This is a genomic window from Pseudomonas sp. (assembly GCF_002796985.1).
Taxonomy (GTDB): domain Bacteria; phylum Pseudomonadota; class Gammaproteobacteria; order Pseudomonadales; family Pseudomonadaceae; genus Pseudomonas.
In genome coordinates, this window is record NZ_PEKX01000016.1 from 55,120 (window position 1) to 170,462 (window position 115,343).

91 protein-coding genes, 4 tRNA genes and 2 pseudogenes (2 of these 97 only partly in view) are annotated in these 115,343 nt (G+C 63.7%); 52 read left to right on the forward strand and 45 right to left on the reverse strand.

Annotation, left to right across the window (positions count from 1 at the left end):
* The 3 genes from CTR55_RS19610 to CTR55_RS19620 form a co-directional block, all read right to left on the reverse strand.
* A protein-coding gene (locus CTR55_RS19610) for a DUF4136 domain-containing protein (RefSeq protein ID WP_296288582.1) crosses the window boundary here: on the reverse strand, nt 1-240 show its 5' portion. The gene continues 252 nt to the left of window position 1, outside the view; 240 of the gene's 492 nt are visible here — the first part of the coding sequence; it begins with the start codon at nt 238-240; its stop codon lies off the left edge, out of view.
* A 97-nt stretch (nt 241-337) separates the two neighbouring features.
* A complete protein-coding gene (gene trmA, locus CTR55_RS19615) occupies nt 338-1,423 on the reverse strand; it encodes a tRNA (uridine(54)-C5)-methyltransferase TrmA (RefSeq protein ID WP_296288583.1) in 1,086 nt (361 codons plus the stop codon).
* Nucleotides 1,424-1,545: 122 nt separating this feature from the next.
* Nucleotides 1,546-2,841, reverse strand: a complete 1,296-nt coding sequence (locus tag CTR55_RS19620; protein ID WP_296288585.1) for an NCS2 family permease — start codon at nt 2,839-2,841, stop codon at nt 1,546-1,548.
* A gap of 401 nt (nt 2,842-3,242) precedes the next feature.
* On the opposite strand from CTR55_RS19620, the gene CTR55_RS19625 reads away from it, so the two are divergent.
* Nucleotides 3,243-3,638 carry a hypothetical protein gene (locus CTR55_RS19625; protein WP_296288587.1) on the forward strand — a complete coding sequence of 132 codons (396 nt, stop codon included), beginning with the start codon at nt 3,243-3,245 and terminating at the stop codon, nt 3,636-3,638.
* Nucleotides 3,639-3,947: 309 nt separating this feature from the next.
* Here the strand turns inward: CTR55_RS19625 and glyA are convergent, their stop codons facing one another.
* Together glyA and CTR55_RS19635 are read right to left on the reverse strand one after the other, a co-directional pair.
* A complete protein-coding gene (gene glyA, locus CTR55_RS19630) occupies nt 3,948-5,201 on the reverse strand; it encodes a serine hydroxymethyltransferase (RefSeq protein WP_296288588.1) in 1,254 nt (417 codons plus the stop codon).
* A gap of 280 nt (nt 5,202-5,481) precedes the next feature.
* Nucleotides 5,482-9,645, reverse strand: a complete 4,164-nt coding sequence (locus CTR55_RS19635) for an EAL domain-containing protein (RefSeq protein WP_296288722.1) — start codon at nt 9,643-9,645, stop codon at nt 5,482-5,484.
* Between the two features lie 437 nt (nt 9,646-10,082).
* Between CTR55_RS19635 and ettA the strand changes: the two genes are divergently transcribed.
* On the forward strand, nt 10,083-11,747 hold the full coding sequence (gene ettA, locus CTR55_RS19640; protein ID WP_296288589.1) for an energy-dependent translational throttle protein EttA: 1,665 nt from the start codon (nt 10,083-10,085) through the stop codon (nt 11,745-11,747).
* Nucleotides 11,748-11,813: 66 nt separating this feature from the next.
* On the opposite strand, the gene CTR55_RS19645 is transcribed toward ettA, so the two are convergent.
* Complete coding sequence (locus CTR55_RS19645; protein ID WP_296288591.1) at nt 11,814-12,110, reverse strand: hypothetical protein; 297 nt, start codon at nt 12,108-12,110, stop codon at nt 11,814-11,816.
* A 215-nt stretch (nt 12,111-12,325) separates the two neighbouring features.
* Between CTR55_RS19645 and gdhA the strand changes: the two genes are divergently transcribed.
* Nucleotides 12,326-13,660 carry an NADP-specific glutamate dehydrogenase gene (gene gdhA / locus CTR55_RS19650; protein ID WP_296288592.1) on the forward strand — a complete coding sequence of 445 codons (1,335 nt, stop codon included), beginning with the start codon at nt 12,326-12,328 and terminating at the stop codon, nt 13,658-13,660.
* Nucleotides 13,661-13,819: 159 nt separating this feature from the next.
* On the opposite strand, the gene CTR55_RS19655 is transcribed toward gdhA, so the two are convergent.
* The 3 genes from CTR55_RS19655 to CTR55_RS19665 all read right to left on the reverse strand — a co-directional run bounded on the left by CTR55_RS19655 (nt 13,820) and on the right by CTR55_RS19665 (nt 16,868).
* Nucleotides 13,820-14,851: a cytochrome-c peroxidase gene (locus CTR55_RS19655; protein WP_296288593.1), complete on the reverse strand. Its 1,032-nt coding sequence runs from the start codon at nt 14,849-14,851 to the stop codon at nt 13,820-13,822.
* Nucleotides 14,852-14,973: 122 nt separating this feature from the next.
* The gene (locus tag CTR55_RS19660) at nt 14,974-15,333 is read right to left on the reverse strand and encodes a hypothetical protein (RefSeq protein WP_296288595.1); all 360 of its coding nucleotides are present in this window, start codon (nt 15,331-15,333) and stop codon (nt 14,974-14,976) included.
* 314 nt (nt 15,334-15,647) lie between these two features.
* Nucleotides 15,648-16,868 (reverse strand): RtcB family protein, encoded by a 1,221-nt coding sequence (locus tag CTR55_RS19665; protein WP_296288597.1) that lies wholly within the window; start codon nt 16,866-16,868, stop codon nt 15,648-15,650.
* 304 nt (nt 16,869-17,172) lie between these two features.
* On the opposite strand from CTR55_RS19665, the pseudogene CTR55_RS19670 reads away from it, so the two are divergent.
* Nucleotides 17,173-17,352 (forward strand): annotated as a pseudogene (locus CTR55_RS19670) (sigma 54-dependent transcriptional regulator); the annotation flags it as partial.
* A 13-nt stretch (nt 17,353-17,365) separates the two neighbouring features.
* On the opposite strand, the gene CTR55_RS19675 reads toward CTR55_RS19670, so the two are convergent.
* Together CTR55_RS19675 and CTR55_RS19680 are read right to left on the reverse strand one after the other, a co-directional pair.
* Nucleotides 17,366-19,231, reverse strand: coding sequence for a DUF4105 domain-containing protein (locus CTR55_RS19675; RefSeq protein ID WP_296288601.1), 1,866 nt, complete (start codon nt 19,229-19,231; stop codon nt 17,366-17,368).
* A 61-nt stretch (nt 19,232-19,292) separates the two neighbouring features.
* Complete coding sequence (locus CTR55_RS19680) at nt 19,293-19,781, reverse strand: DUF3015 domain-containing protein (protein WP_296288602.1); 489 nt, start codon at nt 19,779-19,781, stop codon at nt 19,293-19,295.
* Between the two features lie 229 nt (nt 19,782-20,010).
* On the opposite strand from CTR55_RS19680, the gene CTR55_RS19685 reads away from it, so the two are divergent.
* The 6 genes from CTR55_RS19685 to CTR55_RS19710 all read left to right on the forward strand — a co-directional run bounded on the left by CTR55_RS19685 (nt 20,011) and on the right by CTR55_RS19710 (nt 25,276).
* Nucleotides 20,011-20,334, forward strand: coding sequence for a TraR/DksA family transcriptional regulator (locus tag CTR55_RS19685; RefSeq protein WP_296288605.1), 324 nt, complete (start codon nt 20,011-20,013; stop codon nt 20,332-20,334).
* A gap of 96 nt (nt 20,335-20,430) precedes the next feature.
* Nucleotides 20,431-22,938: an ATP-binding protein gene (locus tag CTR55_RS19690; RefSeq protein WP_296288607.1), complete on the forward strand. Its 2,508-nt coding sequence runs from the start codon at nt 20,431-20,433 to the stop codon at nt 22,936-22,938.
* 147 nt (nt 22,939-23,085) lie between these two features.
* Nucleotides 23,086-23,427 carry a hypothetical protein gene (locus CTR55_RS19695; RefSeq protein WP_024763074.1) on the forward strand — a complete coding sequence of 114 codons (342 nt, stop codon included), beginning with the start codon at nt 23,086-23,088 and terminating at the stop codon, nt 23,425-23,427.
* A gap of 200 nt (nt 23,428-23,627) precedes the next feature.
* Entirely contained in the window at nt 23,628-24,122 is a 495-nt protein-coding gene (locus CTR55_RS19700) for a TIGR00645 family protein (protein ID WP_296288609.1), read from the forward strand.
* Nucleotides 24,123-24,248: 126 nt separating this feature from the next.
* A complete protein-coding gene (locus CTR55_RS19705; protein ID WP_296288611.1) occupies nt 24,249-24,545 on the forward strand; it encodes a DUF6482 family protein in 297 nt (98 codons plus the stop codon).
* 113 nt (nt 24,546-24,658) lie between these two features.
* Nucleotides 24,659-25,276, forward strand: a complete 618-nt coding sequence (locus tag CTR55_RS19710) for an FKBP-type peptidyl-prolyl cis-trans isomerase (protein WP_296288613.1) — start codon at nt 24,659-24,661, stop codon at nt 25,274-25,276.
* Between the two features lie 225 nt (nt 25,277-25,501).
* Here the strand turns inward: CTR55_RS19710 and CTR55_RS19715 are convergent, their stop codons facing one another.
* A complete protein-coding gene (locus CTR55_RS19715) occupies nt 25,502-25,726 on the reverse strand; it encodes a hypothetical protein (protein ID WP_296288615.1) in 225 nt (74 codons plus the stop codon).
* 169 nt (nt 25,727-25,895) lie between these two features.
* Nucleotides 25,896-26,864 carry a polyprenyl synthetase family protein gene (locus CTR55_RS19720; protein ID WP_296288617.1) on the reverse strand — a complete coding sequence of 323 codons (969 nt, stop codon included), beginning with the start codon at nt 26,862-26,864 and terminating at the stop codon, nt 25,896-25,898.
* Between the two features lie 241 nt (nt 26,865-27,105).
* On the opposite strand from CTR55_RS19720, the gene rplU reads away from it, so the two are divergent.
* From rplU to CTR55_RS19745, 5 genes are all read left to right on the forward strand, one after another.
* A complete protein-coding gene (gene rplU, locus CTR55_RS19725) occupies nt 27,106-27,417 on the forward strand; it encodes a 50S ribosomal protein L21 (RefSeq protein ID WP_138212169.1) in 312 nt (103 codons plus the stop codon).
* A 40-nt stretch (nt 27,418-27,457) separates the two neighbouring features.
* Nucleotides 27,458-27,715, forward strand: coding sequence for a 50S ribosomal protein L27 (gene rpmA / locus CTR55_RS19730; RefSeq protein ID WP_017521622.1), 258 nt, complete (start codon nt 27,458-27,460; stop codon nt 27,713-27,715).
* 159 nt (nt 27,716-27,874) lie between these two features.
* Nucleotides 27,875-29,095, forward strand: a complete 1,221-nt coding sequence (gene cgtA / locus CTR55_RS19735; protein ID WP_296288620.1) for an Obg family GTPase CgtA — start codon at nt 27,875-27,877, stop codon at nt 29,093-29,095.
* A gap of 61 nt (nt 29,096-29,156) precedes the next feature.
* Nucleotides 29,157-30,275: a glutamate 5-kinase gene (proB, locus tag CTR55_RS19740; protein ID WP_296288622.1), complete on the forward strand. Its 1,119-nt coding sequence runs from the start codon at nt 29,157-29,159 to the stop codon at nt 30,273-30,275.
* 11 nt (nt 30,276-30,286) lie between these two features.
* Nucleotides 30,287-30,742 (forward strand): CreA family protein, encoded by a 456-nt coding sequence (locus tag CTR55_RS19745; RefSeq protein WP_296288624.1) that lies wholly within the window; start codon nt 30,287-30,289, stop codon nt 30,740-30,742.
* Between the two features lie 145 nt (nt 30,743-30,887).
* Here the strand turns inward: CTR55_RS19745 and rpsT are convergent, their stop codons facing one another.
* Complete coding sequence (gene rpsT / locus CTR55_RS19750; RefSeq protein WP_009617555.1) at nt 30,888-31,157, reverse strand: 30S ribosomal protein S20; 270 nt, start codon at nt 31,155-31,157, stop codon at nt 30,888-30,890.
* A 252-nt stretch (nt 31,158-31,409) separates the two neighbouring features.
* Between rpsT and murJ the strand changes: the two genes are divergently transcribed.
* The 6 genes from murJ to ispH all read left to right on the forward strand — a co-directional run bounded on the left by murJ (nt 31,410) and on the right by ispH (nt 38,838).
* A complete protein-coding gene (murJ, locus tag CTR55_RS19755) occupies nt 31,410-32,948 on the forward strand; it encodes a murein biosynthesis integral membrane protein MurJ (RefSeq protein ID WP_296288626.1) in 1,539 nt (512 codons plus the stop codon).
* A gap of 106 nt (nt 32,949-33,054) precedes the next feature.
* Complete coding sequence (ribF, locus tag CTR55_RS19760) at nt 33,055-33,993, forward strand: bifunctional riboflavin kinase/FAD synthetase (RefSeq protein WP_296288627.1); 939 nt, start codon at nt 33,055-33,057, stop codon at nt 33,991-33,993.
* A 21-nt stretch (nt 33,994-34,014) separates the two neighbouring features.
* Nucleotides 34,015-36,849, forward strand: coding sequence for an isoleucine--tRNA ligase (ileS, locus tag CTR55_RS19765; RefSeq protein WP_296288629.1), 2,835 nt, complete (start codon nt 34,015-34,017; stop codon nt 36,847-36,849).
* Nucleotides 36,842-37,351, forward strand: a complete 510-nt coding sequence (gene lspA / locus CTR55_RS19770; RefSeq protein ID WP_296288631.1) for a signal peptidase II — start codon at nt 36,842-36,844, stop codon at nt 37,349-37,351. Before ileS ends, lspA begins: the two co-directional genes overlap by 8 nt.
* The gene (gene fkpB, locus CTR55_RS19775) at nt 37,344-37,796 is read left to right on the forward strand and encodes an FKBP-type peptidyl-prolyl cis-trans isomerase (RefSeq protein WP_296288633.1); all 453 of its coding nucleotides are present in this window, start codon (nt 37,344-37,346) and stop codon (nt 37,794-37,796) included. The genes lspA and fkpB overlap by 8 nt, the downstream gene beginning before the upstream one ends.
* A gap of 97 nt (nt 37,797-37,893) precedes the next feature.
* Nucleotides 37,894-38,838: a 4-hydroxy-3-methylbut-2-enyl diphosphate reductase gene (gene ispH / locus CTR55_RS19780; protein ID WP_296288635.1), complete on the forward strand. Its 945-nt coding sequence runs from the start codon at nt 37,894-37,896 to the stop codon at nt 38,836-38,838.
* A 46-nt stretch (nt 38,839-38,884) separates the two neighbouring features.
* Here the strand turns inward: ispH and CTR55_RS19785 are convergent, their stop codons facing one another.
* From CTR55_RS19785 to CTR55_RS19815, 7 genes are all read right to left on the reverse strand, one after another.
* Nucleotides 38,885-39,298 (reverse strand): type IV pilin protein, encoded by a 414-nt coding sequence (locus tag CTR55_RS19785; protein ID WP_296288637.1) that lies wholly within the window; start codon nt 39,296-39,298, stop codon nt 38,885-38,887.
* Between the two features lie 42 nt (nt 39,299-39,340).
* A complete protein-coding gene (locus CTR55_RS19790) occupies nt 39,341-44,062 on the reverse strand; it encodes a PilC/PilY family type IV pilus protein (protein ID WP_296288639.1) in 4,722 nt (1,573 codons plus the stop codon).
* A 19-nt stretch (nt 44,063-44,081) separates the two neighbouring features.
* On the reverse strand, nt 44,082-44,549 hold the full coding sequence (locus CTR55_RS19795) for a pilus assembly PilX N-terminal domain-containing protein (RefSeq protein ID WP_296288641.1): 468 nt from the start codon (nt 44,547-44,549) through the stop codon (nt 44,082-44,084).
* Nucleotides 44,549-45,196 carry a prepilin-type N-terminal cleavage/methylation domain-containing protein gene (locus CTR55_RS19800; RefSeq protein WP_296288643.1) on the reverse strand — a complete coding sequence of 216 codons (648 nt, stop codon included), beginning with the start codon at nt 45,194-45,196 and terminating at the stop codon, nt 44,549-44,551. Before CTR55_RS19800 ends, CTR55_RS19795 begins: the two co-directional genes overlap by 1 nt.
* On the reverse strand, nt 45,193-45,672 hold the full coding sequence (gene pilV / locus CTR55_RS19805; protein ID WP_296288645.1) for a type IV pilus modification protein PilV: 480 nt from the start codon (nt 45,670-45,672) through the stop codon (nt 45,193-45,195). The genes CTR55_RS19800 and pilV overlap by 4 nt, the downstream gene beginning before the upstream one ends.
* A complete protein-coding gene (locus tag CTR55_RS19810; protein ID WP_296288646.1) occupies nt 45,669-46,142 on the reverse strand; it encodes a GspH/FimT family pseudopilin in 474 nt (157 codons plus the stop codon). Before CTR55_RS19810 ends, pilV begins: the two co-directional genes overlap by 4 nt.
* A 151-nt stretch (nt 46,143-46,293) precedes the next feature.
* Nucleotides 46,294-46,806, reverse strand: coding sequence for a GspH/FimT family pseudopilin (locus CTR55_RS19815; RefSeq protein WP_296288648.1), 513 nt, complete (start codon nt 46,804-46,806; stop codon nt 46,294-46,296).
* Between the two features lie 195 nt (nt 46,807-47,001).
* Here CTR55_RS19815 and thiO point away from each other — a divergent pair, with 195 nt between their 5' ends.
* Nucleotides 47,002-48,111: a glycine oxidase ThiO gene (gene thiO / locus CTR55_RS19820; RefSeq protein ID WP_296288650.1), complete on the forward strand. Its 1,110-nt coding sequence runs from the start codon at nt 47,002-47,004 to the stop codon at nt 48,109-48,111.
* 13 nt (nt 48,112-48,124) lie between these two features.
* Here the strand turns inward: thiO and CTR55_RS19825 are convergent, their stop codons facing one another.
* From CTR55_RS19825 to CTR55_RS19840, 4 genes are all read right to left on the reverse strand, one after another.
* On the reverse strand, nt 48,125-49,462 hold the full coding sequence (locus CTR55_RS19825) for a sigma-54 dependent transcriptional regulator (protein ID WP_296288652.1): 1,338 nt from the start codon (nt 49,460-49,462) through the stop codon (nt 48,125-48,127).
* Nucleotides 49,463-49,477: 15 nt separating this feature from the next.
* Nucleotides 49,478-51,067: an ATP-binding protein gene (locus tag CTR55_RS19830; protein WP_296288654.1), complete on the reverse strand. Its 1,590-nt coding sequence runs from the start codon at nt 51,065-51,067 to the stop codon at nt 49,478-49,480.
* A complete protein-coding gene (locus CTR55_RS19835; RefSeq protein WP_296288655.1) occupies nt 51,057-51,293 on the reverse strand; it encodes a PP0621 family protein in 237 nt (78 codons plus the stop codon). The genes CTR55_RS19830 and CTR55_RS19835 overlap by 11 nt, the downstream gene beginning before the upstream one ends.
* A gap of 164 nt (nt 51,294-51,457) precedes the next feature.
* Entirely contained in the window at nt 51,458-52,483 is a 1,026-nt protein-coding gene (locus CTR55_RS19840) for an outer membrane protein assembly factor BamD (RefSeq protein WP_296288657.1), read from the reverse strand.
* Between the two features lie 147 nt (nt 52,484-52,630).
* Between CTR55_RS19840 and rluD the strand changes: the two genes are divergently transcribed.
* The 3 genes from rluD (at nt 52,631) to clpB (ending at nt 57,184) form a co-directional block, all read left to right on the forward strand.
* On the forward strand, nt 52,631-53,590 hold the full coding sequence (gene rluD, locus CTR55_RS19845; protein ID WP_296288659.1) for a 23S rRNA pseudouridine(1911/1915/1917) synthase RluD: 960 nt from the start codon (nt 52,631-52,633) through the stop codon (nt 53,588-53,590).
* The gene (pgeF, locus tag CTR55_RS19850) at nt 53,587-54,312 is read left to right on the forward strand and encodes a peptidoglycan editing factor PgeF (protein ID WP_296288661.1); all 726 of its coding nucleotides are present in this window, start codon (nt 53,587-53,589) and stop codon (nt 54,310-54,312) included. Before rluD ends, pgeF begins: the two co-directional genes overlap by 4 nt.
* A 307-nt stretch (nt 54,313-54,619) precedes the next feature.
* The gene (gene clpB, locus CTR55_RS19855; RefSeq protein WP_296288663.1) at nt 54,620-57,184 is read left to right on the forward strand and encodes an ATP-dependent chaperone ClpB; all 2,565 of its coding nucleotides are present in this window, start codon (nt 54,620-54,622) and stop codon (nt 57,182-57,184) included.
* A 129-nt stretch (nt 57,185-57,313) separates the two neighbouring features.
* Here clpB and CTR55_RS19860 read toward each other — a convergent pair whose 3' ends face one another.
* Together CTR55_RS19860 and CTR55_RS19865 are read right to left on the reverse strand one after the other, a co-directional pair.
* A complete protein-coding gene (locus CTR55_RS19860) occupies nt 57,314-57,667 on the reverse strand; it encodes a PilZ domain-containing protein (protein WP_296288664.1) in 354 nt (117 codons plus the stop codon).
* 11 nt (nt 57,668-57,678) lie between these two features.
* Nucleotides 57,679-59,973 carry a DUF1631 domain-containing protein gene (locus CTR55_RS19865; RefSeq protein ID WP_296288666.1) on the reverse strand — a complete coding sequence of 765 codons (2,295 nt, stop codon included), beginning with the start codon at nt 59,971-59,973 and terminating at the stop codon, nt 57,679-57,681.
* A 216-nt stretch (nt 59,974-60,189) separates the two neighbouring features.
* Between CTR55_RS19865 and CTR55_RS19870 the strand changes: the two genes are divergently transcribed.
* The 13 genes from CTR55_RS19870 to cyoE all read left to right on the forward strand — a co-directional run bounded on the left by CTR55_RS19870 (nt 60,190) and on the right by cyoE (nt 82,682).
* Nucleotides 60,190-60,265 (forward strand) — tRNA-Asn (locus CTR55_RS19870).
* 9 nt (nt 60,266-60,274) lie between these two features.
* A tRNA-Pro gene (locus CTR55_RS19875) sits at nt 60,275-60,351 on the forward strand.
* 5 nt (nt 60,352-60,356) lie between these two features.
* A tRNA-Lys gene (locus CTR55_RS19880) sits at nt 60,357-60,432 on the forward strand.
* 460 nt (nt 60,433-60,892) lie between these two features.
* Nucleotides 60,893-70,471, forward strand: a complete 9,579-nt coding sequence (locus CTR55_RS19885; protein ID WP_296288668.1) for an Ig-like domain-containing protein — start codon at nt 60,893-60,895, stop codon at nt 70,469-70,471.
* A gap of 101 nt (nt 70,472-70,572) precedes the next feature.
* Nucleotides 70,573-71,499: an OmpA family protein gene (locus CTR55_RS19890; protein WP_296288669.1), complete on the forward strand. Its 927-nt coding sequence runs from the start codon at nt 70,573-70,575 to the stop codon at nt 71,497-71,499.
* A 225-nt stretch (nt 71,500-71,724) separates the two neighbouring features.
* Nucleotides 71,725-73,914: a type I secretion system permease/ATPase gene (locus CTR55_RS19895; RefSeq protein ID WP_296288671.1), complete on the forward strand. Its 2,190-nt coding sequence runs from the start codon at nt 71,725-71,727 to the stop codon at nt 73,912-73,914.
* Between the two features lie 7 nt (nt 73,915-73,921).
* The gene (locus CTR55_RS19900) at nt 73,922-75,226 is read left to right on the forward strand and encodes an HlyD family type I secretion periplasmic adaptor subunit (protein WP_363711365.1); all 1,305 of its coding nucleotides are present in this window, start codon (nt 73,922-73,924) and stop codon (nt 75,224-75,226) included.
* A 5-nt stretch (nt 75,227-75,231) separates the two neighbouring features.
* Nucleotides 75,232-76,872, forward strand: coding sequence for a TolC family protein (locus tag CTR55_RS19905; RefSeq protein ID WP_296288673.1), 1,641 nt, complete (start codon nt 75,232-75,234; stop codon nt 76,870-76,872).
* A gap of 925 nt (nt 76,873-77,797) precedes the next feature.
* On the forward strand, nt 77,798-78,790 hold the full coding sequence (cyoA, locus tag CTR55_RS19910) for a ubiquinol oxidase subunit II (RefSeq protein ID WP_296288674.1): 993 nt from the start codon (nt 77,798-77,800) through the stop codon (nt 78,788-78,790).
* A gap of 6 nt (nt 78,791-78,796) precedes the next feature.
* Complete coding sequence (cyoB, locus tag CTR55_RS19915; RefSeq protein ID WP_296288676.1) at nt 78,797-80,776, forward strand: cytochrome o ubiquinol oxidase subunit I; 1,980 nt, start codon at nt 78,797-78,799, stop codon at nt 80,774-80,776.
* A gap of 3 nt (nt 80,777-80,779) precedes the next feature.
* Complete coding sequence (cyoC, locus tag CTR55_RS19920; RefSeq protein ID WP_296288677.1) at nt 80,780-81,421, forward strand: cytochrome o ubiquinol oxidase subunit III; 642 nt, start codon at nt 80,780-80,782, stop codon at nt 81,419-81,421.
* Entirely contained in the window at nt 81,421-81,783 is a 363-nt protein-coding gene (cyoD, locus tag CTR55_RS19925) for a cytochrome o ubiquinol oxidase subunit IV (protein WP_296288678.1), read from the forward strand. Before cyoC ends, cyoD begins: the two co-directional genes overlap by 1 nt.
* An 11-nt stretch (nt 81,784-81,794) precedes the next feature.
* Nucleotides 81,795-82,682 (forward strand): heme o synthase, encoded by an 888-nt coding sequence (cyoE, locus tag CTR55_RS19930; protein WP_296288679.1) that lies wholly within the window; start codon nt 81,795-81,797, stop codon nt 82,680-82,682.
* Between the two features lie 219 nt (nt 82,683-82,901).
* Here cyoE and CTR55_RS19935 read toward each other — a convergent pair whose 3' ends face one another.
* The 3 genes from CTR55_RS19935 to CTR55_RS19945 form a co-directional block, all read right to left on the reverse strand.
* Entirely contained in the window at nt 82,902-84,200 is a 1,299-nt protein-coding gene (locus tag CTR55_RS19935) for an NAD(P)/FAD-dependent oxidoreductase (protein ID WP_296288680.1), read from the reverse strand.
* 53 nt (nt 84,201-84,253) lie between these two features.
* Nucleotides 84,254-84,424 carry a DUF3094 family protein gene (locus tag CTR55_RS19940; protein WP_296288681.1) on the reverse strand — a complete coding sequence of 57 codons (171 nt, stop codon included), beginning with the start codon at nt 84,422-84,424 and terminating at the stop codon, nt 84,254-84,256.
* Nucleotides 84,425-84,518: 94 nt separating this feature from the next.
* Entirely contained in the window at nt 84,519-85,148 is a 630-nt protein-coding gene (locus CTR55_RS19945) for a DUF1780 domain-containing protein (protein ID WP_296288682.1), read from the reverse strand.
* A 121-nt stretch (nt 85,149-85,269) separates the two neighbouring features.
* Between CTR55_RS19945 and CTR55_RS19950 the strand changes: the two genes are divergently transcribed.
* The 3 genes from CTR55_RS19950 to CTR55_RS19960 all read left to right on the forward strand — a co-directional run bounded on the left by CTR55_RS19950 (nt 85,270) and on the right by CTR55_RS19960 (nt 86,713).
* The gene (locus CTR55_RS19950) at nt 85,270-85,704 is read left to right on the forward strand and encodes an FAD/FMN-containing dehydrogenase (RefSeq protein ID WP_296288724.1); all 435 of its coding nucleotides are present in this window, start codon (nt 85,270-85,272) and stop codon (nt 85,702-85,704) included.
* A complete protein-coding gene (locus tag CTR55_RS19955) occupies nt 85,701-86,390 on the forward strand; it encodes an energy-coupling factor ABC transporter permease (protein ID WP_296288683.1) in 690 nt (229 codons plus the stop codon). Before CTR55_RS19950 ends, CTR55_RS19955 begins: the two co-directional genes overlap by 4 nt.
* 107 nt (nt 86,391-86,497) lie before the next feature.
* Complete coding sequence (locus tag CTR55_RS19960) at nt 86,498-86,713, forward strand: hypothetical protein (RefSeq protein WP_296288684.1); 216 nt, start codon at nt 86,498-86,500, stop codon at nt 86,711-86,713.
* Between the two features lie 165 nt (nt 86,714-86,878).
* On the opposite strand, the gene yacG is transcribed toward CTR55_RS19960, so the two are convergent.
* From yacG to pilB, 5 genes are all read right to left on the reverse strand, one after another.
* The gene (gene yacG, locus CTR55_RS19965; protein WP_296288685.1) at nt 86,879-87,082 is read right to left on the reverse strand and encodes a DNA gyrase inhibitor YacG; all 204 of its coding nucleotides are present in this window, start codon (nt 87,080-87,082) and stop codon (nt 86,879-86,881) included.
* The gene (coaE, locus tag CTR55_RS19970) at nt 87,079-87,687 is read right to left on the reverse strand and encodes a dephospho-CoA kinase (RefSeq protein ID WP_296288686.1); all 609 of its coding nucleotides are present in this window, start codon (nt 87,685-87,687) and stop codon (nt 87,079-87,081) included. Before coaE ends, yacG begins: the two co-directional genes overlap by 4 nt.
* A gap of 63 nt (nt 87,688-87,750) precedes the next feature.
* Complete coding sequence (locus CTR55_RS19975; protein WP_296288687.1) at nt 87,751-88,623, reverse strand: A24 family peptidase; 873 nt, start codon at nt 88,621-88,623, stop codon at nt 87,751-87,753.
* A gap of 2 nt (nt 88,624-88,625) precedes the next feature.
* Nucleotides 88,626-89,843 carry a type II secretion system F family protein gene (locus tag CTR55_RS19980; protein WP_296288688.1) on the reverse strand — a complete coding sequence of 406 codons (1,218 nt, stop codon included), beginning with the start codon at nt 89,841-89,843 and terminating at the stop codon, nt 88,626-88,628.
* 3 nt (nt 89,844-89,846) lie between these two features.
* Nucleotides 89,847-91,550 (reverse strand): type IV-A pilus assembly ATPase PilB, encoded by a 1,704-nt coding sequence (gene pilB / locus CTR55_RS19985; RefSeq protein ID WP_296288689.1) that lies wholly within the window; start codon nt 91,548-91,550, stop codon nt 89,847-89,849.
* A 228-nt stretch (nt 91,551-91,778) separates the two neighbouring features.
* Here pilB and CTR55_RS19990 point away from each other — a divergent pair, with 228 nt between their 5' ends.
* The 6 genes and pseudogenes from CTR55_RS19990 (at nt 91,779) to CTR55_RS20015 (ending at nt 96,408) form a co-directional block, all read left to right on the forward strand.
* Nucleotides 91,779-92,213 (forward strand): prepilin-type N-terminal cleavage/methylation domain-containing protein, encoded by a 435-nt coding sequence (locus CTR55_RS19990; protein WP_296288690.1) that lies wholly within the window; start codon nt 91,779-91,781, stop codon nt 92,211-92,213.
* 88 nt (nt 92,214-92,301) lie between these two features.
* Nucleotides 92,302-92,377 (forward strand) — tRNA-Thr (locus CTR55_RS19995).
* A gap of 198 nt (nt 92,378-92,575) precedes the next feature.
* A complete protein-coding gene (locus CTR55_RS20000; RefSeq protein ID WP_296288691.1) occupies nt 92,576-94,468 on the forward strand; it encodes a hypothetical protein in 1,893 nt (630 codons plus the stop codon).
* A 323-nt stretch (nt 94,469-94,791) separates the two neighbouring features.
* Nucleotides 94,792-95,313, forward strand: a complete 522-nt coding sequence (locus tag CTR55_RS20005; protein ID WP_296288692.1) for a hypothetical protein — start codon at nt 94,792-94,794, stop codon at nt 95,311-95,313.
* A pseudogene (locus CTR55_RS20010) lies at nt 95,292-95,684 on the forward strand (transposase); the annotation flags it as partial. The gene CTR55_RS20005 and the pseudogene CTR55_RS20010, both read left to right, overlap by 22 nt.
* A gap of 328 nt (nt 95,685-96,012) precedes the next feature.
* Nucleotides 96,013-96,408, forward strand: a complete 396-nt coding sequence (locus CTR55_RS20015; protein WP_296288693.1) for a DUF4280 domain-containing protein — start codon at nt 96,013-96,015, stop codon at nt 96,406-96,408.
* Between the two features lie 6 nt (nt 96,409-96,414).
* Here CTR55_RS20015 and CTR55_RS20020 read toward each other — a convergent pair whose 3' ends face one another.
* From CTR55_RS20020 to tssB, 10 genes are all read right to left on the reverse strand, one after another.
* Nucleotides 96,415-96,960 carry a toxin-antitoxin system YwqK family antitoxin gene (locus CTR55_RS20020; protein ID WP_296288694.1) on the reverse strand — a complete coding sequence of 182 codons (546 nt, stop codon included), beginning with the start codon at nt 96,958-96,960 and terminating at the stop codon, nt 96,415-96,417.
* Nucleotides 96,961-96,970: 10 nt separating this feature from the next.
* A complete protein-coding gene (gene tssI / locus CTR55_RS20025) occupies nt 96,971-98,977 on the reverse strand; it encodes a type VI secretion system tip protein VgrG (RefSeq protein ID WP_296288695.1) in 2,007 nt (668 codons plus the stop codon).
* An 86-nt stretch (nt 98,978-99,063) separates the two neighbouring features.
* A complete protein-coding gene (locus CTR55_RS20030; RefSeq protein WP_296288696.1) occupies nt 99,064-100,014 on the reverse strand; it encodes a hypothetical protein in 951 nt (316 codons plus the stop codon).
* Nucleotides 100,015-100,055: 41 nt separating this feature from the next.
* Nucleotides 100,056-102,605, reverse strand: a complete 2,550-nt coding sequence (gene tssH / locus CTR55_RS20035) for a type VI secretion system ATPase TssH (RefSeq protein ID WP_296288697.1) — start codon at nt 102,603-102,605, stop codon at nt 100,056-100,058.
* Complete coding sequence (gene tssG, locus CTR55_RS20040; protein WP_296288698.1) at nt 102,605-103,618, reverse strand: type VI secretion system baseplate subunit TssG; 1,014 nt, start codon at nt 103,616-103,618, stop codon at nt 102,605-102,607. Before tssG ends, tssH begins: the two co-directional genes overlap by 1 nt.
* Nucleotides 103,582-105,408, reverse strand: a complete 1,827-nt coding sequence (gene tssF, locus CTR55_RS20045; protein WP_296288699.1) for a type VI secretion system baseplate subunit TssF — start codon at nt 105,406-105,408, stop codon at nt 103,582-103,584. The genes tssG and tssF overlap by 37 nt, the downstream gene beginning before the upstream one ends.
* Nucleotides 105,392-105,820 carry a type VI secretion system baseplate subunit TssE gene (tssE, locus tag CTR55_RS20050; protein ID WP_296288700.1) on the reverse strand — a complete coding sequence of 143 codons (429 nt, stop codon included), beginning with the start codon at nt 105,818-105,820 and terminating at the stop codon, nt 105,392-105,394. The genes tssF and tssE overlap by 17 nt, the downstream gene beginning before the upstream one ends.
* A gap of 12 nt (nt 105,821-105,832) precedes the next feature.
* A complete protein-coding gene (locus CTR55_RS20055) occupies nt 105,833-106,330 on the reverse strand; it encodes an Hcp family type VI secretion system effector (RefSeq protein WP_296288701.1) in 498 nt (165 codons plus the stop codon).
* An 86-nt stretch (nt 106,331-106,416) separates the two neighbouring features.
* Nucleotides 106,417-107,904: a type VI secretion system contractile sheath large subunit gene (tssC, locus tag CTR55_RS20060; protein WP_296288702.1), complete on the reverse strand. Its 1,488-nt coding sequence runs from the start codon at nt 107,902-107,904 to the stop codon at nt 106,417-106,419.
* Nucleotides 107,905-107,927: 23 nt separating this feature from the next.
* Nucleotides 107,928-108,497, reverse strand: a complete 570-nt coding sequence (tssB, locus tag CTR55_RS20065; protein ID WP_296288706.1) for a type VI secretion system contractile sheath small subunit — start codon at nt 108,495-108,497, stop codon at nt 107,928-107,930.
* Between the two features lie 225 nt (nt 108,498-108,722).
* Here tssB and CTR55_RS20070 point away from each other — a divergent pair, with 225 nt between their 5' ends.
* The 5 genes in view from CTR55_RS20070 to tssA are tightly spaced (at most 56 nt apart) and all read left to right on the forward strand, a layout consistent with a single transcriptional unit that may run on beyond the window.
* The gene (locus CTR55_RS20070) at nt 108,723-109,178 is read left to right on the forward strand and encodes a type VI secretion protein (RefSeq protein WP_296288707.1); all 456 of its coding nucleotides are present in this window, start codon (nt 108,723-108,725) and stop codon (nt 109,176-109,178) included.
* Nucleotides 109,179-109,234: 56 nt separating this feature from the next.
* Complete coding sequence (tssK, locus tag CTR55_RS20075; RefSeq protein ID WP_296288709.1) at nt 109,235-110,551, forward strand: type VI secretion system baseplate subunit TssK; 1,317 nt, start codon at nt 109,235-109,237, stop codon at nt 110,549-110,551.
* A gap of 15 nt (nt 110,552-110,566) precedes the next feature.
* A complete protein-coding gene (locus tag CTR55_RS20080) occupies nt 110,567-111,337 on the forward strand; it encodes a DotU/TssL family secretion system protein (RefSeq protein ID WP_296288710.1) in 771 nt (256 codons plus the stop codon).
* Complete coding sequence (locus tag CTR55_RS20085; RefSeq protein WP_296288711.1) at nt 111,334-115,158, forward strand: type VI secretion protein IcmF/TssM N-terminal domain-containing protein; 3,825 nt, start codon at nt 111,334-111,336, stop codon at nt 115,156-115,158. The genes CTR55_RS20080 and CTR55_RS20085 overlap by 4 nt, the downstream gene beginning before the upstream one ends.
* A protein-coding gene (tssA, locus tag CTR55_RS20090) for a type VI secretion system protein TssA (protein WP_296288712.1) crosses the window boundary here: on the forward strand, nt 115,155-115,343 show its beginning. It continues 870 nt past the right edge of the window; the window shows 189 of its 1,059 coding nt (coding positions 1-189); it begins with the start codon at nt 115,155-115,157; the stop codon falls past the right edge of the window. The genes CTR55_RS20085 and tssA overlap by 4 nt, the downstream gene beginning before the upstream one ends.

The following is a 115,343-nucleotide window of genomic DNA, read 5'->3' on the forward strand; positions in this document are numbered from 1 at the left end:
GATCACCCGAAGCTCTCCTGAACCTTCCTGAAATCGATAGCCCTTGGCTTCCAGCGCGCGGCGCACGGCGAGATCGAAGCGATCCTCCAGGTCCTCGCGGTGGCCCTGTGCGCGCACGGCCTGGACGAAGAAGGTGCTTTGCCGGCCGGTGGCGGCGGGGGAGACGTTGACATTGGCGGGATCGCTGCCGGCGCAAGCGCTCAGCAGCAGGCAGAGCAGGGGAAGGATCAGGCGGGACATGGACGTGCCTCTGGTCATTGTCCCGCAAGGTTAGCCGCCCTGCAGCGGCGCGCCGCCCAACCCTTGGTTGGGCGCCAGCCAATTGGGCGACCAGGCCTCAGCGACGGGTCAGCAGTACACCGGCTTCCATGTGGTGCGTGTAGGGGAACTGGTCGAACAGGGCGCAGCGGCTGACCTTGTGGGTGTCGTGCAGCTGGGCGATATTCTGTGCCAGGGTCTCCGGGTTGCAGGAGATGTACAGGATGTTGTCGAAGCGCCGGGTCAGCTCACAGGTGTCCGGGTCCATGCCGGCGCGCGGCGGGTCGACGAACACGCTGCCGAACTCGTAGGACTTCAGGTCGACGTCGGCCAGGCGGCGGAACGGGCGCACGTCATTCAGCGCCTGGGTCAGTTCCTCGGCGGAGAGGCGCACCAGGGTCACGTTGTCCACGGCGTTGTCGGCCAGGTTGGCCAGGGCGGCGTTCACCGAGGTCTTGCTGATCTCGGTGGCCAGTACCTTGCGCACGCGGGTGGCCAGCGGCAGGGTGAAGTTGCCGTTGCCGCAGTACAGCTCCAGCAGGTCGTCTTCGCGCTGGCCCAGGGCTTCGTACGCCCAGTTGAGCATCTTCTGGCAGACCTCGCCGTTGGGCTGGGTGAAGGCGCCCTCCGGCTGGCGGTAGCGGAAGGTGCGGCCGGCGACGGTCAACTCTTCGTTCACGTAGTCACGGCCGACTACCAGACGCTTGCCACGGGAGCGACCGACGATGCTCACGCCCAGTTCGGCGGCCAGCTTTTCGGCGGCAGCCTGCCAGGTCGCGTCCACCGGGCGGTGGTAGCAGAGGGTGATCATTGCGTCGCCCGCCAGGGTGGTGAGGAACTCCACCTGGAACAGCTTGTGGCCCAGCGTCGGCTCGGCCCAGGCGGCCTTCAGGCGCGGCATGAGTTCGTTGATGCGCTGGCTGGCGATGGGGAATGCCTCGATCAGGATCGGCGTGTGCTTGTCCCCCTGCTCGAACATCGCGTAGTGGCGAGCCTCGCCCTCGCGCCACAGGCGGAACTCGGCGCGCAGGCGGTAATGCTCGCGGGGCGAATCGAACACCGCAGGTTCCGGCGCGGCGAAAGGCGCCAGCAGTTCGCGCAGGCGCGTGGTCTTGTCGGCCAGTTGGGTGTCGTATTGAGAGGGATCGAAGCGCGGACTGCTCATGGGGCGGGTAACTCGTGTGGGTCGGCGGCAGTTGATGGGTATCGCTGCGCTCCGCGCCCTCCTACTTCGGTGTCGCTTGTAGGAGGGGGGGCGCAGCGATACCCATGCCGCGAAAGAGAAAATCAGGCGTTGAACCAGCCCAGCTTGATCACGAACAGGATCGACAGGATCACCAGCGCCGGGTTCAGCTCGCGGAAGCGGCCGGCCAGCAGCTTGCAGGCGGTCCAGGTGATGAAGCCGAAGGCGATGCCGTTGGCGATGGAGAAGGTCAGCGGCATGGCCAGAGCGGTCACCACCACGGGGGCCGCGACGGTCAGGTCGTCCCAGTCGATCTCGGCCAGGCCCGAGGCCATCAGCACGGCGACGAAGAACAGCGCCGGCGCGGTGGCGAAGGCCGGCACGTTGCCCGCCAGCGGGGCGAAGAACAGTGCCAGCAGGAACAACAAGGCGACCACGATGGCGGTCAGGCCGGTACGGCCGCCGGCGGAAACGCCCGCCGCCGACTCGATGTAGCTGGTGGTGGTGGAGGTGCCCAGCAGCGAGCCGACCATGGCGGCGGAGCTGTCGGCGATCAGGGCGCGGCCCATCTTCGGCATGTGCCCGTCCTTGCCCATCAGGCCGGCGCGCTTGGCTACGCCGATCAGGGTGCCGGAGTTGTCGAACAGGTCGACGAAGAGGAAGGCGAAGATCACGCTGAACAGGCCGATGTCCAGGGCGCCCTTGATATCCAGCTGGAGGAAGGTCGGTGCCAGCGACGGCGGCATCGACACAACGCCACCGAACTGGGAGACGCCGATGGCGATGGAGATGAAGGTCACCACCAGGATGCCGATCATCACCGCGCCGGTCACGCGGCGGGCTTCCAGGGCGACGATCAGGATGAACCCGAGGATCGCCAGCAGCGGTGCCGGCTTGGCCAGGTCACCCATGCCCACCAGGGTGGCCTGGTTGGCGACGACGATGCCCGATTCCTTCAGCGCGATCAGCGCGAGGAACAGGCCGATGCCGGCGGCGATTGCCGAACGTAGCGCCAGGGGGATGCTGTTGATGATCCACTCGCGGATGCGGAAGATCGAAATGATGAAGAACATGCACGCGGAGAGGAACACTGCGCCAAGCGCCACCTGCCAGGTGTGGCCCATGTGCAGGACCACGGTGTAGGTGAAGAAGGCGTTCAGGCCCATGCCGGGAGCCAGGGCGATCGGGTAGTTGGCGATCAGGCCCATCACCGCCGAGCCGATGGCCGCGGCCAGGCAGGTGGCAACGAAGATCGCGCCTTTATCCATGCCCGTTTCGCCGAGGATGCTCGGGTTGACGAAAAGGATGTAGGCCATGGTCAGGAAGGTAGTGATACCCGCCAGGATCTCAGTGCGCACATTGGTGTTGTGCGCCTTGAGTTGGAACAGCTTTTCCAGCATGTTTGGCTCCCCGTGACGCTCTTGCGCCGTTATCGTTCTGGCCGGGAAAAGCAAGGTGCATGCCCAGGTGGGCCGTGCGCCTTTTCTTGTGACCGGCAAAAGGCGCGCATGATACCAGCTTGCCCTGAACCGGAGAATTTCTGACCGGACCGCCAGCATCCGTTCGTCTGCAAGCTTAGTCGCAGGCGCCGACCAAGGGAGTGCAACTTGTGTGCTGGCGGTGGTCTGACACTTCATGACCTTGGCTATAACCTGGGCCCGACCGGGCCATTCAGTCTGATTCGCAGTCGATGAAACGCTCTATTCCGATCCTCTTCGCCTCATTGTTGGGCGCCTCTTTGCTGGGGGCGTGTGCCGGTGCGCCGCCGTCGGCCCCGCAGCATACGTTCGATGTCCACGCCGTGGCCGAAAAGCCCACGGCCAGCACGCGCACCCTGGCTGACCCGCAAGGCAAGGCGGTGCTGGTGACCACTCATCCCGCCCTGACCCAGCGCGACGTGCAGCGGGCCGAGCTGGCCAGCGTGGCCGACGGCACGCCGGCGGTGCGCGTGCTGTTCACGCCCGAAGCCAGCCAGCGCCTGGCGAAGCTGACCCAGGAGGAGCAGGGCAAGGCCCTGGCGGTGGTCATCGACGGGCAACTGCGCCTGCTGCCCAAGGTGACGCGGGTGGTGACCGACGGGCAGGTGATGCTCAAGGGCTTTGCCGGCCAGGAGGAGGCTCAGACGCTGGTGCGTCGGATCAACGAGCTGCGTGATATGCCGGTGCAGCCGGAGCAGGGGGCGGGTGGGCAGCCGTAGCTTCTTTAATAGGCGCGTGAGGACGTAGGGCGGATCACCTGGAAACGGTTATCCGCCGATGGCCCGGCGGCGGATAACGCTGGCGCGTTATGCGCCCTACGAAATCGTGCTTCATGGAAGAGACGTTTTTTGTAGGAGCGAGCTTGCTCGCGAACCGCGCAACTCCGGAGCCCAACTGGAATCCGTTCGCGAGCAATAACGATGGTGTCCCCCTCGCTCCTACAGGTTCTGCCTGTCCTCTCAGTGAGGCGCCCATGAAAAAGCCCGGCATCTGCCGGGCTTTTTCATGGTGCGGTTCGCGGCTTGGGCTTAGGCGCCGTAGACCGGGAACTTGGCGCAGATGGCCTTGACCTTCTCGCGCACGCCGTCCACCACGGACTCGTCGCCCATGTTGGTCAGGATGTCGCAGATCCAGCCAGCCAGCTCGCGGCACTCGGCTTCCTGGAAGCCGCGGGTGGTCACGGCGGGGGTGCCGATACGCAGGCCGGAGGTGACGAACGGGGAACGCGGGTCGTTCGGCACGCTGTTCTTGTTCACGGTGATGAAGGCGCGACCCAGGGCAGCGTCGGCGTCCTTACCGGTGATGTCCTGCTTGATCAGGGACAGCAGGAACAGGTGGTTCTGGGTACCGCCGGACACCACGTCGAAGCCGCGCTCGATGAACACGCTGGCCATGGTCTGGGCGTTTTTCAGAACCTGCTGCTGGTAGGTCTTGAACTCGGGCTGCAGGGCTTCCTTGAAGCACACGGCCTTGGCGGCGATCACGTGCTCCAGCGGGCCACCCTGGGCACCCGGGAAGACAGCGGAGTTCAGCTTCTTCTCGATCTCTTCGTTCTTGCGAGCGAGGATCAGGCCGCCGCGCGGGCCGCGCAGGGTCTTGTGGGTGGTGGTGGTGACCACATCGGCGAACGGCACCGGGTTCGGGTAGACGCCAGCGGCGACCAGACCGGCCACGTGGGCCATGTCGACGAACAGGTAGGCACCCACTTTGTCGGCGATGGCGCGGAAGCGCGGGAAGTCCAGCACCTGGGAGTAGGCGGAGAAGCCGGCAACGATCATCTTCGGCTTGTGCTCGATGGCCAGGCGCTCGACTTCGTCGTAGTCGATCAGGCCAGCGTCGGTGATGCCGTACTGAACAGCGTTGTACAGCTTGCCGGAGGACGAAACGCTGGCGCCGTGGGTCAGGTGACCGCCGTGGGCCAGGCTCATGCCCAGGATGGTGTCGCCGGCCGACAGCAGGGCCAGGTAGACGGCCGCGTTGGCCTGGGAGCCGGCGTGCGGCTGGACGTTGGCGTAGTCGGCGCCGAACAGTTGCTTGGCGCGGTCAATCGCAAGCTGCTCGACGACGTCGACGTACTCGCAGCCACCGTAGTAGCGCTTGCCCGGGTAGCCTTCGGCGTATTTGTTGGTCAGCACCGAACCCTGGGCTTCCATCACCGCCGGGCTGGTGTAGTTCTCGGAGGCGATGAGCTCGATGTGCTCTTCCTGGCGTTGGGCTTCTTGCTCCATCGCGGCGAAGAGATCGGCATCGTAGCGGGCGAGGGTCAAATCACGGCTGAACATGGCGGTCCTCTTAAGGATCGGGTGCTGGGGGAAAGGCGCGCATTCTAACCCAAGGCGCTGGTGCTGGCACATGAAAGGCGGTCATGTGGCTGACAAGCGGGGTTCAAGGCCGGATATCAGTAGAATTGGGAGCGATTTGGCGGCCATGGTGGGATGGGCGTAGGAGCGGACTTCGTCCGCGATCGGTTCCCGGCTGCTCCGAGCCGGCCGGTGGCACATCGCGGACGGAGTCCGCTCCTACGTGTAGCCGAACACCACGCGGATGTTGCCGGCCATGCCATCAGCCGAGGAGCAGCAGCGCATTGCTGGCGAACAACGCGGGGAACTGGTCGGCTGGCACCGGGCGGCCGAAGAGGAAGCCCTGCACCTCGTCGCAGCCGTGCTCGCGCAGGAACTCCAGCTGCTCGTGGCTCTCCACGCCCTCGGCGATCACCATCAGGTTCAGGCTGTGGGCCATGGCGATGATGGCGCGGGCGATCTGCGCATCCTGCTCGCCGTGGGGCAGGCCGTCGACGAAGCTGCGGTCGATCTTCAGCACGTCGATGGGGAACTGCTTGAGGTAGTTGAGCGAGGAATAGCCGGTGCCGAAGTCGTCCACCGCGATCGCCAGACCCAGGCGTTTCAGCCCCTGAAGTATCTGCATCGCCTGGGACACGTCGCTCATCAGGATGCTTTCGGTCAGCTCCAGCTCCAGGCACGCCGGGGCGATACCGGTGTCCTTGAGGATGCCGGCGATACGCTCGCCCAGTTGCCCGTCGGCGAACTGCCGGGCCGAGAGGTTCACGGAAATCTTCGGCACCCGCACTTTGTCGCGGTGCCAGGCACGCAGCTGCAGGCAGGCCTGTTCCAGCAGCCAGTCGCCGACCTGGGCGACCAGGCCGAGCTCTTCCAGCACCGGGATGAACTCCGCCGGCGGGATCAGCCCGCGTTTGGGATGCTGCCAGCGCAATAGTGCCTCGGCGCCAGTCAGGCGGCGGCCGTCGCCGGTGAACTGCGGCTGGTAGTGCAGGACGAATTCGTGCAGCTCGATGGCGCGGCGCAGGTCGCTTTCCAGCTCCAGGCGCTCCAGGGCGCGGGCGTTCATTTCGGCCTGGTAGAACTGGAAGTTGTTCTTGCCCATTTCCTTGGCGTGGTACATCGCCGTGTCGGCGTTCTTCATCAATTGGCTGAGCTCGGCGCCGTCCTGCGGTGAAAGCGCCACACCGATACTGGCGGTGACGAAGAACTCCCGACCCTCGAGGGTGAAAGGGCGGGCGAGGCTTGCGAGAATCTGTTCGGCGACCTGGATCGCCTGCCTTAGCGCCCTCTCGCGGTCCTTCTGGCCGGGCAGCAGCAGGGTAAATTCGTCGCCGCCCATGCGTGCCACCGTGTCGTCGTCGCTGACGCAAAGGCTCAGGCGCTCGGCCACTTCCTTGAGCATGCGGTCGCCTGCGGCATGGCCGAGGGAGTCGTTGATCGGCTTGAAGCGGTCGAGGTCGAGGAACATCAGCACGACCCACTGCTGGTGCCGTTCGGCTTGCAGCAGCGCGGTGTGCAGGCGGTCCTGGAACAGCGTGCGGTTGGGCAGGTGGGTCAGGGCGTCGTAGTAGGCCAGGCGGTGGATGCGTCGCTCGCTGGCCTTGCGCTCGCTGATGTCGCTGAAGAAGCAGACGAAGCTGACCAGGTCGCCTTCCTCGTCGTGTACCGCGGTGATGCCGACCCAGCTCGGGTACAGCTCGCCGTTCTTGCGCTTCTGCAGGATCTCGCCTTCCCAGCTGCCGCTCCTGAGCAGGCTTTCCATCACGTGCTTGAGCTGGTTGGCTTCCTGGCGGTCGGCGGTGAGCAGGCGCGGCAACTGGTCCAGCACTTCCTCGGCGGAGTAGCCGGTGAGGCGGCTGAAGGAGTCGTTGATCTGCACGATGTAGCCGGCCGGATCGGTGACCATGATCGCCGCCGTGGAGTGCTCGAACACCGTCGCCGCCATGCGCATCTCGCGCTCGGCGCGGCGCTGCTGGCTGACGTCGCGGGCGACCCCGAGCAAGCCTTCGAAGCAGCCGTGGTCGTCCCACATCAGGGCGATTCGCAGCTCCACCGGAATCTTGTGGCCGTCGGCATGCAGGCAGTCGAGGCTGAATAGCTGCGGTTCGGCGCTTTCGCGCAGTTCGGCCAGGCGCTTGGGCTCGCCGATGGCGCCCTGCACGCGGTTGAGCAGTTCGTCCAGACGCTCCAGCTGTGCCGGGTTGGCGGCTATCGGCTGGAAGCCGTTGGCCAGCACCCACTCGGGGCTGTAGCCGAGCACCTGCTGGATCGACGGGCTGACGTAGTTGAGCTGGACCTGGGCGTCGGTGGAGATGATCACGTCGCTGATGCTCTCGGCGAGCATACGGTAGCGGCGGCCGCTCTCGCGCAGCGAGTTGTGCGCCTCGACGGTGTCGGTGATGTCCTTGGCCACGCCGATCAGCCGCGCCACGCGGCCGGTCGCATCGCGGGTGAAGGCCTGCTCGCGGATGTCGAACCAGTGCCAGTTGCCGTCGCGGTGACGCCAGCGCAGCTGGCTGTCCAGCAGCAGGCCGTCGCCCACCACCTGCTGCAGGTTACGCACGCGCCAGTAGTACTCGGCGTCGTCCGGGTGCAGCACCTTCTCCCAGAACCGCTCACCCATCTCGCGCAGCTCATCGCTGCTGTAGCCCAGTTGGTGGCCGAGGTTGTGGTTGCTGAAGATCACCCGGCGCGCGGCGATATCGTGGATGTACAGGGTGTCGGGCACCGCGCGCACCGCGTCGGACCAGAACTTCTCGCGCTCGATCAGCGACAGCTCGACCTGCTTGCGGCTGGTGATGTCCGACAGGCTCAGGGTGACGGCGTGGAAGTCCTGGATCATCTCCGGCACGCGCAATTGCAGCCACAGGTGGCGCTGCTCGCCCTGGCGGGTGTGGATGCAGGCTTCCATCTCGACCATGCCGTGGCCGTGCAGCACGGCTTCGAGGACCTTGCTGCGCACTCCGTCCGGGCGCATGCCGGCGCTGCCGATGAGCACCTGCCAGGCCTGTTCGGTAGTGCCAATGCCCATCAGGCGCTTGGCGACGTTGTTGATCTCGCTGATGCGCACCTGGCGCAGCAACCAGGGGAGGCGCTCGGGCTGCGAGGCGATCCATTCGCTCAGGTCGCTCTGCCGGCGCAGGTTCAGGTCCACCAGGCTCTGGCGCAGGGCGGAGAGGTCGAGCACGCAGAGGGCGACGCCGACGCCGTCGAAGATGTCCTGGTAGCGCCGACGGGTCTCTTCGAGGATGTGCAGCGCCTGCTGCTGCTCGGTGACATCGCGCAGCACCCAGACCTGCCCACCCTGGGGCAGGTTGCCGCGCAGCACCCAGGTCTGCTCCGACGCTAGCGGGCTGTCGTCCAGCGAATGGTGGCTGACGGCGAACAGGCGTGGCTGACCCGTGTGATTGACGCGTACCAGCTCCGAGCCGTTGTCTGCCGAGGCGTCGGCGCCGTTGAGCAGCGCGCCCAGGCCTGGCAGCAGCTCCAGCAAGTGGTGTTCGCCGGCCTTGTCGGCGGTGATGCCGAACAGGTGCTCCGCCTGCGGATTGAGGTAGGCGAGGCGGCCGTCGGCGCGGGTCACCAGCACGCGCTCGTCGATGGCGCCCAGGGCCTGCGCGGCCTGGCGCAGGCTCTGCTGCGACTCGACGGTCAGCGCCCGCAGGTTCTGCTGCTCGCGTTGCAGGCGCAGCAGGGCGGCCCCGGCGATGCCCGCCAGTACCAGCAGCAGGGCCAGTTCACCGCCCAGGCGTGGCAGCAGGGTGGCGCGCATCTGCCGGTCGTCGAACTGCGGGATCAGTTGCCAGTCGGTGTTCTGGATGGTCAGGCCGTCGAGGCTTTGTGCCTGTTCCAGCGGCGAGGCGGCGGAAAGCGGGCCGGGGCGCAAGCCGCTGGAGCGGCCGAGGACCTTTCGCTGGACGTCGTCGACCAGGATCCAATCCGGCGACTCGGGGCGGATCTGCGCGGCCCAGCCACGCCGGGCAATCTTCTCGTCGAGACGGATGACGCTATCGCCTTCGCCTGGCTCGGTCGCCTTTAGCCAGACATAGAAGAGGCCGCCGTTGTCTTCGCTGAACGCGTAGTGATAGCTCTGTTGCGCGCTGCGCTGGCGCAGGGCCTTGATGAACGCCGCATCCTTGATCCCGCTGGCGGAGTCGCGCATGACCAGGCCGCTGGCATCCAGACGCACCAGGCTGTGGAAGGACGGGTAGAGGTGTTTCAGGCTGGCGATCAGCGGGGCGTGGAGGTCGCGGTGGTCGCGATCGAGTTCCTGCTGCAGCAGGGCCTGAGCCGCCACCGCCTTGAGTTCCAGGGTCAGGGCGATCCGCTGTGCCATTTGCTCGCCGTGCAGTACCACCCGCTCGCGCTCGAAGCGCTCCTGGCTGCGGAACTCCTGGTGCAGCTGCCAGCCCAGCAAGCCGAGCATGAACAGCACCAGCAACACCAGCGCGGTTCGGGTCGCCACGCGGCCAGGCCTGGCCAGGGCGTCCGGAGGAGTACGGGGGGAGTTAGACAAGGACTTAAGGACCTGGGGCGATACGGCTGAATTCGGCGCAGGCTAGGATGCCCGGAAAGGCGGCGAAGTGCCAGTATCGCCGACGAGCGTCGTTTGCCCTTCCTGCCCCATTCCGGTAGTTTTGCCGCACGCGCGCGTTCTGATGTGCCGCGAAACGTGCGGTGCGTAAAGTACATCCGCAGAGAGTCCCGCGCGAAGGGCCGTTCATCGGCCGCTCGCGCCCGCAGGCAGCCGGCACTCAAGCGTGCTGTCGCTGCCGCTCCGGCCAAGAGCGCCGGCGTCCCGGAACCTGCCGTCGTGCGTTCCGGCCACCCAGATCACTCATTCATTCCAGAAGTCAGGTACACATGGCTCAATACGTCTATACCATGCACCGGGTCGGCAAGGTCGTACCGCCCAAGCGTGAAATCCTCAAGAACATCTCCCTGTCGTTCTTCCCCGGCGCCAAGATCGGCGTGCTCGGCCTGAACGGCGCGGGTAAATCCACCCTGCTGCGCATCATGGCCGGCATCGACACCGAGATCGAAGGCGAAGCCCGCCCGATGCCCGGCATCAACGTCGGTTACCTGCCGCAGGAGCCCAAGCTCGACCCGCAGGCCAGCGTGCGCGAGATCGTCGAAGAGGCCGTCGGCCAGATCAAGCAGGCCCAGGCTCGCCTGGACGAGGTCTACGCCGCCTACGCCGAGCCGGACGCCGACTTCGACGCGCTGGCCGCCGAGCAGGCCAAGCTGGAGGCCATCCTCCAGGCCTCCGACGGCCACAACCTCGAGCGCCAGCTGGAAGTCGCCGCTGACGCCCTGCGCCTGCCGCCGTGGGACGCGAAGATCGAGCACCTCTCCGGTGGTGAGAAGCGCCGTGTGGCCTTGTGCCGCCTGCTGCTGTCGGCCCCGGACATGCTGCTGCTGGACGAACCGACCAACCACCTGGATGCCGACTCGGTCGCCTGGCTGGAACACTTCCTCCACGACTTCCCGGGCACCGTGGTAGCGATCACCCACGACCGTTACTTCCTCGACAACGTCGCCGGCTGGATTCTCGAGCTGGACCGTGGCCAGGGCATCCCGTTCGAGGGCAACTACTCCGGCTGGCTGGAATCCAAGGCCAACCGCCTGGCCCAGGAAGCCAAGCAGGAAGCCTCCCACGCCAAGGCCATGAAGGCGGAACTGGAGTGGGTGCGCCAGGGCGCCAAGGCTCGCCAGTCCAAGTCCAAGGCCCGCCTGCAGCGTTTCGAGGAACTGCAATCGCAGGAATTCCAGAAGCGCAGCGAGACCAACGAGATCTACATCCCGGCCGGTCCGCGCCTGGGTGACAAGGTCATCGAACTGCACAACGTCACCAAGGGTTATGGCGATCGCGTGCTGATCGACAATCTGTCGATGAGCATCCCCAAGGGTGCCATCGTCGGCGTGATCGGCGGCAACGGCGCGGGTAAATCCACCCTGTTCCGCATGCTCACCGGCAAGGAACAACCGGACTCGGGCAGCATCGAGATCGGCGAAACCGTGCAGATCGCCAGCGTCGACCAGAGCCGCGAAGTCCTCGAAGGTAACAAGACCGTTTGGGAACAGGTGTCCGACGGCTTCGAGCAGATCAAGATCGGCAACTACGAAGTCCCGTCGCGCAGCTACGTCGGCCGCTTCAACTTCAAGGGCGGCGACCAGCAGAAGTTCGTCAAGGACCTCTCCGGTGGTGAGCGTGGCCGTCTGCACCTGGCCCTGACCCTGAAGCAGGGCGGCAACGTGCTGCTGCTCGACGAACCGTCCAACGACCTCGACGTGGAAACCCTGCGTGCGCTGGAAGAAGCGCTGCTGGACTTCCCTGGCGCCGCCATCGTGATTTCCCACGATCGCTGGTTCCTGGACCGCATCGCGACCCACATCCTCTCCTACGAGGACGATGGCAAGGTGGTCTTCTTCGAAGGCAACTACACCGAGTTCGAAGCCGATCGTAAAAAACGCCTGGGCGACGCTGCCTCGCAGCCGCACCGCGTGCGCTACAAGAAGCTGGCGTAAGCCACTTCTGCATGAAAACGGGGCCTTCGGGCCCCGTTTTCGTTTCCGCGCGGTTTAGCGACGAGCTCAGCGGCTGCGCTTGAGATCGTCCACGGTACGGCGCTGTTCCTCCAGCTGGCGCTGCAATGTGTCGATTTGCCGCGCCTGGTCCTGCAGCGTGCGTTGCTGCTCTTCCAGTTGGCGTGACATGCGCTGCAGGTCGTCGGTGCTGAACGTCGACTTGTGGATCACTTCGCTGTCGAATGTATCCGCCACCACCAGCGCGCCGGACTCGGTGAAGTTGCCGAGTTTCATGGCTCCGTGAGCGGGGAGGGCGAGGGTGCAGGTGAGGGCGGCGAGAAGCGCGAATGGGCGTACGAGCATCGGGATCGTCCTGATGGGATAAGTGGTTGAGTGCAACTACCTATTGATTTTGTATACAAAAATCTGTTTTTCTGCCCGTCCGGCAGAAGTGGGATTTATATTTTTGCACCATAAAGATTCATAAAAGCGTCACGCTGCACTATCTGGGAGCGGCGTGGATTGTTAGAGTCTGCCGGCAAAAAGCATCACATAATCAGAAAAGTACCGGTGTAGACATGACGCAATCCGTTGACTCGTTCCTCGAGCGCCTCAAGCGGCGCGACCCCGACCAGCCCGAATTCCACCAGGCGGTGGAAGAAGTGCTGCGCTCCCTCTGGCCCTTCCTCGAAGCCAACCCGCATTACCTGCAGGCTGGCATCGTCGAACGCATCGTCGAGCCTGAACGCGCGATCCTGTTCCGCGTTCCGTGGGTGGATGATGCCGGACGAGTTCGGGTCAACCGCGGCTTCCGCATCCAGATGAGCAGCGCCATCGGCCCGTACAAGGGCGGCCTGCGCTTTCACCCCTCGGTGAACCTGGGCGTGCTGAAGTTCCTGGCCTTCGAGCAGGTCTTCAAGAACTCCCTGACCTCGCTGCCCATGGGCGGCGGCAAGGGCGGTTCGGACTTCGATCCCAAGGGCAAGAGCGACGCCGAAGTCATGCGCTTCTGCCAGTCGTTCATGAGCGAGCTGTTCCGCCACGTCGGCGCGGACCTCGACGTGCCGGCCGGCGACATCGGCGTGGGCGCCCGCGAGATCGGCTACCTGTTCGGCCAGTACAAGCGCCTGTCCAACGAGTTCACCTCGGTGCTGACCGGCAAGGGCATGTCCTACGGCGGCAGCCTGATCCGCCCGGAAGCCACCGGCTACGGCTGCGTGTACTTCGCCCAGGAAATGCTCAAGGCGCGCGAGAGCGGCTTCGACGGCCAGCGCGTGGCCATCTCCGGTTCCGGCAACGTGGCCCAGTATGCCGCGCAGAAGGTCATGGAACTGGGCGGCAAGGTGATCTCGCTGTCTGATTCCGAAGGCACCCTGTTCATCGAGGCTGGCCTGACCCTGGAGCAGTGGGAAGCTGTCATGGAGCTGAAGAACGTCCGTCGTGGCCGTCTCAGCGAAATGACCGGCCCCGGCCTGCGCTTCATTGCCGGCGAGCGTCCGTGGTCGCTCGCCTGCGATATCGCGCTGCCCTGCGCCACCCAGAACGAGCTGGACGCCAACGACGCGCGCACCCTGCTGGCCAACGGCTGCATCTGCGTGGCTGAAGGCGCGAACATGCCGTCGACCCTGGAGGCTGTGGATATCTTCCTCGAAGCCGGCATCCTCTACGCACCGGGCAAGGCCTCCAACGCCGGCGGCGTCGCCACCAGCGGCCTGGAGATGAGCCAGAACGCCATGCGCCTGCTGTGGACCGCCGGTGAAGTCGACCAGCGCCTGCACGGCATCATGCAGAACATCCACCATGCCTGCGTCGCCTACGGCGAGGAGAATGGCCGGATCAACTACGTGAAGGGCGCCAACATCGCCGGCTTCGTGAAAGTCGCCGATGCGATGCTGGCCCAGGGCGTGGTCTGACCACACTCCCTGCATGAAGAACGGGCCCGATGGGCCCGTTTTTTTTGGCCCGCGCGAGTTTTTCGTAGGAGCGAGCTTGCTCGCGAACTGGCGAGACTCCGCTGCTCTGTTCTTCGCGAGCAAGAGCCAGGCGCCTCCCGCGTTCCTACAGGTCCGTCGTCAATCCACCGGTTTTGGCGTGCTCGCGGTGCTCGGCGGCAGCAGCGGGTACTCCACTTTCGGCTGCTTGCCGGTGACGGTCTTGAGGAAGGCGACGATGTCGCCGACTTCCTCGGCGTTGAGCTGCTTGCCCAGTTGCGCGGTGCCCATGATCGCCACTGCTTCCTCCAGGTCCCAGACCTTCCCGCTGTGGAAGTACGGCGCGGTGAGGGCGATGTTGCGCAGCGGGGCGGCGCGGAACACGTATTCGTCGTTCTGCGTCTTGGTTACCTCGAAGCGCCCCTTGTCACCGACGGGCAGGATCTTGCTGTCAGGCTTCTTCACCAGGCCGAACGGGAAGTAGGCCTGGCCGCCCAGGTTCACGCCGTTGTGGCAGCTGATGCAGCCTGAGCTCATGAAAGTCTGCAGGCCCTTTTTCTCCTTCGCGTCGAGGGCGTTGTCGTCCCCCTTGAGGTAGAGATCGAAGCGCGAGTCCGGGGTGATCAGAGTCGACTCGAAGGCCTGCAGCGCGCGGGCCATGTTGTCGAAGCTGGTCGGCTGCTTGTCACCGGGGAAGGCCTTTTCGAAGGCTGCGACATATTCCGGCATGCTCCTGAGCGTGGCCTCGACGTTCTTCGGCGTGTTGTGCATTTCCACTGGGTTCTGCACGGGGCCCTTGGCCTGTTCTTCCAGGTCCTTGGCGCGGCCATCCCAGAACTGCGCGACGTTGAACACCGCGTTGAACACGGTGGGCGAGTTGCGCGCGCCCTTCTGCCAGGCGTGGCCGCTGGAAGCCGGCACGTTGTCGGCGCCACCGGTGCCGATGTTGTGGCAGGTGTTGCAGCTGATCACGTGGCTGGCGGACAGGCGCGGCTCGAAGAACAGTTGCCGGCCCAGCTCGATCTGGTTGGGGTCGAGCTTGTCGCTGGCCTGCTCAGGAATGGGCTTGAAGATACTGTTGGCGTTGTCGCGCAACGTGCCGGTATCGGCGTGGGCCGCTGCCGTGGTCATGGCGAGCAACAGGCTGCTCAGGGCCAGTTTGATGGACTGCATATGGGGTCTCCTTGTCTCAGGCTTTGGTTTCTTCTGAGGTCAAGGAGAGGCCAGCGGGAGAGGCGCCGGCTTGACCGAAATCAAGCGGGCGTCCGCCCCGTCTGCGGAATGTTGCCGCAGTCTCAGTTTCCCCGCAGGGCGTGGCTGAGCGCGCGGTCCTTTTCCTGTTCCCAGTCGCGGTCCCGGTCGCTGTTGCGCTGTTCCTCGTACCGCTGGCGCTCCTGGCTCACGCGCATGGCCTGGCACTGCTGGAAACCGTCGTTCCAGCCCAGCGCGTACTTCGCCTCGTCCAGGTAGCGCGAGACGTTCTTGCGGAACTCGCCGGTGATGGCTCCGGCGGCCTGGCGCCCGCTGCCGCAGCCGTCGTCATAGCCATCGGCATAGGCGGGCGGGTAGCCCTGGGCGATGAGGGTTTCGTGGGTGGTTTCGCAGCCGGCGAGCAGCGCGGCGCAGAGCAGGACGAGGGCGGCGCGCTGCGCCATGGAGACTCCCGTGTGCCGGTGAGGCGGGCACACGCGCCGGAAGAGATGGCGCCACTCGAGGTGACAGGGCGCGACTCTATTGGGCGGCTCGTGAGGAAAGCGTCAAGCCGGCGTGACGCGGATGTGCTGGCCAGCTGCCGGCCCTGCCGTGCAGCCGATCTGCACCGGCAGGAAGGCTTCGATCACCGCGCGGTTGCATTACAGGTGATCGCTGAGTAGCGGCGTGGTGAAGCTGCTGCCGCCGCGCGCGCGGGCGTCAGGTGCTTGTTCATCTCTCGCTTCCTTGTCCTGCCGTCGAGGCGGCCCGCCTCAAACTATCCCTTCACGCACACCACCTGACGCAGGGTATGCAGTACTTCCACCAGTTCGCGCTGGGCGTCCATCACGGCGTCGATGTCCTTGTAGGCCATCGGGATCTCGTCGATCACGTCGGCGTCCTTGCGGCATTCGACGTGGGCGGTGGCACGAATCTGGTCCTCGACGCTGAACAGCTTCTTGGCCTTGGTGCGGCTCATGGTCCGGCCGGCGCCGTGGCTGCATGAGCAGAACGCCTCTTCGTTACCCAGGCCGCGAACGATGAAACTCTTCGCGCCCATCGATCCCGGAATGATGCCGAGCTGGCCCTTCTGCGCGGACACCGCGCCCTTGCGCGTCACCAGTATTTCTTCGCCGAAGTGGCGTTCCTTCTGCACGTAGTTGTGGTGACAGTTCACTGCTTCCAGGCTCGCCTCGAACGGCTTGCGGATGACCTGCCGCGCGGCGGCGATCACCGAGTGCATCATCAGCTCGCGGTTCTGTCGGGCGAAGTCCTGGGCCCAGCCCACCGCTTCCACGTAGTCGTCGAAGTGCTGGCTGCCTTCCTCGAAGTAGGCCAGGTCACGGTCCGGCAAGTTGGCGATGTGCTGGCGCATATCGGCCTGGGCCAGTTCGATGAACAGGTTGCCGATGGCGTTACCCACACCGCGCGAGCCGCTGTGCAGCATGAACCAGACGCGGTTGGCTTCGTCGAGGCAGACCTCGATGAAGTGGTTGCCGGTGCCGAGGGTTCCCAGGTGCTGGCGGTTGTTGGTCTTCGTAAGTTTCGGGTACTTGTCGGTGATCACCTTGAAGCGGCCGGCCAGCGCGCGCCACGCGTGGTCGGCGTGCTCCGGTACGTCCTCCCAGGCGCCCTGGTCGCGGCGGCCGAAGGTCTTGCCGTGGGGCACGGCCTTCTCGATGGCGGTGCGCAGGCCGTGCAGATTATCCGGCAGGTCCGAGGCCACCAGCGAGGTGCGCGCGGCGATCATGCCGCAGCCGATATCCACACCCACGGCGGCCGGAATAATGGCGCCCTGGGTGGGTATCACGCTGCCGATGGTCGACCCTTTGCCCAGGTGCACGTCCGGCATCACGGCCAGGTGCTTGAAGATGAAGGGCATCTTCGCGGTGTTCAGCAGTTGCTGCCGCGCCTCGTCCTCTACTGGCACACCCTGCGTCCAGAGCTTGATCGGTTTGCCGTTGGCGACTTCCAGCAGTTGGAAGGTCTTGGTGCTCATGCTTTGACTCTCTTCTGTGACGTGGCGATCCGGCCGGAAGCGGGTGGTGCCCGGTCATCGTGAATTCGCTTGTTCAATCGACAGGTGCGACAGCGTATCGCCGTTGTGCAGACCTGTCCTTTGCAGCCCTCGTATCACCACTGACGAGATCGGCGAACTGGGCCTGGACAAGCATCAATTCCACCGAGGAGAAGCGCTTCCTCCCGCAGGGAGCGGAGCGCGAAGTGGCAGTGACTTCCGGTTGATCGCAGGAACCCACTGCGACTCGCGCGAACGGGGGCAAGGGCTGTTCTGCGCGGATCGGTTCGACCGCCTGCAACGGCAAGCAGTGATCGACGTCTGCCGGCAGGCGCGCAGCCTGTCCGACGCCGGTCGCCAGTTGTTCGCCGTCTCGCGTCAGGAGAAGCAGAACCCCAACGACGCCGACCGCCTACGCAAGTACCTGGCGCGCTTCGGTCTGGATTGGACGTCGTTGAGGGACTGAGGCACCGCGCGCCTCAGTAGTGGTACCAGCGCAGCTCCAGCATCACTTCGTTGCGCGGGCTGGCCTCATGGCTGAACTCGCGCTGGGCCGACAGGCGCAGGCCGAGGTTGCGGCCCAGTTCCACCTGCTGGCCGAAGCTCAGCGTGCGGCGCACTTCGCCGTTGTGGAAGTAGTCGCCCTTGCCCTCGAGGCTGAGGTTGCCCAGCGGGTTGCTCCACAGCACGCCGGTATCGAAGCCCATGGCCGGGGCGATGGTGGCGGCGAAGTCCTGGTTGTTCTCGATGCGCGCGGTGCCCAGGGCGTAGGCCTGCAAGTCGTCGGTCAGCTTCCAGCTGCCGCCGGCGCCGCCATTGAGGTGGCCGACCAGGGTGTCGTGGTCGTTGTCGCTGTGCTTGCCGATCACCCGCTCCCAGCCACCGGCGACTTGCCAGGACAGCGGCTGCAGCAGCTCGTTGCGTGGCGTCATCGAGCGGATGGTGACCAGGTCCAGTTGCTGCAATTGCCAGCGGTTGCCTTCGTACTGACGCAGCTTGAGCTGGCCGATCTCGATCTGTGCGCCGAGGGGGAAGCCGTAGGCGTTGTCGTCGAGGTCGTGATAGGCCATGCGCAGGCCGTACTGGGCGAAGGCCTCGCCGTCGCGGCTGCCGGCGCCCAGTTGCCAGGTGCGCGACTCGTGGCCGTTCTCCGGCTGGCCGGGGCGTTCCACGTCCAGTGGCGGCGGCGGGTTGCGGTTGATTGCCTTGAGCAGGTTGTAGCTGCGCGCGGCGGTGGACTGGTCGCGTTCCTGGCCGGTGGCGCGGTAGCGCACCAGGCGGAAGGCGGTGTCCTGCACCAGTGCCTGGCGGTCGGCGGGCAGGGCGGCGAACTCGGGGCTCTGCAGCTGGCTGTCGTCATCGGCGATGTGGCGCGCCAGCACCTGCTCGTCGTGGCTCAGTGGCTCGCCACGGGCCAGCAGTTCGCGCTCGCGGGAGGGGCGGTAGTCCACCCGGTCGATCAGCCCGGCGTCCTTCACCGCGCGTACCGTGTCGGTGGGGATGGCGGTGAGCGGGAAGAGGTCGGTGAGCTCGATGCCGGGGCGGGCGATCTCCAGCAGCTCCAGCAGGCGGAACGAGCAGTTCTCGTCGAAGAAGAAGTACTTGAAGCGGATCTGCTTCAGCTCCCAGACGTGTTCGACCATGCGCGCGGTCTCTTCCGGCGTCAGGTTCAGGCGGTATTCCCAGAGGTCGCGGTTCTCCAGGCGGCTGTATTCGGAAAGCTTCTCGCGGTAGGGCACCAGGGCGAACAGGCCGGGGTAGCCGCCCATCAGGCCCTTCCAGGCGTAGAGGATGCTGTTGTCCATGCCCTCGATGAAGGCGCCGAAGTTGAGCGCGTAGCTGAGCAGGGCGGTGTTGTCGGAGTCGACATCGGCCTGGTCGATGCGCAGCAGGGTGTGGCCGAACATCGAGGACGGGCTGTTCAGGTAGGCGGCGGGGAACACCAGCACGGCGCTGTGCGGGTTGATGTCCTGGTACCAGGTGGTGAATTCCTTGCACTCCACCGTCGGCAGGTCATCGAGCTGCAACTGCTGGCGCAGCCAGCGGGTACGCGCCGGGTAGACGCACTGGGCGTGCTTGTCGCCGAGGCTGGCCGGGGCGTAGAGGGCCTTCACGGTGGCGGCCAGTTCGGATTCTGGATGGCGGTCTCCGTCTTTGGCGAGGAAGAACTTCGGGTCGTCGACGAAGCTGCGCCAGCCGCCGAGCTTGGCGTGTTCGTAGTGACCCAGCGCCAGCCAGTAGGGTTCGTTGGCCAGTGATTGCAGGCGTTGTGGGTCGGTCGCGGGCGAGGCCAGCAGTGGAGTGCAGGCGCACAGCGCCATCCAGGGCAACAGGCGTTTGAGCATCGAGTGGGCTACTGGAAGGGAAGGGGGAGCCCGCCGGGAGGTGGCGGGCTCGCGTGGGCCATCAGGCCTGTTCGGCGTACTTGGCCAGGGTGCTGTCCTGCTTCAGGACGGCCTGGGTGTTGGCATAGACGTCTTCGGCGGTGACGTCGGACTTGTTGAAGATCTGCGCGAAGTGCTCGTGGGTGACCTGGGCGAAGTGCGCGCGGTCTTCGGGCTTCACACCCAGTACCACGGCGTAGGTGGTCAGCGCTTCGCCGTCACCCTTGGCCATGTCTTCGGACAGCTCGTCCATCATGCTGCTGAGCACGATCATCGGCTTGCCGCTATAGGTCAGCGCGCCGTTGGTGTGGCAGCCGTTGGTGCCGGTGGTCATGCCGAAGGTGTTGTTGCCGCTGGTGCCGTTGGTGGTGGCGGCCAGGACGTGGGTCGCGGTGCCGCGCTGGCCCTTGAACAGCATGTTGCCCCAGCCGCAGCCGTCGCTGCCGGGGGCATCGGCGAGGGCGCTGAGGGAGGCGGTGGCGAGGAGGGTACCGAGCAGAATCCTTTTCATCGTTTTTCTCTCTTTTTGAGGTCGGGGACCGTTGAACAGCCGCTGACAGCCTAACAGCGCCTGCCAGAGCTTTTCTCCAATGCCTTGCGGGTGTCAAGGCAACCGCTGCCGCAGGCAGTATGGCCGAGCCGGCGGGAACGGCCTGGATAACCGGCAGTTGATCGGCATCAGCTGCGGAAGTCTTGGAACCGACCACACTTGAATCAGTTCCCCTTGTGAGGAAGTAGCCATGGTCGATTTCGATCCACGTCCGGCGCTGGACCAGTTGGCGGCCGAGTATTCCAAGCGTGCCCAAGCCATCCGCCGCGACCTCGGTCGCAGCCATTCTCCGGACTTTGCCGAACAGGCCCAGCAGCGGCAGAACGATGACGTGCTGCGCGCGCTGCTGGCCGAAGCGGACGCAGGCATGCGCCTGGTGGGCATGGCGCGCCTGCGCCTGGCCGATGGCACCTATGGCGAATGCGCGCGCTGCGGCGAGACCATCGAGGAGCGTCGCCTGCGCGCCTTGCCGGCGGCCGAGCATTGCCTGCGCTGCGCCGGTGAAGTGGACTGAAACTGTCACCAATACTGCCTTGCCAGTGGCGCGCGGGCGGCGCGAGAATGCGGACGAATCTCCGCGGCCTCGAGCCGCCCGAAGCAAGGACCTCCAATGCCCGATTCCGTTGCTGCCGGCCTGCGCCTGGCGCCCGATGAACTGACCCGCCCCTTCACCCCCGAACAGTTTCCCTTCAAGACCACCGAAGAACTGGAGCCTTTCCTGGGCGTGCTTGGACAGGAGCGCGCAGTCGAGGCGTTGCAGTTCGGCGTGGCGATGCCGCGTCCGGGTTACAACGTGTTCGTCATGGGTGAGCCCGGTACCGGACGCTTCTCTTTCGTGCAGCGCTACCTGAAGGCCGAGGGCAAACGCCTGCCGACACCGGCTGACTGGGTCTACGTCAATAATTTCGATGATTCGCGCGAGCCGCGGGTGATCGAACTGCCGCCGGGCAGCGGCGCCGAGTTCGGCACCGACATCGACCACCTGATCGACAACCTGCTCTCGACCTTCCCCTCGGTGTTCGAGAACCCGGCGTACCAGCAGAAGAAGAGCGCCATCGATCGCGCCTTCAACCAGCGCTACGACAAGGCCTTGGATACCGTCGAGCGCCTGGCGCTGGAGAAGGAAGTCGCCCTGTACCGCGACAGCGCCAACATCGCCTTCACCCCGATGAAGGACGGCAAGGCACTGGATGAAGCCGAGTTCGCCCAGTTGCCGGAAGAGGAGCGCGAGCGCTTCCACGCCGATATCGCCGACCTGGAGGAGCACCTCAACGAGGAGCTTTCCAGCCTGCCGCAGTGGAAGCGCGAGTCCAGCAATCAGCTACGCCAGCTCAACGAAGAAACCATCACCCTGGCGCTGCAGCCGCTGCTGGCGCCGCTGGTGGAGAAGTACAACAACAATTCCGGGGTCAGCACGTACCTGCAGGCCATGCAGCTCAACCTGTTGAAGACCGTGGTCGATCAACTGGTGGACGCCGAGCGCACCGACCCGCAGCGCAAGCAGAGCCTGGAAGAGCAGTACGCGCCCAACCAGGCGATCGGTCACCACGCCACCAGCGGTGCGCCGGTAGTGTTCGAATCGCACCCGACCTATGACAATCTGTTCGGCCGGATCGAATACGCCTCCGACCAGGGCGCGCTCTACACCAGCTACCGCCAGCTGCGCCCTGGTGCGTTGCACCGCGCCAACGGCGGCTTCCTTGTACTGGAGGCGGAGAAGCTGCTCGGCGAGCCCTTCGTCTGGGACGCCCTGAAGCGCGCGCTGCAGTCGCGTCAGCTGAAGATGGAATCGCCACTGGCCGAACTCGGCCGCCTGACCGCCATGAGCCTGACGCCCCAGGTGATCCCGCTGAACCTCAAGGTGATCATCATCGGGTCGCGGCAGATCTACTACACGCTGCAGGACCTGGACCCGGACTTCCAGGAGATGTTCCGCGTGCTGGTGGACTTCGACGAGGACATCCCGCTCGCCGAGGACAGCCTCGAACAGTTCGCCCAGTTGCTCAAGACCCGCACTTCGGAAGAGGGCCTGGCGCCGCTCAGCCGCGAGGCCGTGGCGCGCCTGGCGACCTATAGCGCTCGCCTGGCCGAACACCAGGGCCGCCTCTCCGCGCGCATCGGCGATCTGTTCCAGCTGGTCAGCGAAGCGGACTTCATCCGCCAGCTGGCCGGCCAGGAAGTGACCGACCTCGGCCACATCGAGCGTGCCCTGAAAGCCAAGGAAACCCGCACTGGCCGCGTGTCGGCGCGGATCCTCGACGACATCCTTGCCGGCATCATCCTGATCGACAGCGACGGCGCCGCGGTGGGCAAGTGCAACGGCCTGACCGTGCTGGAAGTCGGCGACTCCGCGTTCGGCATGCCGGCGCGCATCTCCGCCACGGTCTACCCAGGCGGCAGCGGCATCGTCGACATCGAGCGCGAGGTCAACCTCGGCCAGCCGATTCACTCCAAGGGCGTGATGATCCTCACCGGCTACCTCGGCAGCCGCTACGCCCAGGAATTCCCCCTGGAGATTTCCGCGAGCATCGCCCTGGAGCAGTCCTACGGCTATGTCGACGGCGACAGCGCCTCGCTGGGCGAGGTCTGCACATTGATCTCGGCCCTGTCGCGTACGCCGCTGCGGCAGTGCTTCGCCATCACCGGCTCGATCAACCAGTTCGGTGAAGTGCAGGCGGTCGGTGGGGTCAACGAGAAGATCGAAGGCTTCTTCCGTTTGTGCGAAGCGCGTGGCCTGACCGGCGAGCAGGGTGTAATCATCCCGCGCGCCAACGTCGCTACCCTGATGCTCGACGAGCGCGTGCTACAGGCGGTGCGTAACGGTCAGTTCCACATCTATGCGGTGCGCCAGGCCGACGAGGCGCTGAGCCTGCTGGTCGGCGAGCCAGCCGGTGCGCCGAATGCCAACGGCCACTTCCCCAAGGGCAGCGTCAACGCCCGTGTCGTCGAGCGCCTCAAGGAAATTTCCGAGCTGGGCATGGACGAAGAGGAAAAGGAAAAGTCGGCCAAGGAGCCCGTCGCCGCCAAGCCCGCCAGCAAGCCGAAGGCGGATAAGGTGCCGGCGGAAAAGGCTCCCGTAGAGAAAGAGCGCGCCCGCAAGAAGAAGGACGCCGACTGATTGCCGGCAGGGCAGGGGCGCCTCGGCTGCGCTCCTGTCCGCGCGTTTTACACTCCGTTGTCTGCAAGATGAGTGGATAAATCCGCGCTTTCGCGTGTCGGAACCTGGGTGTAGTCTCAATCCCAGGACAACCGCGAGGGTGCCGCCATGCCGCGTAACCTCTGCCTTATCCGCCCCTGTCTGGGGCTGACCACGCGCATCGAGTGCGAGATCAGGCCGCTGGCCGGAGAGAATGGACTCTGGACCTTGTTGTGCGCCGCCGGCATGTCCGGCGCGCAGCCTACCGCCATCAAGGCGCAGGGCCCTTTCTGCGGGCCTTTCGTGGCTGAAGGCGTGCTCGAAGCGATCTCCGACTGCCTGGCCCAGCAGGGCTACATCGTGGCAGACGATCCTCCCATCTGGCAGTTGCACCTGCAGGGCGAGTTGCGCCGTCTGAACGGCGAACGATCGCGCCATGTCGGCAACTTCCAGTTCCGCCCCGAGGGTTGAAGCGTTCAAGGCTGAGGGATTGCGCAGCCCCTGCACAATTCGCTGAAGGCTGCGGGGTGCCTGGTCGCTACGGTTTCATAGCGTGGCTGGCCACCTATTTATCCACAGACATATTTATCCATAGAAAGCCGGGATAACTCGCAAAAACCATCCGCTATACTGCGGCGGCCCCTTTTCCTGAGACCTTTCCTGCGAGCACCATGGAACGATTCGTCGAAAACTCCCTGTACGCCGCCCGCTGGCTGCTGGCGCCGATCTACATCGGCCTGTCGCTGGCCCTGTTGGCGCTGACCATCAAATTCTTCCAGGAAATCTTTCACATCCTGCCCAGCATCTTCTCCATCGCCGAGGCGGACCTGATCCTGGTGCTGCTGTCGCTGATCGACATGGCGCTGGTCGGTGGCCTGCTGGTGATGGTGATGTTCTCCGGCTACGAGAACTTCGTGTCGCAGCTGGACATCGACGAAGGCAAGGAAAAACTCAGCTGGCTGGGCAAGATGGACGCCACCTCGCTGAAGAACAAGGTGGCCGCGTCCATCGTGGCGATCTCCTCGATCCACTTGCTGCGCATCTTCATGGACGCCAAGAACATCGAAGACAACAAGCTGATGTGGTACGTGATCATGCACCTCACCTTCGTCCTCTCGGCCTTTGCCATGGGCTACCTGGACAAGGCCACGCGCCACGACCACTAAGGCTCCGCTGCGTTATCCACACCGCCCGGCCGTTGCAAAACGGACGGGCGGTTGCGTTTTCGGCTTGCGGTGAGCGCCTGCTGTACAAGACTTTTTGCGTGGATCAATCCGCAGGAGGTGCAGCATATGAATCTGCAGGAACTGACCAGCCGCTCGGTCGCCGGTGACATCGACGAGATCAACCTGGTCTCGCTGGAAGGCGACATCTATGTACTGGAAGCACGCATGGGCGCGCGCTTCTACCCGCTCCAGGACGAGGCCGGGCACGTCATCAGCGTGCGCTCCCTCGCCCATGCGCGGGAAGTGCTCCGGGCGTTGCCCAATGTCCCGTTTCATCTGGTGCATGCCGTGGTGCATGACGAGATGTGCGGTATGGACGATGAGCGCGACATCGGCGCGGGCGTGACCATCCCGTTGCACTGAGTCTGTAGCGCGGCGCTTGGCCCATCCCGCTGCGCGCGGCTCGTGCGGTGGGGGCGGCGGTGCATCTGTGCTAGGCTGGCGGCCCTTTTTTGAACCTCCAGCGGAGCGCCGCCATGAGCGAACTCAACCTTTCCACCGACGAAGCCCGCGTCAGCTACGGTATCGGCCGCCAGCTGGGCGACCAGCTGCGCGAGAACCCGGTTCCGGGCATGACCCTCGACGCCATTCTGGCCGGCCTCTCCGACGCCTACGCCGGCGCCGAAAGCCGTGTGCCGGACGAAGTCCTGTCCGCCAGCTTCCAGGTCATCCGCGAGCGCATGCAGGCCGAAGCCCAGGCCAAAGCCGAAGCCGCTGCCGGTGTTGGTCGCGAGTACCTGGTGGGAAATGCCAAGCGTGAGGGCGTGACTGTTCTGCCGTCCGGTCTGCAGTATGAAGTACTGGTCAGCGGCGAAGGCGCCAAGCCGTCCCGCGAAGACACCGTGCGTACCCACTACCACGGTACCCTGGTCGATGGCACCGTCTTCGACAGCTCTTACGAGCGCGGCCAGCCGGCTGAATTCCCGGTGGGCGGCGTGATCGCCGGCTGGGTCGAGGCCCTGCAACTGATGAACGCTGGCAGCAAATGGCGTCTGCATGTGCCGAGCGAGCTGGCCTACGGCGGCCAGGCTGTCGGCAGCATCCCGCCGCACAGCGTGCTGGTGTTCGACGTCGAGCTGCTGGAAATCCTCTGATTTCCAACGGTTCGCTGCGCAGTGCCATCCTTGGCGACTGCGCAGGAAAAGGGGCGCTCAGGCGCCCCTTTGTGCATCCGCCTCCCGGGCAGCGGAGCACCGACGGCGCATCCGGCGCCGGCGTAAACCTTCAGGTGCACCCGCTTTTGTAGGAGCGAGCTTGCTCGCGAACAGCCTTGCGCCAAGTCTGGAGGTTCGCGAGCAAGCTCGCTCCTACGAATACCTCTAGCGCAGCGCGCGGGCGTAACAGAACAGGAACAGGTTGCGCACCAGTTCCTTGAGCACCAGCGGTTCGCTGGTATTGAGCTCGGACAGATCCAGGCCGCCCTGTTCTCGCAGTTCATCCAGGGCCTCTTGCTCCAGCACTGCGCAGACTTCCCCGGTGTCCCGATGCAGGATGCGCAGGTAGGGGTGCGGGCGATCCAGCCAGGCGTCGATCATGTAGGTCATGGCGCGTTCCTCCGTGCAAAGCGTTTAATGAGAATAATTCTTATTATCTCAATAGCAAGCCTGAATTGGAATTTTTTTGCATGGGCGATGATCTGTTGTTCCCGATCAAAAGACAGGCAACAAAAAACCCGCCGCGGCGAACCGGGGCGGGCTTTGCTGGAGCGCTGGATCAGTGCGTGCGGGCGACGGCGAACTCGGCCAGCTCGATCAGTGCGGCGCGGTACTCGTTGTCCGGCAGCGCCTTGAGGTAATCGATGGCGCGGGCGGCGTATTCGCGGGCCAGGTTGGCGGTGTAATCCAGCGCACCAGCGGCTTCGACGGCGGCACGGATACCTTCCAGATCCTGGCTGCCGCCCTGCTGGATGGCCTTGCGCACCAGCGCGGCCTGTTCCGGGGTGCCGTCGCGCATGGTGGCGATCAGCGGCAGGGTCGGCTTGCCTTCGGCGAGGTCGTCGCCGACGTTCTTGCCCAGGCTGGCGGCGTCGCCGCGGTAGTCGAGCAGGTCGTCCACCAGCTGGAAGGCGATGCCCAGGGCATCGCCGAACAGGCGCAGCGCCTCGGATTGCTCCGGCTGGGCGTTGGCCAGTGCGGCAGCGCTGTGGGTAGAAGCTTCGAAGAGCATCGCGGTCTTGCCGCGGATGACTTCCATGTAGGTTTCTTCGGTGGTGCTGGCGTCGCGGACCTTGGACAGCTGCAGTACTTCGCCTTCGGCGATCACGCGGGTGGCCTGGGAAATGATGCGCATGACCGGCATGGAGCCCAGCTCGACCATCATTTCGAAGGAGCGCGCATAAAGGAAGTCGCCCACCAGCACGCTCGGCGCGTTGCCCCACTGGGCGTTGGCGGTGGCGCGGCCGCGGCGCAGGCCGGAGGCGTCGACCACGTCGTCGTGCAGCAGGGTGGAGGTGTGCAGGAACTCGATGGTGGCTGCCAGCAGCTTCAGGTCATCGCCCGAATAGCCCAGGGCCTTGCCCGAGAGGAGCACCAGCAGCGGACGAAGACGCTTGCCGCCGGCGGAGATGATGTAGTCGCCGATCTTTTCCACCAGGGGAACGCGGGAAGTGAGTTGGCGACGGATAATGCCGTCGACGGCGGTGAAGTCGTCCGCCACCACGCGATAGAAAGCCTGGGGTTGCATTAAAGACAGCGCTCCTCGTAGATTGCGCGGCATGCTAGGTGGCGGGGTTGGGGCTGTCAAGGCAAGGCCCCGTGGGGCTTGATCCGCACTGGGGCTTTGCGTACAATCGCGGCCCCGAACTTCCCTGGCATATCCTGCCTTACGCAATTGCACGGGCGTCCTTTCCGGCCCCATGCAGCCATGCCGACCGATTCCTCTTTCTATAAAGCGTCGGGTGAGCAGGTCTAACGGAGACATCCAGATGTACGCAGTAATTGTTACTGGTGGCAAGCAATACAAAGTCACCGAAGGCGAATTCCTCAAGGTCGAAAAACTCGACGTTGCCACCGGCGAAGCGATCAACCTGGATCGTATCCTGCTGGTTGCCAACGGCGACGACGTCAAGATCGGCCTGCCGGTGGTAGAAGGCGCGAAAGTGACTGCAGAAGTGGTTTCCCACGGCCGTCACGATAAAATCCGCATCATCAAGTTCCGCCGCCGCAAGCACCACATGAAGCGTCAGGGCCACCGCCAGTGGTTCACTGAAATCAAAATCACCGGCATCCAGGCCTAATTCCTTTTTAGGCCTGTTTCCTGTTTAGGAGAATTGACTCATGGCACACAAAAAAGCTGGCGGTAGTACCCGCAACGGCCGCGACTCAGAAAGCAAACGCCTTGGCGTGAAGCTGTTCGGTAGCCAGGCTGTGAAAGCAGGCAACATCATCGTGCGTCAGCGCGGTACCCAGTTCCACGCTGGCTACGGCGTTGGCATGGGCAAGGATCACACCCTGTTCGCTAAAGTCGACGGCGTGATCAAGTTCGAAGTGAAAGGCGCCTTTGGCCGTCGCTATGTAAGCGTCGTCGCTGCCTAAGCGAGCCTTCACTGAAAAAGCCCTGTCTCGCGACGGGGCTTTTTTGTTTCTGGCGTTTCCAGGCGAGGTGCTGTCGGTTCGGGCGTTTGCGCGGACTTGGCTGTATCCTATGCTCCTTTTCTTATTTTCAACCCGCAGGTGCTGCGGGAGGCGTTCGCAATGAAATTCGTCGACGAAGTATCCATCCACGTGAAAGCCGGTGACGGCGGCAACGGCCTCATGAGCTTCCGCCGCGAGAAGTTCATCGAGAAAGGCGGTCCCAACGGCGGTGACGGTGGCGACGGTGGCTCGGTGTTCCTCCAGGCCGACGAGAACCTGAATACCCTGGTGGACTATCGCTACACCCGTCGTTTCGACGCCCAGCGCGGCGAGAACGGCGGCAGCAAGGATTGCACTGGTGCCAAGGGTGACGATCTCGTTCTGCCCGTGCCGGTCGGTACCACCATCATCGATGCCAATACCCAGGAAATCATCGGTGACCTGACCACTGCCGGTCAGCGCATCATGGTGGCTCAGGGTGGCTGGCACGGTCTGGGCAATACCCGCTTCAAGTCCAGCACCAACCGTGCGCCGCGCCAGACCACTCCGGGCAAGCCCGGCGATGCGCGTGATCTCAAGCTGGAGCTGAAAGTGCTGGCGGACGTCGGTCTGCTGGGCCTGCCGAACGCCGGCAAGAGCACCTTCATTCGCTCGGTCTCCGCGGCCAAGCCGAAGGTTGCCGATTATCCCTTCACCACCCTGGTGCCGAACCTGGGCGTGGTCAGTGTCGGTCGCTTCAAGAGCTTCGTGGTTGCCGACATCCCTGGTCTGATCGAGGGTGCTGCCGAAGGTGCCGGCCTGGGTATCCGCTTCCTCAAGCACCTGGCGCGTACCCGTCTGTTGCTGCATATCGTCGATATGGCGCCGCTGGACGAAAGCGACCCGGCCGATGCTGCCGAAACCATCGTGCATGAGCTGGAGAAATTCAGCCCGGCGCTGACCGAGCGTGATCGCTGGCTGGTGCTGAACAAGATGGACCAGATCCTCGAGCCCGAGGAGCAGGAGCGTCGCAAGCAGGCGGTGGTGGATCGTCTGGGCTGGGAAGGTCCGGTCTACGTGATCTCCGCCCTGGAGCGTAATGGTACCGAGGCGCTGAGCCAGGACATCATGAAGTACCTCGACGAGCGCACCCTGCGCATTGAGGAAGAGCCAGCCTTCGGCGAAGCCCTGGCGGCCCTGGATCAGCGCATCGAAGACGAGGCTCGCGCCCGTCTGCAGGCGCTGGATGATGCTCGTGCCCTGCGTCGCGCGGGTCTGAAGAATGCCGACGATGTGGATGACGATGATTTCGAGGATGACGAAGACGACGGCGATGGGCCGGAAATCTTCTACGTGCCTTGATCGGAACGGCGCCCGCCGGCCCGGATGAAACGTGTGAAGCCTGACTTCTAAGGTTGAGGGTATGCGTGAGAAGGTCACTGGCGCCAAGCGCTGGGTAGTCAAGATTGGCAGTGCGTTGCTGACCGCCGATGGTCGCGGTCTGGATCGCGACGCCATGGCGGTATGGGTCGAGCAGATGGTTGCGCTGCATTGCGCGGGCGTCGAGCTGGTGCTGGTGTCTTCGGGCGCCGTCGCGGCGGGCATGAGTCGCCTGGGTTGGGTTTCCCGACCTAGTGACATGCACGAGCTGCAGGCGGCCGCCGCGGTTGGGCAGATGGGGCTGGTGCAGGCCTGGGAGTCCAGTTTCGGCGTGCACGGCCTGCAGACTGCCCAGGTGCTGCTGACCCATGACGACCTGTCCGATCGCAAGCGCTATCTGAACGGGCGCAATACCCTGCGCACGCTGGTCGACCTTGGCGTGATCCCGGTGATCAACGAGAACGACACCGTGGTCACCGACGAGATTCGTTTCGGCGACAACGACACGCTGGCGGCGCTGGTGGCCAACCTGGTCGAGGCCGACCTGTTGGTGATCCTTACCGATCGCGACGGTATGTTCGACGCCGACCCGCGCAACAATCCCGATGCCCAGTTGATTTTCGAGGCTCGTGCCGATGATGCGGCGCTGGATGCGGTGGCTGGCGGTACTGGCGGCGCGCTCGGTCGTGGCGGCATGCAGACCAAGCTGCGTGCGGCGCGCCTGGCGGCTCGTTCCGGCGCGCACACGGTGATCGTCGGTGGGCTCATCGAGCGTGTGCTGGATCGCCTGCGTGTTGGTGAGCGTCTCGGTACGCTGCTGACTCCTGAGCAGAGTCGCAAGGCAGCGCGCAAGCAGTGGCTGGCTGGTCATCTGCAGATGCGCGGCACCCTGGTGCTGGATGATGGCGCGGTCAAGGCGGTCGCCCAGGACCACAAGAGCCTGTTGCCGGTCGGTGTGAAGGCTGTGCAGGGCAGCTTCCGTCGCGGCGAGATGGTGGTTTGCGTGGATCAGCGGGGGCGCGAAATCGCTCGTGGCCTGGCCAACTACAGCACGCTCGAAGCACAGAAGATCATTGGTCAGCCGACCGACTCCATCGAGGGCCTGCTCGGCTACATTGACGGCCCGGAATTGGTGCACCGCGACAACCTGGTGCTCGTCTGAGGGGGTTCTCCATGCGCAAGGGATTGATGGCGGCGCTGATGCTGCTGCCGGTGCTGGCCCGGGCCGACGTGGTCGGCGAGGTGTCGACCGTGTTCAAGTGGGTCGGGCCGAACGACAAGATCGTCGTCGAGGCTTTCGATGATCCGAAGGTGCAGGGTGTCAGTTGCTACCTGTCGCGCGCCAAGACTGGCGGCGTGAAGGGTGGCTTGGGCTTGGCGGAAGATCGCGCCGAGGCGTCGATCTCCTGTCGCCAGGTGGGGCCGATCCGCTTCGCGGGTGAACTCAAGGATGGCGAGGTGGTGTTCCAGCAGCGCACCTCGCTGGTGTTCAAGACCATGCAGGTGGTGCGCTTCTTCGACAAGAAGCGCAATGCGCTGGTCTATCTGGTCTACAGCGATCGGGTGATCGAGGGTAGTCCGCAGAATGCGGTGACGGCGATTCCGATCATGCCGTGGCCTGAGAAGTAAGAAAGAGAAGGGCGGGTGACCGCCCTTTCTTTTTGCCTGCAGGCTTCTCATCGGCGGAGAGGATGGCCTGTGGATAACGGTGCGCTAGGCAAATCGCAGGCAATAAAAAACCGGCCCTGAGGCCGGTTTTTCAAGAACGGAACGCTTACGCGGTGGCCAGGGCCTTCACGTGGGCGTTCAGGCGGCTCTTGTGGCGGGCGGCCTTGTTCTTGTGGATGATGCCTTTGTCAGCCATGCGGTCGATGACCGGTACGGCAGCAACCAGAGCGGCCTGGGCCTTCGGCAGGTCCTTGGCGTCGACTGCTTTGACTACGTTCTTGATGTAGGTACGAACCATGGAACGCAGGCTGGCGTTGTGGCTGCGACGCTTCTCAGCCTGTTTGGCGCGTTTTTTGGCGGAAGGTGTGTTGGCCACCGTCGAGCTCCTCGAAAAAAACTAGGGATGTTGCGAATAAATTAAGGCCGCGAATAATGCCGTCGCATCAAGGCCTTGTCAAGGGTATGGGCGGCCTCCGACGAGTGGTGCGACAGTCGCACGCTCTCCGGTGGATGGGGTGATTTATTCGCCCCACGGCCCTACACTGCTGCGCTTCGCCTGGCGGCCGAGCAATCGCTCTGGCCAGTGCCGTGCCCAGCAGGGGCGGCCATTCTACCAGTTCTGGACGCTATGAACCTACTCAAGTCGCTGGCCGCGGTCAGCTCGATGACCATGATCTCGCGGGTGCTCGGCTTTGTGCGCGACACGATAGTCGCGCGCATGTTCGGCGCTGGCATGGCCACCGACGCCTTCTTCGTCGCCTTCAAACTGCCCAACCTGCTGCGCCGGATCTTCGCCGAAGGCGCGTTCTCCCAGGCTTTCGTGCCGATCCTGGCCGAGTACAAGACCCAGCAGGGTGAGGAGGCGACCCGCACCTTCATCGCCTATGTGTCCGGCCTGCTGACCCTGATCCTGGCGCTGGTCACGGCGCTGGGCATGCTCGCTGCGCCCTGGGTGATCTGGGTGACGGCGCCCGGCTTCGTCGATTCACCGGAGAAGTTCGAACTCACCAGCTCCCTGCTGCGGGTGACCTTCCCTTATATCCTGCTGATCTCGCTGGCATCTCTCGCGGGGGCGATCCTCAATACCTGGAACCGCTTCTCGGTGCCGGCCTTCGTGCCGACCCTGCTGAACGTCAGCATGATCCTCTTCGCATTGTTCCTCACGCCGTACTTCGACCCGCCGATCATGGCGCTCGGCTGGGCGGTGCTGGCCGGCGGCCTGGCGCAGATGCTCTACCAGCTGCCGCACCTGAAGAAGATCGGCATGCTCGTGCTGCCGCGCATCAACCTGCGGGATTCCGGCGTCTGGCGCGTGCTCAAGCAGATGGGGCCGGCGATCCTCGGCGTCTCGGTCAGCCAGATTTCCCTGATCATCAACACCATCTTCGCCTCCTTCCTGGTCGCCGGCTCCGTGTCCTGGATGTACTACGCGGACCGCCTGATGGAGCTGCCGTCCGGCGTGCTGGGTGTGGCGCTGGGCACCATCCTGTTGCCATCGCTGGCCAAGACCTACGCCAGTGACGACCGCCACGAGTATTCGCGGTTGATGGACTGGGGGCTGCGCCTGTGTTTCCTGCTGGTGCTGCCGTGCTCCCTGGCCTTGGCGGTGATCGCCGAGCCGCTGACCGTCGCGCTGTTCCAGTACGGCAAGTTCAGCGCCCATGACGCCCTGATGACTCAGCGTGCGCTGATCGCCTATGCGGTCGGTCTGCTCGGCATCATCCTGGTGAAGGTGCTGGCGCCGGGTTTCTATGCCCGGCAGAACATCAAGACGCCGGTGAAGATCGCGTTGTTCACCCTGGTGTCCACCCAGTTGATGAACCTGGTGTTCATTGGCCCGCTCAAGCACGCAGGTCTTGCCCTGGCGATCAGCGTTGCCGCCTGCCTGAACGCCAGTCTTCTCTACTGGCAGTTGCGCAAGCACCAGCTATTCGAGCCACAGCCAGGCTGGGGCAAGTTCATCGGCAAATTAGTCGTCTCTGTACTGGTGATGTGCGCCGTGCTGATCGGCATGATGCACTTCATGCCAGCCTGGAATGAGGGCGGCATGCCGATTCGCCTGGTGCGCCTGGGCGCGCTGGTAGGCGGCGGCGTGGTTGCCTATTTCGGTATGCTGGCGATCCTCGGCTTCCGCCTGCGGGACTTCTCCCGCCGCGCGGTGCTGTAACCTTCGCCGGGCAAAGCATTGCATCCGTTTGCGGCGACGGCATTTTGCCTGTCGCACGGCAACGGGTGCAGGTATAATCGACCACTTTCTGAGCAATACGCGCGCTATGCAGCTGCTTCGAGGCCTTCACAACCTGCGGCCCCTGTCCGGGGGCTGTGTCGCCACCATCGGTAACTTCGACGGCGTCCATCTCGGCCACCAGGCGATCCTGGGGCGTCTGCGCGAGCGTTCGCTGGAGCTGGGTGTGCCCAGCTGCGTGGTGATCTTCGAGCCGCAGCCGCGCGAGTACTTCGCTCCCGATGCTGCACCGGTGCGCCTGAGTCGCCTGCGCGAGAAACTCGAACTGCTGCGCCAGTATGGCGTCGACTTCGTTCTCTGCCTGGCCTTCAATCGCCGCCTGCGCGAGCTGTCGGCCGCCGAGTTCGTCCGCCAGGTGCTGGTGGAAGGCCTTTGCGTCCGCCATCTGGAAGTGGGCGACGATTTCCGCTTTGGCTGCGACCGTTCCGGCGACTTCGCCTTCCTGGTCAACGCCAGCGCGGAGCAGGGTTTCACCGTCGAAGCCGCGACCACTGTGGAAGTCGACGGCATGCGCGTGAGTAGCTCGCGTATCCGCAAGGACCTGGCCGACGGCGACCTGCTGATGGTCGAGCGCCTGCTGGGTCGTCCGTATAGCCTGAGTGGCCGTGTGCTGCACGGGCAGAAGCTGGGGCGCACGCTGGGCTCGCCCACCGCGAACATCCAGCTCAAGCGCCGCAAGGCGCCGCTCAACGGTGTCTACCTGGTCAGTACCCTGGTCGCTGGCCAGCGCCAAAACGGGGTTGCCAACATCGGCACCCGGCCTTCTGTGAATGGCGACGGCCGGCCCCACCTGGAAGTGCATCTGCTGGATTTCGCTGGCGATCTTTACGGCCAGCATCTGGACATCACTTTCCACCAGAAGCTGCGTGATGAGCAGCGTTTCGCCTCGCTCGAGGCACTCAAGGCGGCCATCCTCGCCGACATCGCCGCCGCCCGAGCCTACTGGCTGGGCCAACCGCTTGATTGAAGATCCTGAACAGGCCCTGAGATGACCGATTACAAAGCCACTCTGAACCTTCCCGAAACCGACTTCCCGATGAAAGCCGGCCTGCCTCAGCGCGAGCCGCAGACCCTGAAGCTGTGGAACGACATTGGCCTGTACCAGCAGCTGCGGAAGATTGGCGAAGGTCGCCCGAAATTCATCCTGCACGATGGCCCGCCCTACGCCAACGGCAGCATCCACATCGGTCACGCGGTCAACAAGATCCTCAAGGACATCATCGTCCGCTCCAAGACCCTGGCCGGTTACGACGCCCCCTATGTGCCGGGCTGGGACTGCCATGGCCTGCCGATCGAGCACAAGGTCGAGACTACCCACGGCAAGAACCTGCCGGCGGACAAGACCCGCGAACTGTGCCGCGAATACGCCGCCGAGCAGATCGAAGGGCAGAAGGCCGATTTCATCCGTCTGGGCGTGCTGGGCGAGTGGGACAACCCCTACAAGACCATGAACTTCTCCAACGAGGCCGGCGAAATCCGCGCGCTCGCCGAGATGGTCAAGCAGGGCTTCGTGTTCAAGGGTCTGAAGCCGGTGAACTGGTGCTTCGACTGCGGTTCGGCCCTGGCCGAGGCGGAAGTCGAGTACGCCGACAAGAAGTCCGACGCCATCGACGTCGCCTTCCCGGTGGAGGATGCCGACAAGCTGGCCGCCGCCTTCGGCCTGGCCAGCCTGCCCAAGCCCACTGCCATCGTCATCTGGACCACTACCCCCTGGACCATCCCGGCCAACCAGGCGCTGAACGTCCACCCCGAATTCACCTATGCGCTGGTCGACACCGGCGAGCGCCTGCTGGTGCTGGCCGAGGAGCTGGTCGAGTCGAGCCTTGCGCGCTACGGCCTGGAAGGCAAGGTCATCGCCACCGCCCAGGGCGAGTCGCTGGACCTGATCCGCTTCCGCCACCCGTTCTACGAGCGCTTCTCGCCGGTCTACCTGGCCGAGTACGTCGAGCTGGGCGCCGGCACCGGCGTGGTTCACTCCGCCCCAGCCTACGGCGAGGACGACTTCCGTACCTGCAAGCAGTACGGCATGAGCAACGACGACATCCTCAGCCCCGTGCAGAGTAATGGCGTCTACGTCTCGGACCTGCCGTTCTTTGGCGGCCAGTTCATCTGGAAGGCCAACCCGAATATCGTCGCCAAGCTCGATGAAGTCGGCGCGCTGCTCAAGCACGCCAGCATCAGCCACAGCTACATGCACTGCTGGCGCCACAAGACCCCGCTGATCTACCGCGCCACCGCGCAGTGGTTCGTCGGCATGGACAAGCAGCCGCAGACCGGTGCCACCCTGCGCGAGCGCGCGCTGGAAGCCATCACCCAGACCGAATTCGTGCCCACCTGGGGCCAGGCGCGCCTGCACGGCATGATCGCCGGCCGTCCGGACTGGTGCATCTCGCGTCAACGCAACTGGGGCGTACCGATCCCGTTCTTCCTGCACAAGGCCACCGGCGAGCTGCACCCGCGCACCGTCGAGCTGATGGAAGCCGTCGCCCAGCGCGTCGAGAAGGAAGGCATCGAGGCCTGGTTCAAGCTCGACGCCGCCGAACTGCTGGGCGATGAAGCCGCGCAGTACGACAAGATCAACGACACCCTGGATGTCTGGTTCGACTCCGGCACCACCCACTGGCACGTGCTGCGTGGCTCCCACGCCGAGCTGGGCCATCCCAGCGGTCCGGCCGCCGACCTCTACCTGGAAGGCTCCGACCAGCACCGCGGCTGGTTCCATTCCTCGCTGCTGACCGGCTGCGCCATCGACGGCCACGCGCCGTACCGCCAGTTGCTGACCCACGGCTTCACCGTGGACGAGTCCGGCCGCAAGATGTCCAAGTCCCTGGGCAACACCGTGGTGCCGCAGACCGTGATCGACAGCATGGGCGCCGACATCCTGCGCCTGTGGGTAGCGTCCACCGATTACTCCGGCGAGATCGCCGTTTCCCAGCAGATCCTCCAGCGCAGCGCCGACGCCTACCGGCGTATCCGCAATACCACGCGCTTCCTGCTGTCCAACCTGTCCGGCTTCGACCCGGCCAAGGACCTGCTGCCCAACGACCAGTTGCTGGCCCTGGACCGCTGGGCCATCGACCGCGCGCTGCAGCTGCAGCGTGAGCTGGAAGAGGCCTACCGCGACTACCGCTTCTGGAACGTCTACTCCAAGGTGCACAACTTCTGCGTGCAGGAGCTGGGCGGCTTCTATCTGGACATCATCAAGGACCGCCAGTACACCACCCAGGCAAACAGCGTCGCCCGCCGTTCCTGCCAGACCGCGCTGTTCCACATCGCCGAGGCCCTGGTGCGCTGGATCGCGCCGATCATGGCCTTCACCGCCGAAGAGATCTGGAGCTTCATGCCGGGCGAGCGCGCAGAGTCGGTGATGCTCAGCACCTGGTACGACGGCCTCTCCGAGCTGCCGGCCGATGCCGAGCTGGATCGCGCCTACTGGGACGAAGTCATGGCCGCCAAGGCTGCCGTGAACAAGGAGCTGGAAAACCTGCGCAGCGCCAAGACCATCGGCGGCAACCTGCAGGCCGAGATCACCCTCTATGCCGAAGACTCCCTGGCCAAGCGCCTGGAGAAGCTGGGCAACGAGCTGCGCTTCGTGCTGATCACCTCCGCCGCCGCCGTCGCGCCGCTGGCCGATGCACCGGCCGACGCGGTCGACAGCGAACTGCCGGGCCTGAAGCTGAAGGTGGTCAAGTCCGCCCATGCCAAGTGCGGCCGTTGCTGGCACTTCCGCGCCGATGTGGGTAGCCACGCCGCGCATCCGGAGCTGTGTGATCGCTGCGTTGAAAACATCGAAGGTGCAGGCGAGGTGCGTCACTATGCCTAACGCTGATCGCTTCGGCCGCCTGCCCTGGCTGTGGATCACCGTGGTAGTGTTCGTCCTGGATCAGGTCACCAAGGCCTTCTTCCAGGCTGAACTGACCCTGTACCAGCAGATCGTGGTCATTCCCGACCTGTTCAGCTGGACTCTGGCGTACAACACTGGCGCTGCGTTCAGTTTCCTGGCCGACAGCTCGGGCTGGCAGCGCTGGCTGTTCGCCCTGATCGCCATCGTGGTCAGCATCGTGCTGGTGGTCTGGCTCAAGCGCCTGAAGAGCGGCGAGACCTGGCTGGCCATCGCCCTGGCCCTGGTGTTGGGTGGCGCGCTGGGCAACCTGTACGACCGCATGGTCCTGGGGCACGTGGTGGACTTCATCCTCGTGCACTGGCAGGACCGCTGGCGCTTCCCGGCCTTCAACCTGGCCGACAGCGCCATCACCGTCGGCGCCATCATGCTGGCGCTGGACATGTTCAAATCGAAGAATACCGGAGAGACCGCCAATGACTGAGACTTCTGAAACCCTTCAGCGCATCGGTGCGGATTCCCAGGTCACCCTGCATTTCGCCCTGAAACTGGAAGACGGCAACGTCGTCGACAGCACCTTCGACAAGCAACCGGCCACCTTCAAGGTCGGTGACGGTAACCTGTTGCCGGGCTTCGAGCAGGCGCTGTTCGGCCTCAAGGCCGGCGACAAGCGCACCCTGAGCATCGAGCCGGAGCTGGGCTTCGGCCAGCCGAACCCGGCCAACGTGCAGGTAATGCCGCGTGACCAGTTCCAGGACATGGAGCTGGCCGAGGGTCTGCTGGTGATCTTCAACGATGCCGCCAAGACCGAGCTGCCGGGCGTCGTGAAAGCGTTCGACGAGCAACACGTCACCATCGATTTCAACCATCCGCTGGCCGGCAAAACGCTGACCTTCGAAGTCGATATCATCGACGTACAATCAGCCTGACCGACTGCGCGGCCCGTCGCTGGCGGACCGTTGCGCTTCAGGCGAAGTATTCCTACCGGCCCCTCGTGGGCCGGCTTGCGTAGCACCCGAGGCCACCATGCAAATCAAACTCGCCAATCCCCGCGGCTTTTGTGCCGGCGTCGACCGGGCGATCGAGATCGTCAACCGCGCCCTCGACGTCTTCGGCCCGCCGATCTACGTGCGCCATGAAGTGGTGCACAACAAGTTCGTGGTGGAGAACCTGCGCAACCGCGGCGCCGTATTCGTCGAGGAACTCGACCAGGTGCCGGACGACACCATCGTCATCTTCAGTGCCCACGGCGTTTCCCAGGCTGTGCGCAAGGAAGCCGAGAACCGCGGCCTGAAGGTCTTCGACGCCACCTGCCCACTGGTCACCAAGGTGCACATGGAAGTCGTGCGCTACAGTCGCGACGGCCACGAATGCATCCTGATCGGTCACGAAGGCCACCCGGAAGTGGAAGGCACCATGGGCCAGTACGATGACTCCAATGGCGGCGCCATCTACCTGGTGGAAGACGAGGCCGACGTCGCCGCGCTGGAAGTACGTAATCCCGAGGCGCTGCACTTCGTCACCCAGACCACTCTGTCGATGGACGACACCTCCAAGGTGATCGACGCCCTGCGCGCGAAGTTCCCGCACATCCAGGGCCCGCGCAAGAACGACATCTGCTACGCCACCCAGAATCGCCAGGATGCGGTGAAGGAACTGGCCGATCAGTGCGACCTGGTGCTGGTAGTCGGTAGCCCGAACAGTTCCAACTCCAACCGCCTGCGTGAGTTGGCCGAGCGCATGGGTACCCCCGGTTACCTCATCGACGGCGCCGAGGACCTGAAGAAGGAATGGTTCGATGGCGTGCAGCGCATCGGCATCACCGCCGGCGCCTCCGCCCCTGAAGTGCTGGTGCGTGGTGTGATCGAGCAGCTGCGTGACTGGGGCGCTGAGCCTGAAGTGGAGCTGGATGGGCGGGAAGAGAATATTACCTTCTCGATGCCCAAGGAGCTGCGGGTGAAGGCGTTGTAGATTTGGCGATTACGAAAAAGGTCGGCGCATGCCGACCTTTTTCGTTTCAGATACCCCTACAAGTGCCCCAAGTGCCGGCCAGTGCTCCAGTGCCCCCACGAGCACCAGTGGAGGAGAGGGTTAAGGTGCCCTTGCTCTTCAAGTGCCCCCCGGTGGTCGGTGTGGCAGTCAGTGTAAAGCTTGTCGCATCAGCAGTAGTGACAGCAATGTTGGTCTCCTTGCTGGAACCATCGACCGGGCTGGCTGCGTAGCTGCCCAGATTTGCACCGGAGTAGGTATTGTTCTGCGCTCGGAAGCGTTCCATTACATTGCCAGCGCCTACTAGAACACCTTTGGCATCCTCACAGGCCGCGCGGCGAACGTAGCTCTGGTAGCTAGGCAGGGCGATGGCCGAGAGAATACCGACAACGATGACTGCGATCATGAGTTCGAGCAGGGTGAAGCCGGTTTCTTGTTTCATTACGTACTTCCTTCAATGGCGGGCGCTCTCGTCCGCCATGCATCAAGGATTGTTGGTGTCCATCCAGTAGGTCTTGCCCAATGGCGGCGTCGGGACCTTGATGGGCGCAATGGATGGGTCCGGGAGGACGTAACAATCGTTGCCGGTGCAATAGAGCTGCGGATCGCCCGAAATGCCTTCGCTGTTACTGTTGGTATATCGATCAGCATAAGTGCCGCTGCCGCCAACCGGTACCGACACTGGCGTGGCATCCAGTAATCGCACGGCATAAGCGCGGTTGCGACCGACCGATGCCTTGCAGAGAACATTCGACGAGCTGGGTTCATAGGTGTTGAAGTACAGCTGTCCGCCCGCGGTGAGGGCGCGTGACAAGACTTTCTCGCCACTGGCTTTCAGCGCGATGTACCAGCCCCCAGAGGTGGAAGCGAAGGCGTCGGCTGCTGCCTGCTTGGCAGTAGCGTCCGTGCCTTGCACCAGGTTCTCGGTGGCGTTGTACAGGCCGCCTTCGGCCAGGGTGCCTTCGCTGGTGCCCGTGGCAGGCTTGACCAGTACAGGGCTGCGGAACGCATAGAAGCGATCCTGAATCACCTGGTTCAGGGGGTGTCCACGGTAGCCACTGCCGATATTGACGCTCAGGGCCGGGGTGCCATTTACGTTGAGCAGGGCAACGTCCGGCTCCTGATAGAAGCGTCGTGCCGCAGCAGCGGAGGTGCCACCAATGCTGGCAAACACACCATCGTTGGAGGTGCCTGCGGGGGTGATCAGGCTGGCGCCACTTTCGCCATTATTGATGTAGAAGCGCCATACCTGACCGCCCATATCTCCCACGAAGAACTGGTCGGCCAGGTGCTCCGAATCACTGACCAACGCTCCGCTGGAGTCTTTCTGGATGTCGATAACGCGCACCGAACTGGGCATGCTGTAGCGCATCTTCGTAAGGTTGACTGTATGTCCGGTGGAGTTGCTGGCCGACCAAAGCAGCGCGCCTGTACGGGCGTTGACGATATAGATCGCATTACCCTGGGTGTCGGCGGTATAGACGCTGTCTCCATTGTTCAGCGTGTCTTGGTTCGGGTCATAGCCACCGGCAAAGATCAGCACGTCGGTCAGTGTCCCTCCGACGTTGATGCGGGTTTTTACCGGTGCAGACCAGGTCTGGCCCAGCTTGGTGAAGCTGCCCGAACCGCCGTTGATCTGCCACAGGAGCTTGGGGTTCGCCTTGTCGGTGATGTTCAGCGCATAGATGTTCCGACCACCGCGGCCCATGGATGCATAGGCATAAACGAACTCGTCGTCGTTCAGACCGGTAGTAGCGCGTGTGGTCGGATCGCCATAGATAACGCCGTTATTGTTTGCATCATTGACCCACACCGTCACGCTGTTATCCATGCCATAGCGACGTGGTTTTTGCGAGGTGGAGCGATCATCCGCGCGTAACAGATCGACGTTAGGCAGCAGTGCTTCGGGCATGAAGCCGAACTGTTCCACGCCGCTCGATGTATCGAAGAGCTGCACGAAGCCTTCGTTGGAACCAACAATCGCGAACTGATCGGCATTGTCGTCACCCGACGTGGTCAGGCACTGGCCGGCACTGTTGTACCCCTTGCAGCCGTATGTGAAGAGGCGCGGCGTAGAGTGGATCATGTCGCCCAGGGCGTAACGAGGTGTCGTGCCGTTGCTGTCCAGGCCGCGAATATAGTTGATGGCCTGATCTTTCAGGGTCGTGTTGCCAACCTCGAACATGGTGGCGGTGAGATTGGTGTTGCTGGTCAGCAGTTTGTACGCATCGGCGTTCAGGTTCACACCACCGCTGGGCACAGCGCCGTAATAGGTGAACAGCTTGCGGTTTGCTGGGAGGAGCAGTTGGTGTGCCGCGCCACCTTTGGCGATGTCATTGCCGTCTCGCCCGGCTTGGGCGTCAGGCCAGTAGCTTTGGGAGTTATCCCTGAAGAAGCCAGTATTCGGATCGATGGCGGCAGCGCCGTCGGCGTCGACGATGGTTGCAACGCCGTTCGCGGTACTCAGGCGATAACGCTTCAGATTGCCGGGCCAGCGGTCGGTCGCTGATGGACGGAACAGGGCAAAGTACAGTTGATCCTTGTTGTCCTGGCGGTTGAAGCTGTTCACCGGAGCGCTGGAGTTGACGAACGTGGTGTTGGTTGCCAGTGCCTCCTGGAGAATCGCGTTGAAGGCTTTTGCCAGGTCGCTGGCGTTGTTGGCTGTGTAGCTCTTGCCCCCACCGTTACGTGCAAGGTCGTCGAGGAAGGTCTGCGCTTGCTGGTTGGCCTGCAAGGCGAAGCCGATAGTGTGGGTGGTGACGTAGTTGGTGCCATCGAAGTCGGTCTGGTCGGTGTTGGCCAGCCAGTGCGTGAGTTCGCGTCCACACAGCTCATCGTCGTTCGAGTTGCCGCACGAGGTGCCGGTCATGCCCGCGATTCCGCGAGTGGCGGTGGTGGTATTGCCGTTGGCCTGACCGTCCGTCAACAGCACCATGAAAGTTGACTGGCAGGCGCTGGAAATGGGGCTGGTAAAGTTGTTGTTGTGCTTGTTGGGCAGTTGGGTGAGATACCCTGCCGCCTCGTAAAGCGCAGGTACCAGCGGAGTGCCACCATCGGCGGTCATGTTCTGCACCAGATCGTTGGTGTAGTTGCGGATGGTATAGCTGTTGCTGCCCAGGCCGCCGGTCTGCAGTTTGAGGTTCAGTTTGATGGCATCGGCCGGACTGTTCTCATAGGTGCGCAGGGTAAGATTGCTTGTGCTGGGCTGGGTCAGGAAGACGCTTAAGGCGTTGCCATCGGCCCAGTTGTTGGCGGTGGCAAAAATGCTCTGCAGATTGGTTGCCAGTCCGGCAACCTTGCAGGTGACTGGGATGCCGGAGCCCGCACTGGTGAAGGTACAACTGGTACCAGTGGTTTTTCTGCGGGCCCCCAGGTTGTTGTCAGCGGCGCTGAAAGCTGCGGAGTTGGCACTGAGTTCGAAGCTCACGTTGACCGTGCCGGTAGTGCCCGAGGCTGAGTTGGGGGTCACGGTAATTCCCGCTTCCATGACCGTGGCGCCTGCCCTGACCGGGACTTTCTGGAAGCGCGCACCAATGATGCTGTAGCTCACGCGGTTGGCCGTGGTCTCCAGCGGTACTGACGTTTCCGTAATGCTGACTTTGTTGGGATTGTCCGAGCCGAACCAACTGGTCGTTGGTAGGTAGTACTGACGGCCGTCATCCTTGGCGTCGAGCATGGACACGTCGAGAATAGGGTTCAGGCAGCCGGTGTCGCCGCCGGTGTAGGTGATCTTGAGTACTGGTTGCAGACTGCTGCCGTCATCGTAGGAATAGGCCACGCGACTGCCATTGCCGGAGGTCGGAGTCAGGAAGAAGGCCATGGCGTTGTTGCCGCACCAGGCAGAGTTACTGACGACTGCCTGGACTTGCGCTCTTACGTCGGGACCCTGCACATAGAGTGGTGGGTTTTGCGTGCGCCATTCCGGCGCTGCCCAGGATGCGGCAGTGGTTTTTGTGCGTGCGGTGAAGTCTTCCGTGGCGGTAAAGGTCGCGGCGTTGCTTGCGTTCTGGGCGGTAACGTCGAAGGTCACCGAGCGGTCGTCGGAGCCTGCCGGTACGAAGTCGATGCGCGCCGAGGTGATGTTTGCACCCTGGGGAATGGCGACGGTCTGGAAACGCAGGCCGGTGGTACGGCTGTTGTCTTCGCTGCCGGAGTAGGTCACGACCAGTTTGGGCGAGCTGTTGGTGTCGCCGACGTTGTAAGTGAAGTTGTTGTTGTTGGTCGAGCGCAGCCGTAGCGCCACGTCGGAGACCGGATTATTCGCCGGAGCTCCGTCCTTTAGCGACCTCAGCAAGTCGGTGACATCAAGGGAGTGATCGAGTGTTGTGCCGACTTTGACGCTGTTTTTGGAGATCGCAGCGGTAAACAGACTGGAATCGATCAGGGTGCTGTCGTTGAACGCTCCGGGAGTCTTGGCATTGACTGCCGAAATATTGAAGGTCCTGCTCGCTGTATCGGTGGTGGTGGTGACATAGAGTTTGGCATCGGTAATGGTGACGCCAGCGGGGATGTTCAGGTTGCGGAATAGAAACAGCCCGTCATAGCGCAGTTTCCCCGAACCACTTTGTGCGTTCAGCGTAGTAGTGGGACCTGAGCAAACGCTGCTTGAAGCAGCTGCCTTTACCGAACAAGTGTAATTACCCTGGAGGTAGTAGGACGAGTTGTTGTTCGAATAGGTCGAATCGACGCTGAGCGAGCGGGTGATGCTGGACGTGTTGGGGGCGGAGTTGCGGACGTAGCCCATGACGAGAGAGTCATCGCTCAACTGGTTAGCCGTCGTGCCGGTGGTTTGCCGTGTCACGTCGTCGGTGCCGCTGGCCAGCGACGGGGTCGGCATCTTGGTGTTGATTGATTGCTCGATGTATTGCACTGGCGAGAGGATTCGCGAGTTGTTCGAGGTCTGGTTCAGGTCCATGACCCCCACATTGACCCCGGTGGTGCCGTTGAGCAGTGTTGCGAAGGTGTCCTTCATCGTCGGCATACGGGTCGGGCCGCCGTTACAACGGGAGCTGTCACGATCCAGGCAGTAGGCCATGGAGCCAGAGTCGTCGAGGATGAACAGGACATTCGGGCGAATGCCCTGGTCGATGGCAGAGCCACCGAAGAAAATCTCGGTGTCGTCGGCGTAGCTGGCGCCGCCCTGGAACAGCGTGCCGAACAGCAACGAGGAAACCAGGAGTGGGCGGAGATGGTTTTTCTTGTACATGGTGAGTCCTGGTTGTTGTTCAGTAACGTACCAAGTAGCCCTGCAGGTGCTTGGCGCGCGCAGGGTTGTTGGCGTCGGTACAGGCGGTGTCGGCACAGGACTTACCCGTGCTCTCGATGTTGAAGCAGGCGTACTGGAACGAAGCGCTGCCGTCGGCGCCATTGAGTGAGTAAGCCGGGACCACGGAGACGCAGGTCCCCGGCACGGCGGCCGTTGCGCTGTACTTGACATTTCCGGCCCAGTCAGTGCTAGAGCCCGGGGTCACGGTGATCGATTGGATTCGAGGGCTGCTCAGATAATTGTCGATCCAGCCCTGAATTCCGCTTTCTGATGCCTGGAAGGCGACGTTTTGCTGTTGGCTGTTGGCTGCCATCCGCTCCTGCAGCGTCGAGCGCGAGGCCGCAGCAATTGCAATGATGGTGAGCAGAAGCAGGAGCACCAGGCTGACGAGCAGAGCTACGCCACTTTGCGAGGTCCGAGAGTTCATCAGAGGCGATTCCTGAATTCAAAGGTGCCGGTGAACGTGCGCGAAACTTCATTGCGACCATCACTGATGGTCAGCGTCAGTCGTACCGCCTTGGCGGAATTGAGTTGCGCCTGAGTTGCCGCGCTGCTGTCCTTCCAGCTCAACAGGCCGGCATCCTCTACGCCTACCTGCACGGCGGTGATGGCTGCGTTAGCGAGGATTGGCGTGGCATTGCCGCCGTTGAGCGATTTGCAGATACGCGAAACGCCATTGGCTGCGCAGGTGGAGTAGGTCACGTTGTACAGATAGAGCGTGGCATCGCTGCACGTTTTGTTGCCGCCGAAAGTAGTGCCGGTATCACTCGCAGTGGCATAGCGGAAAGTGATGCCATTGGTCGCTTTGGCCAGAGCCGCAGAAGGAAAGGTCAGGCTGCCGACGGTCAGGGTGTTGGAGGGCGAGCTGCATCCCTGATACCCAGTGCGGCGGGCATCGGCGCCAATCACTTCAAGCGCGATGCGTCCGCTTTCCTGCACTTGTGCCAGTGCGCTGTTGGTCTTGTCGGTTTGACTGGTGTCGCTGAACAGCTGCAACACGCCGAGTAACAGGATCGAGCTGATCGTTATCGCTACCATCAGCTCAATGAGAGAAAGACCGGATTGTCGCTTCACAGGTCGATCCTCAGGCTGAATGACGGAGTGATGGTCTGGCTGGACGAGTTTGTGACGTTAGAGCCTGATTCGGACCAGTTGACAGTAATCGTGTACTTGTTGGGAGCTACTCGTCCCACGGTAGCGGTGGCGTCGGGCAGTGCTGTCTTCAGGGCGCCGCGCCACTGGAAGAGGTCCATCTGAGCCTGTTGCTGGGGGGTGCAACCTGCAGTGTTGCAGGAAGGCGCCGTGCTGTCGGCGGCGCCACTGGCCAGCGTGTAATCGTTACTGCTGATGGCTTGGCTGTGGTTGACGCGCATGCGCTCCACCAAATCGTAAACCATGAGGCTGGCTTGGCTCCGACGATAGGCCCCCTGACTGGATTGCACGCTGGTGGTCATTAGTGTGGCCATGCCCAACAGCCCGACTGCCAGTACAACCAAGGCAATCAGCACTTCAATAAGAGTGAAGCCTTGCTCCTTGTGGTTGTTCTTCATGGGCATGCGCCCCCGCTGCAGGCTTGGCCGATGGCGTTGATAGAAATCTGGCGCGAAGCAGGGCGCGAGTCGGCGATGGCGATAGTGGCAGCAGTCGTGGTGCCATCCGCGGAGTAGGTAATCTGGGGGGCGGAGCCGGTTATGGTCACCGCAGTGCTGACCGGCGGGATGACTTTGACAATGGTAGCGCCGCGCTTGACCAAGGCGCCCTGGCTCCAGTTTGTGTCTGCCGAGCACGCACTCGCATCGGAATTGGAGCCACAGACACTGATGTCGGTGCGCTGCATCACCGCTTCGCTGCGCGCAAGCTGGAGCGCGCCCAGCAGCGCATTGGTCGTACTAGTGAGCCTATTGTCGAGTATCAGCGTGCGAAAACTTGGTACACCAATGCTTGCAAGAATGGCAATGATCGTTATGACCACCAGCAGTTCGATCAAGCTGAATCCAGATTTACTCTTGTGGCGCGACATGTGCGCATGTCCTCACGTTCTATTGTGAGCAATGCTGTCAATTAGTGTAGGAAATGTCCCTTTTTGAATGATGACCGATACGGATCGCGCGATGTTCGGTCATGTGCCGTCGACAGCTGTGAACCTCTTCGCAGTAGGAGTGTGACTGGGTCTAGTTCGGGCAGTAGGACTCAGTAGTCCCAGACTCACTGCGAATGCGTCCCGCCTTGTTGACCACCACGCGATAGCTGGTGCCGGCTTCGCCACAGACAGTCAGCGTCCCCGAATGAAAAGCGCCGTTAGGTTGGATGGTGTTGCCGCGTGAGGTGAAGTGGATGTAGCGGCGTGAAGTGCTGTCGGTACGGATGCTAATGGAGCTCAGCGGGTCGTGCACGGCGAGGGGAGACTGTTGCGGGTCACGCGTACCGCGATTGACGGTATCGACGAAAATCTCCCAGCCCTTGGCCCAGTCGGAATCGGTCGCCGTCATGCTGATCGGTTGTCCGCTGTGCACGGCGCTTTCCCGCGCGAAGTCGAGGGCTTGGCGTAATTCGTGTGTGGCCGTGCGTGCGCGCTGGTTGCTGAGCAGTTCGGTGAATGAAGGAGCTGCGATCGACAGCGCAATGGCGAGGATCCCGAGGGCGAAGAGTAGTTCGACGAGGGTGAATCCTGGATCTCTGGGCACGGCCTGCTCCTGAACAGTTCATGGCGGGGAAAGTATTGGCCGCCTGTCACGATTCGCCCGCCGTCGAGTTGGATGGAGGTTGTAGGAGCGGTCCGATGCCGCAGCGACTTCTGTCTTGCTCCGTCGTCGGCTCGTGCCCGGTATAGTGTGCAGCCGGCAATGGGCCGTTGATTTTCCTGTGATGTGGGGCGTGGTATGCCGGACTTGATCGTGGTGGGCGGTGGGGTAGTCGGGATGCTGACTGCCTGGACTTTGGGGCAGGCGGGCGCCGAGGTGGTGCTGCTGGAGCGCGGCGAGACCGGGCGCGAGGCGTCCTGGGCCGGAGGCGGTATCGTCTCCCCGCTCTATCCGTGGCGTTATAGCGCGGCGGTTGCCAACCTGGCCCACTGGTCGCAGGACTTCTATCCGCAACTGGGTGATCGCTTGCTGGCCGACACCGGCCTCGATCCGGAAGTGTACGTCACCGGGCTTTACTGGCTGGACCTGGATGACCAGGCCGAGGCCCTGGCCTGGGCTGGGGCCCACGGTCGCCCGCTCTCGGAAGTGGCCATGGGCGCCGTGCATGAGGCCGTGCCGGTCCTGGGGCCGGGCTTCGAGCGCGCCGTGTACATGTCGGGTGTGGCCAATGTGCGCAACCCGCGCCTGGCCAAGTCGCTACGCGAGGCATTGGTGCGGCTGCCGAATGTGAGGGTGCACGAGCAGGTCGAGGTGACCGGCTTCCTGCAGGACGACGAATGCGTGAAGGGTGTGCGTACCACCCAGGGCGATTTCACTGCCGATTCGGTGGTGCTGGCGGCTGGCGCCTGGAGCGGTCGGTTGCTGGCGACGCTGGGGTTGGAGTTGCCGGTTGAGCCGGTGAAAGGACAGATGATCCTTTACCGCTGCGCTCCGGACTTTCTTTCCAGCATGGTGCTGGCGAAAGGGCGCTACGCGATCCCGCGCCGCGATGGGCACATCCTGATAGGCAGCACGCTGGAGCACGCCGGTTTCGACAAGACGCCGTCGAACGAGGCGCTTAGCAGCCTGCGGGCCTCGGCGGAGGAATTGATTCCCGCGCTGGCGGGCATGGAGCCAGTGAACCATTGGGCAGGGCTGCGACCCGGCTCGCCGCAAGGTATTCCCTTCATTGGCGAGGTGCCCGGCCATCGGGGGCTGTGGCTGAACACCGGGCACTACCGCAACGGGCTGGTGTTGGCGCCGGCGTCCTGCCAGTTGCTGGCGGACTTGATGCTCAAGCGTCAGCCGATCATCGAGGCGGCCCCGTATGCGCCGCAAGGGCGTCTGGTCGCGACGCCCATCGTCTGAGTCGCAACGGGGATCAGTCGATCCCCAGCTTCTTCAGCCGGTAGCGCATGGAGCGGAAGGTCAGGCCCAGGCGCTGTGCTGCCGCGGTGCGGTTCCAGCGGGTTTCTTCCAGAGCCTGCATGATCAGCTTGCGCTCCAGGTCCTCGAGATAGTCCTCGAGGTTGTCGATCTGCGCGAGGTTGGCTTCGCCACTGCTGTCCGGGCCGCTGGCCTCGGCAAGCCGCAGGTCGTGGGGCTGGATGACGTCGTTCTCGCAGAGCGTGTAGGCGCGCTCGAGCATGTTCTCCAGTTCCCGCACGTTGCCGGGGAAACGGTAGCTCTTGAGTCTCTCCAGCGCCTCGCTGCTCAGGGCGGCTGCCGCCAGGCCATTGTCCCCTGCCAGGCGCTTGAGCACGCGGTCGGTCAGCAGTGGAATATCTTCGCGGCGTTCCCGCAGCGGCGGAACCCGCAGTTCGATGACGTTCAGGCGGTAGTAGAGATCCTGGCGGAAGCGGCCGGCGGCGACTTCGGCGGCGAGATCCTTGTGGGTCGCGCAGAGCACGCGCACGTCCACGGCGACTTCCTGCTGACCGCCTACGGCGCGTACGGCCTTTTCCTGGATGACACGCAGCAGCTTGACCTGCATGGGCAGTGGCAGGTCGGCGACTTCGTCGAGGAACAGCGTGCCGCCGTTGGCCGCCTGGAACAGACCGAGCTTGTCTTCCACGGCGCCGGTGAAGCTGCCTTTCTTGTGGCCGAAGAACTCGCTTTCCATCAACTCGGAAGGAATGGCGCCGCAGTTGACCGGGACGAAGGTCTGCGTCTCGCGCGGGCCCTGTTCGTGGATCAGTCGGGCGACCAGTTCCTTGCCGCTACCGGATTCACCACTGATGTATACCGGCGCCTGGCTGCGGGCGAGCTTGGCCACCTGGTTGCGCAGGGTGCGCATGGGGGGCGAGTCGCCGAGCAGGCGGTTGTCCACCGGCGCCTCTTCGGCTTCCGGGGAGCGCAGGCGCAGGGCGGAGTTCACCAGCTCGCGCAGGCGGGCGAGGTCCACCGGTTTGGTCAGGAAGTCGAAGGCTCCAGCCTTGAGCGCCTGAACCGCGGTGTCCAAGCTGCCGAAGGCGGTAATCATGGCCACCGGCATCTGTGGATGGCGCTGTTGGATGTACTGCACCAGGTCGAGGCCGGTGCCATCGGGCAGGCGCATGTCCGTGAGGCAGAAGTCGAAGGGCTCGCGGGCCAGGAATTCGCGGGCTTCCTTGACGTTGCGGGCGCTGCGGGTATCCAGCTTCATGCGGCCGAGGGTGATTTCCAGCAGTTCACGGATATCGGGTTCGTCATCGACGATCAGGGCTTTTTGACGGCTCATGCTCTTTGCGTCTTCTTAGCTTTGTTTGCGCGGGTGGGCGAAGGTGATGCGGAAGCAGCTGCCGCCTTCGTCGCGCGTCTTGTAATCCAGACGAGCCTGGTTGCTTTCGCACAGCTCGCGGGAGATGTACAAGCCCAGGCCCGTGCCCTTGCTTTCAGTGGTGAAGAACGGTTCGAACAGTTTGCCCCGCTGTTCGGCAGTGATGCCGGGCCCGTCATCGAGCACTTCCAGCACCGGCAGGTCGGTCTCGCTGTCGCGGAACAGTCGTAGCCAGACCTGGCCCGTGCCGTTCTTCTGGGTGCTGTACCGTAACCCATTCTGCACGAGGTTGGTCAGTACCTGCGTCAACTGATGCGGGTCCATGCGGGTCTGCACGGTTCCCTGGCCGGTTTCTACGTGGATCTGCTGGCCCTCGCGCAGACTCTCGCGCATTTCGCCTGCATAGCGGTGCAGCCAGTACTTCAGGTCGAGTAATTGGGGCTCGGCCTGGCGCCGACGGGATAATTGGAGGACGTTCTCGATGACCAGGTTCATGCGCCGCGACTGGTCCTGGATGATCTGCGTCAGGCGCCGGTCGGGCTTGTCCAGTTCCTCCGACTCCAGCAACAGTTGCGCCGCATGGCTGATCGCCCCCAGCGGGTTGCGGATTTCGTGGGCGATACCAGCGGTCAGGCGGCCAAGGGCGGCGAGCTTGAGCTGCTGCGCCTGCTGGGCGATCTGCGAGATGTCCTCGAGGAACATCAGGATGTGCTGTTCGTTGCCCCGGCGCAGTGGGATGAAGCTTGGCTGAACCGTAAGGCCTGACTCCACGGGCTGCAGGCTGGGTGGGCGCAGGGCGGGATTCTGCTGCCACTGCTGCAGGCTGGAGACCAATTGCGGGCTGTACTCGGCCAGCGAATGGCCGGGCAGGTCATGACCGCCCAGTAGGGTGGTGGCGCTCTGGTTGGCCAGCAGTACCCGGTGGCGGTCGCCCAGCACCAAGATGCCGGTGCGCATGCGCTGCAGGATCAGTGCGTTGAGCTCTTCGAGGTTGGCTACCGTGGTGGCGCGCTGCTCGGCGATGCTTTCGACGATCTGCTGGCGCCGGGCCAGGGCCTGGATCAGCAGGGCCGAGGCGAAGCTCAGCGCGCCGAGGCCGCCGGCCTGCACGTAGTGGTTCATAGCCGTGGGTTGGCTGAGGCTCAGGTAGAAGGTCAGGTAGATCAGGCCGATGGCCGCGATGGCGGCAATCAGCAGGCCGATGCGGCCGCGCAACAGGATATTGGCGATCGCCACCGCGACCACCATCAGGTTGCCGATCCCGCTGGGAATGCCGCCAGCGGTATAGAAGAGGGCGCTGAGCAGGATGACGTCCAGCGCCGCCAGGATGAACAGCGGCAGCAGATGGCGCGGGGTGGGCATCAGCACCGCGATCAGGATGTTGATGACCAGGTAGACCCAGCAGCCGATGTGGAACAGTTCGGGGTGGGCCAGCTTGAGGAGATCATCGTCGAGGCTGCTGGAGATCAGCAGCACCAGCACCAGTCCGATGGTCAGGCGATACAGGTGGTACAGGCGCAGGACCCGCAGGCCCTGGCCCGTGAGGGAGATGCCTTCAGCGATCACGGTCGGCGCGATCCTGTTCGAGGTGCGCGCGGCTGCAGTACCAGTGGCGCTCGTCCTGCAGGGCATGGCTCTGCGGCAAGTGCACTCCGCATTGGCTGCAACGGACCATCGGTACGGCCTGATCGTCGCCCCTGGGCTTTTTCGACGTGCGTGCCGGGCGGGTAGCCTTGCGCCACAACCACCAGGCCAGAATGAAGAGGGCGATCCAGAACAGCAGACGGGTCATGGCAATCCCTTGTACTCAAAGAGCGGCAGTTTATCCAAGCTGCGCGGTGCCGCACAGTGAACCTGTGCGTGCGCGACAAATTGCGCCTATGGCCTTCCCGTATGAAAAAGGGAGGCCGAAGCCTCCCTTTTTTTGTCGAACCGGTTTCGTCGAACCCGTCGGTATCAGTCGAAGACGCCGAAGGTCATGTAGCTGAACCAGGAGCGGTCGCTGCTGCCGGCGTTGCCTTCGGCCTCGTGCTGTTCTTCCTGCACGTCGCTCTGGTTCTCGGGCTTGAGTTCCGCCGGGATCTGCTGCTCGGCATCTTCGTACTGCCTGATCACGTCCTTGGATGCCTGGGTTTCCATGTGCGGCGGGGCATCGTTGGTTTCGATCAGGCCCAGGGTGGCCTTGGCCAGCCAGGAGCGGTTGTCGGCTTCGTCTTCACGCGGAACGAACTGGCCATCCTTGAGGCTGGGGTTGTCCGGGTAGTTCGCCTTCAGGGTTTCCAGGCTGGAATCGGCCAGGTCGTTCAGGCCCAGACGCTGATAGGCCTCGACCATGATCGCCAGGCCATCGCCGACGGCCGGGGTTTCCTGGAAGTTCTCGACCACATAGCGGCCGCGGTTGGCGGCGGCGACGTAGGCCTGGCGCTTCAGGTAGTAGTGGCCGACGTGTACTTCATAAGCCGCCAGCAGGTTGCGCAGGTAGATCATGCGCGCCTTGGCGTCCGGGGCGTAGCGGCTGTTCGGGTAGCGGCTGACCAGTTGGGCGAACTCGTTGAAGGAGTCGCGGGCGGCGCCCGGGTCACGCTTGGTCATGTCCAGCGGCAGGAAGCGAGCCAGCAGGCCGCGGTCCTGGTCGAAGGAGGCCAGGCCCTTCAGGTAGTAGGCGTAGTCGACGTTCGGGTGCTGCGGGTGCAGGCGGATGAAGCGCTCGGCAGAGGCACGGGCGGCTTCGGGCTCCATGTTCTTGTAGTTGGCGTAGATCAGTTCCAACTGGGCCTGCTCGGCGTAACGGCCGAACGGATAGCGCGACTCCAGCGCCTTCAGCTTGGCGACGGCATTGGTATAGCTCTTGTTGCCGAGGTCTTCCTGTGCCTGCTGGTACAGCTGGCTTTCGCTCAGGTTCTCATCCACCTTGTCACCCTTGGAAGAGCAAGCGGTGACGAAGGCGAGGGTGGCGATCAGCAGCAGGTGTTTCACTTGCATGGCGGCTTGCGTCCCTGGACGGTCGGCTGTCGCGGCCGCAACCGTCTGTTATGATTGGCGCCCCAGGGATACCCCTGGGACAAAGGCCCCGTATTTAACCACAGCGCGCCGCCGAACCAAAAGGCCGCGCGCCCTTCGTGTCGAGTCATGTCCGATATCATCCAACTTGCGGCGCAAGTGCCGTTCGACCTTGGCGGTCAGCGTCTTGACCAGGTCGCCGCCCAGCTCTTCTCCGACCACTCCCGCTCCCGCCTGGCTGGCTGGATCAAGGACGGCCGTCTCAAGGTCGACGGCGCCGTGCTGCGCCCGCGCGACATCGTCCACGCCGGCTCGCGCCTGGAGCTGGACGTCGAGCTGGAGGCCCAGGGTGAATGGGTGGCCCAGGACATCGAGCTGGACATCGTCTATGAAGACGAGCACATCCTGGTCATCGACAAACCGACCGGTCTGGTGGTTCACCCTGCCGCAGGCCACCAGGACGGCACCTTGCTCAACGCGCTGCTGCACCGTGTGCCGCACCTGGCGAACGTGCCGCGAGCCGGCATCGTGCATCGCCTGGACAAGGACACCACCGGCCTGATGGTGGTCGCCAAGACGCTGGAGGCCCATACCAATCTGGTCGCGCAGTTGCAGGCGCGCTCGGTCAGCCGGATTTACGAGGCGATCGTCACCGGGGTGATCCTCGCTGGCGGCACCGTCGACGCGCCTATCGGCCGCCATGGCGTGCAGCGCCAGAAGATGGCGGTGATCGAGACCGGCAAGGTCGCCATCAGCCATTACCGCGTGCTGGAGCGCTTCCGCGCACACACCCACACCCGCGTGAAGCTGGAAACCGGCCGCACCCACCAGATCCGCGTCCATATGACGCACATCGGCCATCCGCTGGTGGGCGACCCGACCTACGGCGGGCGATTCCGCATTCCGCCAGGGGCGAGCCCGACCCTGATCGAGTCCCTGCGTGATTTCCCGCGCCAGGCCCTGCATGCGCGCTTCCTGGAGCTGGATCACCCAGCCACCAACGTGCGCATGAAATGGGAATCGCCGCTGCCCGATGACTTTACCTGGCTGCTGAGCCTGTTGCGGCAGGACAACGAGTCCTTCGTATGAACCTTTGGCTGACGCCCGACTGGCCGGCTCCGGCGAATGTCCGCTGCTGCGTGACCACTCGTGCCGGCGGCGTCAGCGCCGAGCCTTTTGCCAGTTTCAACCTCGGCGACCACGTCGGTGACGAGCCGGCTGCCGTGGCCGAGAACCGCCGCCGGCTGACCGCCGAGCTGGGCTGCCAGCCGGCCTGGTTGAGCCAGGTGCATGGCATCGACGTGCTCGAGGCCGATCCGTCCGTGGTTGCCACGGCGGACGCGAGCTGGAGCGCCACGCCCGGCATTGCCTGCACCATCATGACTGCCGATTGCCTGCCGGCACTGTTCTGCGACCGTACGGGTACCCGCGTCGGCGCTGCTCATGCCGGTTGGCGCGGGCTGGCGGGTGGTGTGCTGGAGGCGACCGTGGATGCCATGGGCGTCGCACCGGCGGAGTTGCTGGTCTGGCTCGGCCCGTCCATTGGCCCGCAGGCCTTCGAAGTCGGCTCGGAAGTGCGCGAAGCCTTCCTGGCGGACCATGCCGAAGCAGCGCGCGCCTTTGTGCCAAGCGCCAACGCCGGCAAGTTCATGGCCGACATCTATGAGCTGGCGCGCATCCGTCTCGCAGCGAAAGGCGTGACTGCCGTCTACGGCGGTGACTTCTGCACCTTCACCGACACCGAGCGCTTCTACTCCTACCGCCGCAGCTCCCGTACGGGCCGCCTGGCCAGCCTGATCTGGCTGGCCTGAACGCGCTCTGCTTCATGCAGGAGCGAGCTTGCTCGCGAACCGCTTGATGCCACGGTGCCGGGAGAGGTTCGCGAGCAAGCTCGCTCCTACAGGTGAATCCATCTACAGATTGTGTCTGTGGCCCGCCCCGATCAGCGCGGACGGAGTCCGCTCCTACGATCATTTCGATAGCATCATCTGACGGGTGTCATGGCCAAATGGCTTGAACCGACCAAAATCGTCCTTATCTATCTGGCATCCCGGCGGGTTAGTCGTGATCAGGGGCACTCATCGCTCCGGCCCGCCATAGAAAGGAAGGACGACCCTCATGCGAATCGACCGTTTGACCAGCAAGCTCCAGCTTGCACTCTCCGATGCCCAGTCCCTGGCCGTTGGACATGACCACCCAGCCATCGAGCCGGTGCACCTGCTGTCTGCGCTCATCGATCAGCAGGGCGGCTCGATCAAGCCCCTGCTGATGCAGGTCGGCTTTGATATCCCCGCGCTGCGCGCCGCTCTTAATAAAGAGATGGACACGCTGCCGAAGATCCAGAACCCCACCGGCGATGTGAACCTGTCGCAGGATCTGGCGCGCCTGCTCAATCAGGCCGACCGCCTGGCCCAGCAGAAAGGCGACCAGTTCATCTCCAGCGAGCTGGTATTGCTCGCCGCCATGGACGACAGCACCAAGCTCGGCAAGCTGCTGACCAGCCAGGGCGTCACCAGGAAGGCCCTGGAAAACGCCGTGACCAACCTGCGCGGCGGTGAAGCGGTGAATGATCCCAACGCCGAAGAATCCCGTCAGGCGCTGGACAAGTACACCGTCGACATGACCAAGCGCGCCGAGGACGGCAAGCTCGACCCGGTGATCGGCCGTGATGACGAAATCCGCCGCACCATCCAGGTCCTGCAGCGCCGCACCAAGAACAACCCCGTGCTGATCGGCGAGCCCGGCGTCGGCAAGACCGCTATCGTCGAAGGCCTGGCGCAGCGCATCGTCAACGGCGAAGTGCCTGACGGTCTGAAGGACAAACGCCTGCTGGCACTGGACATGGGCTCGCTGATCGCCGGCGCCAAGTTCCGTGGTGAGTTCGAGGAGCGCCTGAAGGCCGTGCTCAACGAGCTGTCCAAGCAGGAAGGTCGGGTCATCCTGTTCATCGACGAACTGCACACCATGGTTGGCGCCGGCAAGGCCGAGGGCGCCATGGACGCTGGCAACATGCTCAAGCCGGCCCTGGCCCGTGGTGAGCTGCACTGTGTGGGTGCCACCACGCTGGACGAGTACCGCCAGTACATCGAGAAGGACGCCGCTCTGGAACGCCGCTTCCAGAAGGTCCTGGTCGATGAGCCGAGCGAGGAGGACACCATCGCCATCCTGCGTGGCCTGAAAGAGCGCTACGAGGTGCACCACGGTGTGACTATCACCGACGGCGCGATCATTGCCGCGGCCAAGCTCAGCCACCGTTACATCACTGATCGCCAGCTGCCGGACAAGGCTATCGATCTGATCGACGAAGCGGCCAGCCGCATCCGCATGGAGATCGACTCCAAGCCGGAAGCGCTGGATCGCCTGGAGCGTCGCCTGATTCAGCTGAAGATCGAGCGTGAGGCGCTGAAGAAGGAAGACGACGAGGCGACCAAGAAGCGCCTCGCCAAGCTGGAAGAAGACATCGCCAAGCTCCAGCGCGAGTACGCCGATCTCGAGGAAATCTGGAAATCGGAGAAAGCCGAAGTCCAGGGTTCCGCGCAGATCCAGCAGAAGATCGAGCAGGCCAAGCAGGAGATGGAAACCGCGCGGCGCAAGGGCGACCTGGAAACCATGGCGCGCATCCAGTACCAGACCATCCCGGACCTGGAGCGCAGCCTGCAGATGGTCGACCAGCACGGCCAGACCGAGAAGCAGCTGCTGCGCAACAAGGTGACCGACGAGGAAATCGCCGAGGTTGTCGCCAAATGGACCGGCATCCCCGTGTCCAAGATGCTCGAAGGCGAGCGTGAAAAACTCCTGCGCATGGAAGATGACCTGCACAAGCGTGTCATCGGCCAGAACGAAGCCGTGGTAGCGGTTTCCAATGCCGTGCGCCGTTCCCGCGCCGGTCTGTCCGATCCGAACCGGCCCAGCGGCTCGTTCCTGTTCCTCGGCCCAACCGGGGTGGGCAAGACCGAGCTGTGCAAGGCGCTGGCCGAGTTCCTCTTCGACACCGAGGAAGCGCTGGTGCGCATCGACATGTCCGAGTTCATGGAAAAACACTCCGTGGCTCGCCTGATCGGCGCGCCTCCGGGCTACGTCGGTTATGAAGAAGGCGGTTATCTGACCGAGGCTGTACGTCGCAAGCCGTACTCCGTGGTGCTGCTGGATGAAGTTGAGAAAGCCCACCCGGACGTCTTCAACGTGCTGTTGCAAGTGCTGGAAGACGGTCGTCTGACCGACAGCCATGGCCGCACCGTGGACTTCCGCAACACCGTGGTGGTGATGACCTCGAACCTCGGTTCGGCGCAGATCCAGGAGCTGGTCGGCGACCGCGAAGCCCAGCATGCGGCGGTCATGGATGCGGTGAACGCGCACTTCCGTCCGGAATTCATCAACCGGATCGACGAAGTGGTGGTCTTCGAACCACTGGCCCGCGAGCAGATCGCCGGCATCGCCCTGATCCAGATGGGCCGCCTGCGCAAGCGCCTGGCCGAGCGCGAGCTGGGCCTGGAACTGAGCGAGGAGGCCATGGACAAGCTGATCGCCGTTGGTTTCGACCCGGTGTATGGTGCGCGGCCGCTCAAGCGCGCTATCCAGCGCTGGATCGAGAACCCGCTGGCGCAACTGATCCTCGCTGGCAAGTTCAACCCCGGCGCGAAGATTCACGCCAAGGTGGAGAACGACGAAATCGTCTTCTCCTGATCCGTGCTCCACGAAAAAGCCCGCCAATCGGCGGGCTTTTTCATGTTCTTTGTAGGAGCGAGCTTGCTCGCGAACCAGCCCCACAGCGGAGATTGTTCGCGGGCAAGCTCGCTCCTACGCAAAGAAGTGTCAGCCAGGCTGTTGGTTGCCGCCCAGCATGACCAGCAGTTGCTCGATCAGTTCGGCCTGATCCTCGGCGATATCGATGATATGGAAGCCCGCCCAGCCCAACTGGCCATCATTGCCCGCGCGGCTCCACAGGCAGTCCGCGCCGAGGTGAACTTCACCAATCTCGTCCAGTGGCGGAGCGGGCACAAGCCGGCAATCCCATACCGAGTCGGCTTCCGGCACGTCCACGCCGCAGAGCATGAAACCCTCGGCGGACAGGTCGGCAAGCCGGCCCAGGCTGCGCCCGGAGTGGCGGTCGAAGACTTCCACGGTCAGCCCGGTCTGCTGCCGGCTGTGCTGGCGACGTTCTCCCATCGACTGCTCCTTCAGGTCTGTGCCGGGCCGCGCCCGGAAGTAAAGCGTTGCAGGACCCGGTAGATCGCATTCAGCGCACGATCCATCAGCGGGGCGGTCTGTTCCGTCGGTACCAGGCGGACCTTGCCCGCTTCCATCTCCTGGGCCAACTGCACTATCGGTTTGACCGCCACCCGCTGCCCGGTGTGGTCGACGAACATGTAGTTACGCGTGGTCGGGCTGAACCACGAGAGCTTGAGCCGGCGTGCCGGCGTGGTGTCGCTGAATTCAAACCAGGTGCCGAACTCCAGGTGGTTCAGCTCCTTCATCAATACCCGCACGCGCTCGGACAACGCCTCGCCGCTGGGTTTGACCAACGTGTGGCCTTCGGCGCCGAGCATGGCACCCAGCGGGCTTTCCGGAAGCTTCTGGTTGAGCTGTGCAGCGATCTGCGGCTGTTGTGCCTGGATCGCGTGCTGACAGGCGACCAGGTCCTGTAGCAGCCGGCGGATGCCATCCTCGTGGTAGCCGCCCAGTACTTCCAGCCCTTTGCGCAGTTCTTCCAGCAGAGCAAGGCGGATCGATTGCAGGTGTTCGGCACCGGCGGCGTCCAGCGGGGTCACGCTCCAGGCCAATTGCTCGCCGACTTCGCAGGCACGCTTCCATTCGTCGCTGTGCTCGCCGCTGCGCAGGACGATGAAGGTGAGAGCGTCGCACCAGCTCATTTCCAGGAAGTTACGCACCAGTTCCGGCAGTTCACGGTCCTGGGTCACCTTGGTTATGGCCTCCAGCGCCTGCTCCCGCGCGGCCAGCAGGCGGTCGCGGCCGCGGGTGGCTTCCATGGCGCGGCGTTCGCGCAACTCCACCTTTTGCCGCAGGTTGGCGACGTACTCGTTGAAATCGCCCAGCAACGTGTCGAACAGCGACAGGTCGCCGACGAAATCCTGGATCACCCGTTCGACTATCCAGTGCAGCTTCGCCAGCAGCGCGCGCTCTTCTCCCTCGCCGCCATACAGCACACCGGCCTGGGCCATGGCATTCAGCAGCTTGCGTGCCGGGTGGTGGTGCTGAGTGAACAGTTGCTTGTCCAGCAGCGCCACCTTGAGGAACGGCGTGTGCAGGTGGGAGAGAGTGGTCTTGCAACTGTCTGGCAGGTTTTCATCGTCGAGGATGAAGTCGAAAACCATGCCGACCAGGTCGATCACGTCGGCTTCCTGGTCATTCAGCCGGGTATTGTGCGGCTGCGCGCTGCCGGCCTCTAGCTGGCGCTGCAGGCCGGCTTTCAACGCATCGACCGGTTGCGGCTGGCGCAGCCGATGGGCCAGTTCGTGGGCCGACTCGCGCTGCAGCCGGTTCAATGCCTCTAGCAGTTCGTTGGCGCTGTACGTCGTGGAGGCGGTTGCCGGGCCAAAGCTGACGATGCTCTGGGTATTGCCGAACAGCGTGGCGTTGTCACCGCGACGTCGATGTTCGGCGAGCAGCACGGCAAGGCCGCCGAACAGGGCATTGCGGTCGCCTGGCGGCATATCCGGCAAGTCGCCTGCGGTGTGGGGCGGGGGGGCGTAGTCTCCTCCGTCCGTCGCTACGGAGGCTTTCTCCGCGGCAGCCGGCTGGGGCGCTGGCGCCGGGCGCTGGCCCTGCGGGCGGTATTTCAGGTTCGGCAGGATGCCGCCGTCGGCCAGCCGCTTGTTCAGCTGTTTATATAGAGGCTGCAGGTGCTGCATGACCTGCTGATCGAAAAGCACATAAAGGATGGTCTTGATCCGCAGCGGGAAAACGCTGCGGGCCAGGGTGTCGCGGAAGGCCTGGGCGATGGCGTGCGGGCCGAAAGGATTACGATCCTCGCCCAGCTTGCTGCCGTTGTTGAGCAGCGCCAGGCGCTGATCCAGGGCAAACAGCAATTGTGCGCAGTGGGCCCGGACCTGGTTGACCATGTTGGTGACCAGCAGCGTCTCTTCATATTCATCGTTGCCGACCAGGGTCAGCTGATCCACGTCCAGCTCGTCCAGAGACTCGGGCCGCGGTAGCTTGCCTTCGAGGAAGTCGCTCAGGCCCTGGGCGATCCGCTGGTGGTAGAAGCGCTCCAGGTTCGGCCTTTCACGGCGGACCTCACGCATGGCGTCGAAGAACAGAGCCTGGACCTGGTTGTTCTCGGCTTTCTCGGCGCATTCGAAGAGCGTGTCATCCACCTGGGCGAAGACGTGCCCCAGGAGCTCGGCGAGGTGATTCATCGCCAACTGGCGGCAGCCCTGCACCAGTTCGCCGAAACGGGGCTGGATCACCCGGCTGGCGACTGGGGAGGGTGGTGGGGTGTCCTTGTTGCTCATGGCCATCCTGTGCGTGATCGTTCCGTTTACACCCGTGGTGGATCACTCGTGTTTTTCCATGCAGATATAGCAACCCGCCCGGCACCCTGCAAAGCAGAGAAAAACTTTTTGGATCAGAGTGTTGACAGACGTTTCGATATACGTAAAATGGCGCGCCTCTGATACGGGAATCCGGTGAAGCCGGAAGAAAGTAGAGGAGATTGAAAGGCTTGTCGTTCCGCGATAGCTCAGTCGGTAGAGCAAATGACTGTTAATCATTGGGTCCCTGGTTCGAGTCCAGGTCGCGGAGCCAACTTTCAAACGGGGTATAGCGCAGTCCGGTAGCGCGCTTGCTTTGGGAGCAAGATGTCGGGAGTTCGAATCCCCCTACCCCGACCACTTTTGGGTCGTTAGCTCAGTCGGTAGAGCAGTTGGCTTTTAACCAATTGGTCGTAGGTTCGAATCCTACACGACCCACCATATCGAAGACACTGCATCAGCAAGTGTCAGAAGTGAACGCAAAGTTCTCTTCACTGAAAAGCCCACCTTAACGGTGGGCTTTTTTGTTTCCGTTGATTCCCCCTGCCGAATACCGCGGTGTCCCCAATGGCAACGCTTGCTCGGCCATTGGGGACACCGACTTGCCTGACAGACGAAGCTTTCATCTTGCACGGCGTTGAGTCGAACGCGATTTTCTCATGCGCTGTGGTGCTCCAGTGAGGGCTCTGACAGTGTAAGCGCTGCTCTAGCTGGCGCTCGCGCAGGACTTTTCGCCCTCATGCTGAGCTGGCTTGCATCCCGCTTTTTCCGCTCCGTTCGGTACTTTGTAGTCTCGATCAGAAAACCCGGCCGTCTTGTCAGAGTGTTCTGATCTTCTTGGTTGCTGCGGAAAATTAATCTCCTCACCTCGAAAACGTGTCCCTCCCGAGGTGGGTTTGAAATGGCAATTGAAAATATCGGTCTGGTAGCCGTCACCGAGAACGCAGCCAAGAAGGTTGCGGTCAAGGCTGGTGGAAAGATCAAGGCACAAGCGGGTACCAAGTACCTTCTTCAAGTTGAAAACAACGACGTTGCACCTGAAAACGTTACCGTCAAACGCGTTGGCAAGGACCTGCTGGTTCAGTTCGAGGGCAGTGAAAAGCCCGACCTGACCATCCAGGACTTCTTTGCCGACGGCATGGACAGCCAGCTCTACGGCGTTGCTGAAGACGGCCAGCTGTACGCCTACGTCCGCACCGACGGCGAAGGCTTCGGTGGCCAACTGCTGCTGGCCGATGGCGAGTCCGCTCCCATTGCGCTGGGTGGCGACGCCCTGGCAGACGGCGCCCCTTATCTGGCGTCCACTTTCGATGACGCAGCAGGCTTCGTCCTGTGGCCGTGGCTGCTCGGCCTAGCCGGCATTGGTGCCGCTGCCGCGGCTATCATTCACCACAATCAGAATGATGATCACCACCACGGGAAATCGACCAGCCCGGCCCCGACCAACATCAAGGCGATGGACGACGTCGGTCCGATCCAGGGCCAACTGCACAACGGCGATATCACCGACGATTCGCACCCGGCGATTTCCGGTAACGGCGTTCCCGGCGCGATCATCCATGTCTTCGACAATGGCCAGGAAATCGGCTCCACCACTGTGCAGCCGGACGGCACCTGGTCGTTCACCCCTGAGCTCGCCGACGGCGCGCACAGCATCGACATCACCCAGGAAGTCCCCGGCCAGAAGCCCAGCGCTCCGGTCGATGTCGTCGACATCACCGTCGATACCACTCCGCCGGTCGCACCGACCGCCGAGATCGAAGGCGCCAAGACTGACGGTGGTGAAACCTACAGCAACGACAGCACGCCGACCATCCACGGTAACGGCGAGCCGGGCGACAAGATCATCATCGTCTTCCCCACCGGCGAAACCGTTGAAACCATCGTCGCCGATGACGGCACCTGGGTGGCCCCGCAGCCGACCCAACCGCTGCCCGAAGGCAACAACGACATCAAGGTGATCGAGCAGGACCCTGCCGGTAACCAGACCGAGATCATCGTTCCGGTGATCATCGACACCATCGCCCCGACCGCTCCCGAGGTTCATCTGGACCCGGCTTCCGACACCGGCATCAAGGGCGATGACATCACCAGCGACACCAAGCCGACCATCGACGGCAAGACCGAGCCGGGTGCCGACGTCACCGTCACCTTCCCCAACGGCGAAGAGATCCACACCAAGGCCGACGAGAACGGCGACTGGTCCGTCACCCCGACCCAGCCGCTGCCCGAAGGCAACAACGACATTACCGTCATCGCCACCGACCCGGCAGGCAACCAGAGCGAGCCCACGGTCATTTCCGTGGTGATCGATACCACCCCGCCGACCGCGCCGGAAGCGCACCTGGACCCGGACTCCGACTCGGGCATCAAGGGTGATGACATCACCAACGACACCAAGCCGACCATCGACGGCAAGACCGAGCCGGGCGCCGAGGTCACCGTGACCTTCCCGACTGGCGAAGTTGCCACCACCACCGCTGATGCCAATGGCGACTGGCACGTCACGCCGACCCAGCCGCTGCCCGAAGGCAACAACGACATCACCATCATCGCCACCGACCCGGCAGGCAACCAGAGCGAGCCTACGGTCATCTCCGTGGTCATCGACACCCAGGCCCCGGATGCCCCGGATGCCTGGCTCGACCCTGCGTCCGATTCGGGCACCAAGGGCGACAACATCACCAACGACACCAAGCCGACCATCGACGGCCAGACCGAGCCGGGCGCTGACGTAACTGTCACCTTCCCGACTGGCGAAGTGATCAATACCAAGGCGGACGACGAAGGCAACTGGCACGTTACCCCGACCCAGCCGCTGCCCGAAGGCAGCAACGACATCACCGTCATCGCCACCGACCCGGCGGGCAACCAGAGCGAGCCGACCACCGTCAACGTGGTCATCGACACCACTCCTCCGGACGCCGACAAGCTGGCCATCACCGGTGTGCTGGACGACGTGGGCCTGATCACCGGCAACATCGAGAACGGCGGCACCACCGACGACTCGCACCCGACCATCAGCGGCACCGGCACGGCCGGCGACCTCGTCACCGTCTACACCAAGGACACCACCGGCAATCACCCGATCGGCAGCACTGTCGTGGGCGAGGACGGCAAGTGGTCGCTGACTCCGGAACTGCCGATCAACGTCGGGCTGAACGAGCTGACCGCCGTTGAAACCGACGTGGCCGGCAACGCCACCACCAGCCAGCCGTACGACATCACCCTGGACATGTCCGCGCCGAACGCGCCGACCATCGAAAGCGTCTACGACGACGTCGGTCCGTACCAGGGCTACCTGCAGAAGGGCGACGTCACCGACGACAACAAGCCGACCTTCAACGGCAGCGCCGAGGCTGGCAGCACCGTCAAGCTGTACGACGGCAGCAATGTCCTGATCGGCAGCGCCATCGCCGATGGCAACGGCCACTGGAGCATCACCCCGGCAACCGCCCTGGCCGACGGCCAGCACGAGGTCTATGCCACCGCCACCAACCCGGTGGGCGTGGTCAGCGAGCCGACCGGCCTGTGGCCGTTCAGCGTCGACACCAGCGCTCCGGCCAATGTCACCGACCTGGTCGTGTCCGATGACGTCGGCGCCGTGACCGGTCCGCTGCACGATGGCGACACCACCGACGACAACCGTCCGGACTTCAGCGGCGATGCCGAACCGGGCAGCAAGGTCATCATCTTCGATAACGGCGAGAAGATCGGTGAAGCCGACGTCGCTGACGACGGCACCTGGTCGTTCACCCCGACCGAACCGCTGGCCGACGGCGAGCACGCCTTCACCACCGAAGTGGTCGATGAAGCCGGCAACAACAGCGGCCAGAACGACCCGCTGCACGTGATCGTGGACACCCGTGATGTGGTCATCTCCATCACCCACGTGATCGACGACGTGGGCAGCATCACCGGCGACATCGCGCCCCATGGCGTGACCGACGACGTGCGCCCGGAAATCCAGGGTACCGGCAAGTCCGGCAGCACCATCACCGTCTACGACGGCGAAGTAGAGCTGGGCACCACCACCGTGGACGCCAAAGGCAACTGGAGCTTCACCCCCACCGCCGATCTGGCCGAAGGCGCGCACGAAATCCGCGCTACCGCCACCGACAAGTCCGGCAACGTCAGCGAGCCGGCGAAGTTCGACTTCAGCATCGACACTACTGCGCCGAACAAGCCGAGCATTGACCAGGTCTACGACGACGTGGGCGCCATCCAGGGCCCGATCGCGGACGGTGGCGTCACCGACGATTCGACCCCGACAATCTCCGGCAAGGCCGAAGCGGGCTCGATCGTGACCGTGTACGACAACGGCGAGAAGCTCGGCAGCGTGACCGCCGACAAGGACGGTGACTGGAGCTACACCCCGACCACTCCGCTGAGCGAAGGCGCTCACGAGTTCATCGTCGACGCCACCGACAAGGCCGGCAACACCAGCGCCAAGTCCGATCCGTTCGACATCGTCACCGACTACACCGCTCCGGACATGCCGACCATCACCGGCGTGCTCGACAGCATCGGTGAAGTGACCGGCAACATCCCCAATGGCGGCAAGACCGACGACTCCCGTCCGGTCATCAGTGGCGAAGGCACCGCCGGTGACACCATCACCGTCTACGCCAACGACCCGATCGCCGGCAACCACCCGATCGGCTCCACCACCGTGGGCGAAGATGGCACCTGGTCGCTGACCCCGGAAACTCCGCTGAACGTCGGTCTGAACGACCTGACCGCCGTGGAAACCGACGCCGCCGGCAACTCCACCAAACCCAGCGACCCCTACAGCTTTACCTTCGACCCGGTCGAGCCTGGCGTGCCCGTGATCGTCAACGTCCTCGACGACGTTGGCCCGTACACCGGCTTCCTGCAGAAGGGCGACGTCACCGACGACAACAAGCCGACCATCAACGGCACCGCCGAGGCCGGCAGCACCGTCAAGCTGTACGACGGCAACAACGTCCTGATCGGCAGCACCACCGCCGATGCCGACGGCAACTGGAGCATCACCCCGGCAACCGCCCTGGCCGACGGCAAGCATGACGTCTATGCCACCGCCACCAACGACACTGGTGTGGTCAGCCCGCAAACCGGCAAGTGGGACTTCATCGTCGACACCAGCGCTCCGGACAACGTCACCAACCTGGTCGTCACTGACGACGTTGGTGCCAAGACCGGCCCGCTGCACGACGGCGACACCACCGACGACAACCGCCCGACCTTCAGCGGCGACGCTGAACCCAACGGCAAGGTCATCATCTATGACAACGGCAACAAGATTGGCGAAGCCGACGTCGATGCCGATGGTCAGTGGTCCTTCGAACCGACTACCCCGCTGAAGGATGGCGACCACGCCTTCACCACCGAAGTACTGGACGAAGCCGGCAACAGCAGCGGCCAGAACGACCCGCTGCACGTGATCGTCGACACCAGCGGTCTGGGCGTAGTGATCACCCACGTGATCGATGACGTGGGCAGCATCACCGGCGACATCGCACCCAACGGCGTGACCGACGACAAGCGTCCGGAAATCCAGGGCACCAGCAAGCCGGGCAGCATCGTCAAGATCTTCGACGGCAGCGTCGAACTGGGCAGCACCACCGCCGACGGCAAGGGCAACTGGACCTTCACCCCGTCCAAGGACCTGGTTGAAGGCCCGCACGACGTCTCCGCCATCGCCACCGACAAGGCCGGCAACGTCAGTGATCCGTCGACGTTCCACTTCAGTGTCGACACCACCGCGCCGACCAAGCCGAGCATCGACTCGGTGACCGACGACGTGGGCAGCATCCAGGGCCCGATCGCCAACGGCGGCGTGACCGACGACTCCACCCCGACCCTGGCCGGCCAGGCCGAGGCGGGCTCCACCGTGGTCATCTACGACAACGGCCAGAAACTGGGCTCCGTGGTCGCGGATGCCGACGGCGAGTGGAGCTACACCCCGACCACCCCGATCAGCGAAGGCACGCACGACTTCACCGTCGATGCGACCGACAAGGCCGGCAACACCAGTCCGAAGTCCGATGTCTTCACCGTCATCACCGACTACACCGCACCGGATGCCAGCAAACTGGCCATCACCGGCGTGGAAGATCATGCCGGCACCATTACCGGCAACATCGTCAATGGTGGTATCACCGATGACCAGCGTCCGGACATTCACGGTACCGGTACCGCCGGCGACCTCGTCACCGTCTACACCAAGGACAGCACCGGTAACCATGTGATCGGCAGCGCGGTCGTGGGCGAAGACGGCAAGTGGTCGATGACCCCGGAACTGCCGCTGGTCTCGGGTCTCAACGACCTGACCGCCGTCGAGTCCGACCCGGCTGGCAACGCCACCGCGCCGACCGACAAGTACAGCATCACCCTGGACACCTCCGTGCCCCAGGCGCCGGTCATCGTCAGCGTGCTCGACGACGTTGGCCCGTACACCGGCTTCCTGCAGAAGGGTGACGTCACCGACGACAACAAACCCACCATCGCGGGTACCGCGCCGGCTGGCAGCGTCGTTCGCCTGTACGACAACAACGACGTCCTGATCGGCAGCACCACCGCCGACACCTCGGGCAGCTGGACCATCACCCCGGAAACCGCCATGGCTGACGGCAAGCATGACGTCTATGCCACCGCCACCAACAGCGTGGGCGTGGTCAGTGAACCGACCGGCAAGTGGGACTTCAGCATCGACACCAGTAAACCGTCCAACGTCACCGACCTGGTCGTCACCGACAACGTCGGCAACGTGACCGGCCCGCTGCACGACGGCGACACCACTGACGACAACCGCCCGACCTTCAGCGGTGATGCCGAGCCCAATGGCAAGGTCATCATCTATGACAACGGCACGAAGCTTGGCGAAGCCGACGTCGATGCCGACGGCAAATGGGAGTTCAGACCCACCACCGGGCTGGACGACGGCAAGCATGACTTCACCACCGAAGTGCTCGACAAGGCCGGCAACAGCAGCGGCCAGGGCGACAAGCTGGACGTGATCGTCGACACCAGCGGTGTAGGCGTAGCCATCACCCACGTGATCGATGACGTGGGCAGCATCACCGGCGACATCACCTCCGGTGGCTCCACCGACGACAAACGTCCGGAAATCCAGGGCACTTCCAAGGCCGGCAGCACCGTCAAGATCTTCGACGGCAGCGTCGAACTGGGCAGCACCACCGCCGACTCCAAGGGCAACTGGAGCTTCACGCCCAAGTCCGATCTGGCCGACGGCGCGCACAGCATCCAGGCCATCGCCACCGACAAGGCCGGCGTGGTCAGCACCCCGGCGACGTTCGACTTCATCGTCGACACCACTGCCCCGAACAAGCCGACCATCGACTCGATCACCGACGACGTGGGCAGCATCCAGGGCCCGATCGCCAATGGCGGCGTGACCGACGACTCTACCCCGACCCTGGCCGGCAAGGCCGAAGCCGGCTCCATCGTGGTCATCTATGACAACGGCGCCAAACTGGGCAGCACCACCGCCGACCAGGACGGCAAGTGGAGCTACACCCCGACCACTCCGCTGAACGAAGGCGAGCAGAAGTTCACCGTCGACGCCACCGACAAGGCAGGCAACACCAGCGCCAAGTCCGACCCGTTCATCATCACCACCGACTACTCGGACCCGGATTCGAACTCGACCAAGCTGACCATCGACAACGTCACCAGCGACAACACCGTGAATAGCGCGGAGTCCAAAGGCAATGTCACCGTCAGCGGCAAGGTGACCGGCGAATTCACCGCCGGTGACAAGGTGACCTTCAAGCTCGACGGCACCACCTACAGCGCCGACGTCAAAGCCGACGGCACCTGGAGCGTGGCCGTGCCCGGCAGCAAGCTGGTGGACAACAGCAGCCACGAGATCGACGCGATCCTGGTAGCGCACGATGCGGCCGGTAACGCTGGCACCATCACCGCTGAGCACAGCTACAACGTGGCGCTCAACAACGTGTCCATCACCAGCATGAGCAAGGACTCGGCGATCGATGTCGCCCACTCCACCGACTTCATCACCGCCGATGGCAGTGCCGGGCGTGGTGTGTACGGCAAGCTCGACCAGACCCTGGTCAGCGGCGAGAAAGTGCAGGTGTCCTTCGACGGCGGCAAGACCTGGGTCACCGCTTCGACCAGCGGCCTGAACTGGACGGCTGTGGATACCACTGCGCACACCGGCAACTGGACCATCCAGGCGCGTGTGGTGGACGGCAGCGGCGCTCCGCAGACCGATGTGGCCAGCCAGGACGTGAGCCTCCTGGGCAACCAGGGCGGAGCACCGACCATCACGGATATTCCGGATGCGGACGGCACCTACACCACGGCCAAGGCGGCCGATGGTGCGGACGTGAAGGTCTCCCTGGCAGGCACCAATGCCAAGGCCGGCGATACCCTGCACATCATCTGGGGCGACACCACCTATGACCAGGTGCTGACCGCGGACGACATCTCCGCAGGCAAACTGACGGTGACCGTGCCGGCTCAGCAGACTGTTCAGCAGGGCGGCAAGTTCGACTTCGCCGTCACCGCGCAGATCGTTACCCTGGAAGGGCAGATCAGTTCCCCAAGTGCAGCGATGCAGGTACATGGGGAAGGTTGGATTACGCCGGCGCAGGACAGCCTGCTGCGCACGATTACGACGATGAATGGCAGTACTGTCTATCAGGGTGGCGGTTTCACTATCACTACCAATGGCGCGCTCAGTCAATATGGCGGGGATAGCACCACCAATGCCGGTGTAGTCATCGGGGGCGACACTTCGAAGTATGGCGAGATCAACTTCAACACGCCGGTTTCGAGCTTCAACGTCCAAATCAGTGGGCTTGATGCAACTGGCTCTCGTGTCGTGGTCTATGACGCCCAAGGCAATATCCTGTCAGATACGACGGTGAATGCTGACGGCTCCGGTGGCACAACCAAGTCAGCGCTGTACAACTACATCGCACCGGTCGGGACCGATATTGGCAAGGTGATGGTCTACAGCGACGGCGCGACCGGCGGTGTAGTGATGAGCAAGCTCAACTTCAACCAGATCCACCACGATCCAGGCTACATCGATACCTTCGCCAACGAAGTGGGCAAGAGCGGTGGCTTCTACAGTGCCGATGGCCACTACACCATGACGACCACGGGCAGTGTGGTGGTTGAGAAAGATGCGGACTCGCTTTCCGTTCCCCATCTGTACATCGGAAAAAACTACGGTGACATGTCGAGCTCGTCGGCGACTTTTACCTTCGACCAGCCGGTGAAATACATCTCCTACGACATGATGTTGGTGGAAAACACCGCCGGTAATGGGTCCTGGTTGGTGGTCTTCGATACCAACGGCAATAAGATCTTCGATCGTTTGTGCACCAATAGTGCCAGTTCGAAGACTAGCTGGGAGCAATTCAACTACGAGGCTCCGGAGGGGATCAGCATCGGCAAGGTGACGATCTATAGCGACTATGCCGGTATGGCGATCAGTAACTTCACCAGTCTCTTGTCGCCGGATGTGCCCACTGGTCAGATGGTGGTCGACCATGGCTGGGAGACATACTTCGACGATAGCTCCGTTAACGTGATCACGGTGAACTACGGGCAAAGCTTTGCCGGCGGCACCTTCAAGGGCGGGGCCAGCCTGGCCGGATACCACAGTGATAGTGGTGCCTTCACTATCAGCGGAACGGCATGGAAGACGGCCTCAGGCACCTGGGTGAACGCGGGTCAAGGCTCGATGTTCCTGGAGAACGGCAAGACCGCAGTGGTGACCTTCGACTCGGCTCGATCGGAGATCAACGTTTCCGCTACCGGTATCGAGATGGGCAACACGGCGATCCTCAAGATCTACAGTTCGAGCGGCACGCTGCTGGATACGATCAACATGACCAACCCAACCGGGACGGCTGACATGCAGTCGTTCACCTACCATGCGGACGGGAACAGCATTGGCCGTATCGAGCTTACCGGTGAGGCAGGCGGGACTTACATCACCGGTATCTCCTCGGAGGTCACGAATCTGTCGACGGACAACGACGTCATCTCCATGGTCGTCGACCCGGTTGCCTACTTCGCCCAGGACTCGGCGCACATCCACGGCAGTTCCGGCCTGGATACGCTCAAGCTCACCGGCGCGAACCAGGTCCTGGACCTGACCAAGCTCACCGGCGACAACGACCTGGCGAAGATCAGCAGCATCGAGAAGTTCGACATCACCGGCACCGGCAACAACACGTTGAAGATCTCCCTCAACGACGTGCTGAACCTGGGGGAAACCGATCTGTTCCGCAAGGACGGCAAGGTTCAGGTGATGGTCGATGGCGATGCCGGCGACAAGGTGCAACTGGCCAACCTGCACGACCACGGCACCGCGCCGGGGGTCTGGCAGGCTGCCGGCACCACCTCCATCGATGGCGCGACCTACCAGGTCTACAACTACAGCAACCTGGATGCCGAAGTCCTGATCAAGCAGGCCGTCACCGCCTCCATCGTCTAACGCAGCCCCTGGAAAGGGAGGCGGGAACCCATCCCGCCTCCCGCTCCGAACCTTATTGCTCGCTCCGCCGCTCGCGGCGGAGCTCACCAGAGACTCTTCAAATGACTTCGATCACTTACGCAAAGGCCAAGGCAAAAGCCAAGCGCCAATGGCCCCTGGCCCTCGCGGCCCTGGCCGTCCTGACCAGCTTCCACGCCCCGCTGAGCCTGGCCGCCCCCGGCGACCGCGACATCTACGCCGAGACCTATGAAAAGGTCGAATCCGTCGTCAAGCAGCAAGCCCAGATCGTCATGTTCCGTGGCAAGGACGGCGGCAAGGACGCGGCCCACGTCTACATCGACGGCCAACTGCAAAGCGCCCTGATGCCCGGCGGCTACACCGTGTTCTGCACCCCCGCGGGCGAACACTCGGTGGAGTCCTACATCGGCGATGCGCCGCTGTACACCGGCAAGCGCAACCCGCAGAGCTACGCCAAGCTCGACGGCGGCCAGACCTACGTCCTGGAAGCCCCGGTCGGCCAGAACCAGAGCACCCCCATCGTGCATACCGGGCGTGACGCCGAACAGAGCCTGCAGGGCATGCGCCGGCAGATCCACGTGATCAGCCGCGCCACCTCCGTGGTGCCCTGCCAGACCGAGACCAAGCTGACCCTGCGCAGCGACGTGCTGTTCCCCTTCGGCAAGGGTGGCTACAAGGACCTGACCGCTGAAGGCCGTAGCCAACTGCGCCAGGCAGTGGCAGACATCAAGAGCAAGAGCGAGCACGTCACCGGCATTGCGGTCGTCGGCCACGCCGACCCGATCGGCAACGCCCGGAGCAACCAGCGCCTGTCGCAACAGCGCGCCGAAACCGTGCGCAAGGTCCTGCTGGAGCAGGGCATCCAGAGCCAGCTGGTACACGCCAGTGGCCATGGCAGCGCCGAGCCGGTGGTGCAGTGCGGCCGTACGCGCAATGCCGCGAACATCGCCTGCAACGCACCGAACCGTCGCGTAGAACTGGTCATCCAGGGCCAGCAGAACGACCAATAAGGTCGACACCACCCGCTGTTCCCACCTCTTATCGCCAGGGTCGCGCTTGTAACGCGCGGTCCTGGCGATTTTCTTTGCCTCCCGTGGCGACCTTCCCACTGCCGTGCAATGCGGCTAATTCGGTGAAGGAAAGGTACGTCAAGCCAATCAGGCTTTTCTGATGCCGCGCGGAATGGCGCATTTCTAACATGCGCACAGCTTCTCCCTCCCCATGAAGGTGTGCTCATGAAACCCTCTTCCGCGCCCGCGACTCCTGAAGTCGATCTGGGCGTTTCTTCCCAAAGTGACAGCCTGCTGGCAGGGGTGCGCTGGCTATGCGCCCACTTCGAGCGGCCAGCGACACTCGAGTCGCTCTATGCCGGCCTGCCGCGCGACCAGAAGCTGCGTCCCAGCCTGGTAACCCGCATGCTCGAACAGGCCGGCATCGGCGCTGGTTGGGTCAAGCGTCGTCCCGCCGAGTTGTCGTCCTACCTGTTCCCGCTGATGCTGCTGTTCCGCAATGGCGAGGCGCGCATCCTGGTGGCCCGCCGTGGCGAGGAGTTCGAGCTGGTGGTGCCCGAAGCTGGCGGCGGCACTATCACCATGAGCGCGGCGGAGCTGCAGGAGAACTACCTGGGCTATGCGCTGCTGGCTCGCCCGAAGGCGACTCCCGATGCACGCACCGAGATCCCCAGGGACGAAGGCAAGGGCCACTGGCTGTTCTCCACCCTCTGGAACTATCGCCGCTTCTACTACAGCGCGGCGCTGTCGACCTTCCTGATCAACATCCTGGCGCTGGCGAGCACCTTCTTCATCATGAACGTGTACGACCGGGTCGTACCGAACCAGGCCTACGTCACCCTGTGGTCGCTGGCGGCCGGGGTGGTGCTGGCGATCGGTTTCGAGTTCACCTCGCGACAGGTCCGCGCCTATCTGCTCGACAACGCCGGCAAGAAGGCCGACCTGATCCTGGGGGCGAAGCTGTTCCGCCAGTTGATGGAGGTCCGGCTGGAGCACAAGCCGGCGTCGGCGGGCTCGTTCGCCAACCAGTTCCGCGAGTTCGAGTCGGTGCGTGACTTCATCACTTCGGCCTCGCTGGCGACGCTGGCGGACTTGCCGTTCTGCCTGCTGTTCGTCTTCGTGCTGTTCGTGATCGGTGGATCGCTCGCGCTGGTTCCGTTGGGGGCGATGATCGTCCTGCTGGGGCTGTGCGCTTACATCCAGTGGCCGCTGTCGAAACTCATGAAGGAGAACCTTCGCGAAGCGTCGCAGAAGCACGGCCTGCTGATCGAAGCCATCGAAGGCGTCGAAACGCTGAAGGCAGTCCGCGCCGAAGGCAGCATGCTGCGTCGCTGGGAAGACTTCAGCGCGCAACTGGCTGCCTCCGGGATCAAGACCAAGTCGCTGTCGAACATGGCCGCCAACTCGGTCTCGCTGATCACCCAGCTGACCACGGTGATCACCGTGCTCTGGGGCGTGTACCGGATCGGCGATGGCGACCTGACCCAGGGCGCGCTGGTCGGCATGGTGCTGCTCAGCGGCCGGGCACTGGCACCCCTGGCCAGCTCGGTCGGCCTGGCGGTTCGCTACCAGCAGGCGAAGACGGCCCTGCACTCGCTGAACCAACTGATGGAAATCCCCACGGTGCGCGACAACAGCCGCCGTTACCTGGATGCCCCGAAGAACGCGACGCTGTCGCTGCGCAAGCTGAAGTTCTCCTACCCGGCGCCGCCGATGCAGCCGCGCCCCACGGTGCTGAACAACATCACCCTGAACATCAAGCACGGCGAGCGCGTGGCCATTGTCGGCAGCATCGGCAGCGGCAAGTCGACCCTGCTGCGCGTCATGGCCCGCCTGTACCAGCCGGTGGAAGGCCAGTTGCTGATCAATGGCATCGACGCCGAGCAGATCGACCCGGCGGACTGGAGCTCCACGGTGGGCTTCGTTGGCCAGGACGCCCGGCTGTTCTTCGGCTCGCTGCGCGAGAACCTGATGATCGGCAACCCGTCGGCGACCAGTGAGGAATTGCTGCATGTGGTGCGCCTGACCGGCCTGGATGCGGTCGTCGCCGGCCATCCGCTGGGCTTCGACCGCCCGGTAGGTGAGATGGGCCAGGCGCTGTCCGGTGGGCAGCGTCAGCTGGTCGCCCTGGCCCGCACGCTGTTGCTGCATCCCCAGGTACTGCTGCTGGACGAGCCCACCAGCGGGATGGACATGCAGACCGAGCGCCAGTTCCTGCAGCGCCTGGAGTCCGCCACCCAGGGCCGGACGGTCGTGGTGGTGACCCACCGTTTCTCGGTGCTTGAGCAGATCGACCGCCTGATCGTCGTGGACGCCGGGCAGATCGTTGCCGACGGTCCGAAGGACGAAGTGCTGCGAGCCCTTCAGGCCAACAACTCCCCCGCGCCGAGCAAGGCGCCGGCCACTACCCGGTGAGCAGATCATGACTGATACCCCCAACCCGCAGGCGACGGTTCCCGCCGTCGTCGAGCCCTCGAAGGCGCTGGCGACCAATGTCACGCCCTACGCGAAGGAAGTGGCGCGCCTGCGCGACAACGACATCGCTTATGTCTCGGACCTGCAGGCTGCGCTGATCGCCCAGAAGACCACGGCGAGCACAGTGGTGCTGCTGCTGATCGCAGCGGTGTTCGCCGGCCTCATCGTCTGGGCCTACTTCGCCCGAGTGGAAGAGATCACCAAGGGCGAAGGCAAGGTGATCCCCTCCAGCCGCGAACAGGTTATCCAGAGTCTGGAAGGCGGCATTCTCGAGCAGATGAACGTCAAGGAAGGCGATGTGGTGGAGGCCGGCCAGGTCCTGCTGAAGATCGACCCGACCCGCGCCGGCGCCAGTTACCGCGAAGCGCAGTCCAAGGCTCTGGCGCTCAAGGGACAACTGGTGCGCCTGCGTTCGGAGGCTTATGGCAAGCCGCTGGTGTTCCCGGACGACGTGAAGGCTGTGCCGTCGATCGTCGAGGCCGAGACCGAGGCCTACAACGCTCGCAAGCATGCGCTGGACGAAGGCATCAGTGGATTGCAGAAGAGCCTGTCGCTGGCCCAGGGTGAGCTGACCGTATCCGAGCGCCTGGCCAAGCAGGGCCTGATCTCGGATGTCGAGATCCTGCGCATGCGTCGCCAGGCCAACGAATTCAACCTGCAGATCAGCGAGCGCCGCAACAAGTACCGCGCCGACGCCAACGCCGAACTGACCCGCGTCGAGAGTGAACTGGCGCAGTCGCTGGAAAACGCTGCCGGCCGCGAAGACGTGATGAAGCGCACGACGATCACCGCGCCGCTCAAGGGCATCGTGAAGAACGTGCGAGTCAACACCATCGGCGGGGTGATCCAGCAGGGGCAGGACATCATGGAGATCGTCCCGCTGGAAGATCAGCTGCTGGTGGAGGCGAAGATCCGCCCGGCCGACGTGGCCTTCCTGCGCCCCGGCCTGCCCGCCACGGTGAAGATTTCCGCTTATGACTTCGCCATCTATGGCGGCCTGAAAGGCAAGGTCGAGCTCATCAGCCCCGACACCATCAAGGACGACGAGATGGCCCGTGCCGGCCGTCCGGACACCTCGTTCTACCGCGTACTGGTCCGCACCGACGAAGCCGAGCTGACCAAGGGCGACAAGCACTTTCCGATCATTCCCGGCATGACCGCCACGGCGGAGATCCGTACCGGGGAAAAAACCATCCTGGATTACTTACTCAAGCCCGCGCTGAAAGCGCGTGAGGCCTTCCGCGAGAGATAATTGAAATGAAAAACTGCAAATCTTCCTCATCCAAGCTTCACCACAAACGTTGGCGCTTCTGCCACTCGGCCCTGGTGCTGGCAATGGCCTCCCTGGGCTCCCTGGCCGAAGCCGATGACCTGGGCGGCGCGCTGAGCTTTTACTCCAAGCCCAAGCAGGCCTCTGCCGCATCGCTGACCGGTGGGGCGCTGCAAGGCGAGCTGGTAGCTTCGACTTCTGCCCCGGCAGCCTCCTCGGCGCCGGTAGCCAAAGCGGCTCCGGTGGCCCAGGCGCAGCCGGCAGCGACCCTGCAGGCCGCACCGAGTTCGGTGGCTGCCATGGTCAATGCCACTCCCGCGACTCAGGCACAGCCGGCCAAGCCTGCGCCCAAGCTGGACCTGAGCCTGCCGACAGAGCTGACGGCCGGGGCTTCGGCTTCGAGCCTGGGGACGTCGGAGTCCTCGCTGGCCTATATCCGCGAGCTGGTGAACACCGCGCTGCGCATCAGCCCGGAAATGAAGCAGGCCGATGCCGGCTGGCAGGCTGCCAAGGGTGACGTGGACCAGGCCAAGGGGGCTCGCTGGCCGCAGGTACAGATCAGTGCCAGCTCCAAGACGCTGCAAAGTGGCAAGAGTGACTACGGTAACGACGGTACCACCACAGTGCAGATGACCACGCCGGTGTATGACTTCGGCGCGATCAGCCACACCATCGACAGCCGCAGCAAAACCGCGAATGCCCAGGAAGAGGCCAAGGGCCAGACCGAAGTAACGGTCGCCTACAACACCGCCTCGGGCGTGGTGGAGCTGGCTCACCAGCAGGAAGCGCTGGATATCAGCGACCGCTATGTGGCGCGCATGCGCGAACTGGTGAACATGCTCGGGCAGATCGCCGAGGTCGACCCCGGTCGCCGCAGCGAAGTGGTACAGGCCCGTGCGCGACTGCTGCAGGCGGAAACCGCTCGCGACCTGGTGCAGTCCAAACTGCAGGAGCAGAAGACGACCCTGGCGAAGCTGGTCGGGGAGGATGTGACCGTCCCGGCCAATGCGAAGTGGGACTGGGCGCCCATCCCGCTGGACCAGGCGCTGCAACTCATGGGCGATCAGCCCGCTCTGCGCCAGGCACGCTGGGAGAAAGAGGCGGCGTTGGCCAGTGCCGAGTCGGTGAAGTCCTCGCGCATGCCGAAGCTGAACTGGGTCGTCGGCCGCAGTACCGGCAACAATATGCTCGATAACAAGGAGCCCTGGTCGACTGGCCTGGCGGTGGAGTGGACCGCATTCTCCGGCGGTTCGGCGTCGGCGGCGCAACGTGCGGCCTATGCGCGGGCTGACGCGGCGGAGCAGAAGATGGAAGCGACTCGCCGCGAGTCGGAGTACCGCATCCGCAACCTGGCGGAGCAGCGCGATCTGTCGGCGTCCCGTGTGGGCGACTACAAGGAACTGCTGGCGGAGTCCGACCGGGTACGCAAGATGTTCTATGACCAGTGGTACCACCTGGGCAAGCGTACCCTGCTGGACGTGCTGATCGCCGAGAACGACTACTACTCGCAGCAGATGGCAGCGGCCGATACCTACTACAGCGCCAAGGCTTCCGACCTGCGCATCCGCGCGGAAACCAGCGGCCTGCTGTCCTGGCTGGCACCGGGCAGCGACGCGGCTATCCGCTGATCACCCGCGGTCAACTTAGCGACCGCCCCATCGGGTTCATCCCTATCCTCCCGGCATGCCGCTTCGGTGGTCATGAAGGCTTCACTCGTCCTTTCATCGAGGCGAGCATGCCGAGGAGTGTCCCCCGATCGCCTTGCGCGATCGTCACAATTTGAATGACTTTGCCCCTTGCTAAAGTCGCTGTGCGTCGATGTGTCGCAGGGTGCGCGGGGTGTTTTCACGCCTTTCAGAGCGGTTCTTGATTGCCGTCATGGCAAGGTCTTTGCCGAAAGCGTTGTCGCTTCCCCCGGCATTCCACATGGTCCGCTGAAAGCCCCGTCATTCATGGTTCTGACACATTCCGCTGGCACGCACGTGCAAGCCCTGGCAGGCGCGGAATATCCCTGCAAATTCCCTGTGAATTGATCGTTTTGTAAACGATTCAGGCGCGGACTATCTCTCTGACTGAGAAAATATCTTGTTAAAAATGGGCGGAATGGGCCTTGAAAGGGGTTTCTGAAATGCTTTGTAATACCCGCCGTCCATTTCCTACCCCCAAATCGCTGAGTCGCACTGACGTAGATCAAGGCCAGTGCTCACCCTCCGGTGCAGCGGCATAACAATAGGGGGCTGCCATCGGTGGGCTCCTGTCATACGACGAGTCGGGCAATCCGCTCGTGCATCCGGTGTGCGACGCGCGCGTTCTCACGAACCGCCAGTCCAGACGCCACACGCTGAATAACACGGAACGAATCAGCTGACGAAATCGGTTTCGCATCGCGAAGACCGGGCGACCTCCCTTTGCCTGGAATCCGTGCGGCCGCGTTCGTGAATCCATGACAGCCCTGGCAGGCGGCTTGGAAAAGTCGCGGGTAACGAGTCGTCGAGCCGTGCATGGCGAGGACTCGTGGGCGGTGAAGCGATTTTCATCCACTAAGGCCGCAAGATGAAAAAAGAGCAGTACACAGGAATTTTGAAGAGACTCGCGTGGCTGCCGATGCTGATGCTCGGTGGTTGCAACATGGTGCTGTTCGACCCGAAAGGGCAGGTCGGCGCCGACGAGAAGTCCCTGATCATCACGGCAACCCTGCTGATGCTGATCGTGGTGGTGCCGGTCATCCTGATGACCCTCGGGTTCGCCTGGAAATACCGGGCTTCGAACACCAAGGCCACCTACCTGCCGGACTGGTCTCACTCGACCAAGATCGAGCTGGTGGTCTGGCTGGTTCCCTGCCTGATCATCGCCGTGCTCGGCTGGATCACCTGGGAGAGCACCCACAAGCTGGACCCGTACCGTCCGCTGGACTCCGAGGTCAAGCCGGTGACCATCCAGGCCATCTCGCTGGACTGGAAGTGGCTGTTCATCTACCCGGAACAGGGTATCGCCACCGTCAACGAAATCGCCTTCCCGAAAGACACCCCGGTGAACTTCCAGATCACCTCGGATTCGGTGATGAACTCGTTCTTCATCCCGCAGCTGGGTAGCCAGATCTACTCCATGGCCGGAATGATGACCAAGCTGCACCTGATCGCCAACGAAGAAGGCGTGTTCGACGGTATCTCCGCGAACTACAGCGGCGGCGGTTTCTCGGGCATGAAGTTCAAGGCCATCTCCACCTCCGAGCAGGGCTTCCAGGATTGGGTCGCGAAGGTCAAGGCCTCGCCGCAGACCCTGAACCTGGATCAGTACCCGGAGCTGGTGAAACCGACCGAGAACGTCCCGGCGACCTACTTCGCCACCGTCAGCCCCGAGCTGTTCTCCCACGTGCTGAACAAGTGGGAACACGCCGGCCACGCGATGGCGAAAGCCCACGAAGCCAAAGAACAGGCTGAGAAGGGCGAGCACGGCGAAGCGCATGACGAGGCCGCCATGGCGGGCCACGACATGAGCAACATGCAAGGCATGCCTGGCATGCAAATGAATCCGAGCCAGGAGTAAGCGCAGATGTTCGGGAAACTGACACTGTCGGCCGTGCCGTATCACGAGCCGATCATCGTCATCACGCTGGCCATCGTCGCCCTGTTGGGCCTCGGTGTGTTCGGCGCGATCACCTACTACCGCAAGTGGACCTACCTGTGGACCGAGTGGCTGACGTCCATCGACCACAAGAAAATCGGCGTGATGTACATCATCGTCGCCCTGGTCATGCTGCTGCGCGGCTTCGCCGACGCCATCATGATGCGCGGCCAGCTCGCGCTGGCTGAAGGCGCCAACCACGGCTACCTGCCGCCGGAACACTACGACCAGATCTTCACTGCTCACGGCGTGATCATGATCATCTTCATGGCCATGCCCTTCATGACCGGCCTGATGAACCTGGCCGTGCCGCTGCAGATCGGCGCGCGCGACGTGGCGTTCCCCTTCCTGAACTCCCTGAGCTTCTGGCTGCTGGTCGTCAGCGCCATGCTGGTGAACGTCTCGCTGGGCCTGGGTGAATTCGCCCGTACCGGTTGGGTCGCCTACCCGCCGCTGTCCGAGCTGGCCTACAGCCCGGGCGTGGGTGTGGACTACTACATCTGGGCGCTACAGATATCGGGTATGGGTACCTTGCTCACGGGTATCAACTTCCTGGTGACCGTGTTCAAGATGCGTACCCCCGGCATGAAGCTGATGCAGATGCCGATCTTCACCTGGACCTGCACCTTCGCCAACATCCTGATCGTTGCGTCGTTCCCGATCCTGACCGCGGCCCTGGGCCTGCTGTCGCTGGACCGCTACTTCGACATGCACTTCTTCACCAACGAGCTGGGCGGCAACGCCATGATGTACATCAACCTCTTCTGGGCCTGGGGCCATCCTGAGGTGTACATCCTGATCCTGCCGGCTTTCGGTATCTTCTCCGAAGTCACCGCGACCTTCGCCGGCAAGCGCATGTTCGGCTACACCTCGATGGTGTGGGCGAGCGCCGCGATCACCTTCCTCGGCTTCACCGTGTGGCTGCACCACTTCTTCACCATGGGCTCGGGCGGCGACGTCAACGGCTTCTTCGGCGTGGCGACCATGCTGATCTCCATCCCCACCGGGGTGAAGCTGTTCAACTGGCTGTTCACCATCTACCGTGGCCGCCTGCGCTTCGATACCCCGATCCTGTGGACCCTGGGCTTCATCATCACCTTCACCATCGGTGGCATGACCGGCGTTCTGCTGGCCATTCCGGGTGCTGACTACCTGCTGCACAACAGCCTGTTCCTGATCGCCCACTTCCACAACACCATCATCGGTGGCGCGGTGTTCGGCTACCTGGCCGGCTTCGTCTTCTGGTTCCCGAAAGCCTTCGGCTTCAAGCTGGACGAGAAGTGGGGCAAGCGTTCCTTCTGGTGCTGGCTGGTCGGCTTCTACATGGCCTTCATGCCGCTGTACGTCCTCGGCTTCATGGGCATGACCCGTCGCCTGAACCACTATGAAAACCCGATGTGGCAGCCGTACATGGTGGTGGCTTTCTGCGGCGCCGTGCTGATCTTCTTCGGTATCGCCTGCCAGCTGATCCAGCTGTTCGTCTCGATCAAGAACCGCGAGAAGCTGGCCGACCTGACCGGCGACCCGTGGGGCGGCCGTACCCTGGAGTGGTCCACTTCCTCGCCGCCGCCGTACTACAACTTCGCCGAACTGCCGAAGGTCAACGACATCGACGCGTTCCACGACATGAAGCAGACCGGTACCGCGTACCGCAAGCTGCCGGCCTACGCGCCGATCCACATGCCGAAGAACACCGCCGCTGGCTTCTCCATCGCCGTGTTCGCCTTCCTCTTCGGCTTCGCCGCCATCTGGCACATCTGGTGGCTGGTGGGCGTTGGCTTCGTCGGCATGATCGCTTCGGTCATCGTGCGCAGCTACGTCACCGACCTGGACTACTACGTCCAGCCGGATGAGATCGAGCGCATCGAAAACGCCAACTTCCAGAAACTCGCCACTGCGCAGGTATAAACCATGTCGACGGCAGTACTGAACCAACACGTGGTCGATGCGCACCAAGCGGCGCAGGACCACGCTCACCATGACGAGCACGCCCACGACAGCGGCGGCATGACGGTCTTCGGCTTCTGGCTGTACCTGATGACCGACTGCATCCTGTTCGCCAGCGTCTTCGCCACCTACGCCGTGCTGGTCAACCACACCGCCGGTGGCCCGAGCGGCAAGGACATCTTCGAGCTGCCCTACGTGGCGATCGAAACCGCGATCCTGCTGATCTCCTCCTGCACCTACGGCCTGGCCATGCTGGCCGCGCACAAGGGGGCCAAGGGCAAGGCCATCGCCTGGCTGGGCGTGACCTTCCTCTGCGGCGCCGCGTTCATCGGCATGGAGATCAACGAGTTCCATCACCTGATCGTCGAAGGCTTCGGCCCGAGCCGCAGCGCCTTCCTGTCGTCCTTCTTCACCCTGGTCGGCATGCACGGTCTGCACGTATCGGCTGGCCTGCTGTGGATGCTGGTGCTGATGGCTCAGATCGGCACCCGTGGCCTGACCGCGCAGAACAACACCCGCATGATGTGCCTGAGCCTGTTCTGGCACTTCCTGGACATCGTCTGGATCTGCGTCTTCACCGTCGTCTACCTGATGGGGGCTCTGTAATGACCGCTGCTGCACATCATCACGACTCCCACGGTGCCGGCCACGACGGCCACGGCGCCGGTCACGGCAGCCTGGGCTCGTACGCCATCGGCTTCGTGCTCTCGGTGATCCTCACCGCGATCCCGTTCTACATGGTCATCGACGGCGGCTTCTCGCGTCACGCCACCCTGCTGACCATGGTGATCCTGGGCCTGGTACAGGTCGTCGTGCACCTGATCTGCTTCCTGCACATGAACTTCTCCTCGGAAGGTCGCTGGAACGTCATGGCATTCATCTTCACCGCCATCATCATCCTGCTGGTGGTCGGTCTGTCGCTGTGGATCATCTACACCGCAGACACCCTGATGATGCCGATGCCCTGAGGGCCGATGCCGTGAAACTCAAGCGTTATCTGCTGGTCGCCAAGCCAGGCATCATCTTCGGCAACCTGATCGCGGTGGCGGGGGGATACTTCCTCGCCGCTCGCGGCAGCGTTGACCCGATGCTGCTGCTGGCCACCGTGATCGGCCTGTCCCTGGTCGTTGCCAGTGGTTGTGTGTTCAACAACTGCATCGACCGCGACATCGATCGCTTCATGGAGCGTACCCGTAGCCGTGTCACCGTGACCGGGCAGATCTCGCTGCGGGCCGCCCTGGCCCACGGCGTGGTCCTGGGCGTGGCGGGCTTCGGCCTGCTGATGTGGAAGACCAACGTGCAGGCGACTTTGCTCGCCGCCTTCGGCTTCTTCGTCTACGTCGTGCTCTACAGCCTCTGGCTCAAGCGCAGCTCGGTCTACGGCACGCTGGTCGGCAGTCTCTCCGGAGCCATGCCGCCGGTGGTGGGCTACTGCGCCGCCAGCGGTCACTTCGACATGGGCGCGGCGGTGCTGCTGCTGATCTTCTGCCTCTGGCAGATGCCGCACAGCTACGCCATCGCGATCTTCCGCCTCAACGACTACCGCGCCGCCGGGATTCCCGTGCTGCCGGTGGAGCGGGGCATCGAAGCGACCAAGAAGCAGATCCTCTACTACGTGTTGGCCTTTGGTCTTGCGACCCTGCTGCTGACCGTGACCGGCTTTGCCGGCTACGGTTACCTGGTGGTGGCGCTGGCCGTCAGTGCCTGGTGGCTGTTCATCGCGGTGAAAGGCTTCAGTGCCGAAGATGATCGCCGCTGGGCCCGCCAGTTGTTCGCCTTCTCCATCATCGCGATCAGCGTGCTGAGCCTGATGATGTCCATCGACTTCCAGGCCCTCCCGGCCCAGTCGATGCTGGCGGTGCTGTAAGGCTGCTCGGCTGCAACGAAACAGCCGCCCTTCGGGGCGGCTTTTTTGTGCCTAGTACTGCCTGGCGATGCAGCTGTAGGTAGGAGCGAGCTTGCTCGCGAACGGAGCTTTCCGGCTGCTCCGGTGCCAGGGCGGTTCGCGAGCAAGCTCGCTCCTACAGGTGAGGCGTGGTGCTTGCCTCGGGCGTAGGAGCAGACTCCGTCCGCGCTCGCTATCCGATCAATGCAGCTTCAAGCGTGGCTCCGTGCTGCGCCCGATGCGGTCCGAGATCATCAGCAATGCGGTGCGGAACGGCCCGTAGAGCGCCATCTGGTGCATGCGGTACAGCGACACGTAGAACATCCGCGCCAGCCAGCCTTCCAGCTTCACGCTGCCCATCAGGTTACCCATCAGGTTGCCCACCGCGCTGAAGCGCGACAGCGAGATCAGCGAGCCGTAGTCGGTGTAGCGGTACTCCGGCAGCGGCTTGCCATCCAGGCGCGCAACGATGGCCTTGGCCAGCAACGAAGCCTGCTGGTGGGCGGCCTGGGCGCGCGGCGGCACGTTGCGTTCGCTGCCATCGCCCATCGGGCAGGCGGCGCAGTCGCCGAAGGCGAAGACGTTGTCATCGCGGGTGGTCTGCAGGGTCGAGCGAACCACCAACTGGTTGATGCGGTTGCTCTCCAGCCCATCCATGTCCTTGAGCAGGCTCGGCGCGCGGATGCCCGCCGCCCAGACCTTCAGGCTCGCCGGAATGAACTCGCCCACCGCCGTGCGCAGGCCTTCGGCGGTCACTTCCTGCACCGCCGAGCCGGTGAGCACGCGCACGCCGAGTTTTTCCAGGGTCTGGTGTACCGGGCGGCTGATGCGTTCGGGCAGCGCCGGCAGCACGCGCGGGCCGGCCTCGATCAGGGTGATGCGCATGTTCTGCGGCTGGATGCCGGTCAGGCCATAGGCCGCCAGCTCCTGCGCGGCATGGTGCAATTCGGCGGACAGCTCGACCCCGGTGGCGCCGGCGCCGACGATGGCGACGCTGATCTGGTCGTCCTTGTCCTGCCCGGCGTGGGCACGCAGGTAGTGGGTCAGCAACTGCTTGTGGAAGCGCTCGGCCTGCTCGCGGGTGTCCAGGAAGATGCAGTGATCCGCAGCGCCCTGGGTGCCGAAATCATTGGTGGTGCTGCCGATGGCCAGGACCAGGGTGTCGTAGTCCAGCCCGCGCGCCGGCACCAGCTCCTCGCCCTGCTCATCGAGCGTGGCGGCGAGCTGGATGCGCTTGTTCGCGCGGTCCAGGCCGGAAAGGCGGCCGAGCTGAAACTCGAAGTGGTTCCATTTCGCCTGGGCGACGTAGTTCAGCTCATCCTCGGAGGAGTTGAGCGAGCCGGCGGCGACTTCGTGCAGCAGGGGTTTCCAGATGTGGGTGAGGTTGGCGTCGACGAGCGTGATGCGCGCACGATCCTTTTTACCCAGGGTGCGGCCGAGACGGGTCGCGAGCTCTAGCCCGCCGGCGCCGCCGCCGACGATCACGATACGATGGGACATGATGCATTCTCATAGCTTAAGGAATCCTGTATCGGCCCGTGGCGGCACGGCGCTCACGCAAGGTAGGCCAGGAGGCGGCTCAGCAAACCCAGGGCGATGACCACCGCGAGCAATCCGCCCATCATCAGCCAGGGCTTGAACGGCGCGCGCCGGACCTGGTGGACGGGGGAGCTGAGGTACTGATCGACCTTCTGCTGGTCTTCGGGGCTCAAGCGACTGGGCATGGGCGGCCTCCGTTTATAATGTCGAGCATTCTAGTAGGGCTTGGGCGGCCTCTCAATGCACCGCCGTTCAATGCAGCATTGCAGCGGCGCCTATTTACAGGCCGACGCCCATGTCGAACAGCACGGTGCGGCCGAGGTTGCCGCGCAGGAAGTCCGGCGCATCGCTGTGGGCGAACAGCACGCGGGCGTAGGTCGGCCCGACCACCGACAGCGAGCGCCAACCCTGGCGCAGGTACTCGGTGGGCGGCGGGAAAGGGGTGTTGAAGTCCGGCGTCTCGCGCTTGAGGCTGACGAAGGCGAGCAGGTCCAGTTCGCGCGGGTCGATGCCGCGTTCGGTGTAGTTGTGCGCCTTCTTGCGTAGCGTCGGTGCCAGGCGCGCCTGCAACTCTGCACAGGGAATTCGCCGCGGCCGCTGCTCGCGACGGATCAGCTGGTTGAGGCTCTGGGCCATGCGCCGACGCAGCAGTTCCTCTTTCCATTCTTCATTGAGCCGACGGCCCTGGTCGAGGACGAAGAACACCTCGAAGGTGGCGTCTCGAAACAGCACATCCGGTGGCTGCCCCGTCGGTGCAACGAAGTCTTCCTGGCGGTACGGCACCTTCAGCGCCTGCAGCAGGCGCTGGCAGGCCCAGCATTCCCGCTCCCATTTACGGGCGTTGGAGAGGAAGTCGTTGGCTTGTTCCGCCTGGCGCGTCAGCAGGCGCAGATAGTCGGACTCGTTCATGCCTCAAGCATAGTTGCTGGCTCGAGCAGGCGGGCACCGATGGCGGTGTAGACTGTTGCCAATCTTTGGGTGTGGTGGGCAAGGGGGAAGCGTGAGACGACTGTTGGGCGGGTTGCTACTGATGGTGCTGGCGAGTGTGGCGGTGGCGCAGGAATCGCCGGCTACCGGTTGGACGCTGCTGGACCAGTTCGACAAACCCTACACCGCCACGGCCAACCTGAAGGTGTTACTGGTCGCCCACGACATGGCAGGCTCGAAGCTGGTCAAGGCCGCCCTGGCAGATCGGCCTGAAGGTTATCTCGAAGCCCGTAACGCTGCCTTCGTCGCGGACGTCAGCCGCATGCCCGCTGCGATTTCGAAGATGTTCGCCATCCCCGCCATGCGCGACTACTCCTACCGCGTGCTGCTCGACCGCGAGCCGCGCGTGGCCAATCGCTTCCCGGCCCAGGCCGATGCGGTGACCTGGCTGCAACTGGAGCAGGGCAAGGTCGTCGCTACCCGTCAGTTCGACTCGGCCGACGCCCTGCGCCAAGCGTTGGAGCGGGGCGCACCGTGATCGCCGCGCAGCTATTGTCCGCAGAAACCCTGGAGATCGGCTGGGCCATCTACCTGCCCATCGTCGCCTGGGCCATCTGGCGCGCGCCCTGGCTGGAGCTGGTCAGCGACTTCCGCCGTCAGCACCTGGTGTTCGGCACCATGCTCGGGCTGTTCCTGCTCTGGCTGGTGCGCCGGGATTTCGCTTCCGGGGTGTCGTTCCACTTCATCGGCATGACCGCCGTGACCCTGCTGCTGGACTGGCCGCTGGCGATCATCGTCGGCCTCGTCGCGCAGCTCGGCCTGTGCGCCATCGGCCGCCAGGATTGGGCGGCCATTGGCGTCAACGGCATTTTGCTGATCCTGATCCCGGTGTTGATCACCGAGCTGGCGGCGATCTTCGTCGAGCGCCGGCAGCCACGGAACCTGTTCGTCTACATCTTCTGCTCGGGCTTCTTCCCGGCGGCATTGGCGGCGGTCTGCAGCCTGCTGCTGGGTCTCGGGCTGCTGTGGATGGACGGGCTGTTCCCTATGCCACCGTGGATCGAGGACTTCATCGGCTACCTCTGGCTGGTCATGTTCCCCGAGGCCTTCATCAACGGCACCATCGTCACCGGGTTGGTGGTCTTCCACCCGGACTGGCTGGAAACCTTCAACCGCACGCGCTACCTGCAGGCGCCCTGGAAGGATGACGATGAGTCGCGCTGATGTTCGGCCATCTGCTAGGCCCATGGCTCCCGTGGCTTGACTCAGGTCAGTTCGGAAACCTCCTACGATCAGGGAAGCTTGGCCCCCCATTCGCAAGGAGATTGCCGATGAGCATTCACAGCTGGGCCGAGCAGCGCCTTCATGAGCTGCTGATCGAAGCCGAAGCGGCCGGGCAGGACCCGCAACTGGCCGTGCGCGCGCTACTGAGCGCGGTGGTGCAGGCCAACTCACAGGTCCGTACGCAGGAGGACCTGGGCCATGAACTGCACTTCCTCGCCGACAACCTGGACGAGGAACGGGACTACACCTTCATGCGTCCCTGAACGCACAGGGAGGCTTGCTGTCCTGTAGGAGCGAGCTTGCTCGCGAACGCTCTTTTCGGCTGGGAAACCTGGTGCTCGGACGGTTCGCGAGCAAGCTCGCTCCTACACTGAACGGCTATGCCGAGCACAAAAAAACCGCCCATTGGGGCGGTTTCTTTTTCTGCTTCAATGCCCGCGCGGATTCTCCAGATCGCCGGAAAACAGCTCGTCTTCCAGGTTATCGCCGGGGATGGCGTGATCTTCCGCCGCCCAGGCGCCGAGGTCGATCAGCTTGCAGCGGTGCGAACAGAAGGGGCGGAACTCGCTCTTGGCGCTCCACTCCACGGGGGCGCCACAGGTGGGGCATTCCACGCTCAGGGGTTGGCTCATGGTTGTCCTCCACGCAGGCCGAGATAAAACTGATGCAGACGCTCGACCTGCTGGTGCAGGTGGCCGAGGTCGCCATCGTTGAGCAGCACGTCGTCCGCGTGCTTGAGTCGGTCGTCGCGCAAGGCCTGGGCCTTGAGAATCGAACGGACCTGTTCTTCGGACACCTGGTCCCGGCGCATGGTGCGCTCCAGTTGCAGGTGTTCGGGGGTATCCACCACCAGCACGCGCTGAGTCATGCGGTATTGCCCGGACTCCACCAACAGCGGCGAGACCAGGATGGCGTAGGGCGATTGCGCTTGCGCCAGGTTGCTGGCGATCTCCTGGCCGATCAGCGGGTGCAGCAGTTGCTCCAGCCAGCGGCGTTCGTCTTCGGCCTTGAAGATGCGCTCGCGCAGCGCGGCGCGGTTCAGTTGGCCGGCCGGCAGCAGCATGGCGTCGCCGAAGCGCTCGACGATTTTCGCCAGGGCAGGGCGGCCGGGTTCGACTACCCAACGCGCGGCGTGGTCGGCGTCGACCATGTGTATGCCCAGCGAGGCGAAATGCTCGGCGGCGGCGCTCTTGCCGCTACCAATGCCGCCGGTGAGGCCCAGAATCCAGGGTTTCATCGTTCTCCTTCAGCCGGCCCGGTGGCCGTCGCAGGCGCCGAGGGGGCTCGGCGCGGGAGAAGGCTAGCGGAAACCGGCGAACTGCAGATAGGTCGCGGTTATTTGATCACCCCAGAGCAGCGCAATCCAGCCGGCGATGGCCAGATAGGGGCCGAAGGGGATAGGCGTACTGGTTTCGGCATTGCGCAGGCGCAGCATGATCACGCCCAGCACCGCGCCGACCAGCGACGACAGCAGGATGGTCAGCGGCAGCACCTGCCAGCCGCCCCAGGCGCCGAGCATCGCCAGCAGCTTGAAGTCGCCGTAGCCCATGCCTTCCTTGCCGGTGATCAGCTTGAACAGCCAGTACACCGACCACAGGCTGAGGTAGCCGAATACCGCGCCCCAGAGCGCATCGCCCAGGCTGGTGAACAGCCCGAAGTGATTGACGATCAGCCCCAGCCAGAGCAACGGCAGCACCAGGGCGTCCGGCAGCAGTTGGTGATCGACGTCGATCATGCTCATCGCCAGCAGGCCCCAGGTCAGCAGCAGCATCGCGCCGGCCTGCCAGCCGAAACCGTAATGCCAGGCGATGAAAGCCGACAGCACGCCGCAGGCCAGCTCCACCAGCGGGTAGCGCTTGCTGATCGGCGCCTTGCACGACGAACACTTGCCGCCCAACGCCAGCCAGCTGACTACCGGGATGTTCTCCCAGGGCTTGATCTCGTGGGCGCAGTGCGGGCACTGGGAGTTGGGCAGGATCAGGTTGTAGGTCGGGCGTTTTTCGCTCTCCGGCAAACCCAGGGTTTCCCGGGCCTGTTGTTGCCAGTCGCGCTCCATCATCCGTGGCAGGCGATGGATCACCACGTTGAGGAAGCTGCCGACCAGCAGGCCCAGCACCGCCACGAATAAAACAAAGGCCAGCGGGGTGCTGGCCAGGAAGTCGAGTAAGGGCATCTTTAAACTACTTGGCCCAACTGGAATATCGGCAGGTACATGGCGATGATCAAACCGCCGACCAACACCCCGAGGACGGCCATGATCATCGGTTCCATCAGGGTGGTCAGGTTATCGACGGCGTTGTCGACTTCCTCCTCGTAGTAGCTTGCAACTTTGTCCAGCATTGAGTCCAGAGAGCCAGACTCTTCACCAATAGCCGCCATTTGGATGGCCATGCTGGGAAATACGCCAGTGGTGCGCATAGAGAAGTTGAGCTGCGTGCCCGATGAGACGTCCTGCTTGATCCTGTTAACCGCATTTCGGAAAACCACGTTGCCTGTAGCGCCGGAAACAGAGTCCAGAGCCTCCACCAGCGGTACGCCAGCAGCAAAAGTGGTGGACAGGGTGCGGGCATAACGTGCGACAGCCGACTTGTAGAGGATGTCTCCGACCACTGGTAGCTTCAATATCGAGCGATCAACCATGTCTCTGAACTTTTCGGAACGCCGATGGGCTTCGCGAAGGACGTAGACAGCGGCGAACAATGCAATCAATACGATGAACCACCATTCCTGCAGCGCTTCGGAGATGGAAATGACAAAGCGAGTGAATGCCGGAAGCTCTGCTCCAAATCCTTCGAATACCGATTGGAATTGGGGTACTACTTTAATCAGCAGAATCGACGAAACAATGATAGCGACGACCACGACCGCGATGGGATAGGTCATCGCTTTCTTGATCTTGGCCTTGAGTGATTCAGTCTTTTCTTTGTAGGTGGCTACCCGATCAAGAAGCGTTTCCAGCGCACCGGACTGCTCACCTGCGTCGACCAGGTTGCAATAGAGGTCATCGAAATACTGAGGCTTTTTGCGTAGCGAGTTGGCCAGACTGTTACCGGACGCGACTTCCTGCTTGATTTCATCGACCAGCTTGCGCATGTTCGGATTGTCGAAGCCCTCGCCAATGATGTCGAAGGACTGAAGCAGGGGAACGCCGGAGCCCATCATCGTCGCCATCTGGCGCGTGAAGAGGGCGATATCCATGGGCTTGATTTTCTTGCCCGCGCTCAGGATCGAAATGCTCTTCTTGCGGACCTTGATTGGATTGATGCCTTGCTTGCGCAACTGCGCCTTCACCAATGCAGTATTGACCCCCGCAAGTTCCCCTTTGACCTTCCCGCCCTTTCGATCAGTCCCTTCCCAGACGAAGGTGCTGCTCTTCAATGCTTTTTCCGCCATGGATTAATCCTTGGTCACGCGGTTGACTTCTTCGAGGCTGGTAATGCCTTGCATGGCCTTCATCAGCCCCGAAGTGCGCAGATCGTTGAAGCCTTCTTTGCGGGCCTGTTCGGCGATCTGAATGGAGTTGCCTTCCTCCATGATAATCCGCTGCAGGGCTGGCGTGATTTTAACCACTTCATAAATACCCAAGCGTCCCTTGTATCCGCCCTTGCAATTGTCGCACCCGACAGGTGAATAGAGCTTGAACGTCCCGATCTTGTCTGCCGGGAAGCCTTCGTGGAGCAGGGCTTCCTGCGGAACGTCGTGTTCCTTCTTGCAATGTGGGCAGAGTTTACGCGCCAGACGCTGGGCAATGATGAGGTTGGTGGAAGTTGCCAGGTTAAAAGAGGCAACCCCCATGTTCAGCAGGCGGGTCAGGGTTTCTGCGGCGCTGTTGGTGTGCAGGGTCGACATCACCATGTGGCCGGTCTGCGCGGCCTTGATGGCGATTTCGGCGGTTTCCAGGTCGCGGATTTCGCCGACCATGATTACGTCCGGGTCCTGACGCAGGAAGGCGCGCAGCGCCTGGGCGAAGTCCATGCCCTGGCGAGGGTTGACGTTGACCTGGTTGATGCCTTCCAGGTTGATCTCTACCGGGTCTTCTGCCGTTGAGATGTTGATGTCCGGGGTATTGAGAATGTTGATGCCGGTATAAAGCGACACCGTTTTGCCCGAGCCAGTGGGGCCGGTCACCAGGATCATGCCCTGGGGCTGTTTCAGAGCATCCAGGTACAGCTGCTTCTGCGCTTCCTCATAGCCGAGGGCGTCGATCCCCATCTGAGCGCTGGACGAATCCAGAATCCGCATCACGATTTTTTCACCCCACAGCGTGGGCAGGGTGTTGACGCGGAAGTCGATAGATTTGGTCTTGGACACGCGCATCTTGATGCGGCCGTCCTGCGGTTTTCGACGCTCGGAGATATCCAGGCCGGCCATGACCTTCAGTCGCGCGGAAATGCGGCTGGCGAGCTGAATGGGCGGTTTAGCCGTCTCATGCAGCATCCCGTCGGTGCGGAAACGTACGCGGTAGATCTTCTCGTAGGGCTCGAAGTGCAAGTCGGAAGAGCCGCCGCGAATGGCGTCCAGCAGCATCTTGTTGACGAAACGCACTACCGGTGCATCGTCTGCGGCTTCGCCGGCACCATCGTCCTTGGGCTCGGCATTGCCACTCTCGATGTCGAGCGCCTCGAGGTCCACATCGCCGAGGTCGTCCAGGCCGCCGGTGACGCTCTCGAAGATCTTCTCGATCATCTCGCCGAGCTTGTCATCTTCGACCAGGATCGCTTCGGTGGTCAGGCCGGTGCTGAACTGGACGTCGGTGATCGCCTGGTGATTGGTTGGGTCGGACAAGCCTACGAACAGCTTGTTGCCGCGCCGCCATAAGGGGATCACTCGATGCTGGCGAATCAGCTTTTCGCTGACCAGTTCCTTCGGAATCGCATCACGATCAATGCCGGAGAGGTCACAGTAGGCGACGCCGAACTGGTCCGCTGCCAGTTCCGTCAGCGGCCGGCTCTTTACCAGCTTGTTCTGCACAAGATAGGTGACCAGTGACAACTTGTTCCGTTGCGCCTGCAGTTGCGCCTGCTGGGCGCTCTTCTCGTCCAGCAGTTCGGAGTGCACCAGTTGGCGGGCGAGACCGGAGAGCACGACTTGATCGTTCATACAGAGGTGGCCGAATGATGTATTGCATGCCTTATATCGTAGATGGTCGGTGGAGCCAAACCGGGTTGTTGCGAGTGCCGAAATTTGTCACTTGCTGCGAAAAATCGTACGAATTCCTTCGTTTGATTCGTACATTCGCCGCGGAGCGAGGTCTTGCGTAATTTGGCATGGAACCTGCTTTCACCTAAGCCAGGTCCTACGACCTCTTCTAAAACCCTGGAGTGAACTATGAAAGCTCAAAAAGGCTTTACTCTGATCGAACTGATGATCGTGGTTGCGATCATCGGCATCCTGGCCGCCATTGCTCTGCCGGCCTACCAGAACTACATGAAGAAAGCGGCTTATACCGAAGTTACCGCTGCAATGGCTCCCTTCAAGCTGGCTGTTGATGAGTGCTTCTCTTCGGCTGACGGTGCTGATGCTGCAGCTAAACTGGCTACTTGTGATGCTGGTGCTGGCGGTGTACCGGCTGTCCCCGCTGCTACCACCGCCAAGGCATTCAACTCCCTGACTGTTGCCAACGGCGTGATCACCGCTACACCGAACGCCTATAAAGGTATCCTGGACACCGAAACCTGCGTTCTGACCCCGACCGTTGATGTCGATCGCTTGGTTTGGAACTACAGTGGCACTTGCGTGACCGCTGGCTACGTCAAGAACTGAGTTGGTTTTAGGCGTGCAGGTAGGCAGAGCATCGCTTGAATGAGTCTTAATTGATAATACATGCGATGGGTGCTAGCTTACTGCCGCCGCCGGTGTAGCTCAGTCGGTAGAGCAGCTCATTCGTAATGAGAAGGTCGGGGGTTCGATTCCTCTTACCGGCACCAGAAAAATAAAGGCCCGCAGCGATGCGGGCCTTTTTATTTTTTGGAGCGGGCTAACACGGGGCTAACGTCAGCGCAGGGATTCGCAGGGCTTAATAGCCAGGCTCCCATGACAGACCATCACAACGGTCCGTTGTGTTGACCCTAGCCCCATCCTCTTGTACTAAGACAGTTCGTTGAACGACCCCACGTCTGGTGATAATGCGCCCCGTCTGGTATCTGCCTCTGAGTGAGGAGCTTGGCAAAGCTTTAGTCAGCGGAGTGTCGCTAGACTCGGAACAACCATGCCGCTACGAAATGGCGGCGATTCTCTACCTGCTCCAGGTCCCGAAGCTGACGGAACGACCGCAGTCTCCGTTGGAGATGGAGCGCATTTTTGCCAGGCTGTTAGCGCACCCATCTGATCTTTTAGCCTCAGTGCTAGCCGAGTCCTACAACCGAGATGCTTTCGCCGCTGGTCTGTTGGCTGCATCCTCCTTAGGCATCGGCCTTATCGATCAGAAAGCGGTGACGCTGCGCCAGTACGTCCATGGTGATGGATCGTGGAATTTCGACTTCGCCAGGACCTATGCTCGAGCCTCTAGCACCGTCAATCGTGACCACCTTCGGTCTGATGGGCAGACTGTCCGATTGAGTGATCCGCAATACCGATTAGTCGAAACTATCCGCGCGAACCCTGGAGATTCCATCGAGACTCAGGCGTATGCCGGGGCGGGAAAGACGTTCGTTCTGAGGGAAGTAGTCAGCATCCTTCACGACAGACGATGCCTGTTTCTGGCTGACGTTGAGAGCAAGCTTTGGCCGGTCAAAAAACAATTCTCTCACCAGATCCATGCACTGACCTTTGCCAAGCTCTCAAGCCTCATCCTGGCTCGTGGCAATCCGCGGCTGGAGGAGAAGATCAGGCTGGCCGCCAACCGCCGCTTCTCGGACGAAAGCGTGGCGGAGCGGCTGAATATTTCTTCCGTGGGCAATTTAAGTGGTCCGCAGATCGTTCGCGCGCTGTGTCCGGCGATCAATAAGTTCTGTCTGTCGAATGACACGGAAATTTCCGCCCAGCATCTGCCAAACGCGCTGCAGGCGTCACTCTCCTTGGCACAGCAGCAATTGCTGGTGGCGCTTGCCAAGCAGCTCTGGTCGGCAATGATTGATCTCGATCGCCAGGACTTGGCCATCCGTGTAACCGGTTGGCACCGGCTGAAGCAGATTGCCCTAATGGGCCTCAATATCCCGGATTCGTATCAGGTGGTGGTGATCGACGAGGGGCATGACTTGATCAGTCCGCTCGTTGAAATACTCGATCGCTCGCCGCAGGTAGTTATTACCTTGGGGGATCAGTTCCAGAACCTTCAAGGCCGCTATGTTTCCCATGCGGCCAAGATCCGACACCGCGAGATGACGCTATCGCTTCGTGCCGGTCCACAGCTCGTTAACTACCTGAATCCTCTAATTGACGCTTTCCCAGGGGCGCGGGTCGAACCTTTTATCGGTAATGCCGAGAAGGAAACGGTGATTGCTGAGTACCGGGCAGAGCAGTTTCCGCCGGAGCCTTCAGCCATTCTTGTGGCAGATGAATGGGGTGTATTTGACTGGCTAATCCGGAATCGGTACCAGGGCAAGGGCGCAGCGGTGGCCTACAGCGTGGATCTGGGGACTTTTCTGGAGGATTGTCTCGGTCTCTATAGCGGGCTGGCGATGCCGCAGCATTTCAAGCTGGCAGGGTTCCGATCTTGGAGTGAGCTGCGCACCAGAATGGCATGGAACCATGCCTTCTTGCGGGTCGAGGACTGGTTGGAGAAGGTCGGCACCAAGTTTGGGGTATCAGGCCTATACAACGGCGCTGAGCTCGACGAGCTCGGTCGAGGCACGCCGAGTCGGCACCTGATAGTCACGGTTGCCTCCTCGAAGAACTTTGAGCTTCCCAGGGTGGCGATATCCGAGGACATTTATTACTTCGATAACTTGCGGAGCAAACAAGAGATGTCGCAAAAATTGGCGTTGCTCTACACCGCGATTACTCGTTGCTCCGGAAAAATCTTCTTCCCCGCCACCCATCACGAGTGGATGAACTGCATTCTGCTCGCTAGGCACTGAAGGCTAAATGGCGTTGCCGATTCCTTTGGCCAGAGAGCTGGGGCAAACGTCTGGAGCTGCTAAGTAAGATCTGAGGCCTGCTCGCGAGCGCATCACGGCGAATCTTGATGCTTTCGCTGTTCACATAATAGCAACAGCGAGCCCCCTGGCGACGAGGATCGACTGTCGAAAAGTAGTGCTTAGCAAGTCTAATGACGTTCAGAGAGACATCCAAGGTGCCTCTGCTGGATACAGCAGCATCCAGCACCTTGGTAACGGCAGATCCCCCGGTGAACTTTAATTTGGTAGCTTGATAGGACTGACGCCCTACATTCGAGAGTGAAATGGACTTCAATCAGGCTGTAGCTCTTCTCTCCGGCACGCTTCAAACGCTCGATCCCTCCGGACCGAAAGGCTTTGAGGGGTTAATTCGCGACCTGCTGGTTGAGCTGACCGGCTTAAGCTTCGGCGTTGCCAAATCCGGCCCACAGGGCGGATCTGATGTTCGTAGTCAGGGGGTAAATCTCTTCGAAGTTGCGATGGAGGCCAAGCGATACAAAGCGGGCACCTCGCTTAGCCTGGATGCCCTCAAAGCGAAGGTTTTTGAGACTGCATCAAGTCACCGCTGTATCGACCTCTGGATTCTGGTGGCAACAAGACAGATCAGCATTACAGATAACGAAGAGCTGACCCGCACCGGAACCAATCTCGGGGTGACAGTGCTGGTTTTGGATTGGCCTTCACAGGCAGGACAGCTGCCAGATCTCGCAGTGCTATGCGCCAAGGCACCAGAGGCTCTCAGACGCCACCTTGCTTCCGCCTGCCCACAGTTAGCGGATACCTCTGCCCGGCAGGGCAAAGCCTGATTTGGCGCTTCTCAAGCGTCGAGAAAGGGCTGAAGCTGCACCGCTACTGGAGCTCGCATTGCCAAGGTTGTGCGTTGAAGGAGCGCTGCACACCGAGCCCACAGCGGCGCGTGAGCCGCTGGGAGCATGAATCGGTGCTCGAGGAAATGCAGTCCCGCTTGGATCAGTTGCCGGAGATGATGCGCATCCGCCGCCAGACGGTGGAGCATCCATTTGGCACGCTGAAGGCCTGGATGGGCGCCACCCATTTCCTCACCCGAACGCTCGAACGGGTAAGCACGGAAATGAGCCTGCATGTGCTCGCCTACAACTTCAAACGCATGCTGAGTCTGCTGGGCAGCAGTGCGCTGATGGCCGCGATGAAGGCCTGAAACCGCCATGGATGGCCCGCTGAACTCGTTTCACAGCATCGTAAAACCGCACTTGCCCAAATCAGTTGAATGACTCGGGTCGACACGCCAGAAGCCCATAGGGCCTCTGGGCGCCGCTAAAACAATCCCAAAACCAACAATCCATCACCCGCTGCGTTTTTACACGGTCTGGGCCGATAGCTGCAGTCATGCAATAGCGCCAGTCAACCTTGACCACACTAATCTACCTGTCGCAAGCGTTGGCGTTTGGAAACGCTATATTTCACCCACTCATCGTCAATTGCGACATGAAGGAAGGCTTGCCAGGCGAAGGTAGGCGAGGTGACTCATGGGTTGTCCCCAGGTCTGCAGCGGTGCAACGCTGCAATGCAGTTTCGGCGTCGCTCCGTCGGTGCTCAACGTACTGCCAGTTAATCGTGTCCTCACCTGCGGCACGCCAGCAGCCAACCTGCAGGACCACATACCCCTGCTGAATATCCTGCCCTTCGGCATGTGCACCAGCCCATCCAATCCGACGGTAGCCGCCGCTACCGCAGCCGCACTCGGCGTTCTGACACCCATGCCATGCATTCCGGCCACCGCCGCTCCGTGGATACCCGGCGGACCGCCCACGGTGCTGCTGGGCGGCATGCCGGCGCTGGACGCCAACGGCACGTTGATGTGCACCTGGGGTGGGGCGATCAAAGTGGTGTTTCCCGGCCAGGTGCAGATGCTGATTCCCTGAATCGGTTCAGGCCTCGCTGGCCTCGCCACGACTGCCCAGCCACCAGCGCAGCCGCGAGATCGGCTTGCCGTTGTGGTCCAGCGGGCGGCCATCCTCGGCATAGGACCTTGGCTGATCCAGCGACGCGCCTTTCGCAAAGCGGGTCTCCTGCGCCAACTGGCCGTTGCCGTGGAAACGCCGGAACGGGCCCTCCTGTACACCCTCGCGGTAGAAGGCCTGCTCGGTGAGCGTGCCATCGGTGAGATAGCTGCAGGCCTCGCCGTGCATCAGGCCGTCGCGGTAACTCACCTTGCGCTGCAGCCAGCCTTCAGCGGCGAAGAAACGCGCTTCACCCTGCAGACGCCCTCGTACGTAGGGCAACTGCGCACTGACCTGGCCGTTGGGGTGGTAGAGCGTGCTGGTGCCGTGCAGTTCGCCGCCGCGGTAGTCCAGGCTGGCCTGCGGGCGGCCGCGCTCGCTGATGCGCAGCGGGCCTTCCAGCCCGCCGTCCTGCAGGCGGCCCTGCAGGGTGCTGTCGCCACGCTTGAGGTCGAGGGCTCCGCTGTTGGCCATGTCGTTGTCCTCAGTTGACCTTCACCAGGCCGCCCTTGAGGGTCAGCATGCCGCCACCGTCGACCGTCTGTTCGGCGGCGGCCTTGTTGGTAAGGCTGACGCCAGCATCGTTGGTCAGGGTGGTGCCGGCCTTGTTGGTGAGCGAGGTGCCGGCCTGGTTGGTCAGGGAAGTGCCGGCCTTGCTGGTCAACGAGATGCCGGCCTGGGCGGCGAGATCGGCGTCGGTCTTGAGCGTCAGGCTGCCGCCGCTCTGCAGGGTGAGGGTGCCACTGACCTTGATGGTCAGGTTGCCGTCCACCGTCAGTTCGAAGTTGCCGCTGACCTGGTGGCTGTAGTTGCCGCCGGTGCTGTGGGTCTGGTCGGCACCGACCTTGACCGTACGGGTATCCTTCACGTCCAGCGTGTCGCTGCCGGACTGGATGGTCACGCTGCGCTTGCCCTTCTCCAGGGTGACGGTCTCGTCGCCTTCCTTCACCGTGCGGGTGCGGGCGTTCTGCACCGTGAGCGTTTCGTCGTGGCCGATGGTGGCGGTGCTGTCGTTGAGCACGTTCACCTTCAGGTCCTTCTGTGCCTGCAGGAAGACTTCCTCGGCATCCTTCTTGTCCTCGAAGCGCAGCTCGTTGTAGCCGCCACCACCCTTCGACGAGCTGGTCTTGATGCCGGACTGTGTCTGGTTGTCCGGCAGCGCGTAGGGCAGGGCGTTGTCGCCGTTGTAGACGCAGCCGGTGACCAGCGGGCGGTCCGAGTCGCCATCGATGAAGGTGACGATCACCTCCTGGCCGATGCGCGGGATGAACTGCATGCCGAAACCCTTGCCGCTCCACGGCAGTACCACGCGCACCCAGCAGGACGAGGCTTCGTCGTTCTGGCCCTGCAGGTCCCAGGGGAACTGGATCTTGATGCGGCCATACTCGTCGGTCCAGATTTCCTCGCCGGCCTTGCCTACCACTTTGGCCGTCTGGGTGTGCATGCGCGGCTTGGGTGTGGTGCGGGGAGGGCGGTAGGCGGTGGCCTTGGGGATGGCCTCGAAGCGATTACGGTAATGCTCGTGATCAGCCTCGTGGGTCACCGAGGTCAGCACCCAGTCGATGTTCAGGCTCGCGTCGTCATGCCCGGTGAGGGTGAACCAGTGCCCCGGCACCAGCCAGCGGCAGTCGCTCTCGCCAATCAGGCGCTTTTCCTGGCTGCGAAGGCCGTCCACACGCTGCTTGGTCAGCGCATCGCCGCGGGCCTTGGCGGTATAGCCGCCGGGGTGTTCGTACTGCGCGCGCGGCCCGGCATCGGCCTGCGCCTGGGAATAGAGCGAGGTGGTGGGCGTGGTGAACTCGTAGTCGGTGGCGCTGTAGGTCCCGGCCACCGCCTGCAGGCAGTACTGCGCTGAACGGATGCCGTGCAGCTCGCGCACGCCGATCTCCTGCCCCAGGTACGGCACCTTCGGTCCATTGGGAATGGGCGGGAAGGCATCGTTGCTGTCGGCCAGCACCAGCGTGTGCTTGCCCTCTTCGTGGGTGAGGAACCAGAAGATGCCTTCCTCTTCCAGCAGCCGCGAGACGAAGGCGAAATCGCTTTCGCCGTACTGCACGCAGTATTCGCGGGGTTCGTAGCTGCCGGTCAGCGACAGCATGAAGTCAGTGAAACCGTGGGCCTTGAAGATGGTCGTGACGATGTCGCTGGTGGTGAGGTTCTGGAATACGCGGTTGTTGCTGGCCAGGGTCAGCCACCAGAGCCAGGGACGCAGAATCAGTTGATAGCGGTCGGCGGTGGCGTCGGCGGGGAGCTGGTGGATTTTGCCGATCAGGACGTCTAGGGGACGCTGCTGGTTGTCGAAGTGCAGGGTGGTGGTGACGTGGCTGGCTACGGAGTCAGGTAGTGCGAGCGGGCTACTGCTGTAACCAAGCAGGTTCAACTGGGCGAGATTGTTTAGCGCCTCCTGGCCGGAAAGGGTCTGCGGGTAGAGGTCCGTTAGCGCCGACGCCGTGAGGGAAAGACTGGTGGTGGTATCGGTGGGACGGGGCATTGATGATCTCGCTAGCAGGCCCGTTTGACCTGACTTGATTCAATGAAAATCAACCTGTGCACTTTCACGTGAGGATTTCAGGAGCTTTAGTGGCTGCCGGTTTCGTGACCCTCATGATCACTTTCGTAAGGCATGAATTCGCCTAAATCAACTGAGCCATAGCTGTATTCCGAGAAGTCATCATCACCATCGTCGGTAGCCGGAGGGAGGGAGTTCAGATAGTCCATCTGCAGTTCGAGAAGCTGATCGGTGGTCATGTTCAGCATCGGCAGGAGAAACAGGCTTTTGTGAGCAGACTTGTGCGCCCTGTATTCTTTGTGCGTTTTATCAATTAGCCTGTTTCTCCATGACCAGTTTTCGTATGGATTCTTGACCTTGTTTCGGCCGAGAGTTCTCTTGGTGTTCTGAGTGAAAAGTTCATTATCAAGAGTAGGGATTTCTTTCTTGAAAATGTGCGCAAGGCTTGCCTTGTAATTTCTGTTGCAGTGCTTTTCGAGTTGATCGGAGTGACCTATTGCTACACTTTCGACAATGAATTTATAGCCGGTCACGGTCTTTATGTCGTATTTTATTCGATAGAGACTTTGCGCGCTGTCGGCAAAATCCATTATGACTAGATGCGTTTTGTCCTGATGTCTCTGTAGTTTAGATCTCAAGTACTCATCGAATTGCTCAGTTCGATGGCTGGTCACTTTAATAGCGCTGGCGTTGACCGTTATGACCTGCGCGCCTTTAGCCTTGAGCATCCATTTCACCATTTTTGGGCTGGCGCCAAGGGCAATAAAAAGAACCTTGCAGCCGTCATAGAGAGACAGGAGTCTGCTGGCTACAAAGTCAACGTCCCTTATAAGTATCTCGTGTCGTGCCTTTATGCTGGTTACAAGGGTGGTTTTAAAGTGATCTTCTACGTCAGGGTGCATCCAGACTGGAAGTAGTCGCCCAAATAGAGAAAACACTATCGATATGTATTCTTCCGGCTTTTCGGGCGCTAGTTTAAGAGTGCTGCTTTCGCTGTGAAATACTATGTAGTTAGGCATGCTGCCCGCTTTCCTTGTCGATATCCGCTCTATTGCTGGACTCACTCCAGCGCCCACTCCGCCAACTTCCCAGTTACTTCCGCCATCAATACGTTTTCGATATCCCGTGCCCCCGCCGAGCTGCACTTGGCGAGTACCGCTTTCACGATTATCGGATCGAAATCGAACTGCTTGCCGGTCGCCGCCTTGTAGCGTTCGCGTAGCTTTTCCAGCTTGGCGATGACGATGCCTTCCAGGGTCGCTTCCTCCAGCGGCCGATAGGGCACCACGGTCATGCGCGCGAGGAAGGCGGCACGGAAGGCTTGCAGCAGCACCTTGCGCAGCTGGTCGTTGAAGGCATCGCCTGTGAGCTGTTCGGCCGGTGTGTCCAGCAGCAGTTCCGCGCCGACGTTGCTGGTGGCGAGGATCACGGTGTTCTTGAAGTCCACCACCAGGCCGGTGCCGTCCTCCATCACGCCCTTGTCGAAGACGTTGTAGAAGGCTTCCAGCACGTCGGGGTGGGCCTTTTCGATTTCGTCCAGCAGCACCACCGAGTAGGGCCGGCGGCGCACGGCTTCGGTGAGTACGCCGCCGGTGCCGTAGCCGACGTAGCCGGGCGGTGCGCCCTTGAGCTGGCTGACGGTGTGGGCTTCCTGGTACTCGGAAAGGTTGATGCTGATGAGATTGCGCTCGCCGCCGTAGAGGGCGTCCGCCAGGGCGTAGGCGGTCTCGGTCTTGCCCACGCCGGTGGGGCCGAGCAGGAGGAACACGCCCACCGGTTTGGCCGGGTCGGTGAGGCCGGCGCGGTAGGCCTGGATGCGCTGGGCGATGGTGCCCAGCGCCGCTTCCTGGCCCATCACCCGTTGGCCCATGCGCTGGGCCAGGGTGCGGATGGCGTGGGCCTCGTCGGCGAGCATCTTGCCCACCGGGATGCCGGTCCAGCCGGCGATTACCGCGGCCACGGTCTTCGAGTCGACCTGTTCGGGTACCAGCGGATCGTCTTCGCGGATGGCGTCGAGGCCGGCTTCCAGGCGTGCCAGTTCGGCGGCCAGGTGATCGATGCGGCCGTCGAGCTCTTTGTCGGGTTTGGCGGCGTCGGCACTCTCGCTCAGGGTCAGCAGTTCGCGCCGCGATTGCAGCAGTTCGCGGACCGCCTCGCGCTCCTCGCCCCAGCGTTTTTCCAGGGCGCGGATGGCCGACAGGTTGCCCACCGATTCCTGTTCCAGGCTGGTGATGCGCGTGCTGTGGTCCAGGCCGGTGGCCTGCTCGCGGCGCAGGCGTTGCAGCTCTTCCTCTACCGCCAATTCGCGGTGGCGCAGGTTCTCCAGGGCTGGCGGCACGTCGTGCTGGGCCAGGGCGACACGGGCGCAGGCGGTATCCAGCACGCTGATGGCCTTGTCCGGTAACTGGCGGCCGGAGATGTAGCGGTGCGAAAGCTTCACTGCATCCTGGATGGCCACGTCCAGCACCTGCACGCCGTGGTGCTGTTCGAGCTTGGCGGCGACGCCGCGCAGCATGTCCACGGCGGTGGCCTCGTCGGGCTCTTCCACCTGCACCAGCTGGAAGCGTCGTGCCAGTGCCGGGTCCTTCTCGAAGTACTTCTTGTATTCCAGCCAGGTGGTGGCGGCCAGGGTGCGCAGCTCGCCACGGGCCAGCGCCGGTTTGAGCAGGTTGGCGGCGTCGCTGCCGCCCTCCGCACCGCCGGCACCGATCAGGGTGTGGGCTTCGTCGATGAACAGGATGATCGGCTGTTCGCTGCTTCGCACCGCATCGATCACGCCCTTCAGACGCTGCTCGAACTCGCCTTTGACCCCGGCGCCCGCCTGCAGCAGGCCGAGGTCGAGCACGCGCAGCACCACGCCTTGCAGGGATGGCGGTACCTCCCCGGCAGCGATGCGCAGCGCCAGGCCCTCGACCACGGCGGTCTTGCCGACGCCGGGGGCGCCAACCAGGATCGGGTTGTTCTGCCGGCGGCGCAGGAGGATGTCCACGCACTGACGGATCTCGCCGTCGCGTCCGACGATGGGGTCGATGCGCCCGGCGTGGGCATCGGCGGTGAGGTCCTGGGTGTACTGGTCGAGCACGCTGTCCTGGGCCGGTGCGCTGGCGGGCGTCGCCTTGGCCGGAGCGCGGGTGCCAGGCGGCTGTTCGCGGGAGCCTTCGGTCCACTCCAGGAGCTTTTCCCGCAGCGTCTCGTGGGGAATGCGCAGCAGCGACGAGGCGCTGTTGAGCAGCAGCGCACGGCGCTCCTCGCGGTCAAGCAGGGCGAGCAGCAGCACCCCGGAACGGATTGCCGGCTGGCCAAGCACGCTGGCCTGTACCACCGCATCTTCCAGCAGGCCGATGGTCTGCGGCGAGAGTGCCGGGGTGCGCGTGCTGCCGATGCGGAATAGCTCCAGCGCGGTGTTGATCTCGCCGACCAGTTGGTCGCGCTCCAGGCCGAAACGCGGCAGCAGCCGGGCAAGGTCGCCGCCATCAATGTCCAGCAGTTCCAGCAGCAGGTGTTCGATCTCGACATAGTGGTGTGTGCGTTGCAGGCAGCGCTGAGCGGCGCGCTCCAGCGCACGACGGGATTCGGGGTTGAGGCGGCCGATCAGGCTGGCGAGGTCCATCAGGGCATCTCCACGTGGCGCAGGGTCAGGTCGATGGGTTGTACGGCGCCGCCGCTGCGGAGCAGGCCGGTGTTCCAGTTCAGCCGCGGGGCGTTGCCGCGTCCCAGCGTCAGCGGTCCGCTGGCGCGCACCAGCAGGCGTAGTCGGCAGTCGAGGTCGGGGCCGAAGTACAGCGCGCAGAGATGGGCCAGTAGCGGATAGGCGATACCGTCCGGGAGGAAGTGCCGGGCCGTGGCTTCGTCCAGCGGGCCGAGGCGCAGGTGGAATCCGGCGTGCTCGTCCCAGACGCGGGTGCCGGCGATGGCGTCGCGGCCCAGCCCAAGGTTGGTTCCGCCGCGCTTGAGCACGCTGCGCCTTGCCTGGGGAATCTCCCGCCAGGCGCCGGCGTAGGCTTCGCACTGGGTGGGGATGCCGAACTGTTCGCGGAGCATGGCGGCGAAGCCAACCAGCGAGCGGCGCTGGCCGGAGAACTGCGCGCTGCGGGCGAGCACGCTGGCGTCGGGCAGCGCGCCGCGTTCGTGCAGGCCCGTCGGCAGCAGCCCCACCAGGGCCCGCAGTGGGCGCCGCAGGGGCGCGGCGGCCGGTGCCTGGAAGCCCACGGCCAGCCGGTGCTTGCGCAACACCCGGTAGAGCAGGCTGAGCAGGCGATGCTGGAACAGGTCGAGGAATTCGGCGGGCGCATGGTCCTTCTGCCGTGCGCGTTGCTGCAGCCACTCCTGGTAGGCGTAGGGCAGGGCGCCATCGGCGCCGCCCAGGCCGAAGATGGAAGTGCTCAGCAGCGGTCGGCCGTCTTCGTCTTCCAGGGCGTCGATCTGGCTGGGAGCGAACACCGGCGTCAGCGGGCCGCGCAGGCGCAGCGCCTCGGCCTCTGGCCGGCTGCCGTGGCCCAGCGGTGTGGCCTGGGGCTGCTCGTGTTCAAGCAGCAGCAGGGCTTGCAGCCACTCGAAGCGGTGCGGCTCGGCGCGCAGGCGCCGGCTCAGAGAGAGAGGGGTTGGCCGGCCTGGGGTTGCCATCGGCAAATCTCCTGGTCCGATTGCACCAGCACCGTGCGCACGAAGCGGTTGGCGTTGGCGTAGAGCGAGAAGAACTGTGCGAGCACGGCGCCGAACAGCACCGCGCTGGCGCCGACGAAGGCCTGGCGCTCCAGGTGCACGCGCACCTCCAGCCCATTGCGCCAACCGCGCCAGGCATCGCTGCCGACATGGTCGACCACGCGCGCGCAGTCCAGTCGCACGAGTCCGTCGATTTGTCGGGCGGCGAGCTTGTCTTCGCTGAAGTCGTGCAGCGCGAGGATTTCCCGCAGGGCGTCGAGGGCTTGCGGGCCTTCCACCAGCGACAGGTGGTTGAGCGTGAGCTGCGAGACCAGTTGCCAGCGCGACGGGCCGTCCAGCGCTGGCTGGCATTGCCGGCTCGGCGCGCGCAGCAGGCTGGCGCGGGCCACCGGGCCGGGGCGCTCGAAAGCCAGTTCGGTGCCGGCCGGCAGGTACTCGGCAAGGCCGCGGTTGGTGCACAGCACTTCGGCGCTGAGGCTGTACTGCGGGCTCTCCTGCTGCGGTTGCAGGCCGGCGTCCACCAGGGTCAGCAGCAGGTCGCTGCCGCGTCGGCTGGGCGTCATGCCTTCGACCCGCCGTGCATGCCAGTAAAGACCGAGCGCGCCGGGGCGGTGCTGGACGCCGTGGTAGGGTGCGACCTCGACCACGCCCTGCGGGGTACTCGCGCGCAGGGAGCGGATGCTGTGGATCTCCACCGAGTTCTCGCGATGGGCATCGGCGACCAGCCGGTACTCGCTGCGCGTGCCGTCCGGTCGCAGCGGCTCGGAGGTCCGCGGGAACAGGTTGATCGCCGGTACGCAGCCCAGCGCCAGGTCGCTGGCCTGCAGGGTCAGGCGGGCGGGTGCGGGGCGGTCGAAGAGGACGTAGAGATGGAGCTGCTCGCCGCTGGCGCGCAGGCCGTGCAGCGGCAGGTCGAAGAAAGCAAATTTGTCGGGGAAGGCAAAGTACTCGGCCAGCAGGCGCAAGCCGGGATGGACGCGCTCATCCTCGGGCAGCAGGGCCTGTTCGGCGGCGAAGCCGACCCGCTGCGGCAGGCCTTCCAGGTGTTGCGACGGCGCCCCTTCGGTCTTGGCGATCAGGCCGCAGGCGTGGGCGCCAAGCAGGTCGGACAGCGCCGCGTTGGTGACGGGGTTGGCGCTCAGGTGGATGCGCAGGCTATCGACCTCCAGGGCGGCCCAGCCGTCCTTGTCCAGGCAGCGCAGGTCCAGGCGCAAGGCCCCGCGCACGCCGGCGGTGCCGGTGGCGGCCTGGGCCTCCTCGGCACCGAGCAGCACGACTTCCTCGATGCGCAGCGGCCAGAGGGTGACCTCATCGGTGGTGCGCCAGTGCAAGGTCTGTCCGCGCAGTTCCTCGGGCAGTTCGATGCGCTCCTGGCCCGGCACGCTGACGAACAGCGGCGTGCCGCGCGGCAGGTGGAAGCCGGCGCTCAGCTTGCCCTTGGCCGGGTCGGGCTCGAAGCGCACCACAGCGCAGGAGGGCTGGGGGCGCAGGGCCAGCGGATAGAGCTGTTCCAGCAGGGCGTCGCTGAACTGTGCGTAGTCGTCGTCCAGGCGTCGCTGCAGGCGCGCGGCGAGCAGCGCGAAGCCCTCCAGCAAACGTTCGACGTGGGGATCGCCGCACTCACCGGGGCCCAGTTCCAGGCGTCGCGCAACCTTGGGGTAACGCGCGGCAAAGCCCGCGCCGGCGTGGCGCAGCCAGGTCAGTTCGCGCTGGTAGTAATCCAGCAGTTCGGCATCAATCGAGTCGCTCATGGCGTACTTCCAGTGTTCCGCCAACGGGGATGAGTTCGAACAGCAGAGGCGTGCGGCCGGCGTCCTGGCGCAGGCTGCCGAGCAGGCGCACGCGCAGGCGCTGTGGGTGCAGGGGATCGGCGTCGACCACGACTTCGCTCAGCCCCAGGCGTGGCTCGAATCGGCTCACTGCGCGGCGGATCTCCCGCGCCAGGTGCTGGCGGTCGGTTTCGCGGCGGGCCTGCAGGGCCGTCCAGTCGGCGATGCCGTAGGCGAGGATGCCGACGCCGTTGCCGGCTGGGCTGCGGCTGTTGAGCAGGCGTGACAGCTCCTGCGCCACCGAGGCAGCCAGGGCGCGCTGGTCGAAGGCCGGCTCCGTCTCTCCGGTGTCGGAGAGGCGGTCCAGCAGCGGTGGCCGAGCGATGCCGTGCAAGGCCCGGCGTCCTTAGCTGGCGAGCTTGTTGGCGGCCAGGTCCCAGGTCGAGGCGGCGGTGCCCTCCTTGCTGCCGTCGTCTTTCTGCGCGGTGAGCTCCCATTTGATCTTGGTGAAGTTCAGCGACAGGGTTTCCACCGGCTTGCCACCGGCGCCACCGCTGACGCTGACGTTGGAGAGCACCACGTTGTTCAGGGTGTAGGTGATGAAGGGCATGATCTTGCCGTCGCCCTCGGCGGCGTTGCGGCCGATGGTGACCGTGGCGGTGGGGATGGCCTTGCCGGCGCAGCAGTATTCGTTGAGCGTCGGGGTGGAGGTGTCGACGAACTTGGTCAGGGTGAACTCGCCGATGTGTGGCTTGCCGGAGGTGCGCTCCGAGTTGCTGACATCGTTGGTCACCTGCATGGCGACGTTGTGGCTGTACGACATGATTTCGATCTTGTTTTCGTAGCCGGACAGCAGGCTGTCGCCCTTGATGTCGTCGCCCAGGTCGAGAAGTATTGCATCCATGGTGGAAAACTCCGCTGCATGAAAGGGGGGATGTCAGGTGAAGGGGCCGCCCGCGCGGGGCCGCCCGCGCGGGGCGGCCCCTGGGCTCAGGCGGCGACCGGTGGCGGCAGGCTGGCTACCAGGCGGATCGAGGCGGTCAGCTCCTCCAGCTGGAAGTGCGGCCGCAGGAACACCGTGGCGCGGTAGACGCCGGGCTTGCCGGCGACCTCGCTGACATCCACGCGGGCTTCGCGCAGCGGGTACTGCGCCTTGATCTCCTGCGGGGCGTTGTCGTTGATCAGCACGTAGTCGGCGATCCAGTTGTTGAGGTAGGTCTGCACATTGTCGCGGGTCATGAAGCTGCCCACCTTGTCGCGCATGATCACCTTCAGGTAGTGGGCGAAGCGCGAGGCCGCCAGCACATACGGCAGCATCGCCGAGAGCCGCGCGTTGGCGTTGGCCTCGTTGGTGTTGTACAGGCGTGGCTTGTTGGTGGACTGGCCGCCGAAGAACACCGCGAGGTCGGTATTCTTCTTGTGGCACAGGGCGATGAAGCCCAGGTCGTTGAGTTCCTTCTCGCGGCGATCGGTGATTGCCACTTCGGTCGGGCACTTGAGCGACAGGTCGCCGGCATGGGTGCGGAAGGTATGCGCCGGCAGGCCCTCGACGGCGCCGCCGCCTTCGCTGCCACGGATCGCCGCGCACCAGCCGTACTTGCTGAAGGCATCGGTGATGCGCTGGGCCATGACCCACGCGGCGTTGCCCCAGAGGTACTTGGCGTGGTCGGTGCCGTCCACGTCCTCGATGAAGTTCATGCCCTCCACCGGCAGGGTTTCCGGGCCGTAGGGCAGGCGCACGAGGTAGCGTGGCAGGGCCAGGGAGACGTAGCGCGAATCCTCGCTTTCGCGGAAGGAACGCCACTTGATCAGCTCCAGGCTCTCGAAGACCTTGCTCAGGTCACGCGGCACCGCCAGCTCGGTGAAGCTGCCCATGTCGAACAGGCGCGGGCTGGCCGCGCCGATGAAGGGCGCGTGGGCCGCGGCGGCGACGTTGGAGAGTTTTTCCAGCAGGGCGATGTCCTGCGGGTGACGGCCGAAGGAATAGTCGCCCACCAGCAGGCTGAACGGGTGCCCGCCGAAGGTGCCGTATTCCTCTTCGTAGATCTTCTTGAACAGCGCGCTCTGGTCGAACTCGACGGCCTTCTCCAGGTCGTTCTGCAGGTCCTGCTGGCTGACGTTGAGCAGGCGCAACTTGAGGCGCGTGCCGGTCTCGCTGTTCTGCACCAGCTGGTGCAGGCCGCGCCAGGAGGATTCGAGCTGCTGCACCTCGGGGTGGTGCAGGATCTGATTGAGCTGGGCGCTGATCAGTTCGTCGATGCGGCCGATGCGATCGTTGATCATGGCCACGGTGTCCTTGCTGACGGTCATGCCTTCGTCGAGGACCTGGGTGGCGAACTCCGCGAGCATGTCGCGGGCGTATTCCTGCTGGCTGTCATCGTGGGCCATGCGGCCGTCGGCGATGATGCGGTCGAGCAGGTCGAGGGTCTGGGTACTGCCTTCGGCGCTTTGCGCCGCGGCGGAGCTGGGTTTGGCCATTGCTATGCTCTCCTGGCGGCGGATCAGGCTTGCGGTTCGGCGGGCTCGTCGCCTTCGGCGGCGGCCTGGGCGGTGTCGTCGGCGGCGCCGGCCTCGGCGCTCACCGGGTGGGTCGCGCGGATTTCCTGCAGGCCTTCGGTGTTGCTCACCACGTCCTGCAGTAGCTGGTCCAGCTCATCGTTGCCGTCGAGCTTGGTGAGCAGGTCGCGCAGGCGCTGGCGGGCTTCGAACAGGCGGCGTAGCGGCACCACCTGATTGACGATGCTCACCGGGTCGAAGTCGTCGATGTGCTTGAAGTTCAGCTCGACGTTGAGCCGGCTGCCGTCATTGCTCAGGGTGTTGTCGACCTGCACTGCCACACGCGGGCCAATGGACGACAGCACGGCGTTGAAGTTGTCGCGGTCGATCTCGGTGAAGCGGCGTTCGCCGAGCTTGGGCAGGGGCGTGACGGGTTTGCCCGAGAGGTCGGCGAGGATACCTACGACCAGCGGCAGCTCCTTTTTCTCGACGGCGTTGCCGATTTCCACGTCATAGGTGATCTGGACCCGGGGAGGGCGTACCCGGTCCAGTTTGTGCTGCGTGCTTTCTGCCATGCTGGCGAACTCCACTGCTGAGGAGGCGGGCACGCCGCAGCGGGTTCGCTGTCGTCGCGCTCCTTGGCTGGACCACGCGGCAGGAAGGGGAGATGTGATTCAGGCCTGTCCTTGGCGATCCCAGATGGGCTCGTTTGTCCACGAGCTAACCAAGCACGCTAGATCAGGTTGCTAAAAACGCAAATCCGAAAATAATCTCTGACAGACATTTCACAAGGACGTTTCATGAAGTCGACGAAAGCCTGCCTCTGTGCTGTGCTCCTGGTAGTTCTCGGAGGCTGTTCCTGGTTTGGCCCGAAGGTCGACGTCGACCGCCTGACTTTGGATGTCGCGAGCAAGGCCAACGGCGATTCGCCCATCGCCGTGGACTTCGTCGCGGTACAGGACGCGGACCTGCTCAAGCTGCTCTCGGCGATGAGCGCCAAACAGTGGTTCAGCGACCGTGAACAGTACCGCCGTGACCATCAGAAGCAGCTCTCCGTGTGGAGCCTGGAGCTGGTGCCGGGGCAGTTCATGGAGGCCCAGGACTTTCCCCTGGCCGGCAAGCCGGCTGCTGGACTTTTGGTCTTTGCCGGCTATAACACTCCCGGCGCCCATCGCATTCGCCTGGATCAGCAGCCCAACGTATGGCTGCGTTTCGATAGCAGGGAGATGCGCCTGCTGAGTGCCGAGGAGCACTGAGCCACCGTCCTGCGGGATGGGCCCATGACAATCCAGGACGTCGAAGGGGAAGTGGTGTGAGAGTTCTGCCTGACGCAGTTTGTTGGCACGAAGGGATGCAACTGCTTCCCCAGCACTTCCAGCTCCAGGGCCTGCGCGCTGAAGTGTTGTCCGCGCGCCTGGCCCACGCGGCGAACCCCTGGTTCTGGGGGCTCGAACATCTGGAGCTGGACCCTTCCGCCCTGAGCACCGGCGTGGTGCGCCTCCTCGCGCTGGAGGCGATCCTGCCCGATGGCTTGCCGGTCAGCCTGGGCCAGGGTGAGACCCTGGTCTTCGACGCCACGGCCGCCATCGCCGCCTCCCTCGATGCCAGCATTACCCTCTACCTTGCCCTCAGCCCACTGGCCCGTGGCGGACAGGTACTGCCGCTCAAGGGGCGCCTGCAATCCACCAGCGGGCCAGCGGTGCCGGACCTGGCCAGCGGCGAGAATCCCGAACCCATCGTTGTCTGGCGCCCGGCGCCGCGACTGGTGACCGAGGCGCAGCGCGCCGATTCGGTGTGTCTGCCGCTGATGCGCATCGGTAAGGATGCCGGCGGCTTCGTCTGCCTGCCCTACGTGGCGCCCACTCCGCGAATCGCGCCGGCTTCGCCGTTGGGGCAGGCGCTGGTGGCGCTGTGCGCCCATGCGCGGGAGAAGTGCGTGTTCCTCGCCGGCCGCTTGCGCCAGGCGCAGCAGGCGGAGAACACCGAGGACAGCCAGGAAATTCGCCGCCAACTGGCGGCGCTCTGGGCGCGCCTGCCCGAGCTGGAGGCGGCGCTCTACAGTGGAGCAGCGAGTCCGGCGCAACTGCATGGCCTGCTCTGCGGCATGGCCGGCAGCTGGAGCGTGCTCGACCCGCTGGGCGGCGTGCCGGCCTTCCCGACCTTCGATTTCAACGAGCTGCTGCGGACCTTCAACCCGCTGATCGAGTGGCTGGAAGTCACCCTCGGGCGGGTGCGCGCCGGCTACCGCAGCCTGGCTTTCGAGCGCGCCGGCAACGACTTCAGCCTGGCCTTGCCAGACCTGTACTCGCCGGTCCAGCGGCTGGTCATCGGCCTGCGCATGCCGCCGGCCTGCGGCGAGGAGCAAGCCCACGAGTGGCTGTCGCGCTGCATCGTCGCTTCCGAGGCGAGCCTGGCGATCCTCGGCCGGCAACGTATGTCGGGCCTGGAGCATCTGCCGATGAGCCGCGCCGAACAGATCGCCTACAGCGTGGGCGAGGATACCCACCTGTTCGTCGTGCAGGCCGAGGGCGACTGGTTCGACCCCGCCCAGCACCTGTGTCTGCGGGCAGCCCAAGGCACCGGCGGCAGTCCGTGGCAGATCGTGCTGTTCATCGTGGACGGCGCCTGAGGCAGGGAGGCGAACATGGCCGAAGGGAATCTGCCAATTTATCCGCCGTCGTTCGGCGAAGCGCCGCTCAGTGGTGCTTTCCAGGCGGCCTGGCTGGAGTGGCGCAGGCGCTGGGAAGGCCTGCGCGAGTCCACCAGCGAGGACAGTGTGGCCATCGAACGGGTCGCCGACGAGGCCCAGGTGGTGGTGCGGCGTCTGTGGCGCGGCGCCAACGCCAGCGTCGGCGATGCGGCTGGCGAACAGGTCAAGGGCATGGTCTACGCCTTTGTCGCGCTGCTCGATGAAAGCCTGCTGTTCGATCCCTGGAGCGGCCAGTCCGTGTGGCAGGAGCGGCCTCTGGAGTCGCGTCTCTACGGCACGCGCAATGCTGGGGAACGGGTTCCCCAGGCCATCCACCGCCTGCTCGAAACGCGCGCACCGGGCAGCCGTGACCTCGCCAATGTCTACCTGCAATGCCTGCTGCTGGGCTTCCACGGAAAGCTGCGCGGCCCGAAGGGCGAAGCGCTGCACGAGAAGTGGCGGCACGCATTGTTCGCCCATGCCTGGCAGCGTGACGCCGAGGTGCCGGCGTTGCTGGAAACCCTGGCGCGCCCGGCCAGTGCCGCGCCCCTGCGCCTGCCGCTGCGGCGTGCCTTGCCCGACGGCCTGCGTCTGGCGTTGATGGTCGCGGCCGGCGCCCTGCTGCTCATCGTCCTCGGCCATTGGCTGTGGAGCGACGTTCGCGGCGAGCTGACGCCTTTGCTCGACCTGGCCTGCCTGGCCGCTTTCCCGGAGCAGGTGGCTTGAGCGGCTGGCTGGTGCTGGCGCTGCTGTTGCTACTGGTCGCGGCGCTGGCGGTGGCGGCATTCCTCTGGCTGCGCAGCAAGGGCGGTGAGGCGGTGCGCGCCTTCTACCTGACCGTGCGGCAGATGGAGCAGGACCACGGCGTGGCCGATCGCTACGACGTGCCCTGGTACCTCCTGCTGGGCGACCCGCTGCTGGGCGAACGCCTGGCCGCTGACTGGAGCCTTGCGCCGGTGAGCCGCCCGGCCTGGTTCGGCCGCTGGTGGGCCGACCAGGACGGCGCCGTGCTGGCGGTCCCACAGGCCCTGTTCCTGCCCGAAGAAGCCGCGCCGTCGTTGCTGCAACCCTGGCGCCGCTTGCTCGGCCTGTTGCTGCGGATGCGCCCGCGGCGCCCGTTGGACGGGGTGATCTGGGCCGTGCCGGTGGAGCGCCTGCTGGATCCGGCCAGCCTGGCGCAGGAGAGCGTCCAGTTGCGCCGGCGCTTCAACGACCTGTTGCAGCGGCTGGGGCTGAGCCTGCCGGTCTATGTCGTGGTGACCGGGCTGGAAGAGCTCGATGGCTTCGCGGAACTGCACGCCGCCCTGCCCGCCGAGGTTCGCGAGCGACCGCTCGGCTGGGCCTCGCCCTTGCAGGCGGATGCGGCCTGGCAGGGCGAGCACCTGGAGCGCGGCTTCGATCAGGTATTGCAAGCGTTGCAGGCGGCGATCCTCGAAGCGGGCGTGCTCAAGGGGCAATTGAGCGAGGAGCTGTATCGCTTCCCGCAGGCGCTGGAGAGCCTGCGGGAAGGTTTGCGCCAGCGGTTGGAGCCGGTCTTCCAGGGCAACGCGCTGGGTGAGGCGCCGCGCTTGCGTGGCCTGTACTTCAGCGGCGCGTACCGCATGGCTCCCAGTGGTGACGACTGGGCGCTCTCGGCGCGGGAGGAGGCACCCGCGCAGTTGCTGTTCACCCAGCATCTCTGGCAATCGCGCCTGCTCGCCGAGCGCGGGCTGGCCCAGGCCGTGCCGCGAGTCCTGCGTCTGCGCCAACGCTCGCAGCGACTGCTGGGAGCGCTGGCCGGTGCCGTCGGCATTTGCTGGCTGCTGGGCATGCTCTGGGTCTGGCATGAGGATTCCCGCGAGGCGCAGCTGCTGGGTCAGCACATCCAGGCCATGCAGCGCGGGCAGGGCGAAGTCGGCACGGCCGTCGCATCGCCGGAGGAATCCGGCCGGCGCCGCCTGCAGGCTTACTGGGCGCTGCTGCAGGGCGCACCACGCTGGCACTACAGCTCGCTGGTGTATCCGAGCTCCTGGTTCTCCGGTTTCGACAGCCAGATGGACGAACTGCTTCGCGACCTGACACGCCGCGAAGTGCTGGTGCCCTTGCAGCAAATGCAGGCCGCCGAGCTGGTCCGGCTGCGCGCCATCCGTAGTAGCGAGCGCCGCGCCAACGTGCAGAGCGACAGCCCGGAGCAGTGGCCGAACTTCGTTGCTGCCCGCGACCTCGCCAGTGGCGTACTGGCTTTCGAACAGCGCAACCGCTGGTACACCGAGTTGCGCGCCGGCACCTCGAAGAATGCCCTGGAAAGCCTCGCCAAACTGGGTGAACAGGCTTACGGCCTGACCCTCGAACCCGGCGCCCTGCGCAATGCCAGCCACCTGCAAACGGTACTCGGCCAGGGCATTGCCGATGCCCCGGCGCCGGTCGACCCCGGCCCACGCGAGGGGCAGTTGGCACGCAACTTCGACGACCTGATGAGCCTCTGGCTCGATCAGTTCTTCCTCGCCGACAACTTCGTGCGGCCGGCCGGCTTCCTGCGCCTGCACCTGAACGAACTCAGGGCACGGCAGGGCAATAGCCTCGAGGAGCTGGAGGAGACCGCCGCGCAGATCGACGCGCTGCGCAACATGGTGGCCCTGACCAACGCCGCCTGGAGCCACGGCAATGCCCAGGAGATCGTGCCGGGCTTTCGCGCGCTGCTCGACGATGTGCGCCAGTCCTACCTGCTCGGGCCTTCGGCGGAAGCGAAGGTGACCAGTCAGGCCAGCAAGCTGCAGCGTGCCTTCCATGACCAGTGGATTTCCGCCGCCGGCTCCCGCGACAACCTGCTGCAACTGCAGCCCGGTGGCACCCTGACGTTGCAGGAACATGTGGTGGCGCTGGGCAGCACCATCGACTCACTGCTGCGCCAGGACTTCACCGGCACCGCCCTGCGCCAGCCCACGCAGGAGAGCGATCCGCGCCGGCTGGGCAATCTCGACGCCCACGCGCTCAACGCGGCGCTGGCCTACTACGACAGCTATCGCAAGTACAGCGAGCAGGAGCAGGCGCGCATCCCCGCCGAGTACCGCGACGCCCTTGCCGAGAGCACTGCCGCCGCCGCGGCCAGCGCCATGTGGAGCAGCCTGACGCAATCCGTTCCCGTCAGCGGGGCGCCCTGGAAAAGTACCTTCGACGTCCCGCTGGAGCCGGCGGAGCAGGTCCGCCAGGCTCTGGAAACTCTGCAGCGCAACGACCTGGCCAACGCCCTGGACATCCACCTGACTCGTGGCGCGCTGGCCGATGTCGACGAGGTGCTGAAGTCGATCGATGCGCTGCCGCTGTTTCGCGCGCGCGCGGAGCTTTCCGGCTGGGACGGCACGCGCAACTTCGGCCTGCAGTTGTACCGCTCCAGCGACACCCAGGACCTCAAGCGCAGCCTCGGCCAGCAATTCGAGACCATGCTCGCCCTGAGCGAGGAGCATGCGCCCGCGCTGACCTGGCTACGCGACCGCGGCAACCTCGGCTTCGCCGACCAGGACAAGGTGCGGCGCTTCGTCGACCTCAGTGATGAGCTGGTCAAGTACAAGGCGCAGAACCCGACCAGCTCGCCGATGCTGCTGGACCAACTGGTGAGCCGCGACTTCGTCGAAATGGACGCCGCCAGCTGCGGCAAGATTCTCAGTACCTCCGCGCTGGTGCCCGGGCAGGGTGACGTGGCGCGCTTCACCCGCAGCCTGCACAGCCAGGCGCAGCAGCGCTGCCTGGAGTTGCAGCAGAAGGAGGCCGCCCTCGCCTGGTCTGCCATTGCCGACTACTTCAATCAGTACCTGGCCAATCGTTTCCCCTTCGCCTACAGCCTGCAAGCCGAGGACGCTGATCCTGCGCGGGTGCAGCATCTGGTCGAACTGCTCGATCAGAACCTGCAACGGGCCCAGGAAGGCCTCAAGCTCAGCCAGTCGAGCGACCGCGCGGCCGCGGCGGATTTCCTCCAGCGCCTGCAACTGGCCAGGGCCTGGATGGGCCCGTTGTTCCAGCGCGACAAGGGCGGGGCGCAGGGGGTCGACCTGGATGTGCGCTGGCGCACCGACCGCGAGGCCGAGCGCGGCGCCGACCAGGTGATCGCCTGGACGCTCTACGCGGCGGACCGCCCGCTGACCTTCCCCGGTGGCGACAGCCAGCGCCTGCACTGGAACGTCGGCGAGCCGATGAAATTGCTGCTGCGCTGGGCCAAGGACAGCCCGCAGCGGCCGGACATCGACCCACGGCAGGCGAGCATGGCGGTGGCGGACCTGGAGGTGGGCTGGGAATACAGCGGCCCCTGGGCGCTGATGCGCCTGCTGCGCTCGCACCTGATCCTGCAGCGCCAGCCCAGCGCCGACTACACCGATTTCCCCCTCGCGTTGCAGGTGCCGGTGCGCGCACCGAACAGCCGCGAACCGGAGGCGCGGATGTTCCTGCGCATCTCGCTGATGACCCAGGACGCCAAACAGCCTTTGTCCGTCCAGCCCTTACCTGTACGCGCGCCGCGCACGCCCTTCAGCGGTATCGGCGTGGCGAACCTTGCCGGCGCTCAGGAGTTGCCATGATTTCAGACGAGGCGCTGCAGGCGCTCCTGCAACCTCTGCCGGGCGAGTCGCCGTGCGGCGAGTCGCTGCGTCATGATCCGGTGATGGATCGCCTGCGTGAGCTGCGGCGAGAGGAGGATACCGAGCTGCCGGCTGGCGTTTGGAAAGCTGAGCCTAAGCGTGCTGATTGGCTGGCCCTGACTGCA

Bases quoted from the DNA above. Each gene is read 5' to 3' on its own strand.
- CTR55_RS19655 (WP_296288593.1), bottom strand. From the start codon at position 14,851: ATGCAGTCCATCAAACTGGCCCTGAGCAGCCTGTTGCTCGCCATGACC.
- proB (WP_296288622.1), top strand. From the start codon at position 29,157: ATGCGTGAGAAGGTCACTGGCGCCAAGCGCTGGGTAGTCAAGATTGGC.
- CTR55_RS19685 (WP_296288605.1), top strand. From the start codon at position 20,011: ATGGTCGATTTCGATCCACGTCCGGCGCTGGACCAGTTGGCGGCCGAG.
- tssH (WP_296288697.1), bottom strand. From the start codon at position 102,605: ATGGACCTCGCCAGCCTGATCGGCCGCCTCAACCCCGAATCCCGTCGT.
- thiO (WP_296288650.1), top strand. From the start codon at position 47,002: ATGCCGGACTTGATCGTGGTGGGCGGTGGGGTAGTCGGGATGCTGACT.
- CTR55_RS20080 (WP_296288710.1), top strand. From the start codon at position 110,567: ATGGCCGAAGGGAATCTGCCAATTTATCCGCCGTCGTTCGGCGAAGCG.
- CTR55_RS19785 (WP_296288637.1), bottom strand. From the start codon at position 39,298: ATGAAACAAGAAACCGGCTTCACCCTGCTCGAACTCATGATCGCAGTC.
- coaE (WP_296288686.1), bottom strand. From the start codon at position 87,687: ATGAAACCCTGGATTCTGGGCCTCACCGGCGGCATTGGTAGCGGCAAG.
- CTR55_RS19790 (WP_296288639.1), bottom strand. From the start codon at position 44,062: ATGTACAAGAAAAACCATCTCCGCCCACTCCTGGTTTCCTCGTTGCTG.
- trmA (WP_296288583.1), bottom strand. From the start codon at position 1,423: ATGAGCAGTCCGCGCTTCGATCCCTCTCAATACGACACCCAACTGGCC.
- CTR55_RS20000 (WP_296288691.1), top strand. From the start codon at position 92,576: ATGCGCCCCGTCTGGTATCTGCCTCTGAGTGAGGAGCTTGGCAAAGCT.
- CTR55_RS19695 (WP_024763074.1), top strand. From the start codon at position 23,086: ATGCCGCGTAACCTCTGCCTTATCCGCCCCTGTCTGGGGCTGACCACG.
- CTR55_RS19645 (WP_296288591.1), bottom strand. From the start codon at position 12,110: ATGCTCGTACGCCCATTCGCGCTTCTCGCCGCCCTCACCTGCACCCTC.
- glyA (WP_296288588.1), bottom strand. From the start codon at position 5,201: ATGTTCAGCCGTGATTTGACCCTCGCCCGCTACGATGCCGATCTCTTC.
- ettA (WP_296288589.1), top strand. From the start codon at position 10,083: ATGGCTCAATACGTCTATACCATGCACCGGGTCGGCAAGGTCGTACCG.
- CTR55_RS19890 (WP_296288669.1), top strand. From the start codon at position 70,573: ATGACTTCGATCACTTACGCAAAGGCCAAGGCAAAAGCCAAGCGCCAA.
- tssB (WP_296288706.1), bottom strand. From the start codon at position 108,497: ATGGCAGAAAGCACGCAGCACAAACTGGACCGGGTACGCCCTCCCCGG.
- ribF (WP_296288627.1), top strand. From the start codon at position 33,055: ATGCAGCTGCTTCGAGGCCTTCACAACCTGCGGCCCCTGTCCGGGGGC.
- CTR55_RS19795 (WP_296288641.1), bottom strand. From the start codon at position 44,549: ATGAACTCTCGGACCTCGCAAAGTGGCGTAGCTCTGCTCGTCAGCCTG.
- cgtA (WP_296288620.1), top strand. From the start codon at position 27,875: ATGAAATTCGTCGACGAAGTATCCATCCACGTGAAAGCCGGTGACGGC.
- CTR55_RS19885 (WP_296288668.1), top strand. From the start codon at position 60,893: ATGGCAATTGAAAATATCGGTCTGGTAGCCGTCACCGAGAACGCAGCC.
- CTR55_RS19665 (WP_296288597.1), bottom strand. From the start codon at position 16,868: ATGAGCACCAAGACCTTCCAACTGCTGGAAGTCGCCAACGGCAAACCG.
- CTR55_RS19895 (WP_296288671.1), top strand. From the start codon at position 71,725: ATGAAACCCTCTTCCGCGCCCGCGACTCCTGAAGTCGATCTGGGCGTT.
- CTR55_RS19865 (WP_296288666.1), bottom strand. From the start codon at position 59,973: ATGAGCAACAAGGACACCCCACCACCCTCCCCAGTCGCCAGCCGGGTG.
- CTR55_RS19905 (WP_296288673.1), top strand. From the start codon at position 75,232: ATGAAAAACTGCAAATCTTCCTCATCCAAGCTTCACCACAAACGTTGG.
- CTR55_RS19700 (WP_296288609.1), top strand. From the start codon at position 23,628: ATGGAACGATTCGTCGAAAACTCCCTGTACGCCGCCCGCTGGCTGCTG.
- CTR55_RS20070 (WP_296288707.1), top strand. From the start codon at position 108,723: ATGAAGTCGACGAAAGCCTGCCTCTGTGCTGTGCTCCTGGTAGTTCTC.
- CTR55_RS19935 (WP_296288680.1), bottom strand. From the start codon at position 84,200: ATGTCCCATCGTATCGTGATCGTCGGCGGCGGCGCCGGCGGGCTAGAG.
- CTR55_RS19715 (WP_296288615.1), bottom strand. From the start codon at position 25,726: ATGACCTACATGATCGACGCCTGGCTGGATCGCCCGCACCCCTACCTG.
- tssF (WP_296288699.1), bottom strand. From the start codon at position 105,408: ATGAGCGACTCGATTGATGCCGAACTGCTGGATTACTACCAGCGCGAA.
- lspA (WP_296288631.1), top strand. From the start codon at position 36,842: ATGCCTAACGCTGATCGCTTCGGCCGCCTGCCCTGGCTGTGGATCACC.
- cyoD (WP_296288678.1), top strand. From the start codon at position 81,421: ATGACCGCTGCTGCACATCATCACGACTCCCACGGTGCCGGCCACGAC.
- CTR55_RS19710 (WP_296288613.1), top strand. From the start codon at position 24,659: ATGAGCGAACTCAACCTTTCCACCGACGAAGCCCGCGTCAGCTACGGT.
- cyoA (WP_296288674.1), top strand. From the start codon at position 77,798: ATGAAAAAAGAGCAGTACACAGGAATTTTGAAGAGACTCGCGTGGCTG.
- CTR55_RS19705 (WP_296288611.1), top strand. From the start codon at position 24,249: ATGAATCTGCAGGAACTGACCAGCCGCTCGGTCGCCGGTGACATCGAC.
- tssC (WP_296288702.1), bottom strand. From the start codon at position 107,904: ATGGCCAAACCCAGCTCCGCCGCGGCGCAAAGCGCCGAAGGCAGTACC.
- CTR55_RS20015 (WP_296288693.1), top strand. From the start codon at position 96,013: ATGGGTTGTCCCCAGGTCTGCAGCGGTGCAACGCTGCAATGCAGTTTC.
- pilB (WP_296288689.1), bottom strand. From the start codon at position 91,550: ATGAACGATCAAGTCGTGCTCTCCGGTCTCGCCCGCCAACTGGTGCAC.
- pilV (WP_296288645.1), bottom strand. From the start codon at position 45,672: ATGAAGAACAACCACAAGGAGCAAGGCTTCACTCTTATTGAAGTGCTG.
- cyoB (WP_296288676.1), top strand. From the start codon at position 78,797: ATGTTCGGGAAACTGACACTGTCGGCCGTGCCGTATCACGAGCCGATC.
- CTR55_RS19980 (WP_296288688.1), bottom strand. From the start codon at position 89,843: ATGGCGGAAAAAGCATTGAAGAGCAGCACCTTCGTCTGGGAAGGGACT.
- CTR55_RS19680 (WP_296288602.1), bottom strand. From the start codon at position 19,781: ATGAAAAGGATTCTGCTCGGTACCCTCCTCGCCACCGCCTCCCTCAGC.
- cyoC (WP_296288677.1), top strand. From the start codon at position 80,780: ATGTCGACGGCAGTACTGAACCAACACGTGGTCGATGCGCACCAAGCG.
- rluD (WP_296288659.1), top strand. From the start codon at position 52,631: ATGTCCGATATCATCCAACTTGCGGCGCAAGTGCCGTTCGACCTTGGC.
- murJ (WP_296288626.1), top strand. From the start codon at position 31,410: ATGAACCTACTCAAGTCGCTGGCCGCGGTCAGCTCGATGACCATGATC.
- CTR55_RS19840 (WP_296288657.1), bottom strand. From the start codon at position 52,483: ATGCAAGTGAAACACCTGCTGCTGATCGCCACCCTCGCCTTCGTCACC.
- ileS (WP_296288629.1), top strand. From the start codon at position 34,015: ATGACCGATTACAAAGCCACTCTGAACCTTCCCGAAACCGACTTCCCG.
- rplU (WP_138212169.1), top strand. From the start codon at position 27,106: ATGTACGCAGTAATTGTTACTGGTGGCAAGCAATACAAAGTCACCGAA.
- tssI (WP_296288695.1), bottom strand. From the start codon at position 98,977: ATGCCCCGTCCCACCGATACCACCACCAGTCTTTCCCTCACGGCGTCG.
- CTR55_RS19860 (WP_296288664.1), bottom strand. From the start codon at position 57,667: ATGGGAGAACGTCGCCAGCACAGCCGGCAGCAGACCGGGCTGACCGTG.
- CTR55_RS19660 (WP_296288595.1), bottom strand. From the start codon at position 15,333: ATGGCGCAGCGCGCCGCCCTCGTCCTGCTCTGCGCCGCGCTGCTCGCC.
- CTR55_RS20020 (WP_296288694.1), bottom strand. From the start codon at position 96,960: ATGGCCAACAGCGGAGCCCTCGACCTCAAGCGTGGCGACAGCACCCTG.
- pgeF (WP_296288661.1), top strand. From the start codon at position 53,587: ATGAACCTTTGGCTGACGCCCGACTGGCCGGCTCCGGCGAATGTCCGC.
- CTR55_RS19975 (WP_296288687.1), bottom strand. From the start codon at position 88,623: ATGCCCTTACTCGACTTCCTGGCCAGCACCCCGCTGGCCTTTGTTTTA.
- gdhA (WP_296288592.1), top strand. From the start codon at position 12,326: ATGACGCAATCCGTTGACTCGTTCCTCGAGCGCCTCAAGCGGCGCGAC.
- CTR55_RS19810 (WP_296288646.1), bottom strand. From the start codon at position 46,142: ATGTCGCGCCACAAGAGTAAATCTGGATTCAGCTTGATCGAACTGCTG.
- CTR55_RS19745 (WP_296288624.1), top strand. From the start codon at position 30,287: ATGCGCAAGGGATTGATGGCGGCGCTGATGCTGCTGCCGGTGCTGGCC.
- fkpB (WP_296288633.1), top strand. From the start codon at position 37,344: ATGACTGAGACTTCTGAAACCCTTCAGCGCATCGGTGCGGATTCCCAG.
- yacG (WP_296288685.1), bottom strand. From the start codon at position 87,082: ATGAGCCAACCCCTGAGCGTGGAATGCCCCACCTGTGGCGCCCCCGTG.
- CTR55_RS19940 (WP_296288681.1), bottom strand. From the start codon at position 84,424: ATGCCCAGTCGCTTGAGCCCCGAAGACCAGCAGAAGGTCGATCAGTAC.
- CTR55_RS19945 (WP_296288682.1), bottom strand. From the start codon at position 85,148: ATGAACGAGTCCGACTATCTGCGCCTGCTGACGCGCCAGGCGGAACAA.
- CTR55_RS20055 (WP_296288701.1), bottom strand. From the start codon at position 106,330: ATGGATGCAATACTTCTCGACCTGGGCGACGACATCAAGGGCGACAGC.
- CTR55_RS19690 (WP_296288607.1), top strand. From the start codon at position 20,431: ATGCCCGATTCCGTTGCTGCCGGCCTGCGCCTGGCGCCCGATGAACTG.
- CTR55_RS19620 (WP_296288585.1), bottom strand. From the start codon at position 2,841: ATGCTGGAAAAGCTGTTCCAACTCAAGGCGCACAACACCAATGTGCGC.
- rpmA (WP_017521622.1), top strand. From the start codon at position 27,458: ATGGCACACAAAAAAGCTGGCGGTAGTACCCGCAACGGCCGCGACTCA.
- ispH (WP_296288635.1), top strand. From the start codon at position 37,894: ATGCAAATCAAACTCGCCAATCCCCGCGGCTTTTGTGCCGGCGTCGAC.
- CTR55_RS19990 (WP_296288690.1), top strand. From the start codon at position 91,779: ATGAAAGCTCAAAAAGGCTTTACTCTGATCGAACTGATGATCGTGGTT.
- CTR55_RS20030 (WP_296288696.1), bottom strand. From the start codon at position 100,014: ATGCCTAACTACATAGTATTTCACAGCGAAAGCAGCACTCTTAAACTA.
- CTR55_RS19900 (WP_363711365.1), top strand. From the start codon at position 73,922: ATGACTGATACCCCCAACCCGCAGGCGACGGTTCCCGCCGTCGTCGAG.
- tssG (WP_296288698.1), bottom strand. From the start codon at position 103,618: ATGGCAACCCCAGGCCGGCCAACCCCTCTCTCTCTGAGCCGGCGCCTG.
- CTR55_RS19835 (WP_296288655.1), bottom strand. From the start codon at position 51,293: ATGACCCGTCTGCTGTTCTGGATCGCCCTCTTCATTCTGGCCTGGTGG.
- CTR55_RS19635 (WP_296288722.1), bottom strand. From the start codon at position 9,645: ATGCTCGGCTTGCTGGGCTGGCAGCTGCACCAGGAGTTCCGCAGCCAG.
- CTR55_RS20005 (WP_296288692.1), top strand. From the start codon at position 94,792: ATGGACTTCAATCAGGCTGTAGCTCTTCTCTCCGGCACGCTTCAAACG.
- CTR55_RS19960 (WP_296288684.1), top strand. From the start codon at position 86,498: ATGAGCATTCACAGCTGGGCCGAGCAGCGCCTTCATGAGCTGCTGATC.
- CTR55_RS19675 (WP_296288601.1), bottom strand. From the start codon at position 19,231: ATGCTCAAACGCCTGTTGCCCTGGATGGCGCTGTGCGCCTGCACTCCA.
- CTR55_RS19825 (WP_296288652.1), bottom strand. From the start codon at position 49,462: ATGAGCCGTCAAAAAGCCCTGATCGTCGATGACGAACCCGATATCCGT.
- CTR55_RS19720 (WP_296288617.1), bottom strand. From the start codon at position 26,864: ATGCAACCCCAGGCTTTCTATCGCGTGGTGGCGGACGACTTCACCGCC.
- clpB (WP_296288663.1), top strand. From the start codon at position 54,620: ATGCGAATCGACCGTTTGACCAGCAAGCTCCAGCTTGCACTCTCCGAT.
- CTR55_RS19950 (WP_296288724.1), top strand. From the start codon at position 85,270: ATGGTGCTGGCGAGTGTGGCGGTGGCGCAGGAATCGCCGGCTACCGGT.